This is a genomic window from Bradyrhizobium sp. Arg237L, from assembly GCF_029990105.1.
Taxonomy (GTDB): Bacteria; Pseudomonadota; Alphaproteobacteria; order Rhizobiales; family Xanthobacteraceae; genus Bradyrhizobium.
In genome coordinates this window covers 1-115,343 of record NZ_JAQMIL010000018.1, presented here as the reverse complement: position 1 = coordinate 115,343, position 115,343 = coordinate 1, and the positions used below count along the sequence as shown (strand labels likewise).

Genomic DNA, 115,343 nt, shown 5'->3' with positions numbered 1-115,343 from the left:
TCGGCAGGATTGACGCCATGATGTGCTGCATCGGATCCGGCGTGATCTGATAACGCACCTTTGGGTTCGGCGCCGTCAGCGCATCGAAGATGTTCTCGGCGATCTTCTCCGGGGGCAGGGCGGTCGAGCGGAACTGCAGCAACCATTTCCGCATCCGCTGTAGCGCCGAGAAATAGGGTGAGTTCTGGTAGGCGGAAATATCGACCTCTTCCGCCTTGTCCCAGATCGGCGTCTTCACCGCGCCCGGCGCAACGATGATGACGTCGATGCCGAACAGCATCAGTTCGCGGCGCAGGCTCTCCGAAAACCCTCGATCGCGTGTTTGGAGGCCGCATGCTTGATCCAGCCAGGCGGCAGGCACGATCCGGCGATCTTGAGTTGAATTGGTTACGTCCTGCTAACCTTCCCCGCGAGCTCCGCCCAGGATCAGGTTCCAGCTTAACGCGGGCGTAAGGCCGCGCTTGCCATCTTCCGGACCAACCAGAGAACCTGCAACAAGAACAATTCCAATGATGGCGCAACAGCCGGCCCACTCGATCATCGCCGAACTCGAGGAAGCCGTGAGAGACGGCTCGTCGGCGAAGCGGATCAAGACCCTTCGGCGGGTGACGGACCTCTTCCTGCACGACGGCGAACGCTTGAGCGACGAACAGGTCAAGGTTTTCGACGACGTCCTGTGCCTCCTGATCACGCGCGTCGAAAGCCGGGCCAAAGCCGAGCTCAGCAAGCGCCTCGCGCCGATCGACTACGCGCCGTTCGAGGTAATCCAGCACCTGGCAAAGGACGACAAGATCGAGGTCGCCGGCGAAGTGCTGGCGCATTCGAGCCGCGTCTCCACGGAGACGCTGGTCGAAGTTGCCAGCACCAAGGGACAGGATCACCTGCTTGCGATCTCCGGCCGCGCCAGCCTCCCCGAGGAGGTCACCGACGTGATCGTCGATCGCGGCGAGGTGCGCGTGATCCGCCGGCTCGCCAACAATGCCGGCGCGCGCTTCTCGGAAGCCGGCTATTCCGGCATCGTCGCGCACGCGGAAAGCGACGACGAACTGGTCGAGATCCTGGGACTGCGCATCGATCTTCCGACCAAATTCCTGCGCGAGCTCTTGCTCCGCGCCAAGGACGCCGTGCGCGCCCGCCTGCTCTCGATCGCGCCGCCGGCGCTGCAGGACGAGATCCGCGAGGTGCTCGACGAGGTCGCGCGCGAGGAGCCTGCGGCGCGACGCAGCTTCGGCATTGCCGAGCAGCTCGTCAAGCTGATGAAGGAGCTGAACGAGCTGGACGATGCGGCGGTGTTCAAGTTCGCCGAAGCGGGCAAGTTCGACGAGGTGATCGTCGCGATTGCGCTGCTCAACGACGTTGAGCCCGAGATGATCGCGCGGCTGATGGAGGGGCACCGCTCCGACCTGATCCTGATCCCCTGCCGCGCGGCCAGGCTGAACTGGCCGACAGTGGAGACGATCCTGAGCAACCGCCCGGCGGCGCAGCCGATCTCCGCCCAAACCATGGAGCAGGCACAGCGGGATTTCCGCCGCCTGTCGATCGAGACCGCCCAGCGCACCGTGCGCTTCTGGCAGCTCCACAACCGGATCGAGAAGCCGGCGGAGGGGCGAACGGCGGCGAGCTGATCGCGGCCGTCATGGCGAGCCGTTATTCGCGCATTGGGTGGGGGGGCCGCTACTGAGAGCCGTTCCCGGCGCAAGATCGCGCAAAGCGTCCGGGTGAGCAGCCCAGCCGCTTCCGAAATGCCGTGCTGAACGCACTCGCGGATTCGTATCCGATTTCGTCGGCAATCCGGTCCAGCCCCTTCGCGCCACGGATGAGCGCATCCTTCGCCAGCGCCATCCGCCAGCGCATCAGATATTCGGCCGGCCCGCACCCGAGAACGTCAGCGAAGCGCGCTGCGAACGCTGACCGGGACATGCCGGCGATCCCGGCGAGGTCCGAGACCGTCCAGCCGGTCCGGACATCAGCATGCATCGCGCGCAGGACACGTGCGAGGACCGGATCGCGCATGCCATCGAGCACGCCTGTGGCAACGGCATCGGGATCGATTCTTCGCCACCTGAGCGCCTCCACGAGCAAAACCTCCAGCAAGCGCTGCAGGATCATCTCCTTTCCCGGATCGTCGGACGCGCACTCGTCCACGACGAGTTCGATCACGCGCCCAAGCCTGCCCGTCCGCCCTTCGGACGCAGGGATATGAATGAAGCCGGGAAGCAGAGCGAGCAACAGAGGCGCGTTGACCTGCTCTATCCGGAATGTCCCGCCGAGTGAGACGAAGTCAGGTTCTCCCTCCTGATCTCCATGGCGGACAGCGGCGTTCACCGGCTCCCTGAGCTCACATTTGAGCCCCGGATGGCTGGAGAGCGAGAAGGCCGGGGTCGATGGCAGGAGCAGGAAATCCCCTTTCTGAAACTTCACAGGCTCCTTGCCCTCGAGTGTGATCCAGCACTCGCCCCGCAAAATGATCGTAAAGCCCGGCGCGTCATGCGCCGCATAGCGGACGCCCCAGCGCCCCCGGCCTGTGATGGGCTTGGCGATTGCCGTGCTGGGGCGAAGGAGAGCGATGGTATCGCTCAAAGGGTCCATCGTGGACGATCCATAATCATTTTGGGACGGTTGATTATAGATCGTCCTTTCGAGAGGTCTAGATAGGGCCCCATCGAAACGATGGAGAGGCGCATGCCAAAGACCATTCTCATCACCGGAACATCGTCAGGCTACGGCAAGGCGACCGCACAACTCTTTCTCGAACGGGGCTGGAATGTTGTAGCCACCATGCGGCATCCGGACCCTGCCGTGTTCGGTGGGGCTTCGGAGCGTCTCAAGGTGCTGCCGCTCGACGTCACGAGCGAGAAGAGCATTGCTGATGTGATCGAAGCCGCCGTTGCCGCATTCGGCGCGATCGACGTCTGGGTGAACAATGCCGGCCTCGGCCTCGCGTCGATCGTGGAAGCAACTCCCGACAGAACGACGCGCGAGATTTTCGAGACCAACACTTTCGGCGTGATCGCCGCGTGTCGGGCCATCATTCCCTCGATGCGCAAGCAGGGGCGCGGCGTGATCGTGAACGTCACGTCCAGCGTCACGGTCGGCGTGATGCCGCTGGTCGCGATCTATGCCGCCAGCAAGTTCGCCGTGGAGGGCTTCACGGAATCCCTCTCATACGAGTTGGGCGCGTTCAACATCAAGGCGCGTCTGGTCGAGCCCGGCTATGCGCCAACCACGAACTTCACCGCGAACGGCACCGCGCGAATGGAGGGCCTCATCCCCGCCGAATACACCGATTTCGCCCAGGCTTGCTTCGCAAGGATGGCGAACTATCCGACGGCATTCTGCACCGAAGCAGAAGTGGCTGCAGCCGTCTACGCGGCAGCGACGGACGAAGGCTTGCGGCTCCGATATCCCGCTGGAGCGGACACGAAGTTTCTCGCCAACCTGCGCTGGAGCACCTCAGAGGAGCACTACCAGCGCACAATGCACGAGGCCTTCGGTCCTCGCTGCACTCGCGATGACGGTGTCGTCGCGGTGCGATAGAAGCCGAAGCCGTAGGGTGGGCAAAGCGAAGCGTGCCCACCATCACGAGCGGAGTGCGTAGGGTGGGCACGCTTGCGCTTTGCCCACCCTACGATTGCGGCTTAGTTCTTCGTCTTGTCGACCAGGGCGCCCTTCTTGATCCAGGGCATCATGTCGCGCAGCTTGGCGCCGACTTCCTCGATCGGGTGCTGGGCGAGCTTGGCGCGGGTGGCCTTGAACGAGGTCTGGTTGACCTTGTTCTCCAGCATCCAGTCGCGGGCGAACTTGCCGCCCTGGATGTCGGCGAGAACGCGCTTCATCTCGGCCTTGGTCTCCGCGGTGACGATACGCGGGCCGGTGACATATTCGCCGTATTCGGCGGTGTTGGAGATCGAGTAGTTCATGTTGGCGATGCCGCCTTCATAGATCAGGTCGACGATCAGCTTCACTTCGTGCAGGCACTCGAAATAGGCCATCTCCGGCGCGTAGCCGGCTTCGACCAGCGTCTCGTAGCCGCCCTTGATCAGCTCGACCAGGCCGCCGCAGAGCACCACCTGCTCGCCGAACAGGTCGGTCTCGCATTCCTCTTTGAACGTGGTCTCGATGATGCCGGCACGGCCGCCGCCGATCGCCGAGGCATAGCTCAGGCCGAGATCGTGCGCGTTGCCGGAGACATCCTTGGCGATCGCGATCAGGCAGGGCACGCCGCCGCCGCGCTGATATTCGGAGCGCACGGTGTGGCCGGGGCCCTTCGGGGCGATCATCAGGACGTCGAGATCGGGACGCGGATCGAGCAGGTTGAAGTGCACGTTGAGGCCGTGCGCGAACACCAGCGCGGCGCCCTTCTTCATGTTGTCGTGCAGGTGCTCGCGATAGATATCGCCCTGCAATTCGTCGGGGGTGAGCATCATCACGAGGTCGGCCCACTTGGCGGCATCCGCCACGCTCAGCACCTTGAAGCCGGCGGCCTCCGCCTTCTTGGCCGAAGCCGAGCCCGGGCGCAGCGCGATCGACACTTCCTTGACGCCGGAATCCTTCAGGTTGAGCGCGTGGGCGTGGCCCTGGCTGCCATAGCCGACGATAGCGACCTTCTTGCCCTTGATCAGGTTCAGGTCGGCATCGCGATCGTAGTAAACTCGCATCGTAGTTTCCTCTTGAGGGGGCCGAACATCGGCCGATGGATTTGGGCTTTTCAGGTGGATCAGACCGCCGGACGCCCGCGAATTTTCCGGCGTTGTCTAGAGCATTTTCCGGCTCAGGGGAAACCCCGTTCTCGCATGGCGCGGTGCGGCATCATGCGTCCATGAAGACCGGGTAGAGCGAGGCGAGCAACAGGATCGCCATCACGATATTGAAAGCGCGCACCGCCAGACGCGAGGTCAGGATCGGCCGCAAGGCAGTGCCGAACAGCGCCCAGGCAATGCAGGACAAGGTGCCGAGGATCAGGCTCAGGCAGACCTGGATCGCGATATTCCAGGGGAACGCGGCAATCGCCGCATAGGCCGTGATGGTGCCGATCACCATCACCCAGCCTTTGGCATTGACCCATTGGAACATGGCCGCGCCCCAGAACGTCATCGGGCGACCGCTTCTATCGCCGGATTCCGGCGAGGACGGCTCGGCCATCGCGATCGCGGCGGCGAGATAGATCAAATAGGCGACGCCGATATATTTGAGGATGGTCTGCAGCACGGGATAGGCGATGAAGACGGTGCCGAGACCAAGGCCGACGGCGCCGACCATGAACGCAAATCCGACCGTGATGCCCGCCATATGCGGCACCGTGCGGCGGAAGCCGTAAGTCAGCCCCGAGGACAGCAGCATGATGTTGTTCGGCCCTGGCGTGAAGAACATCACCACGGCGAACATCACGAAAGCGATCAGAACCGACTGCGACATGGCACCACTCACGCGATCTTCGCCTGGGGTTGCGGACGTTTCGAAAGCAGCATGACGGCGATGCCGCCGATCACGGCGGCCGTGCCCGCAAGCCGCAGCGGCCCGAACCTTTCGCCGAACACGATGCTGGAGCCGGCGGAGCCGACGAACGGCACCAGGAGCGCGAACGGCACCACCTGCGCCGGCGGATAGTCGCGCAGCAGCCGGCCCCACAGCCAGTAGGCGATGCTGGTCGAGACGCCGCCGACGAACAGCATGCAGACGATCCCGGTTGCCGACATCTGCGACAGCGCCTGCCAGGTCGGCTTCGGGCCGAGAGTGATCAGCGACAACGCGAACAAGGGAACGGCGGCACAGAGGCACAGCCATGCGAACAGATCGAACATGCGCGCACCCTGCGCGGGCCGCAGCAAGAGATTGCCGACCGCGAAACAGATCGGGGAGATCATCAGGATCGCGAACGCGCCGGCACTGAAATCATGGCCGACGGTGCCAGAGATCATCAAGAGGCCGATCACGGCAATGCCGATGCCGACCATCTGCATCCGGCTCGGCCATTCGCTGAAAATGATGGCGGCGAACGCGATCGTGAACAGCGCCTGGCTCTGCACGATCACGCTGGTGAGCCCGACCGGCATGCCATGCGCAATGGCGATCGACTGCGCCAGGAACTGGCCGAGGAACAGGTTCAGGCTGATCGCGATCAGAAGCGGCCAGGACACTTTCGGCTTGCGCAGGAACAGGCACGGCAGCGCCGCGATCCCAAAGCGCAGCGCAGTCATCAATTCCGGCGGCAATTCGTCAAGCGCGATCCGGCTTGCGACGAAAGCAAGCCCCCAGATCACCGCGACCATGACGGCGATGCAGACGTCGGCCGGTTTCATTGGCTCGTCTTTTCCAGCTCTTTTGTTTCTAGCTCTTCTGTTCCGGCTTCGGCTTGCGCAGGAGATAGGTGCCGTGCAGCGGCGCGTGGTAGTCGGCGGAGACCAAGATGAAGCCGACCTCGGTCAGCATGCCTTCCATGACCCAACCGAAGGTCGAATATTCGTCGCGCATGTGCATCATCACGCCCTCGCGCTCGAAATCATGGTTCTTGATGGAAAAGTCGGCCCAGCCCTCGACGTCGCGCTCGACGCCGTCGGGCATGCTGACGAACACGATGTCGCGGAGATAGAACTCGGAGCCCGGCTTCAGCGCGTTGAAGATCCGAGACAGCGCCACCGCTTTCCAGAAATCCGGCAAATGATGCAGCGTGAATTCGCTGACGATCAGGTCATAGGAATTCGCCTGATAGGCGAAGCTCAGAAGCCCCGCCGGCTGGGTGCGGATGCGCGCCTTGCGGTCGCGTGCATAGATATTGGCGAGCGTCAGCATCGCCGGCGAGATGTCGATCGCATCGACGTCGGCGCCCATCAGCGCCGCTTCACAGGCGAGCACGCCGTTGCCGCAACCGATATCGGCGACGCGCCAGCCCGGCTCGACGCCGAGCATCTTGAGCGTCTGGCGGGCGCGGAGATCGCTGTCGTCATGGCGGCCATAGATCGAGGCGACCGCGGTATCGATGCCGACCCGGCGTCTTTGCGTGTAGTACCAGTCGCGCGCCAACATGGTTCACATCCCTTCCGGCCCGCGTCCGATCGCGGCAACGCCCGTGCGTGACACCTCGACCAGGCCGAGCGGGCGCATCAGGTCGATGAACTGATTGATCTTGGCGGTATTGCCTGTGATCTCGAACACAAAACTCTCGGTAGTGGCATCAATCACCCGCGCCCGGAACGCATCCGCCAGCCGCAGCGCCTCGACGCGGTGGTCGCCGGTGCCGCGCACCTTCACCATCGCCAGCTCCCGCTCGATCGAGCGTCCCGACAGCGTCATGTCGACGACGCGGTAGACCGGGATCATGCGGTCGAGCTGATGCTTGATCTGCTCGATCACCATCGGCGTGCCCGTGGTCACGATGGTGATGCGCGATAGGTGTTTCTGGCTCTCGGTCTCAGAGACGGTAAGACTTTCGATGTTGTAGCCGCGGCCGGAGAACAGCCCGATCACGCGCGCGAGCACGCCCGGTTCGTTCTGCACGAGCACCGAAAGCGTGTGCGACTCGTTCGGGTCGTGGCGCTCTTCGAGGAAGTAGGCGGATGCGGGCTGGTTCATGGTCGTCCCCTCAAGGAATGCTGTCACGCCATCGCCCGTTCGGCGATGGCGGCGTCCGTTCCGAGCCACTGGCGGAACAGGTCGAAATCGATATTGCCGCCGCTCAGGACCAGGCCGACGCGCTTGCCTCGAATCCCGTCCCGCTCCTGCAGCGCGGCCGCGAGCGCGGCGGCGCCGGCGCCTTCGGCGAGGTTGTGCGTATCGGTCCAGTAGCAGCGGATGGCGGCGCCGACCTCGTCGTCAGTAACCTGCACGATGCGGGAAGCGCCCTTGCGGATCATCGCGAGCGCGTCGGCATCGGGAATGCGGGTCGCCATGCCGTCGGCGCGGGTGCTGGCGGTCTCGGTGGTGACGACGGTGCCGGCCGCGAACGACAGCGCATAGGACGGCGCCTCCGTCGACTGCACGCCGACGATCTCGGTCTTCAGGCCGAGGAGATCGCGGACGCGGATGCAGCCGCAGATGCCGGAGCCCTGCCCGATCGGCACATAGAGCAGGTCGAGGTCAGGTGCGGCCTTGAACAGCTCCAACGCATAGGTCGCAACGCCCAGCACCAGGTCGGGATGGAACGCCGGCACCATGTGCAGGCCTGCGCTTTCGGCGCGCCGGACGGCTTCCTCGCGCGCGGCCTGGAAATCCTGGCCGTGCTCGACCAGCTCGGCGCCGAAGGCGCGCATGGCGCGGTTCTTCTCGACCGAATTGCCATGCGGCACGTAGATCGTCGCCGGCACCCCATGACGGCGCGCGGCGAAGGCGAGACTCTGGCCGTGATTGCCGCGCGTCGCCGAGATGATCCCCGGCGTATCAGGCTGCTCGCGCTTCAGACGATCGAGATAGACGAGCCCGCCGCGCACCTTGAAGGCGCCAGTCGGCGTGTGGTTCTCATGCTTGACCAGGACATCCGCACCCAGCCGCTCAGCTAGCAGCGGCCAGGCATGCACCGGCGTCGGCGGCACCGCGGTGCCGACAATCGCCTGCGCGCGCTCGAGCTGTCCAAGGTCGAACATCAGTCCATCTCACAAGTGACTCCCTCTCCCCGCCCTTCGCGGGGAGAGGGTTGGGGTGAGGGGCTGCCTCCGCGAGAACGGTGAGAGTTGGACTCGCGGAGAGTCCCCCTCACCCGGCGCTGCGCGCCGACCTCTCCCCGCGAGCGGGGCGAGGTGAAGAAGATGCCTCGCGGCGAAGACGTCATCATCACACCAGCGCCTTGCCGCCGGCGAAGGCGATCGCGGTTGCATCGTCGGTCGCCTCTTCGGGCAACAGCATCTCGTTGTGCGCCTTGCCGGAGGGGATCATCGGGAAGCAGTTCTCGAGCGCGGCGACGCGGCAGTCGAACAGCACCGGGCGCTTGATCGCGATCATCTCCTTGATCGCGCCATCGAGATCGGCCGGCTTGATCACCTGCAAGCCGACGCCGCCATAGGCCTCGGCGAGCTTGACGAAGTCAGGCAGCGCCTCGGTATAGGAATGCGACAGGCGGTTGCCGTGCAGGAGCTGCTGCCACTGCCGCACCATGCCCATGTACTGGTTGTTCAGGATGAAGATCTTGATCGGCAGTTCATACTGGACCGCCGTCGACATCTCCTGGATCGTCATCTGCACCGAGGCGTCGCCGGCGATGTCGATAACGAGGCTGTCGGGATGCGCAACCTGCACGCCGACCGCGGCCGGCAGGCCATAGCCCATGGTGCCGAGGCCGCCGGAGGTCATCCAGCGGTGCGGCTCCTCGAAGCCGTAGAACTGCGCCGCCCACATCTGGTGCTGGCCGACTTCGGTCGTGATGTAGGTGTCCTTGCCGCGCGTCAGCTCGAACAGACGCTGGATCGCGTATTGCGGCAGGATGATGTCGTTGTTCTTGCGGTAGGACAGCGAGTTGCGCGCGCGCCATTGCGCGATCTGCTGCCACCACGCCTTGATGTCCGGCCGCTTCGCTTCGGCCTTGAACACCTGCAGCAGGTCGCCGAGCACGTTGCCGCAATCGCCGATGATCGGCACGTCGACGCGGATGTTCTTGTTGATCGAGGACGGGTCGATGTCGATGTGGATCTTCTTCGAGCCCGGCGAGAACGCGTCGATGCGGCCGGTGATGCGGTCGTCGAAGCGCGCGCCGACGCACAGCATGACGTCGCAATCATGCATGGTCATGTTGGCTTCGTAGGTGCCGTGCATGCCGAGCATGCCGAGCCAGTTCTTGCCCGAGGCCGGATAGGCGCCGAGGCCCATCAAGGTCGAGGTGATCGGGAAGCCGGTGAACTCGACGAGATCGCGCAGCAGCTTGGAGGCCTCGGGGCCGGAATTGATGACGCCGCCGCCGCTGTAGATCACCGGACGCTTGGCGGACGCGAGCAGCGCCACCGCCTTGCGGATCTGGGCAGCATCGCCTTTGACGCGCGGCGCGTAGGAGATGTGAACGTCGGACTTGCGCGGCGGATGGTAGGTGCCGACCGCGAACTGCACGTCCTTCGGGACGTCGACCACGACCGGACCGGGACGGCCGGAGGTCGCGACGTAGAACGCCTCATGCAGGACCTTCGCGAGGTCGTTGACGTTGCGCACCAGCCAGTTGTGCTTGGTGCAGGGGCGCGTGATGCCGACCGTGTCGCATTCCTGGAACGCGTCGTTGCCGATCAGATGCGTCGGCACCTGGCCGGTGATGCAGACCAGGGGAATCGAATCCATCAGCGCGTCGGTCAGCGCCGTCACCATGTTGGTGGCGCCCGGGCCGGAGGTCACCAGCACGACGCCGGGCTTGCCGGTCGAGCGCGCGTAGCCCTCGGCGGCGTGGCCGGCGCCCTGCTCGTGCCGCACCAGGATGTGCTCGACCTCGCTCTGCTGAAAGATCTCGTCATAGATCGGCAGCACCGCGCCGCCGGGATAGCCGAAAAGGTGCTGCACGCCATGATCGATCAGCGCGCGGACGATCATCGCGGCTCCCGTCATCTGGTTCGGATCGTGGCTCTTGTCTTTCATGGCTGGCTCCGGATGCGCTGTTTCTTGCGCGGCGTTAAGTCTTTGATTTGGGAAATAAAAAAGGGCCCGAGAGGCCCCATGCACACCGCCTGTCTGTCAGATGGCCGCTAGCCATCCCCGGCGGTGTGCCTGGGTACGACGACGATGAGTTTGGTAATAATGTTACGCATAGGCGGCTCAGGCTTCCCAAAGGTTGCGCGACCATACCGACCAATGCCCGAATGTCAAGGCAGGGACGCGTTCAGCGCGACTTTTCGTACTCTAGTGGCGTTCCTGCCGTTCAGCGAGTGCTTTTGCGCGCATGGCAGAAGCGCCGTAGCTCGCGCTCCGCTCCGTCCAGGCTACGAGAGCCGTAGCCCGGATGGAGCGTAAGCGTAATCCGAGGCAGCGCGTCCCGGAGGTGGAGAAGTCCCGGATTGCGCTGCGCTCCATCCGGGCTACGGGACTACGGGAGACGTGCCTCCAGCCATCCTCTCGCCGCTTCGGGCGCCACCCATTCGAATTCCGGCAATTGGTGGCGGAACCAGGTGAACTGCCGTTTCGCGTAATGGCGGGTGTCGGCGCGGCCGATCTCGGACGCCTCCTCGCGGCTGATCTCGCCGTTGAGATGCCGGATCAGGGCCGGCACGCCGTGGGCCTTCATCGCCGGCAGCAAGGGATCGAGATGGCGCGCCGCGAGCTTTGCCACCTCTTCCAGCGCGCCGGCATTCAGCATCGCCTCGAACCGGGCATCGATCCGTGCATAGAGCTCGTCGCGTTGGGGCGCGAGGAACAGGGCAGCGAATTCGCCTGATGGCAAGAGCGGCGGCAGGCCGTCGCGATGCCATTCGGTCAGCGAGCGGCCGGTCGCCTCGACGACTTCGAGCGCGCGAGAGATCCGGGTGCGATCGCGCGGTTTCAGGCGCTCGGCATAGGCGGGGTCGCGCCGGGAAAGTTCCGCATGCAGCGCCTCGACCCCGTCGCGATCGAGCCGCGCGCGCACCCCCTCGCGCACCTCGGCAGCAATCGGCGGCACCGCCGAGAGGCCGCGGGTGAGCGCCTTGAAATACAGGCCCGAGCCGCCGATGAAGATCGGCAGGCGGTTCTCGGCGCGCACCTCGGAAAGCACCTTCGCAGCATCCGCGACCCAGGCGCCGGCGGAGAAATTCACGCCGGCGTCGACATGGCCGTAGAGGCGGTGCGCGACCTGCGCCTCCTCCTCGATCGTCGGCCGCGCCGTGATGACGCGGAGGTCGCGATAGACCTGCATTGAATCGGTGTTGATCACGACACCGCGAGCCCTTTGCGCAAGGTCGAGTGCCAGCGCCGACTTGCCGCTGGCGGTCGGCCCTGCGATAAGCACCGCTCTTGTCCCAGCTTGCGAAGCCGCCGCCATGTCGCTCGTCGCCACCCTCATCTGCAATCCCGCCAATCCGGCGCTCGACTCCACCATCGTCGACGGCGCGCTGGCCGTCCTGCCCTCGCCCGGCGCGGCGCAGTGGCTGTTCGACGAGGTCGCCGTCGACATCCCCTTTGACGGCAGCGAGGATATCAAGGCGATCGAAGCCCGCCTGCAACAGGCGCGCGGCGACCTGCCGATCGATATTGTGGTGCAGCCTCGCGCCTTCAGGCGCAAGAAGCTTTTTCTCGCCGACATGGACTCCACCATGATCGGTCAGGAATGCGTCGACGAGCTCGCCGATTTCGCCGGGCTGAAGGAGCATGTCTCAAAAATCACCGAGCGCGCGATGCGCGGCGAGATCGCCTTCGAGCCGGCGCTGCGCGAGCGCGTCGCACTATTGAAGGACCTACCCGTGAGCGTGGTCGACGAGGTCCTGGAAAAGCGCATCACGCCAACGCCGGGTGGCCGCGAACTGGTGATGACCATGCGCGCCAATGGCGCCTGGACCTGCCTGATCTCGGGCGGCTTCACGCTGTTCACCAACGCGATCGCCGCCAAGATCGGCTTCCAGGAGAACCGCGCCAATGAGCTGATCGCGCGCGACGGCAAGCTCGTGGGCGAGGTGAAGGAGCCAATCGTCGGCCGCGCCACCAAGCTCGCCACGCTGATCGAACTGCGCGAGGCCTTCGACCTCGATGCCATCGACACGCTGGTCGTCGGCGACGGCGCCAACGACCTCGGCATGATCGAGGCCGCCGGCCTCGGCGTCGCCTACCACGCCAAGCCCGCGGTCGCAGCGGCCGCGGCAGCGCGGATCGACCACGGCGACCTCACCGCGCTGCTCTACGCACAGGGCTATCGGCGGGATGAATTCGTCGAGGGATAGGCCCTCACCCGTCGTCACCCGCGAAGGCGGCTGACCCAGTATTCCAGCGCGGCCTGTTATTCACGCCGGCGATTACTGGATACTCCGCCTTCGCGGAGTATGACAGTCGAGCGCGGAACGGCCTGCGGCGCGTTACTGCACGCTCAGCGCCACGAAGCGCAGTTCTCCGTCGCCGTTGGAGACGAGCAGGAGGACCGACTTCTTGCCGTCCTTCTTCAACTGGTCGACGCGCTTCTTGATGTCGGCGGCGCTCGCGACCGCTTCCTGCGCGACCTCGACGATGACGTCGCCGGCGGACAGGCGCTTTTCGGCGGCATCGGAGGTACCATCGACGCCGGTGATGATCACGCCCTTCACGCTGTCCTTGATCTTGTACTTGGTGCGGAGATCCTTGTTCAGCACCGCAAGATCGAGCCCGAGCGCCTTCTGCGTCACCGGCTTCTCCGCCGGCTCGTCCTTGGTCTTGGCGTTGGCCTGCTGCACCTTGTCGGTGTCCTCGAGCCGGCCGAGCGTGACCCGCTTGGTCTCCTCATTGCCCTTGCGGATGACGACGACGTCGACTTCCTTGCCGACGGCGGTGTCCGCAACGACGCGCGAGAGATCCTTGGGATCCTTGACGTCCTTACCGTCGAACTTGACCACGACGTCGCCAGGCTCGATGCCCGCGGGTTTCGCCGGCCCCTTGTCGTCAATGCCCGCGACCAGCGCGCCACGCGCCGGCTTGATGTTGAGGCTGTCGGCGATCTCGTCGGTGACCTGCTGGATTCGGACGCCGAGCCAGCCGCGGCGCAGCTCGCCAAATTTCTGCAGTTGATCCACGACGGCAGCGACCGTCTTCGACGGCACGGCAAAGCCGAGGCCGATCGAGCCGCCGGTCGGCGAGATGATCAGTGTGTTGACGCCGACCACTTCGCCATCGAGGTTGAACAGCGGTCCACCCGAATTGCCGCGGTTGATGGCGGCGTCGGTCTGGATGTAGCTGTCGTAGGGACCCTGGCTGATGTCGCGGTTGCGCGCCGACACGATGCCGGCGGTCACCGAGCCGCCGAGGCTGAAGGGGTTGCCGATCGCGATTACCCATTCGCCGAGCCTGAGCTTGTCGGAATCGCCGAACTTCACCGCAGTCAGCGGCTTCGGCGGCTTGAACTTCAGGACGGCGAGATCGGTCTTCTTATCGACGCCGACCAGCTCCGCCTTAACCTTGGTGCCGTCGTTCATGATGATGTTGATCTCGTCGGCATCGGCAATCACGTGGTTGTTGGTCACCACGATGCCTGCGGTGTCGACGATGAAGCCGGAGCCGAGCGAGTTGGTCTTGCGCGGCTGAAACTCGCCGTTCTTGTCCCCGCCCTTGCCGCCACCGGGGCCACGGCGGTTCTTGAAGAAGTCGTCGAAGAACTCCTCGAAGGGCGAGCCCGGCGGCAGTTGCGGCATGGCGCCGCCGCCCTTGGCCTCCACCGTCTGCGACGTCGAGATGTTCACGACCGCATCGATCACCTTTTCGGCAACGTCAGCGATGCCGTCGGGTCCTCGCGCGAAGGCCGCTGGCACTGAGGCAAGCACGCCGGCGGCGCCGATGGCAATCGCGGCTCCCATCAGGCGCAGGCGACGGCTCAAGGCGGGTCTGGCACCGGTCATGTCAGCTTCTCTCCAGGAAATACGATATTCCGCCCACAGTGCGCCCGAACGGGGTGGCCGCGCAAGCATTTGAGACAACCATTCCGGCGAAAAACCGGCGCCCTACGGCTCACGATTGCGTTGGACCGATAAGTTCCGGCCAGCCAATTTTTTCCGTCATGGCCGGGCTTGTCCGTCTTCGCTGTCGCTTCGCCGGACCAACACTGGCGTGCCCGGCGAAGCCTTGGCATAGCCGGGTCCCGGCCATCCACGCCCTTTGCGACGGCGGCGAAGAACGTGGATGCCCGGGACATCTGCGCGAAGACGCGCTTCGCGCTTTTGCCCGGGCATGACGACGCGAGAGTTCGCAACGATGCTCAGCGCCGCACCAGCCAGATCAGGATCAAGCCACCCACCGCCGATCCGATCCCGACCACGCGCAACACATTGTCCGGGGTTGCCAGCGCGCTTTTCATCGCGCGCCGCATCCAGCTCGGGCTTGCCGCGAACATCAGGCCCTCGAGCACGAACAGAATTCCCACACCGATGAGGAAGTCGGCGAACGCTATGGACCTCATCGGATGGCGACCTCTCGTCCGGGCGTTTCTTCTTGGCTAAGGGGCGAAGCGGATGCTTCGCCCTCGTGATGCGGTTACTGCTGCTTCGGCGCGGCGGCCGTTGCCGACGGACCGACGGCCAGCGGACGGCCGGACGCGCTGCCGAAATATTTGAAGAAATCGGAGTCCGGGCGCAACAGGAAGCGGGTGTCGTTGGCGCGCAGGCCGTTCTCATAGGCCGACATCGAACGGTAGAACGCGAAGAAATCCGCATCCTTGCCATAGGCTTCGGCAAACAGCCGGTTGCGCTCGGCGTCGCCCTCGCCGCGCACCTGCTCCGCGGTCGAATTGGCCTCAGCGACGATGACGGTTGCCTCACGATCCGCCTTGGAGCGGATCTCCTGCGCCTTCTGACCGCCCTGGGCGCGGAATTCGGCCGCCTCGCGCTGACGCTCGGTCTGCATCCGCTGGTAGACCGCCTGGCTGTTCTGCTCCGGGAGGTCGGCGCGGCGGATGCGGACGTCGACGACCTGGATGCCGTAGCCGTCGGCCTCGTGGTCGAGTTGGTCGCGGATCCGCGCCATCAACCTCTCGCGCTCGTCGCGGACGACGTTGATGAAGGTGACCTCGCCGAGCACGCGGCGCAGCGCCGCGTTGAGCAGCGTCGTCAACTGCACGTTGGCCGCCTGGATCGTGCCGACGCTCTGATAGAAGCGCAGCGCGTTCTTGATGCGGTAGCGGGCGAAGGCGTCGACCACCAGCCGCTTCTGGTCGGAGGCGATTACTTCCTGCGACGGGTTTTCCAGGTCGAGGATGCGCTTGTCGATCGAGATCACGGAATCGATGAACGGCGCCTTGAAGTTGAGGCCGGGTTCGGTGACCACGCGGACGGGCTCGCCGAGCCGGACCACCAGGACCTGTTCGGTCTGCTGCACGGTGAAGACCGAGCTGTAGCCGATGATGACCAGCACCAGCAGGATGATCAGCGCGGCAATGCCGGTGACGGGCGACCTCATCGCGTGCCTCCGCCCTGCTGCTGACCGGTGGTGGCGGACGGACGCCGCGGCGTCAGCTCGCTCAGCGGCAAATACGGCACGATGTTCTGGCCGGACCCGTTGCCGCCGTCATAGACCAGTTTCTCGGAGCCACCGAGGATGCGTTCCATCGTCTCCAGGTAAATGCGTTGCCGCGTCACGTCGGGGGCCTTCTTGTATTCGTCATAGACTTTCAGGAAGCGCGCACTCTGGCCCTTGGCCTCCGCCACCGCCTGCTCCTTGTAGCCTTCGGCCGCCTGCACGATCTGGGCGGAGCGGCCGCGCGCCTCCGGTATCACGCGGTTGGCATAGGTCTGCGCCTCGTTCTGCAACCGCTCGAGGTCGGCGCGCGCCGCCTGGACGTCGCGGAACGAGTCGATCACCTGCTGCGGCGGATCGACCTTCTGCATCTGCACCTGGGTGATCAGGACGCCGGCGCCGTAGGTATCGAGCGTCTTCTGCATCAGTTCCTGCACGTTCTGCTCGGTGGTGGTGCGCGCGCCGGTGAGGATCGGCTGGATCTGTGACCGGCCGATCACCTCGCGCATGGCGCTCTCCGCCACCGCCTTCACGGTGCCTTCGGGGTTCTGGATGTTGAACAGGAAGTCGCCGACGCCGTCGGGCTTGATCCGCCACAGCACGGTGAAATCGACGTCGACGATGTTCTCGTCACCGGTCAGCATCAGGCTCTCTTCCGGCACGTCGCGCATGGTGCGGCCGCGCCGCGCCGGGTCGTCGATCAGGGTCATGCCGATCGAAATGGTGGAGACGCGCAGCGCCTTCGGCAGCAGCACTGTCTCGATCGGATAGGGCAAATGATAGTTCAAGCCCGGCTGCACCGTGCGCACGTGCTTGCCAAAGCGCAGGACGACGCCGAGTTCTTCCGACTGGACCCGGAAGAAGCCGGACAGGCCCCAGATCGCGAGCGCGCCGACCACGACAAGCGCGATCCCCATGCTGCTGAAATGGCCGCCGGGCAGGAGCTGCTGCAGCCGGTCCTGGCCGCGGCGCAGGAGGTCCTCAAGATCCGGCGGGCGCGGCCCGACCGATTGTGGACCGGAGCCCCATGGGCCCTTCGGACCCGAGCCCCACGGCCCCCCGCCTTGATTCTTCCACGGCATTAAAGCTTCTCCTCGGCAAGCCCGGGATGGATTGATGGACGCCCGGCCTCGTCAGTCCGCCCGGCTTTATAGGGGACCGAATGGCCCCTTACAACGCAAGCTTCCAAGCTGAACGAGCTATGCCTGCGGACATAATTGTCAATGCAAACATTGGCTAGCGGGGTTAACGCTGGACACGCCGACTATATGTCACATAGGAAAAATCGACGCTGTCAGTCGGCCCGGCCGGATTTCGCACCCGCGCCACTTCTTCCCATTTCGCCGTGTCAATTGTGGCGAAATGCGTATCGCCTTCCGGCCGCGCATGCACTTCGGTGATTTCGAGCCGGTCGGCGCTATCGATCCATTGCGCGTAGATCTCGGCGCCGCCGATGACGGCGATTTCGGTGGCGAAACGCCGCAGCGCATCGCCGAGCGCGATCGCGCGGGCGTTCTCGAACGACTGGGTGACGATCGCGCCGGGAGCGCGATAGTTCGCGTCGCGCGTCACCACGATGTTGGTCCGACCGGGGAGCGGCCTGCGCAGGGACTCGAAGGTCTTGCGCCCCATCACCACCGGCCTGTTCATGGTGATGGCCTTGAAGCGCTGCTGGTCGCTCTTCAAGCGCCACGGGATCGCATTGCCGCGCCCGATCACGCCGTTCTCGGCAACCGCTGCGATCAGCACGATCTCCATCAGCGCGCCCCATCCGCCAGCGCCTGCAGCGCCGGACCGGTGACGCGGCACAGTGTCCATTCGTCCATCATGACGGCGCCGAGCGATTTGTAGAATTCGATCGACGGCGTATTCCAGTCGAGCACCGCCCACTGTAATCGCGCCCAGCCGTTGGCGACACATTCCCTCGCAAGATGGACGAGCAGCGCCTTGCCGATGCCCTTGCCGCGCAGCGCCGGGCGGACGAACAGATCCTCCAGATAGATGCCGTGCTTGCCGGCGAAGCTGGAGAAATTGACGAACCAGAGCGCAAAGCCCGCCGGCTCCCCGTTCCACTCGGCGATATCGCACGTGAGCCGCGGATTGTTGCCGAACAGCGCCTCGGCAATGTCGGCTTCGGTGGCCTTCACCTCGTGGAGCAGCTTCTCGTATTCGGCAAGCTCGCGAACGAGCGCGTAGACGAGCCCGGCTTCATCGGCACGCGCACGGCGGATGGTCAGCGACATCCTGCGCTCACACCGCGACTTCGGCCTTGATGTGCGGGTGCGGGTCGTAGCCCTCGAGTTTGAAATCCTCGTAGCGGAAGGCGAAGATGTCCTTCACGTCGGGATTGATCTTCATCACCGGTAGCGGCCGGGTCGGACGCGTGAGCTGCAGCCGCGCCTGCTCGATATGGTTGGAATAGAGGTGCGTGTCGCCGAGCGAGTGCACGAAATCGCCGAGCTTCAGTCCCGTCACCTGCGCCACCATCATGGTGAGGAGCGCATAGGAGGCGATGTTGAAGGGCACGCCGAGGAAGACATCGCCGGAGCGCTGGTAGAGCTGGCAGGACAGTTTGCCGTTCGCGACATAGAACTGGAACAGGCAGTGGCAGGGCGGCAGCGCCATCTTGTCGACGTCGGCCGGATTCCAGGCGCTGACGATCAGGCGGCGCGAATCCGGATTGCGCTTGATCATCTCGATCACGTTCGCGATCTGGTCGATGCTGCGGCCGTCGGGCGCCGGCCAGGAGCGCCATTGCGATCCATAGACCGGGCCGAGATCGCCATTGGCGTCGGCCCATTCGTCCCAGATGGTGACGCCGTTGTCGCGCAGATATTTGATGTTGGTGTCGCCGGCCAGGAACCAGAGCAGTTCATGCACGATCGCCTTCAGCGGCAGCCGCTTGGTCGTCAGCATCGGGAAGCCGGCCGACAGGTTGAAGCGCATCTGGTGGCCGAAGATCGACAGCGTCCCGGTGCCGGTACGGTCATGCTTCTCCGCGCCATCGGCGAGGATGCGTTCGAGCAGGTCGTGATACTGGTTCATGGCGTGAGCTTCGGGCCTTTCGGGAACGGCGAATGTACCGGCCGCAAACGGCCGTCGACACGGCGATTCGGCCTTCCCTGGCGATTATACCCGGAAAAATGATAGCCCGTTCTTAAACGACAAGGGCGGAACCCGCGTTCCGCCCTTCCCCACGTCCGCAACCCGGGACCGCTCGCTGTCATTCCGGGGCGCGCGGAGCGCGAGCTATGATGTGCAATTGCACATCAGAGAATCCATTTCGCCGCTGGCGCATGCCGCCCGATGGATTCCGGGCTCGTCCTTCGGACGCCCCGGAATGACAGCGAGGTGTCCCCGGGTTGCGCTTCGCTCCACCCGCTACGGGGTCACTCTAGCCAGCCGGCTTGAGCACCGGGGTCCACTTCTTGATCTCGTTGTTGACCAGCGTCCCCAGCGCCTCCGGCGTGCGGTCGGCCGGCTGCGGGATGACGCTGCCGAGCTCGAGCAGGCGCTTGCGGACGGTTTCGTCGTCCAGCGCCTTGACGGCTGCCGCGTTCAATTTGGCGATGATCGGCGCCGGTGTCCCCTTGGGCGCGAAGATCGCGTTCCAGGCCTGGGCCTGGAAGGCCGGCAGACCAGCCTCCGCCGTGGTCGGAACATTCGGCAGCGACGGGTTCCGCTCGGGGGTCGCAATCGCATAGGCCTTGATGGTGCCGGCATTGATCTGCGGCACGGCGTTGACAATCTGGTCGCACATATAGTCGACCTGCCCGGCCACCAGCGCGTTCATCGCTGGGCCCGTGCCGTTGAAGGGCACGCCGACCGGTTCGATGCCGAGGACCGAGTTCAGGAGCTGGCAGGAGACGTGGGAGACCGAACCGACGCCGGCATGCGCCGCGTTGACCTTCTCGGCGTTGGCCTTCACGTAAGTCACGAATTCCTTCAGGTCCTTCGGCGGAAAGTCCTTGCGCGCCAGGATCAGGATCGGCGTGCCGGCCAGCAGCCCGACCGGCTCGAAGCTCTTCTCCGGATGGTAGGCCAGATTGGGATAGAGCGGCACCGAGGCCGCGTGCGTCCCCATGTGCCCCGTGATCAGCGTATAGCCGTCATTGGCGGCGCGCGCCGCGCGTGCGCTCGCGGTGGTGCCGCCAGCTCCGACCACGTTCTCGATGATGATGCTCTGGCCGAGCGTTTGCGCCATATGGCCGGTGACGATGCGCGCGATGACGTCGGTCGGGCCGCCAGCCGCGAACGGCACAATCATGGTGATGCTGCGCGTCGGATAGTCCTGCGCGCGTGCTGGCGCGACGACAGCCGACAGCAAGGCTGCCAGCGCGAGAGAAGCACTCGCAAGCGAGCGACCATACCAATTCATCGAGATCCCCTGATGTCCGTTAAACGAAAATGCCGGCCAAACGGCCGGCATTTCTTTTCATAACGAACTTCGGGGAGTCGATACGACTTCCGCCTGCGACACGCCGACGCAGGCTAACCTCAGCCCTCGGACTCCACGAACACCTCGTCGCGCTTGGCGCGCAAGGTCGGCAGCACCGCCAGCACCAGCAGTCCCGCGGCGATCGCGAGCAGCACCGCCGACAGCGGGCGGCTCACGAACACGCTCCAGTCGCCGCGCGAGATCAGGAGCGCCCGGCGCAGGTTCTCCTCCATCAGCGGCCCGAGCACCATCCCGAGCAGCAGCGGCGCCGGCTCGAAATCGTGCTTGATCAGCCAGTAGCCGACCAGGCCGAACACGCCGGCAAGGACGACGTCGACCGGAGCGTTGTTCACGGAGTAGATGCCGATCGCGCAGAAGATCACGATCGAGGGGAACATCAGCCGGTACGGCACGCGCAACAGCCGGACCCAGATGCCGACCAGCGGCAGGTTGATGATGACCAGCATCAGATTGCCGATCCACATCGAGGCGATCATGCCCCAGACCAGATCCGGCTGCTTCTGCATCACCTGCGGCCCCGGCACGATGCCGTGGATCGTCATCGCGCCGACCATCAGCGCCATCACCGCATTGGGCGGGATGCCGAGCGTGAGCAGCGGGATGAACGAGGTCTGCGCCGCGGCATTGTTGGCGCTCTCCGGCGCAGCTACGCCCTCGATCGCGCCGCGGCCGAACCGCGACGGATTCTTGGCGAGCTTCTTCTCCAGCGTATAGGCGGCGAAGGAGGCAATGACGGCGCCGCCGCCCGGCAGGATGCCGAGGATCGATCCCAGCACCGTGCCGCGTCCGATCGCGGGCGCGGAGTCGATGAGGTCCTTTCTCGTCGGCATCAGGCCGGTGATCTTCTGCTGCACCAGATCGCGGCTCATCTCGGCGCCGTGGTCGAGGTTGCGGATGATCTCCGCGAAGCCGAACACGCCCATCGCCACGGTGGCGAAGCCGAGGCCGTCGGCGAGCTCGGGGATGTTGAAGGCCATGCGGGAAGCGCCGGTCTCGATGTCGGAACCGACCATCGACAGCAGCAGCCCCATAACGATCATCGCGATCGCCTTCAGCACCGAGCCCTTTGCCAGCACCACCGCAAAGATCAGGCCGAGCACCATCAGCGAGAAATATTCGGCCGGCCCGAACGCCAGTGCGAGTTTTGTCAACGGCGCGCCCAGGATGGCAATCAGGACGGTGGCGACGCAGCCGGCGAAGAACGAGCCGATCGCGGCGATCGCCAGCGCCGGGCCGGCGCGGCCCTGTTTTGCCATCTGGTGGCCGTCAAGGGCGGTGACGACCGAGGTCGCCTCGCCCGGGATATTGACCAGGATCGAGGTGGTCGAGCCGCCATATTGGGCGCCGTAATAGATGCCCGCGAGCATGATCAGCGCGCCGACCGGCGGCAACCCGAACGTGATCGGGAGCAGCATCGCCACCGTGGCGATGGTGCCGATGCCCGGCAACACGCCGACCAGCGTGCCGACAAGCGCGCCGATCAGGCACATCAACAGATTGATCGGCGAGAAGGCGACGGCAAAACCGTGGGCGAGATTAGCAAAAAGATCGACCATCACGCCCTCACTGGATCAGGAAACGCGGGAACATCGGCATCGGCAGCCCCAGCACATAGGGGAAGAGGAGCGCGCAACCGAGCGTCAGGCAGGCGCCGACGATGACAGCCTCGATCCATCGTGTTTCATGCGTGCCCAGTGCCGCGATCATGAAGCTTGCGAAGGCCGACACCACCAAACCGAGTGGGCGGATCGCCAATGCAAAGAAAACGATCGCGGCGCAAACGAACAGCGGTCCGCGCCAGGAATAGTGCGCCAGTCCCGGTCCCTCGGTGAACAGCCCCGTCACGGCAATGCCGGCGCCGAGCCCAACCAACAGCACGCCGAACATCCGCGGTGCGGTGCCGGCGCCGAAGGAGAAGCCGCGCATGCCCTGCAGATCGCTCGAGGCCCATAGCGCCAGTAGCGCGAGCGCCATCAGCACGATGCCGCCGATATAATCCTGCGGCGCGCGGATCTTGACGAACAGCGTGACGATCGCAACCGCAAACAGCGGATAGGAATAGATCAGCGCCAGCAGCACATCCGAGGAAAAGCCCTTCTTGGCGTCGGCGGCGACCGATCCGAACACCGCGTTGGGGGCGGCGGACAATAGCGCGCCGCCATGGGCGAGCAGCACCTGCGCCGGACCGCGGCCTGCGCCCAGTCCGAAGATCGTGCCCAACGACCACACCAGCTCGAAGAGCTGCGGCGCCAGTGCCAGCACCAAAATGCCGATGGCGGCGTTCGTGTTACGTGTGCTTGATGCGGTTTGGCCCATCGTTTCGGCCATGCATGTCTCCTCCGTGCCCGCACCGCGGGCCCTATTATTCTATCGGCTGGATTTGCAACCCGCCCCGGCCTTGCCTAGCGATTTTCGTCAGATAACGCCAGCGAAACCGAGGACGCCCCCGGCCAGCAACAGCCAAAAAGGGTTAAGCCGCGTCGCAAAGGCAACAACGGCCGTTATCACCGTCGTAAGAGCGGCAATCCAACTTTGGTCGGAGGTCCGGGCCAAAATGAACCCGCTCGCGGCCATCAGCCCGATCGAAAGCGGAACCAGTGCCGCCTGGATGATCGCCGGCCAGCGCGATTGGCGCGAGCGCGTGAGCAACCCGCTCACATAATAGGCAAGCAGCGCGGTCGGCCCGCACATCGCGAGTGTCGCCGCCAGTGCCCCCGCGATGCCGGCGACGGAGTAGCCGATCAGGGTCACGATCAGCACGTTCGGCCCCGGCGACAATTGCGAGATCGCGAAGACGTCGGCGAACTCCTTGTCGGTCATCCAGTGGTGGACTTCGACCGCGATCCGGTGCATTTCGGGAATGGCCGCATTGGCACCGCCGACGGCAAACAGCGACATCAGGCCGAACGTCCAGATCAGCGTCGCAATCGGGTTCATATCCTCATTCATGCCCGCCCCCGTTGGCGAATCAGCAACGTGACGGCTAGGCTCGCGGGGATGGCGACCAGCAGCACCTCCGCCAACGGCAGCCGCAACACGCCGATCGCTATGAAGACCGCCATGAGGACTACGAGCCCGGCGATATCGCGCCGCTTCACCAGCGGCATCGTCATCTTGAGCATCACGGACAGCAGAAGGCCGACGGCGACGCAGGCTACGCCGGCGAGCGTCCGCCGCAGCGCTTCGAGCTCGCCGTAATGCTTGTAGAGCGCCGCCAGCACGATCGCGATCAGCATCGGCGGGCCGACCAGCCCGGCGAAGGCCGCGATCCCGCCGGCGAGCCCCCGGAAGCGGGAGCCGAATACGAACGACAGATTGACGATATTCGGCCCTGGCAGGAAATGGCACAGGGCGAAGGTCTCGTTGAACTCGTCCGCGGTCATCCAGCGGTGCTGCTCGACGATGCCCCGGCGCGCCCAGACCAGGACCCCGCCGAAGCCGGCCAGGGACATTTTTGCAAAGGCCACGAACAGTTCCCCCAGACTGGGCTGGATGGGCGGGGTCGAGGCGGGAAGGTCCGCCACGGGAGCGGCGGCCGGCGGAGAATCGGAGGACATGGCAAGACCCTAAAATGCCGCATCCCGCCGGCCAAGGCGATAAACCGAAGCCGTTCCATGCATGAAACGCCGGGATGGGGCCGCCAAGGGCCTGTTTTTCCGTTGCTTTACCCCCTATATTGGGAGTGCCGGCTTGCCGGCTATGGAAATAAATGACCGTCGAAATAAACCATTCGGACCCGGGGGCGGTACCCGGCGCCTCCACCAGAGCCCATGCGGAACCGAGAGCCGTGGGTTCCGGCGGGGGCGAAATAGGATCGACGAGGGCGTAAAGGGCGTGTTTTTTCTCGGTATGGTTCCGCCGATATCGGGCCAATGCAATAGTTGCCAACGACAACTATGCTCCGGTTGCTCAGGCTGCGTAACGCAGTTTGAAAGACCACTTTAAAGCCCTAGCGGGTTAAGCTCCGCTAGGCGGGGTTCGGAGGCACCTGGCAACAGAAGCCTCCACTTCACATTTGCATGGTAAAGTGCGTGCATCCCAAGCGGGTGCTTGCGCCGCAAATTCGATCCGGAAGGCCTGCTGACCTTGGCTTGTGGCCGGGATACCATATAGCTAAAGGCGAGTCGGGCGACCGGCATGCGGCCGGCCATTTTTGAACGCGACAGGACCATCATGGCGACCGATCACATCCGATATGACGTGCTGGCGCGCGACGCGCTGCGCGGGGTGGTGCGCCACGTGCTGGCGGACGCCGCGGAGCACGGACTTCCCGGCGAGCATCATTTCTACATCACCTTCATCTCCAACGCCGACGGCGTGAAGATCTCGCCGCGGCTGCTCGCGCAGTATCCGCAGGAGATGACAATCATCCTGCAGCACCAGTTCTGGGACCTGGTGGTGACGGACGATCGTTTCGAAGTCGGACTTTCGTTCGGCGGCATTCCGGAGCGGCTCGTCGTGCCCTTCGCCGCCATCAAGAGCTTCCTCGATCCCTCCGTGAAGTTCGGCCTGCATTTCGAACCGTCCGAGGAGGAGGTCGCGCCCGAGAAGCCCGAGCCCAAGCTGCCTGCGGCTTCGCCTGCACCATCGCCGCCTGCTCCGGCAGCCGAGACTGCTTCGGAAGAGAAGGAAGACTCGGAAAAGCCGAGCGAAGGCGCCGAGGTGGTTCGGCTCGACCGCTTCCGCAAGAAATAATCTAAACACGCATCAATCGTCGACGCTGTAGAATGAACGTTACGCCGCTTCACGGCGCAACGGACATTGGCAATGGCTCGATCAACATCCTCCTCACAAAAAAACAAAACCATCCGCGTCGAGACCGACAGTTTCGGTCCGATCGACGTCGCCTCCGATCGCTATTGGGGCGCGCAGACCGAACGCTCCCGGCAGAACTTCCGCATCGGCCGCGACCGCATGCCGATCGAGATCGTGCATGCGCTCGGCATCGTGAAACTGGCGGCAGCGCTCACCAACCGCGAGCTCGGCCTGATCGACGCGCGCCGCGCCGATGCGATCACGCGCGCCGCGAAAGAAGTGATCGAAGGCAAGCTCGACGATCATTTCCCGCTGGTGGTGTGGCAGACCGGCTCGGGCACGCAGACCAACATGAACCTCAACGAGGTGATCGCCAACCGCGCCAACGAACTGCTCGGCTTTGAACTCGGCGCGAAGAAACCGGTTCATCCCAACGACCACGTCAACATGAGCCAGTCGTCGAACGACTCGTTTCCGACGGCGATGCACATCGCAGCGGCGCAGGGAATTTTCAGCAGGCTGATTCCTGCGCTCAGCGAATTGCATCGCGAGCTGCGCCGCAAGGAGAAAGCGTTCGCGAAGATCGTCAAGATCGGCCGCACCCACACCCAGGATGCGACGCCGCTGACGCTGGGTCAGGAATTCTCCGGCTATGCCGCGCAGGTCGAGAGCGCCATCGCGCGGCTGCGTACAGCGGCGAAGGATCTCCTGCCGCTGGCGCAAGGCGGCACCGCTGTCGGCACCGGCCTCAACTCCAAGCCACGCTTTGCGAGACTGTTCGCAAGGCACGTCGCCAAGATCACGAAGCTGCCGTTCATCAGTGCGCCGAACAAGTTCGAGGCGCTGGCCTCCAACGACGCCTATGTGCTGGTGCACGGTGCGATCAATTCGGTGGCGACCGGGCTGTTCAAGATCGCCAACGACATCCGCTTCCTCGGCTCGGGCCCGCGCTCAGGCCTCGGCGAACTGATCCTGCCGGAGAACGAGCCGGGCTCCTCGATCATGCCGGGCAAGGTGAACCCGACGCAATGCGAGGCGATGACGATGGTATGCACGTACGTCTTCGGGAACGAAACCGCCGTCACCATCGCGGGCAGCCAGGGACACTTCGAGCTGAACGTCTACAAGCCAGTGTTGGCATATTGCATGATGAGTTCCGTTCAGCTCCTGTCGGATGTTATCAGCTCCTTCACCGAGCATTGCGTGGTCGGGATACGTGCCGATGAGAAACGCATCGGCGAGCTGATGCAGCGATCGCTCATGCTCGTCACTGCGCTTGCGCCGAAGATCGGATACGACAACGCCGCGAAAGTCGCGAAAGCAGCACATGCGCGTGGCACTACGCTCAAGGAAGAGGCGTTGCGGCTCGGCTATGTATCGGAACGTGAATTCGACTCCCTGGTGCAGCCGGGCAAAATGACACATCCGGGTTAAGTGAACCGCGAATTGCATAATTTTCCCGGGAAAAAGCGGTGATAGGGTGTGCTGGCGCGCTACGAATTAGCGCAGCCCCTCGACTGATATAATTATGGATCATAACGCCTAAAGAATGAGATTGGTTGCAACGGGCGTTGCGTTGACGCATGGGACAGCGGCGAAATATATGGTTTTCGCGGGGCGAAGCTAACCTTTTGATGCTATCACTAGGCGCTATATAGTGATTTCGGATGGGCATGTGCTGTGCTTGCGCGCAACTTGGCTGCGGCTGTTTCGCCAACAGGCATTTGCGCTTCGGGATCGCTGGATGATGGGGTGGGCATGGGGCACGTGATCAATTTGAACCGAGTAAGAAAACAAGAGCAGCGCAAAGAAGCTGCGAAGCAGGCTGAAACCAACCGCGCACGATTTGGTCGCAACAAGTCTGAACGGAAAGCGGATGAGCTTCGTAACGCGCGCGACAAGAAGCTGTTGGATCAGCATCGCATCGACGGCGGAGACGCATCATGAAATCGCCCGTCGTCAAACGTTCGATCGTGGTCGCCGGCCACAAGACCAGCGTCAGCCTGGAAGAAGCGTTCTGGAATGGCATGAAGGAAATCTCGGGCCTCCGGAACATGACGCTGTCGGAGCTGGTCGGCGAGATCGACAGCAATCGCCAGCAGGGCAATCTGTCGTCCGCGATCCGGCTTTTCGTGCTGGAGTATTTCCGTTCGCGCGCAATCGCCGCGACGACGGCCCAGGTACCGGACAACAGGCCGCAAGCCTGATCCGTTGTAGATAGCCGGTGCTCTGGCACCGGCTTCACCGACAAACCAGAGTGGAGAGCGAAATGGATATCGCCAAGCGAACCGCGCCGCGAAACCTGTCCATTTCGGAAGCTCTCCATGCCTGCCTTTGTCGTCCTGGATTCCATCTCGGTTCACGCGCCTGAGGGCCGCCCACTGTTCGATGAGCTGACGCTCGCGATCGGACGCGAGCGCACCGGCATCGTCGGACGCAACGGCTGCGGCAAATCGACACTGCTGCGCCTGATCGCGGGCGAGGTCGAACCAGCAGCCGGATCGGTTCACCGTGCCGGATCGATCGGCATGCTCGCGCAGATCGCCGACGGGCGGGCGACGCTGGCGCAAGCCCTCGGCGTCGATGGCGAGCTCGCGCGGCTGCACCGGCTCGAGCGCGGTGATGGCACGCTCGAGGATGCCAGCGCGGCTGACTGGACACTGGAAGCACGACTACGGACCACGTTGGTGGAAGTGGGCCTGCCCGCCCTATCGCTCGATCGCGCGGTAGCGTCGCTCAGCGGCGGCGAGCGAACGCGCGTCGCGCTGGCGCGGCTGCTGATCCAGGCACCTGACGTGCTGCTGCTGGACGAGCCCACCAACAATCTCGATGCCGACGGCCGCGAGGCGCTGGCGCAACTGCTCGGGCGATGGCAAGGCGGCATCGTGGTCGCAAGCCACGACCGTATGCTGTTGGAGCATGTCAACCGCATCGTCGAACTGACGCCGGTTGGCGTCACGATTTTCGGCGGCGCGTGGCCTGATTTCGCCGAGCAGCGCGATGCGGCGCGCTCGCGTGCGGAAACCGAACTGGAGCGGGCGGCCGATGCGCTGCGCAGCGCCGAGCGCGCGACGCAGAAGGCGCGCGAAAGAAAGTCGCGCCGCGACAAGGCCGGCCGAGCCTGGCGCGCCAAGGGCATCGAGGACAAGATGTTCATGGACCGCGAGAAGGAACGCGCGGAGGCCAGCGCCGCGCGCGAAGGCCATCTCGCCGAGCGCCTGATCGGCGAGCGTGCGGATGCATTCGAGGAAGCCCGCGCGCGGGTGGAGATCGTGACGCCGCTGTCGATCGACCTGCCGAAGACCGCCCTTCCCGCCAATCGCGAGCTCCTCACTTTCAACGACGTGGCGATGGCCTTTGCCGCCCGCCACCTGTTCGGCCCGCTGTCGTTCGAGCTGCGCGGCCCCGAGCGCGTTGCGATCGGCGGCGCCAATGGCACGGGCAAGAGCACGCTGCTCCGCCTGATCACTGGAGCGGCGCAGCCGACTGCCGGCACGATCCATCGTCGCACCGACCGGATCGCGATGCTCGACCAGCATGTCGGCCTGCTCGATCCCGGCACCAGCATTTTGGACAATCTGCGCCGGCTCAATCCGGAATTGTCAGCCAATGAAGCGCATGCCGCGCTGGCGCGATTTGCCTTCCGCAACAGGGCTGCGTTGCAGATCGTGGATACGTTGAGCGGCGGCGAGCGCCTGCGCGCAGGCTTGGCTTGCGTGTTCGCACGGCCGGAACCGCCGCTATTGTTGCTGTTGGACGAGCCCACCAACCATCTCGACCTCGCCGCGATCGAAGAACTGGAAAGCGCGCTGCGCGACTTCGATGGCGCGCTGGTCGTCGTCAGCCACGACAAGGCGTTCCTGCAGGCGATCGGGATCGAACGGGAGATTGGGCTCTGAATCGTAGCCCGGGTGAAGCGCCAGCGTAACCCGGGACCGCTACTGATGCAGACGTCCCGGGTTACGCATTCGCTCCCCCCGGGCTACGGGCGCTAATTCTGCGCGGCCGGACGCGATGGCGGGTTGGCGACCTGCGGCGTCAGTGCGAGCGGCGGGCGGGGTTTTGGTTTCGCGGCACCCGGCGGCGGCTTGACGTCGATCGGCGGCGGCAATGGGGCGAGCTGCGGCTGGCTCGCGACTGACGCAGGCGGATTGGCGGCTGGTGTGCTGGCCGGCGGCTGCGCCAGCGGCGGACGCGGTGCGCTCGTTTTTGGCTTTTGCGCTCCCTTGCGCGGATCGCGGCCCGGGATCGGTACGTCGGTTGATGCTGGCGGGATCGTCGCGCTCGCATCGGGAGCTTCCGCCGGCTCCTGCGGCGGGATCAGCGGTGGCGTCGGCTGGAACGTTGGAGGCGGCTCGCCGCGCTCAATCGCATCCAATCGCCTGGTCTCGCGGTCGATCGCACGCACCGCGAGCCAGGACGACAGCGCCGCGACATCGACGCTGTGGGTGAGGCCATCAGGCGTGCCCACCGCGAACAACTGGATTTCCGGCCGGCTCGCCGCGGTGATCGCGGTCGGCACCAGCGCGGCGCGGATGTCGGCCTGGTCGGCCGGAATGTCGTAACCGCCGGAGATCGTGGCATTGACGCCATTGGCCGCGAGCGTGCTGGCGCCGACACGAATCCGCCCGTCGCGGATGTTGAACGGAAGCTGGGCTGAGGCGACCGACAGCGCGCCGTTTGCGAGCGCCTGCTCGACGATCTGCTTCAGCCGCGCATCATCCGAGACCTGACCATTCTCACTGGCGCGGATCGCGATGTCGAAGGCGCGCGGATCGAGCCCGGCAATACGCGCCGCTTCCAACGTGATTGTGCCGCTGCCGGACACCGCGCCGGTCAGCGCCGCGGCGCTGCGGCCCTGGCTCATCAATGTCATCTGCAACGAGGCGCGCCCCTTGGGCATGCTGAGATTTCGGTAGCTCAATGCCGTGCCATCGACGCCATTAAGCTGCACGCTCGCATTGACGGTGATGCCGTTCGCACTCGGCCTTGCATCGATGGCGGCGCTGAGATCGCCGCCGCCGATCTTGCCCTTGAGGGCCTCAAAGGTCAGCGCCTGGCCGTCGCTCTTGATCGTGCCGCTCACCGGCTGCAATTCGCTGCCGCCCGGCAGTTCGCCGCGCAACGCCTGGAAGACGATGTTGCCGCGCCAGCCCTTGAGCACGCCGCCGCCGAGCGGCTCGGCCGGATCATGCCCGCCGGCGCCGATCGCAAACGCGAACACCGGTGCGAGCGTGACCTGGTCGAGCCCGATCTCGCCCTCGATGTTCTTCTCATCCCCCATGGCGAGCGCGACACGGCCTCGCAGCCGCGAGCCGCCGACGATGCTGTCGAGGTCGTCAAACGACAGCCTGTTGCCGGCAAGCGAGACGCGCGACGACAGGCGGACGCCGTTCACCGGCGTGTCCGACGACTTCAGATCGAGCAGCGGACTGATGTCGGCGCTCCTGACCCGCAGGTTGATGCCGGCCTTCTTCGCCTCGTCCCATGGCTCGGCCGAGCCTTCGGCGTCCGCATCAAGTCCTGCGCCCCACATCCTCGCCTTCAGCCGCAACGGCGCGCGCCAGGCGCCGTTGACCGAGCCTTCGAATTGCGCGGGGCCGTCGCCGACCGTGATGACGCGATCGAGGCCGAGCAGCGCGAGCATTGTACGCCCCTGCCCCGCTGAAAATCTGGCGTCGACACCGAGATCGCTGCGGCTGAGGGCATCGAGATCGGTGCTGCGGATCGCGGCGACCAGCGGCTTCGCCGTCACCGTGGCGGAGCCCTTGAGCTGGGGCGCGTCGAGATCCAACGCGGCGCGAAGGCTGCCGCGATCGGCCTGTCCCTTGTCGAGATCAAGCGCGAGCTTCAGCCGCGCCGGACCGGGAACCGCAGCCAGCGTGTTGAGGCGCGATGCCGCTGATGGCGCGAACGATGAGACCAGACCGGTCAACTGGCTGAGCGACGCAGCGTTTGCGTTGAGCGCGAGCTTTCCGGTCGCGTTGATGCGATCGAAATTGCCGGTGCCCTCGATCGTCACGCTGTCCGGCTGGCCGATCTTCAGCCGCTCGAGCGAGACCGTCTTCGGTCCAAAGCCGAGCTTGGCCTGCAGCGGACGCAGCTCCTGTCCGGCCGAAATCGCGCGCCCGATGTCAAGCGAGAGCTGCGCTTCCTCCGGCCATTCGGCCTGCGGTCCCGCCAGCGAGCGTATGACGGCGGTGGCCGCGTCGAGGTCCAGCCGGTCGGCCTTCACGTTGGCGTCGACCTTCGCGCCGCTATTGCCGCCGGGATACGACACCGCGACACGTCCGGTGATCGCGCCACCATCGATCTCGGCCTTCATGGCGTCGACGGTAAAGCCGTTTGCGGCGACCGTGACGTCGCCGCGCAGCTTGAGCGGTTTTTGATTGCGAGACGGCAGATCGCTGCGGCCCTGCAGCCAGACCATCAGCGCGTCGGGATCGGAAGACTCGACATTGAGCGCCGCTTTGAAGCTGTCGGACTGGGCACTTTGCGGGCCAGCACCGCTGAGCGAGACGCGCGTGGCGCTCGGTGCGCGGAAATCGAGCCGCCGCACCGTCCAGCCCTTGTCGTCGCCGTGAAGCTCGGCCGCGATATCCTGCAGCGGCCGCCCGCCGAGCATGATTTTCTCGGACGAAAATTCGATCTGCGACGGCAGCGCGACGTGCGGAACGCCCGACAGCAGCGCGCGCAGCGCCGGCAGCGCACGAACCGGCTCAGCATTATTGTCCTTCGTGGCAAAGCGGTCGACATCGAGTTGCCGAGCCGAGAGCGAGGCGCGCAGCAGCGGCGAACCGCCGAAGCGGATGTCGCCGGCGCCTGCAAGCTTCAGCGCGCGGTCTTCATTGCCATAGCTGATCTCGATCTGCTCGAGCCGCGCCGCCGAATAATCGGCCTTGACCCTGGCTCCCATACGCCAGGGCGTCGGCGCGGCGTCATCATTCTTTGATGCGGGCGGAGAGGCCAGCGCCACCACGCCTTCGAAGCGTGGCGCGCGGGACTCGAAGGTGAGCACGCCGTCGAGATCAGCCGACAGCGGGCGCTGGCCGGGGTCGATGTTGACATGCACGCGGGTGCCGCTGCCATCGGCGCTCTGGCCGGAGGAAATCCGGAACGGATAGCGGGAGCCGTCGAACGTGAAATTGCCATCGCCGCGGATCGCGCCGGCAAGCGAGCGGACATCGCCGCTGAAGGCGATGTCGCGCAGTTCCAGCGTGCTGTGGCTCGCCGCGTCATGCAGGGCGATGCGGCCGGTGAGGTTGACGCGATCGATCGCAAGCGAGGCGAAGTCGAACGTGCCCTGCGAGGCCGGCCAATCGATCCGTCCCTTCTGGTCCAGACCGAGGTCCACCGACATGCCATTGACGGTGAGCTGCGTGGCGCGCCATTCGCCGCGCATCAGCGAACCCAGGCTGAACTCGACGTCGAGCTTGTCGGCCCGGACCTTGCCGCGATCGTTGTCGCCGCCGATCGCGGCCGAACGCAACCGAAGCTGCGGCGCCGGCAGCAGCCGCGCGTCAAGCTCGCCGCCGATGCGCACGGGCGCGCCGATGATTCGCGTCGCCTCTGCCTCGAATTGCGGACGGAACTGGTTCCAGTCAATGAAGTACGGTCCGACCAGCGCGGCGATCAGCGCAAGAATGAACGCGATTGCCAGGCCGAGCAGCGTCGTCTGCACGGTGTCTCCCTTTGAGCCCCGCCCCGGCGCGCGTGGCCAATACGGCGCCGGAGCAGCCCAATATATAGAGACAAGTATGGCGAAGTCACAGCGGTATCACACTGCGGCCGCTGGGACGGGCGAGAAGGTTACCAGCTCGCCGGCAGGCGCCGTAGCCCCCGCAGCACGAAGGTCGGCCGCCACTGTGGGTTTTCCGCGTCATCCAGCCGCAGGTCCGGCAGGCGGCGGAGCAGCGTCGAGATCGCGATTTCGGCCTCGATCCGCGCCAATTGGGCACCGAGACAGAAATGGATGCCGCCGCCGAAGGACAGCGGTTTCACGTTGGGACGGGCGATATCAAGCTGTTCCGGACGGTCGGGATAGACAGCCGGATCGTGATTGGCCGAGCCCAGCAGGCACAGCACGGCCTCGCCCTTGGGTATGCGCTTGCCGCAGAGATCGATGTCCTCCAGGGCCGCGCGCCCGGTCATTTGCACGGAGGAATCATAGCGCAGGAATTCCTCGATCGCGTTGGTGATCAGGGCGGGATTTGCCTTGAGCAGCGTGAGCTGATCGGAATTGCGGTGGAGCGCCAAGAGGCCGTTGCCGATCAGGTTGACGGTCGTCTCGTGCCCGGCCCCGAACAGAAGGATGATGTTGGCGGTCAGCTCTTCGTTGCTGAGCTTGTGGCCGTCCTCCTCCGCCTGCACGAGCTGCGTCGTCAGGTCATCGCCGGGCTGCTTCCGCCGCAGCTCGAAGAGCTGCTGGAAATACATCTCCGACATCTTGGTTCTGGCGTTGCCCTGCTTGATCTCCTCAGGCGACAACGGCACCGGTTCGAGGATGCGCCCGCTGTCGCGCGAGCCGGTATAAAACGTTTCGCGATGCTCCTCGGGGATTCCGAGCATGTCGCAGATCACCGTCACCGGCAGGCGGAATGCAAAGTCTTCGATGAGGTCCATCCTGCCCTGCGGGATGACACGATCGAGCGTCTGATCGACGATCTCCTGAATCCGCGGCCGCATGTCCTCGACCCGGCGCGCCGTGAATGCCTTCACCACAAGGCCGCGGAGACGGGTGTGATCGGGCGGATCCTGCTGCAGCATCATCTGGCTCATGCTGCGGAAGACCGGGTCCTCCATGGCCTTTGGCCCGTAGCGGCGTATGGCGCGGCCGGCATAGTCCTTGCCAAAGTGCTTGTCGCGCAACACGAAGCTCACCTCCGCCTGACGGCTCGCGACGAAAGCGCCGAACGGCGTGACATGCATCGGATCCTCGGCGCGCAGCCGCTCGTAATGCGGATAGGGATTGCGAATGAATTCCGGCGCCAGGGGATTGAACAGCGGATCGTTGTTCGCCGGCCGAGCTTGCTCGTTCATGGTGACCTCAATCGGTTGCCGCGTTGCGACGATTTCACATTGAACGCTACCGGCCGCCGCTTCGTGCGGGCCCAAGCGTTTCCACCCCTGAAACTCGATACACTCTTGTATCGAGTTGCATTGTGGCCTAAACAGGGCCGATGTCAAGAGTTAGGACCAGACCGACCAGGGACGACACCTGCGAAAAGCTGTTCGAGGCGGCGGCGCGCGTGTTCGAGGAACAGGGGATCGGCGGCGCCAGCATCGAGGCGATCGCGGCCGCCGCCGGTTTCACGCGCGGGGCGTTCTATTCGAACTTCAAGAGCAAGGAAGAGCTCATCATCGCGATGCTCGAGGACCATGTCGAGCAATCGATCCGGCGCAACCTCGACCTGTTGGCCCAACACACCAATCTCGCCGATTTCATCGACGCGTTGAAGCACATGGACCGCACCAGGCAGGATCCGCTCGGCCGCTCGCCGCTTCTGCACATGGAGATGATCCTGTTCGTCGCACGCGCGGAGAAGCGCCGGCCCGAACTTGCAAAGCGCCTGCGCGCCCGGCGCAAGCTGGTCACCGACATCATCGAGACCGCGCGGAAGGATAGCGGCGGGAACAGCCGGCTGGATGCGGCATGGACCGCCGCGATCGTGCTGGCGCTCGAGGACGGCTTTCGCCTGCACCGCCTGATCGATCCGGAGACCACGCCGGCCGACAGCTTCCTGCGCGCGATCGGCGACCTGCAGCGCACGATCGGCAACGCGGACCGCGCCGTAGCGCCGTAGCCCGGGTGGAGCGCTAGCGTAACCCGGGACGCCTGCATCAGCGCTTGCGCGCGGTCCCGGGTTACGCTGACGCTTCACCCGGGCTACGGCTCTGCAACGTGTGCAAGCGGCCCGCCACAGCACGGACTTTTCCGGGCGCTGCCTGCCAGATCGCGAAGGCGGACAACGCGCTCACGGCAATGCTGATCGCAAAGGCCGCCGTGTAGCTGCCGGTGAAATCATACAACAGCCCCGTCGCCCACGGGCCCGCAGCGCCGCCCGCGAGCGCAGCCAGCATGATGGTGCCGAAGATGCTGCCGTAATGCCTGCCCTGGAAGATCTCGACCACGACCGGCCCCATCACCGAGGTCAGGCCGTAGCCGAGCGCACCTTGCGTGAACACCATCAGATAGACCAGCGGCAACACAGGCGCATATTTCAGCGCCACCAGGCTCGCAAAGCAGACCGCGAAGCCGGCGCAACTGATCGCCCACACCGCTTCGCGCCCGATCCGGTCGGAGAGATGGCCAAGCCAGATCTGGCCGGGAATGCCGAGCAGGCTGACGACGCCGAGCGACCACACCGCGACATTCGGGCTGAAGCCGATGTCGAGCAGGAACTTGGTCTGATGCACCTGCACCGCGTACCAGATGTAGAGACCGCAGAAATAGCCGAGCGCGATCCACCAGAAGCGCGCGGTGCGGAGCGCCAGACGCAACGTCCAGTCGGTGCCGGCCCAGACGGGATCGACGATGTTCGACACTGGTTTTGCCGAAGTGGCGGTCGGCGCGGCATCGCCATCAGGCAGTAGCCCGATGTCCTCGGGACGCTTTCGCACCAGCAGATTGATCGGCGCAAGCACGACCAGCACGAGGATGCCGATCGCGGTGCAGGCGGTGCGCCAGCCGGTCTGCTCGATCATGTGCTGCACCCACGGCAGCAAGGTCACCGAGCCGATGCCGACACCGGCGAAGGCGATCCCGATCGCGAGACCGCGGCGGCGGATGAACCAGTTCGGCAGGAAGAACGATTGGCCGGAATAGCCGAGGCAGACGCTGCCCGCCCCTACGAGAACGCCGATGCTGAGATAGAGGTGCCAGGGCTGCGTCGTCAGCGGCGCCAGCAGGAACCCTGCGCCCATCAGCACGACGCCGAGTTCCATCACCGCGCGCGGGCCGGAGCGGTCCATCAGGCGGCCGATCAGCGGACTGGCGATGCCGGAGGCCACGAAGCCGAATGAGAACGCGCCGGCGGTGACGCCGCGGTCCCAGCCGAACTCACTGAGGATCGGTGGATAGAACAGCGAGAACGCGGTGCGCGCATTGACGCCGATCGCCATGGTGACGAAGGTCACCGCGATGATGATCCAGCCGTAGAAGAAGGGAAGCCGCATCAGTGGCTCACCAGCGCGTGGCTCTCATGGCCGAAATAGGCGCGCTCGAGCCGCTGCGCCAGATTGCTTTCGTCGGTCGGTGCTTCCAGCACGATATTCCCCTGCACCAGGGCGTAGACACGATCCGCCGTCGCCAGCGCCTTCTCCAGCAATTGCTCGACCAGCAATACCGCGGTGCCCTGCGCGCGCAAGCGGCCGATGACGTTGAGGACCCGATCGACCAGCACCGGTGACAGGCCGGCCGACGGCTCGTCGAGCATCAACAGCCGCGGGCGGCGCACCAGGCCTTGCGCGACGGTGAGCATCTGCTGTTGCCCGCCCGACAGCGCGCCGCCGCGCTCGTGACGCTTTTCGGCGATTTCGGGGAAATACGCCAGGGCTTCCTCGACGCGTTGTGCGCGCTCGGCGCGCGGCACGTCGTAGCCGGCAAGCAGCAGATTGTCGGTGACGGAGATTTGCGTGAACACGCGATGGCCCTCGATCACATGGACGAGGCCGGCACGCGCGGCATCTCGCGGCGTCGCGTTGGTCATGTCGTGGCCGTCGAAGCGCACTTGTCCCGCAGTCACCGGCAGCAGTCCCGACAGCGCGCGCAGCATCGTGGTCTTGCCGGCGCCGTTGGGGCCGAGCAGCGCCACCACCTCGCCGGCGGCGACCTGGAAATCGATGCCATGAAGGACGCGGATCTTGCCGTAGCCGGACTCGAGCGCGCGCACGGAGAGCAGAGGTTCAGCCGCCGAGGTACGCACTGACCACCTCCTTGTGAACGCGGATTTCGGCCGGCGTGCCCGCCGCCAGCGTGCGGCCGAGATTGAGCACGGTGACCTGGTGGCAGATGTCGAAGATGAGATCGGCGTGATGCTCCACCAGCAATACACCGGTGCCGCGTGCGCTAATCGCCTTGATCAGGGACGCCAGCCGCTCGATCTCGTCATTGGAAAGACCGGCCGCGGGCTCGTCGAGCAGCAGGAAATCGGGATCGAGCATCAGCGCACGCGCGATCTCGATGAAGCGGAGTTCGCTGTGCTGCAGGCGGTCGGCGCGCACCTCCGCCAGCGTCTCCAGCCCCACCACGCGGAGCAGCGCCCGCGCCTTCGCCGCCAGCATCCGCTCGTCTTCGCGATTGCGCGGCGCCGACAGCATCGCCTCGACGAAGGTCGCCCTGCCCTCCACCGAGCCGCCGATCATCACATTCTCCAGCACCGAGGCCTCGCCGATCACGCGCGGGGTCTGGAATGTCCGCGCGATGCCGCAAGCCGCGCGCAATGCCGGCTGGCCCGGCGGCAACATGTCCTCGCCCAGCGTCATCGCGCCGGCCTTGGCGGCGTAATAGCCGGAGATGACGTTGAGCGTCGTGGTCTTGCCGCTGCCATTCGGGCCGATCAGGCCGTGGATCTGGCCGGGCGTCACGTCGAGGTCGAGCCCGTCGATCGCCTTCACATTGCCGAAGCTCAGCGCGATGCCGCGCAGCTCGAGGTGCTTGCCGCCGGTGCGACGGCGCACGATGTCGGCGAGAGCGGCCGGACGCGGCACGATGGCGCGGTTGCTGGCGAGCGGGCGGCGGTTGCGGAAATCCAGCAGTGCAGCGATGCCGCCGGGCATCACCAGCACGATCACCAGCAGCAGCACGGCGTAGAGGAAGGTCGACCAGGCCGCGAGCGGCGCGGCGATCTCAGGCAGGATGGTCAGGATGATGGTGCCGAGCATCGGCCCCAGGATCGAACCGCGGCCACCGATCAGGATCGCGATGAAGAACAGGACTGACAGATCGAAGGTAAAGGCGTCGGGCGTGATGTAGGTCTGCAGCGTCGCGAACAATCCGCCGGCGATTGCGGCCAGCGCGCCGGCGAACAGGAAGATCGCGATCAGCATCCTTGGCTTCGAGATGCCGGTCGCTTCCGCCGCCACTTCGGCGTCGCGCACCGCGATCAGCGCGCGGCCGAACCGGCTGCGGGCGACGTTGGCGCTCATCCAGGTGGCGACCACCGCAAACGCGACGCAGAGCGCGTAGAAGCCCCAGGGCGTATCGAACGGCGCCGGGAATTCCGGGCCGGCGATGCCGATCCCGCCTCCGGTCACGCTCTGCCAGGCCAGCGCGATCTGCGTGACGATGGTGGCAAAGCCCAGCGTCGACATCGCGAAATAGAAGGTGCGCAGGCGCAGCGCCGGCAAGCCGACGATCACGCCGAACAGCGCGCCGACGCAGCCGGCAATCGGCAGCGCCAGAAACACCGGCACTGCCGGCGTGACATTGCCGGCGACGAGCACGCTCGTCGTGTAGGCGCCGAGCGTCAAGAGCGCGACATAGCCGATCGCAAGGTGGCCGGCGAAGCCGACCACAAGGTTGAGGCCGGCGACCAGCACCCAGTAGATCGCCATGCGCGTGCCGATCAGCGCCCAATAATCGTTGCTGACGAACGGCAGCAGCAATGCAAGCGCGAGGATGCCGAGGAACGGCGCGACGTGCGGCAACGCAGCGCGCCAGGCGACGCTTTCACTTTGGGCAGAGGTTGCAGTGACCGCCGTCATCACACCCTCCGCGCCGTTGTTCCGCCGAACAGGCCTTGGGGCGCTGCCAAGAGGACCACGATGAACAGGGTGAAGACGGCAACGGACGAGAAGATGCCGCCGACGAGGAAGTTCGCTGCCTGCTGGAACAGGCCGAGCGCCAAGCCGCCGAAAATGGCGCCGCGGTTGTTGCCGAGGCCGCCGAGCGCCACCGGCACGAAGCCGTAGAAGTTGAGCAGCGCGCCATTGGCAAAGAACGCCAGCAGGAGCTGGCCGCCGGAAAAGCCGGCGATGCCGCCGATCACGCCGGCGAGCGCATAGCTCGCGACCCGCAGATTTCGCTCGGGCAAACCGAGCGCGCGTGCCGCGAAATTATCCTCCGCGATGGCGACAAAGGCGCGGCCCACCAGCGTGCGGCGGTAGAGATATTCCAGCGCAACGATCGTCACCGCGCAGGCGACCACCGGCAGCCAGAACTTTTCGTCCCAGATGCCGCTGCCGAGCCCGATCACGCGCGGGAATGGCTGCGGCTCGGTGCCCCATTTGATCGCCGCGATCTGCTGGATCATCAGAGCCAGCGCCAGCGTCGAAAGCACATAGAGATGCTGGTCCAGGCTCTTGAGGACCGGCCGCACCGCGACGAACTCGGTAATGATGCCGACAATCGCGCACGCGGCCAGCGTCAGCACGAAGCCGACGATGATCGGCATGCCCATCTTGAGCGTGAACATCGAGCCGAGCACGCCGCCGAGCATGGCAAGCTGGCCCGCGGTGAAACTCATCACCCGCGAGGTCGAGAACATCGTGTTGTAGGTGACGCCGACGAGCGCGTAGATCGCGCCCGCCGCGAGACCGGATGCGAGGATCGAGGCGAGCATCGGATGCACCCTCTGCCGCCGGCCTATGTATAGCCCGGCGCCAGCGCGAACGTGCCGTTCTTGGCGGTGCTGGCCTCCGACATCACGATCTCTTCGGTCGGGTAGCCGTTATGCTGCGTCGGCGTGAAGGTGTAGGTGCCGAAATAGCCGGGATATTTCGACAGCGTGTTCCAGTATTTGACGAGGCCCGCGCTTTCGGTCGAACCGCTTTCGGCGACCGCCTTGGCGATCAGCTCGATCGCGTCGATGCCGCCCGCGACCCACCACAACAGCGTGTCGTTGAGCGCGACATTCGCCTTGGCCAGGCGCGCGACGAGCTCCTCGCTCTTCGGCGGCAGTTTGCCGGATGCATCGTAGCTGCAGCTCTTGTAGCCGATCGCATAGACCTTCTTCCAGTTCTCGGGCTTATCGACGAGACCAGCGAGTTCACCCGATGCGAGCGAGGGATGGCCGACGAACGGCACGTCCCAGCCCATAGCGGCGCGGGTGTTGAACATCCGCGCCTCCATGCCGGTGGTGACACTCCAGACCACGATGGCCTCGGAGCCCGCGTTCTTCGCGCGCAGCATGTCGGGCGTCATGTCCGGTTGGGTTGCATCGATATTGGCCTGGTAGACGACGTCGGCGCCGTCTTTCTTGAACGCCGCCACCGAGGCGCCGACGGCGGTCACGCCATAGCCCGTGGTGTCGCCGATGACGGCGACCTTCTTCACCTTGAGGACGTTGAGGCAGTAGTTGCGGACCGCGTCATCCCACTGGCTGTTCGACGGCGCCATGCGGAAGGCGTTCGGATATTTGGTGGTGTCGATCAGGGTTTCGACCACGCAAGGATGAATGTCCGGAATCCTGGCCCGCGCCATGATCGGCGTGGTGGCGAGCGCTTCGCCGGAATTGACCGGCCCCCAGATGGCATGGACCTTGGCCTGGCTGATCAATTCCTGCGTCGCGTTCACCGCCTTGGTCGGATCACCCTGCGTGTCGCGCATGACGAGCTCGATCTTGCGGCCCTTGACGCCGCCGGCCGCATTGATGCTGTCCACCGCAAAATTGATGCCGCGGTTGAAACCGACGGTCGGCGCGGAACTCGGGCCGGTGATCGCCGCGAGGCAACCGATCTTGATCGGCTCGGACTGGGCAATGGCAGGCTTTGGGAACGAAAATGATGCGGCGCCCAAGGCACCGGCGCTTCCCAACAGCATGTTGCGGCGTGAAATAGCCATGTGTGATGCTCCCGTTCGTTTCCTTTTCGCGGCGCCCATCTTTAGATTGCAGGCGTCCGCATGATTTTATTGTCCCGGCTGGCGCCCGAGGCTTGTCGCGGGATTCAAGTTTGAGCCTGACGGCACCGGCTTGTCCAGCGTTTATCCCGTAGAATTGCGGAGACGATTCGCGATCAATGCCCGGACACGGGCCTGTGACCGATCTCTTAGGCTTAAGCGCATGAAACCTCTGGAAACTTGTCGCGGTCCACGTCAATAGGTTGCGACGCCAGATGCCGCCCTCGAAGGTCAATTGATGCACGATGTCTCGATCCCGGCAGCCTTGATCGCCGGACTAGTCAGTTTCCTGTCGCCCTGCGTGCTGCCGCTGGTGCCGCCCTATCTGGTGTATCTGACCGGCGCGACCATCGAGCATGTCGCCCATGACGAGAGCACGCAGGCCTCCAAGCGCGCAGTCATGACCGCGGCCTTGATGTTCGTGCTCGGCTTCTCCACCGTGTTCGTGGCGCTCGGCGCCAGCGCCTCCCTGATCGGCGGGCTGATCCGCGCCTGGTCGGCACAGCTCTCCATCGTCGCCGGCATCGTCATCATCGTGATGGGACTGCACTTCCTCGGGCTGACGCGGATCGGGATATTGATGCGCGAGGGCCGGATGAGCATGCCGAAGCCGGTCGGGCTGTGGGGCGCCTATGCGATGGGGCTCGCCTTTGCGTTCGGCTGGACGCCCTGCATCGGCCCGATCCTCGCCGCGATCCTTTCGATCGCAGCAGCCGAGGCGACCGTGACCAAGGGCGCCGCGCTGCTTGCGATCTATTCCGCCGGGCTCGGCATCCCCTTCCTGCTTGCAGCGTTCGCGGTCAAACAGTTCTCGTCACTGTTCGCGCGGATGAAGCGGCATCTCCGGACGGTCGAGCACGTCATGGGCGTGCTGATGATCATCACCGGCATCGGCTTTCTCACCGGCGCCGTCACCAATGTCAGCATCTGGCTGCTCGAGACGTTTCCGGCGCTGCAGAATATCGGCTGAGGCTTGGTCAGACTTGTGCCAGCGCCAAAGCAATGCTGGCCTTTCGCATCACGATGTCGAATAGTGGGCGGCCCTTACGCTAATCGCACCGAGGACCGATGGCCGAGGACACGCCCGGGACAGCAGGCCGCTCCTGGCCGATCTTCCGCTCGCTGGCCGCGTTCCGGCCGGGCGATTTGCCCGGCGACCTGATCGCGGGCCTGACACTGGCCGCGATCGCAATACCCGAGCAGATGGCGACTGCGCGCCTCGGCGGCTTCGCCCCCCAGATCGGCTTTTTCGCCTTCATCGCAGGTTCGCTCGGTTTTGCCATGCTGGGCAGCAACCGCTTTCTGTCATGCGGCGCCGACTCCACGATCACGCCGATCTTCGCCGGCGGCCTTGCGCTGATGGCAGCCGCCGGCTCCCCGGAGGCTATCGCGCTTGCCGCGGCCCTGGCGCTGATGGTCGGAGTGATCCTGGTCGCCGGCAGCCTGTTTCGCCTCGGCTGGATCGCCAACCTGCTGTCGACCCCGGTCACCATCGGCTTTCTTGCCGGCATCTCCATCCACATCATGGTTTCGCAACTGCCCGTCGTGCTCGGCGTACCGCCACCGAAAGGACCGATGCTCGAGCGGATCGCGGAGATTGCAGAGCATCTTCCTGCCGCCAATTTCTACTCCGTCAGCATCGGGCTTTTCGTGCTGGCCTTTGTTGCCGGATCCGAGGCCATCAGCGCCAGGATTCCCGGCGCACTGGTCGCGCTGGTGGCGGCGACCGCCGCCGTGATCTGGGGCGGATTGGAAACCAAAGGGGTCAGCGTGGTCGGCACCGTGCCAGGCACGCTGCCGATGCCGTCGTTTCCTGAGATCTCTCCGGAACGATGGGTCAAGCTGCTGTCATTGGCGCTCCTGATCGCCATGGTCGTGATGGTGCAGACCGCGGCGACGACGCGAGCATTTCCTTCCGATCCGGACCAGCCCGCCGATGTCGACCGCGATTTTCTCGGCGCCGGGGCCGGCAACATTCTTGCCGGCCTGTTCGGCGCCTTTCCGGTGGACGCGAGCCCGCCGCGAACCGGCATCGTGGCCGAGACCGGCGGACGCACGCAGCTATCGGGACTGTTCGCCGCATCGATCGTGCTGGCGCTGCTGGCGTTCGGCGCCGCGCTGCTCCGTCACGTTCCGGAGGCTGCGCTGGGCGGCGTCCTGCTTTTCGTAGCGTTTCGCATCATTCGCTTCGGGCAGATTGCTGCGATCTTTCACCAATCGGTCGGCGAGTTTCTGCTTGTGGCGGCAACGGCAGCTTCGATCATCGTCCTGCCGATCGAGCAAGGCGTCGCCGTCGGCATCGCTCTCTCGCTGCTCCATGGCATCTGGAGCACGACGCGGGCGCGGCTCATCGTGTTCGACCGCGTACCTGATACCACGATCTGGTGGCCGGCCAATCCGAACATCAAAGGCGAGCGCGACCCGAAAGTTGCCGTAGTCGGCCTGCAGGCGCCACTGTCATTTCTCAACGCCTCGAGCTTTCGTGCCGACGCGCTGAAGCTCATCAGGACGGCGACACCGAAGCCAAGGCTGCTGGTAATCGAAGCCAGCGGCATCGTGGAGATCGATTTCACCGCCGCACAAACGCTGCTCGACCTTTTCCGTGAATGCGGCGAGGAAGGCGTGACCGTCGCGATCGCTCGCCTCGAATCGACCCGCGCCCAACAGGCATTTGAGCGCTTCGGCCTCTATCACGCGCTACCGACGAACCACGTCTTCCATAGCGTCGCCGAAGCCGTTCGCACGCTGGCCGGCTAGGCGCAAGGCGCCCAGGGCGCGTACTCATAAATCGAACTCGACTTGGTGCAGGCTTGCCAATGTCCGCCATGTCCCCGGTAGCGACCAAAATTCCGCATCGTAACGAAATGACGCAATGGGCCAGAACCGGACCTTCGTTGCCGGCTTTCTCGCGATCATAAGCAACGCTAGGCACGCCGAACGCTCCAACGACCGCTGTCCTGTCTTGCACCACAGGCCCCGGCCTTCTCGCTCGACGGCTTCGCCAGATCGCCGACATGATCGTGGGCGCACCTGGAACAACCTCCGGAGTGGCTCGTAGCGTGGCCGATTGCCTTTTTCGAACGCATGCCCGCGTCTTGGTGTGGTCAATCCCGTGCTGGCCGTCGGTGCGGTATTGTGGGATGAATTGCCCCACTGACCGCAGAGTGCCCCGTACAATGATTTCGAGGCTCAGACTAAGCTGGGCGGCCAGCCCACAACCCTCATAGATGGAACGTTCCTGAAAACCGGAGGGAGCACCATGAAAGCACTATGGTCAATTCCGATAGCCGCAGCTCTTACATGCGGCACGTTATCTGCGGGAGCCGCAGATCCGCTCAAACAGCAGCTTGTAGGCACTTGGAGCGTCATTTCATTTGTAAACGTGAATGAAAGGACCGGGAAAACAACGCAAATATTTGGTTCCGATCCGAAAGGATATTTCATGTTCGATGCAGCAGATCACTTCTCAATCAATCTCATGCGTCCGGGACGGCCAAAATATGCCCGCCGCGACTTTCCGACCGCCGGGGAAAGCGAAGCCGCTCTGGAGGGGCTAATCGCGATGTTTGGCGACTACAAAGTCAATGAATCTGAACATTCAATATCCTTACATGTTATCGGCGGCAGCTTTCCCGCGTGGGACAATTCGAATCAGAAGCGTTTCATCGCGATCAACGGCGACGAGCTCACGTATAAGAACCCTACACCGGCATCCCGTGGGGGTACTGCTGTGGTGACTCTGAAGCGCGCAACAAGCGCAACCAAGTGATCTTTTGGTCAATCTGTCGCCACGGGCACCGGTTTCAGAACTCGGCTCCCCCGACCCGGCAAGCCAAGCCTCGGTACCCCGAAGTGATCGAGTGAGTGGGTCAGCACACGGTGTCCGAATCGGGTCAGAAGCGCCGCTTGGCCTCACGGCAGGGACTTCCGGTTGCCCCCGATCTTCGCAAATATCCTGCGCGGCGCCAACAGCCGCGCCGGGCCAATGGGCGACATCCTGATATGGAAGAGGCCGACAACTGAGGCGGCCTTAGGCCAAGGCAACTCCTTCCCGGTGAGCAATTCGTAAAAGGGTCTATACGGCTTACAATCCGCCGCCCGCATTTCCGCTCATGTTGTAGTTCACGAGGTAGATCATGGACCTAACCAAAATAGTTCATGAAGTCTAACGAGTACGCGACCGCCTAAAGACTGGCTCACTCTAAGGGAAAGGCTCATACAATGAACAGATTAGCGCTCTCTCTGTTGCTCGCACTTGGCACCACAGCTCCATTTACTGGCGCCAACGCAGGGACCGGAAAAGCAACAACTTTGATGGCCAAAGAGCTTCCCGACTTTCCTGGGAAGGAAGGTATGGTCGAAGTCGTCGACTTCGCTCCGGGCGAAGTCTCGGAGCCGCATCGGCATAATGCAGATCTCTTCGTCTATGTTTTGGAGGGGAGCGTCGTCACGCAGGTAGAAGGTGAAGCCCCAAAAACCGTAAATACCGGTGAGGTCTTTTATGAAGCGCCTACGGACGTCCACATTGTGAGCCGCAACGCCAGTGCGACGCAGGCCGCAAAACTACTTGTCTTCTATGTAAAAGTTAAAGGCGCGCCACCAACCATCCTAGTAGGGCGTGGACATAAATAGCGCTTTTTGACGTCGGGCGAGGAAAGGGCGTGGGTTTATGTCCGCATCGGGTCATCAGCGCCGTTCTGACTGCGCACCCATCACTTTCGGTCTCGCCTGGCAAGCGACGCGCCACAACGTCGCGGGCGCCGAGGCATCGCCACGGCCTGAGCGCTGGACCGCGTGCGAAAATCGTCAGGCCGGAAGACGAAAATCAGGAGTCCAACCCAGCTCGGCGCGTGCCTTTTCGGTCGCAACGTGTCTGTTGGACTGCGCGATGTTATAGATGCCCGGGTCGCCGTGGTCGATGGCCAGCAGAGCGGCATAAGCCGCCGCATCCACATGAATGGGCGCAGAGTTTGAGGGCCGGTCCGAAGCGGTTCCGGGGCCATAAAGCTGGCCGTAGCGAAGGACGACGCCCTCGAGCGGCGGCGATTTTAAAGTGAGATCTTCCAGCGCGATTACTCCCTGCATGTTGATACCGTTCTCTCCCTTGGCCCCGGTATCGAGCGGGTCTGTCTCCGCGTGCGGCTCGGGCCCCGGCGTGTAGGCCCACGCGATGCTTTGCGCCACCAATCGGTGCGCCCCCGCCGCAATTGCGGCCCTGACGAGGTTCCGCGTTCCCTCGCTACGGATGCGGGCGGTGCGAACGATCGCTGCTCCCATCTCGCGTGGATTAAGATCCTTCGGGAGGTCGGTGAGCTGATGGATCACGACATCGGGGCGTGCTGATGCGACGGCGCGTGATAGCGCCGGCGCGTCGAAGACGTCGACCACGACCGGGTCAGCCCCGAGCGCGCGCAGCGCGTCGGCATTCGCTTCCGATCTGGTGCTGCCACAGACGTAATGGCCAGCGCCGTGCAGGAGCGGCGTCAGGCGCCTGCCGATGGCTCCGGACGCGCCGGCAAGGAAGATTCTGTAACCCATCACCGTTACTCCGTTGAACCGTGCGCCCAAGTGGGCGCTGCGCGCCAAGTACTTTCCGATTCAAGCGGAGGGCGGGCAATCGTTCCGTTTCAGTGAAAATCAACTTTGGAGACGGCGGACAAATACGGACACAGCCGCGCATTGGAACAGATTGGCAGCCCCGGAACCTTACCTGAACGGCCGTCCGAATGTCCGTTGGGGGTCATTCGCTACAGGGGCAATCCAGCGGCAAGTCCAGCCATGTCCGCTGTGACGCCGAAAGGCCGCGTGCTGGTCTTGCCGGACGGCCATATCGTTTCGCCTCGAAATTTACTCCGCGCATAACCGGCGTTGAAGCGCGTTGCGAAACGTATCCTCTGGCTACGCCGGCACGATCTTGCCCGGATTGAAGATATTCTGCGGGTCGAGCGCCTTCTTCAGTGCGCGCATGGCGTCGAGCGCCTCGGGTCCAAGCTCGGCTTCGAGATATTTCTGCTTGCCCTGCCCGATACCATGCTCGCCGGTGCAGGTGCCGCCCATCGCCTGCGCGCGCTCGACCAGGCGATGCATGAATTCCTCGCCGCGCGCCATCTCGTCGGCATTATCGACATCGCAAACCATCGAACAATGGAAATTGCCGTCACCGACATGGCCGACGATCGGCGAGAGCAAATTGAGCCGCTTCAGATCCTCTTCCGTCTCGGTGACGCAATCGGCGAGCCGCGAAATCGGCACGCAGACGTCGGTCGCGACCACGCCTGAGCCGGGCCGCAGCGCCTTCACCGCCCAATAGGCGTCATGCCGCGCCTGCCAGAGCTTTGTGCGGTCTTCCGGCTTGGTGGTCCAGGTGAAACCGAGCCCGCCGCATTCGGAGGCAATCTCCTTGAAGTTCTTCGACTGTTCGGCGACCTCGGCCTCGCTGCCGTGGAACTCAAGCAGCAACAGCGGCGTCTCCGGCAGCGTCAGTTTCGAATAGGCGTTACACGCCTTCACCTGCGCCGCATTCAAGAGCTCGATGCGGGCGACGGGGATGCCGGTCTGGATCGCCAGGATCGTCGCCTGGCAGGCGCCGCGCACGGTCTCGAACGAACATGCGGCGGCCGCGATCGTGTCGGGGATGCCGCGTAGTTTGATCGTGAGCTCGGAGATGATGCCGAGCGTGCCCTCGGCACCGACGAACAGATGCGTCAGGTCGTAGCCGGCGGAGGATTTCTTCGCCCGCGTGCCCGTGATGATGATCTCGCCGTCGCCGCGCACGACCTTCAGCGCGAGCACGTTCTCCCGTATCGTGCCGTAGCGGACCGCATTGGTGCCGGAGGCGCGCGTCGAGGCCATGCCGCCGAGCGAGGCGTCGGCGCCGGGATCGATCGGGAAGAACAGGCCCTGGTCGCGCAGATACTCGTTGAGCGCCTTGCGCGTGACGCCGGGCTCGATCACGCAGTCGAGGTCCTCGGCATGCACGGCGAGCACCCGGTTCATGTCGCGCAGATCGACGCAGATGCCGCCGGCCGGCGCGTTCACCTGCCCCTCCAGCGAGGTGCCGGTGCCGAAGGCAATCACGGGAACACGATGTTTGGCGCAGATCCGCACCACGTCCTGGATGTCGGCGGTCTCCTGCGCCATCACCACCGCATCCGGCGGCTGCGGCGGCAGCCAGGTCGTGGTGTGGGCGTGCTGGTCGCGCACCGCCTGCGAGGTGATCAGGCGGTTGCCGAAGCGCGCCGCCAGCGCGTCGATCGCGCCCTTGAGGGCCTGCGGCTCCGGACGCGCTGGGTTGTTCGAAATCGTAGTCGCCACGTGAAATTTCCTCCCGGCTTCAGCCGACCGTGGCAAAGGTTATATAAGGGGTCAAGAGCACGACACAAACAAACAGGAATGCATGATGACGACCGTTAATGCCGCCAGGGACACGAAGCTGCCCTCCGCCCCGTTCCTGTCCTCGGTGATGCAGGTCGAGCCGCAATGGATCGACTATAACGGCCACCTCAACATGGCCTATTACAACGTGATGTTCGACCGCGCCATCGACGAGATCTGGCTGCAGCTCGGCATCGGGCTCGCCTACAAGAAAGAGCGCCAAGGGTCGACCTTTACCGCGGAATGCCACGTTCGCTATTTGCGCGAGATCAATCTCGGCGATCCCGTCCAGGTCACGGTCTATCTGCTTGGCGCCGACGACAAGCGGCTGCACACCTTCGAGGAGCTGCGCCACGCGACCGAAGGCTGGATCTCGGCGACCTCCGAAAACATGTCGCTGCATATCGACATGAACTCGCGCAAGGTCGCCCCATTCCCATCCGATATCCGCGCCCGCATCAAGGCGATCGCAGATATCCATGCGTTGGTCCCGCGCCCCGAGGGCATCGGCCGCAGCGTGGCGATGCCCTCACGTTAGGAGCGCATGATCCGGAAAAGTGGGGACCGGTTTTCCCGCGACAAACGCCACGCGTTTGCGCAGAGATCATGCGCCAACCAAATATCCACCTAGACCCTTGAGCGGCCGCGCACCAAGCCGACGACTGCCGAGATCAGGAACAGGATGATGGCGATGAAGAAGATCGTCTTGGCGATCTCGATGGAGACGCCGGCGATGCCGCCGAAGCCCAGAACACCCGCGATCAACGCGATGATCAAAAACGTTACGACCCAGCTTAGCATGGCCAAACCCTCTGCTTTCCGTTTCCACCGACGCGATTGACCATCGCGCCAAACTCAAGGAAACAATCCGCCCAAAAAACGATGGTTCCGTGGGGTGGAAGCGCGAAATTTGCCGCTGCTCACGGAACAAAACCACGCTTTGGAGGCGGCAGGGTCGGGCCTTCGCTGCTGTTACACCTCCTGATAGTCGGCGGGAGCCACCCTGACGTATCCGCCGGCGCGCAGCGACTCAGGCTCAACGATCTCCTTGGCGGGAGCTGTCGGCGCATTGCGCGCAGTCTTCCAATCGCCCTCGAATATCTGCGTGAAGTAATCGCAGATGCCCGGATGAGAGAGCCATACGCCGGCCTCGCGATTCTTGGAGACGGCGGAATCGGACCAGTTCTGCGAACTGACCAGGACATCCTGGCCATCGACCAGGATCATCTTGTTATGGCAATGCACGAAGCGGGTCGTATCGATGTATCGTATGTTCTTGCCGGCCACGAGGCCGAACTGCTGCTTTAGCAGCGCCAGGTTTTTCTTCTCGGCGTCGAGATCCTCCTTGCCGAAGACCTTGCCGAGAATGATGCGGATATCCAGCTTCTTGTTCTGCTTTCGCGCGTCCGCAATTGCCGTCAGCAATTTCTGGATGTCAGGCTGCTTGCCACGAATGTATTGCTGCTCGATCAATACCGACTTCTTTGCCGCCCGAAGCTTCCCCGGGATCACCTGCATGTAGTTGTCCGGACTGAGGACCGGCTGAACGGCAAGCGGCTTGGTGAGCTTGAAAGTCTTGCTCGGAAACAGCTTGGCCGGGATCTTCGTCGGCGCCCGCTCGATCATGAAAGCGTTGGCCGCTGCAATGGCCTGAGCCAGCGCTTCCGGTCCCGTCAGCTCGAGATTCATGTCGCTTTCGAGAATGCCGGTGAAGAATTTCGAAAGTTTCCTGGAGCGGATCGCCAGGCCGGTGTCGCGATTGCCGGGCCGGAAGTGAGCGGGATCGCCGCCGTCCTTCACGTTGAGGGGTATGCTGTTCTCGCTGTAGTTACCGCTCTGCACGATGCACCATTCGCCATCGATGACGATCACCTTCTCGTGCGATGAGATGAAGAAGTGCACCCGATGACTGGCGCACGATGGTGCCGGCACGCCGTCGACCCCGGCATCGTTCAGGTCGTCGAACAGCTCCTGCTCATCCTTGCTGTCGATATCGAGCATGAGCTTGACCTTGACGCCGCGCGCGAGCGCATCCAGCACGAGCTGCTTGATATACTCGGCGGAAAAGTCATAGATGCCGATCAGGATCGACCTCTTCGCATCGTCAAACAGCTTCTTGGTCACCGCGAAAGTCGAATCCGGCGAGCAATAGGCGATGATTTCCTGATCGACGTCGACCGCGGGAACCCTGACTTTCTCGTATTCTTCGAGATGGCAGTTGCGCGGAACCATTTCCGGCATGAAGACGTCGGTCCGGACCGGCACCACGCGATCGCCCTCGGCCCGAACGCTCTGCGGTTCGGCAAGAAACGGCCCGCGATGCTTGAGCATCGATTGGCGCAATACGAAGCTCGGCATTTTATCCCCCATGTTTGCGAGAATCATTCCGGTTTGAAAGGCTCGCTCTTTACGCAGACCAGCGGCACCTGGACGTCCCCCTTTTTCGTCGCGACGGTAAGCGTGGGAGGCAGCGGCACGTCGGCTTCCGGAGCGACATGCGCGACGACGACCCAGCCGCGCTTGCCGTGATCCTTCCCCGCCTCCACGCCGATGGCGTGGGCGCCGCATTTCAGCAGTTCGCGACTGTTGAGTTCGCGTGCCTTGTTGGCCTGTTGCTCGTTCGCCATCACCAATCCGCATGGCCGGTCCGCTTCTCATGCTTTCACGAAGCGGAACTTCAGCGCCTTCATGACCTCGGCAATCGGATTGAAGATACTCGCGGCACCCGACCCGGCAAAGTGCAAACCGACGATCTTCTTGCTTGCCTTGTCGACGATGATTGCGCCGGAATCGCCAGGCTTCGAATAATGCGTGCACTTCACCTGGTCCAGGAACCCGATCTTGCCGAGGCCCGGATAGGGCATGACGATCCTGAAGTGGACGTCCTGGACTTCGCCATCGGCATCTTCCGACGTCCGTCCGCGCGTGACGATCTTCATCCCGCGCACCGGATTGGTGGTCGCAAAGGGAGAAGCCGCTCCGCGTATGGAAAAATCTATCTTGTCGAGAAAGTCCTGATCGATCTCGGCGAGAGCCGCATCCACGCGGTTGAGAAAATCGTCACCGGTCTTGAACTTCAGGATAGCGGATAATGTCGCGACGACCTGATCCCTGCCGCCATTGTCGGACTCGCCGGGAAAGACGATCTTGTCGCCGACCTTCCCCAATCCGCTCTTGGCAAGCACGTGGGAATTGCTGAGCACGAACAGCTTCTTCCCCTTCTTGACGATCGCCCCAAGGGTTCCCGTATCCGTCAGATTTCCGATGCTATAGCCGCTGAGCAGCGGCGACCTCTGCTTGTTGACCTGGGGACGAACCTTTCCGATCGCCTGGACATCGGTGAATACCGCCTTGCGACCCGGCACACTCAGAACGGGAGGGATCATCTTCTGGCTCTTCATCCGGCTCTTGGCGATCTTCTTTTCGACGTAGAAGCACACGCTCAGTTCGCCGGTGTCTTTCTTCTCGGTGATCTTGTCCGCAATTCCGATGCCGACGATGTTGGGATCTTCGAAGACGGTCCGCACTCGCTCAACATGCCTTGCCTCGAGCAGCCCCAAGGATTCCGGCCGGGCTCCCTTCTCGCCGCTGACCAGGTTGAGCGCATCAAGCAGTTCCTTCGGAGTATCGTTCCTTGCCATGACGCCTCCCCCAGAGATGCAAGCCGGCGAATTCAACAATCTTGAGTTGAGATTAGCATTTTGGCAAGCCTACGCGCCCGCCAGTCAATCGAATCTTGATGAAACTATTGCGATCCCGGCTGGCCTTTTGGCGACGCCCGTGGCACGCCGAAAGCCGGCCTTTTGTTGGCCATACTGCCCTCGCAAACCGGCGGCGCGAGTGCCATGTTATCGACTTGAGAATCAAGGACTTCGTTATTGACTGATCTGCGCAAGCCCCACGCCCCTGCTCCGGCGGCCTCGCCAGTGCCCGGCGGCATCGCCGCGCGCGCCCGTGCGGCGGCAAGCCCGCAATACCTTGCAGGGCTCAATCCGGAGCAGCGCGAGGCGGTGGAGACGCTGGACGGTCCGGTGCTGGTTCTGGCCGGTGCCGGCACCGGCAAGACGCGGGTCTTGACTACCCGTATCGCCCATATCCTGAGCCAGGGCCGCGCACGGCCGCACGAGATCCTGTCGGTGACCTTCACCAACAAGGCGGCCCGCGAGATGAAGCTGCGGCTCGGCCAGATGCTCGGCCAGGCGGTCGAAGGCATGCCGTGGCTCGGCACCTTCCACTCGATCGCCGGCCGCATCCTGCGCATCCATGCCGAGCTGGTGCAGCTCAAATCCAACTTCACCGTGCTCGACGTCGACGACCAGGTGCGCCTGTTGAAGCAACTGCTGCAGGCCGAGAACATCGACGACAAGCGCTGGCCGGCGCGGATGCTGGCCGGACTGATCGACACCTGGAAGAACCGCGGCCTGACGCCGTCGCAGGTGCCGGCCGGCGAAGCGGCGAGCTTCGCCAACGGCAAGGGCGGCAAGCTCTATGCGAGCTATCAGGAACGGCTGAAGATCCTCAACGCGGCCGATTTCGGCGATCTCCTGCTCGAGAACATCCGCCTGTTCCGCGAGAACCCGGATGTGCTCAGGCAATACCAGAACCGCTTCAAGTTCATCCTGGTCGACGAATATCAGGACACCAACGTCGCGCAGTATCTCTGGCTGCGGCTGCTGTCGCAGGCGCCGTCGCCCAAGTCGGCTCCTCTCTCTACCGTCATTCCGGGGCGCATCGAAGATGCGAACCCGGAATCCGGAGATGAAGTGAACTCATCTCGAGATTCCGGGTCTGCGCTTTCAGCGCATCCCGGAATGACGGAGGTCACCTCTTCTGCATCCACTCCACCCAAGAACATCTGCTGCGTCGGCGACGACGACCAGTCGATCTACGGTTGGCGCGGTGCCGAGGTCGACAACATCCTGCGCTTCGAGCACGATTTTCCCGGCGCAAAAGTCATTCGCCTCGAACGCAACTATCGCTCGACCGGCCACATCCTCGCCGCCGCCTCGCATCTGATCGCGCACAATGAAGGCCGGCTCGGCAAGACCCTGCGCACCGAGGATCAGGATGGCGAGAAGGTCACCGTCACCGGCTCCTGGGATTCGGAGGAGGAAGCGCGCGGGATCGGCGAGGAGATCGAGGATCTGCAGCGCGCCGGCGAGAATTTGAACGAGATCGCGATCCTGGTGCGCGCCTCGTTCCAGATGCGCGAGTTCGAAGACCGCTTCGTCACGCTTGGCCTGCCCTATCGCGTGATCGGCGGCCCGCGCTTCTATGAGCGCGCCGAAATCCGCGATGCGCTGGCTTACCTGCGCACGATCAATTCACCCGCCGACGATCTCGCCTTCGAGCGCATCATCAATGTGCCGAAGCGCGGGCTCGGCGATGCCACCGTGCAGCTCTTGCACGACCACGCCCGCAAGCGCCGCATTCCGCTGTTCGAGGCCGCGCGCGCCGTAGCGGAGACCGACGAGTTGAAGCCGAAGGCGCGTGGGAGCCTACGCGGTGTCGTGCAGCAATTCGACCGCTGGCGGGCGCAGAGCGAGGTGACCTCGCACACGGAACTGGCCGAGATCGTGCTCGACGAGAGCGGCTACACCGAGATGTGGCAGAAGGACCGCTCGGCGGACGCTGCCGGCAGGCTCGACAACCTCAAAGAGCTCATTCGCTCGATGGAAGAGTTCGAGAACCTGCAAGGCTTCCTCGAGCACATCTCGCTGGTGATGGACCGCGACGGCGAAGCCGGCGACGAGGCTGTGTCGCTGATGACGCTGCATTCCGCCAAGGGCCTGGAGTTCGACAACGTCTTCCTGCCCGGCTGGGAGGAAGGCCTGTTTCCAAGCCAGCGCACGCTGGATGAGCAGGGCCGCGCGGGCCTCGAGGAAGAGCGCCGCCTCGCCCATGTCGGGCTGACTCGCGCGCGGCGCCGGGCAAAAATCTATTTCGCCACCAACCGCCGCATCCACGGCACCTGGTCGACCACGATCCCCTCGCGCTTCCTCGACGAATTGCCGGCGCATAATGTCGAGATCACGGAATCCAAGGGTGGCTCCGGCTGGGGCGGCGCCGGCGGCTACGGCCCCTCGCGCTTCGACAATGTCGAAGCCTTCGGCTCGAGCTACACGACACCCGGTTGGCAGCGCGCCCAGGCCAACCGCGCCCGCAACCAGAACCGCGGCGGCTCACGCGGCGGATTCGACGAGGAGCAATCGCCGTTCGGCGGTTTCGGCCGCAACAAGCGCGGCCCGATGGTGATCGAAGGCGAACTGGTGGCGAAATCCACCGGCACGGTTTCGGAATTTTCGCTCGATGACCGCGTGTTCCACCAGAAATTCGGCTACGGCCATGTGGTGAAGATCGACGGCAACAAACTCACCATCGCCTTCGAGAAGGCCGGCGAGAAAAAGGTGGTCGATAGTTTCGTGGAGCGGGTGTAAGAGGGTGTCCTGCGGGTCGCTCACTTAATGCCGGCAGAACAGGCTTTAAGGTCTACATGATCCAGGGAGGGGTTTCATGTTGACCAACAGCCGCGAGATCATACGCCGCCTGGAGCGGGAAGGATGGATACTTGTTCGCGTTACCGGTTCGCACCACGTGTTCAAGAATCCCATATCCGGCGAAACGCTGGTCATTCCGCACCCAAAGAAGGACTTGGGGAAAGGACTGGTGCGCGCCATCTATAAAGGTGCAGGCTGGAAGCCCGATTGAGGTTGGCCATGGCTCACTACGTCGCGATTGTTGAGGACGCCGGACCTGAGCACAGCGTGGGTGTCTGGTTTCCGGATCTGCCCGGCTGCACTTCCGGCGGCGATGATATCGATGAAGCCTTGCGCAATGCGCCGGAGGCCTTGCAGCTCTATGCGGAAAGCCTTGAAAATGACGGCAAGTCGCTGCCGCGTCCGCGAACACTGACCGAGCTGAAGGCCGAGCCGGAGATCGCGAACGACATAAAGACCTATATGGTCGCCCTGATTGAATTACCCGCGCGCGCTTACGCGGCGGAGTGAACTGATCGTCGTTTCGACGGATTGCAGAACCAGCCAAGCGTACCTATGTACTGGCCGCCCCTCCTCTCGCGCGGCGCAACGTCGCGTTCCCTGTACTTTTCCCGCCAGCCCATCACCGTTAGCCATGTCGCCGATCATTTCCGTTTCCAATCTCTCAAAAGTCTACGGCTCCGGTTTCAGGGCGCTGAACAAGATCAATCTCGATATCCGGCGCGGCGAGATTTTTGCCCTGCTCGGGCCGAACGGCGCCGGCAAGACCACGCTGATCAGCATCGTCTGCGGCATCGCCAATCCGAGTGAAGGCAGCGTCTCGGTCAACGGCCACGACATCATCAAGTCCTACCGCGCCGCCCGCGCGATGATCGGCCTCGTGCCGCAGGAACTGCACACCGATTCGTTCGAGACGGTATGGGCGACCGTGAGCTTCAGCCGCGGCCTGTTCGGCAAGCCGAAGAACCCCGCTCATATCGAGAAGGTGCTGAAGGACCTCTCGCTCTGGGAGAAGAAGGATTCCAAGATCATCACGCTGTCGGGCGGCATGAAGCGGCGCGTGATGATCGCGAAAGCGCTGTCGCACGAGCCGCAGATACTGTTCCTGGACGAGCCGACCGCCGGCGTCGACGTCGAGCTGCGCAAGGGCATGTGGGAAGTGGTGCGGACGCTGCGAGATGCCGGCGTCACCATCATCCTGACCACGCATTACATCGAGGAAGCCGAGGAGATGGCCGACCGCATCGGCGTCATCAACAAGGGCGAGATCGTCCTGGTCGAGGACAAGGCCAAGCTGATGGAGAAGCTCGGCAGGAAGCAGCTCAAGCTGCATCTGGCGCACAAGATCGACGCCATTCCGCCTGCGCTTGCGGCCTATCATCTCGTGCTCTCGGAAGGCGGCACCGAGCTGATCTATGATTACGACACCGCGGGCGAACGCACCGGCATCACAAGCCTGCTCGGCGATCTCCGCAACGCCGGAATCCGTTTCTCCGACCTCGAGACCAGCCAGTCTTCGCTCGAAGACATCTTCGTCAGCCTGGTGCGGCAAGTTTGAAGTTCCTATCAGGGTTTGCCGCACCCTCGTCATAGGAACTTCAAACTTTAATGCCGCACCAGAATCATAGATTTGCTAGCGCTCCTCTGATTTCGAAGTTCGCATTGGAGGCTCCGCGAACGCGTGCGAACTTCGAAATCAGAGCGCTGGTGAGGACACCATGAATTATCGGGCGATCCGCGCAATCTATTTGTTCGAAATGGCGCGCACCTGGCGCACGCTGTTGCAGAGCATCGTCTCGCCAGTGGTGTCGACCTCGCTTTACTTCGTGGTATTCGGCGCCGCGATCGGCTCGCGCATCACGGAGGTCGAGGGCGTCAGCTACGGCACCTTCATCGTGCCCGGGCTCGTGATGCTGTCGGTGCTGACGCAGAGCATCGCCAACGCATCCTTCGGCATCTATTTCCCGAAATTCGTCGGCACGATCTATGAAATCCTCTCGGCGCCGATCTCCTATTTCGAGATCATCATCGGCTATGTCGGGGCGGCCGCGACGAAGTCGATCATCCTCGGGCTCATCATCATGGCGACGGCCGGATTGTTCGTGCCGCTGCACATCAATCACCCGATCTGGATGCTGACCTTCCTGGTGCTGACTGCCGTCACCTTCAGCCTGTTCGGCTTCATCATCGGCATCTGGGCCGATGGATTCGAGAAGCTGCAGATGATCCCGATGCTGGTGGTGACGCCGCTGACGTTCCTGGGCGGCAGCTTCTATTCCGTGAACATGCTGCCCTCGGGCTGGCGCACCATCACCCTGCTCAACCCCGTGGTCTACCTGATCTCGGGCTTCCGCTGGAGCTTCTATGGGATCGCCGATGTCGGCGTCGGCCTGAGTCTCGGCATGACCCTGGGCTTCCTCGCCACCTGCCTGGCGATCGTCTGGTGGATATTCCGGACGGGCTACCGGCTCAAGCATTGATCGGCGTCGTAGCCCGAATGAAGCGCAGCGCAATCCGGGAACGCTGTCACAGCTCGCGGCACCGTCTCCGGATTGCGCTTCGCTCCATCCGGGCTACCGTGATCAGCGATAGCAGCGGAAATGGCCCGAGCGGGTGTAGTAGCCGCGGCAGCGATGGCCACGGTGCCAGCCGCGATTGGGAATGCCGAGCACGCCGTTGACCGCACCCACGGCACCGCCGACGCCGGCGCCAACGGCACCCCCAACCACGCCGCCGACCGGACCGGCGATCCGATTGCCCTCGTAGGCTCCCTCGTGCGCGCCGCGAACGATGCCCTGGGCATGTCCTAGATGAGGCATCGCAAGCAATGCAAGGATGATGGCGGCGGCCGCAAGCACGAGCCGCACCGGCGTGACATCAGGCAGCGCCGGCGTCTTGACCTTGGTCTTCTTCATCACAATTCCCAAAAATGCACGGCAAATTGTACCGTCAGGCGGGAGTGTGAAACGCCCTTGCGGCCAAATGGTTGCGCGTCTGTGACGAATTCGAGTCGTCCGCTCACAACTCGCGAAAAAGTCAGCAGGCCGGCGCCGGATTTCTCCGATGACGCCTTGCTTGCGCCGCTCGTTATATTAACGATGCATAGCCGGGCTACTGGAACCCGAGCCGGATTCCGGGCATATTGGATGCCGGGGACGGAGAACCGCGGCGCTGCAATGGTAGGCCTGGAGGGCCAAGGTAAGATGCGTACGTTCCTCGTTGCTTTCACCGCCCTGACGCTGGCTTTTGCCGGCGCCGCACAGGCCAAAGTCGCCATCACCGTCGACAAGGATAACCAGCAGATGACCGTCGCGGTCGACGGCGTCGAGCGGTATCACTGGCCGGTCTCGACCGGCATCCCCTCCTACGAGACGCCGAACGGCAGCTTCCGCACTTTCCGCATGGAGGAAGACCATTACTCCAAGGAATTCGACGACGCGCCGATGCCGCACTCGATCTTCTTCACCAAGATCGGGCACGCGATCCACGGCACCGACTCCATCAACCGCCTCGGCAGCCCCGCCTCCCATGGCTGCGTGCGATTGTCGCGCGAACATGCGGCGACGCTCTACGCGCTGGTGCAGGAGCAAGGCGTGCTCAACGCCACGGTGACGCTGACCGGCTCCTCGCAGGTGGCGCTGGCGCGCAATCCGAAGCGCGGCAACACCGCGGTTGCCCGCCGCGCGCCGCAGTACGAGCAGCAATTTGGCGATGCCGCTGGCGATCCTGTGATGATCACACCGCAACAGCAGCAGCAATTGCCGCAGGCCCGCGCCGACGACGGCTACATCTATCCCGCCGACGGCAGCTCCAACGCGCAGGTGTATCCGGCGCCGCGCAGCCGCCGCGTCTACGATACGCAGACCTACTATCGCCAGCCGCAGCAACCGCAACAGTATTCCGACCGCTACGTGCCGGCGCCGCAAGGCTACTACTACCCGCCACGCCCGCGCGGGTTCTTCACATACCAGGATTGACCAGCGCCGAGTTGGTCGAGACGTCAGAGCGGGATGGCTTCATCATCCCGCTCTTTATCTTTCTGCGCCCAATTTCTTTTTTGTGCCTCATTCTTGCCTGCGCACGATCTTCGCGCAAACGCCTCGCATTCCCCTGAAAGTCCGCTTTACGCCGACGCCATCCTGCACGTCCGGATTCGTGCACGATCGCCATCAACACGCCTGCGTGAGCCCAAATTGACAACGCCCGCCGTGTCCGTATTGTGTCTAGTTGTTTCGCTGGATTTCCCATGACACAAGAAGAAATATCCGGTTTTTGCGTTGCTTCGCTCGCTAAAGTGCTGCGGATCGCGAAGGACCGGGTCAAGACCGATACCAAATTCAACCGACTCGGGCTCGATTCGGCGATGGTCGTCTATGTCATGATGGAACTCGAGGAGAAGCTCGACCTCGAGCTTTCGACCGACGACTTCTACGACTATCCGACCGTCGACGCGCTGTCGCGTTACCTCGCTGAAAAGCTCGCGGCCCGCTCCGCTGCCTGATCCTCACTACCGCCGGATATCATTGGCCAAGATGGAGACGTTTTCCTCGCTGGTGGCGCTGCTGGCAAAGCGGGCGGAAACGCAGCCCGATGCGCGCGCCTACATCTTCCTCTCCGACCGCGGGGCGGAGGAAGCCGTCCTCACCTTTCGCGAGTTGCATGACGCCGCCAGCGCGCTGGCGGCGCGGCTTGGCGAAGTCACCCGGCCCGGCGATCGCGCGATGCTGGTGTTTCCGCCGGGGCTCGAATTCGTCGTCGCCTTCTTCGGCTGCCTGATAGCGCGCGTGATCGCGGTGCCGATGATGATGCCGCGGCGGCAGAGTGCGCGCGACTCCAGCGCCGCGATCATGGCCAATTGCGAACCTGCGATCGCGCTCACCAGTTCGGCCTTCGCCATCCGCGGCGATCTGCAGGAGCGATTTTCGCGCGAAGGCCTGCACTGGCTGGCCGTCGATCTCGATACGACGCCAGCGCAGCCCGCAGCCGATCTGCCGCTTCCAGCGCGAGAGGATATCGCCTTCCTGCAATACACCTCGGGCTCGACGTCCGAGCCCAAGGGCGTCGCCGTCAGCCACGGCAACCTGCTCGCCAATCTGGAGATGATCCGCATCTCGCTCGGCAACACCGAGCGGTCGACCTATGTCAATTGGGTGCCGCTCTACCACGACATGGGGCTAATCCTGAACACGCTGGAGGCGCTCTATGTCGGTGCGCTCTGCGTGCTGATGGCGCCGAACGCCTTCACCCAGCGCCCGCTCAACTGGCTGCGCGCGATCAGCGATTATCGCGCCGAGGTCGCCTGCTGCCCGAATTTCGGCTACGACCTCTGCGTCAGCCGCTATCGCGCCGACCAGATGCAGGGCGTCGATCTCTCCTCCTGGAAGATTGCGCTCAACGGCGCCGAGCCGGTGCATGCCGAGACGATCAAGCAATTCATCGAGACCTTCGCCGCTCACGGCTTCGATCCTCGCGCCACCTTTCCGGCCTATGGCATGGCGGAAGCGACACTGCTGATCTCCGGCGGCAGCCGCGGCGCCGGCCACGTGACGCGGGATGTCAGCCGTGCAGCGCTGCAGGCGCATCGGGCCGAAGCGCCGGCTGACGCGGCGGACAGCCAGATGCTGGTCGGCTGCGGCCGCGCGCTCGAAGGCGAGCGGATCGCGATCGTCGATCCCGACACCTGCGCGCGGCTGCCCGTCGACCAGGTCGGCGAGGTCTGGGTGAACGGTGCTAATGTCGCGGGCGCCTATTGGAACAATCCGGAAGCGACCAAGGCCGGCCTGCATGCGCGCATCGCGGACGATGACGACAGCGCGAGCTGGCTGCGCACCGGCGACCTCGGCTTCCTTGATCGGACGGGTGAGCTCTTCATCACCGGACGGATCAAGGACCTGATCATCGTCAGGGGCATCAATCACTATCCGCAGGATATCGAGCGCACGGTGCAGGCGGCGCACACCGCGCTGCGCGCCAATTGCGGCGCGGCGTTCTCCGTCAGGGACGAGCACAGCGATGAAACGCTTGTTGTCGTGCAGGAGGTCGAGCGCACCGAGCGCAACAGGATCGACGGCGCCGAAATGAAGGGCCTGATCCGCGAGCACGTCACCGACCAGCACGAATTGTTCGCACGCCATATCGTGCTGATCCGGCCGGGCACGCTGCCCAAGACCACCAGCGGGAAGATCCAGCGCAGCCTGGCGCGCCGGCTGTGGTCCGAAGGCCGGTTCGAGGATCTCGCCGCGGACGCGGATTGACTCGCTCTTGCGGTCATCGTCCGGCTTGACCGGACGATCCAGTATTCCAGAGGCAGTAGTGCTTGAGTCGAGAGGCCGCCGGTTACTGGATGCCCCCGCCTTCGCGGGGCATGACAGGGAGAACGATCATCTGAAGTCGATCTTCGCCGCCTCGCCATCGCGGATGCTGGCGGCGATGCCTTCCATGATCTTGGTCGCGATGCTCGGGCGGTAGTGGATGAAATCCGCAAAATTCGCACGGTCGCGGGTCAGCGCGTTGTCGATGCGATAGTTGATGAAATTGCTGTTCGGCCGGCCGGCCACGACACGCTTCAGAGCCGCGTTACACGCCTCACGGTCCGCGGCGGCGGGCGTGCCGGGCTGCGGCATCTTGCTTTGCAGGGTCGGCGGCACGACGATGACGACACTGGTCTCGGCTGGAAGCCTCTTGACCAGCGCATCGAGCCGCGCGACGTCGGGAAGCGTCTCGCGCTCCGCGATGGTGGCCGCAGGCAGCGGATCGCGTGGCGGGCTGATTTCGCGGAAGGTGCCGGGCAGCCAGATGTCCTCGTAGCTGAAGAAGCCGGTGGGATCCCTGCGATGGTGCCAGCCGAGGCCGATCGAGAAACGTTGGAACGTGTGCTCGATCGTGGTCCAGGACAGCAGGTGCGTCGCGTAGACGAGCGGGCTTTCGCTGTAGAGCCAATCGGGGAAGGTGCCCGGCGGCGATTGGATGGGGACGTGATGGCACCACCAGGGATCGACGACGAATACAAATGCGCCCACCCGCTTGTGATGCTTCAGGAAAAAATCGACCAGCATGAGCTGCTCGTGCGGATTGGCGCCGGTCATGTAGAGCTGCACGAAGCGCAGGCCGGTCGCCTTTGACAGCTCCGTCGGTTCAAGCATCTGCGCAGTCGAATTGCCGATGATGGCGGAATCGAAATTGGGATCGCGCGCGCGGCTGGCCGCCGAGGTGAGCGTGTTGCGATCGTTGACGCCATCGATGCCGAGCACGCCGAACCTTCCGCTGTCATAGGGGTCGACCAGGATCATCAGCGCGTAGAGCAGCACCAAGCCGCCAACGAGCGTGCCGACGCAGTTGGCCAGGCAGCGGCCCCATTCGGGCGACGTGTCAGAACTGGTAGTAAGCGAAGCCACGAACGTTCCCTTCTCCGAGCACGATCAGGATGGCGAGCAGGCCGAGGCCGGCCACCGCGCCAAGCCAGGGGCGCGGCCGCTGCATCACGCGTTCGACGATGTCCTGGGTTGCCGGCAGCAGGAACGCCATCAGCGGAACGACCACGAGCGGCCACAGATGCTTGCCCTCCGACAGATTGGGCGGCCCGGCGAGGCCGTGGAAGATGTTCAACGCTGCATCCAGCGTGCCGGCGCGGAAGAACACGCCGGTCAGCAGCACGAAAATCACCGTCAGCGCCCATCCGACGAGCGCAGGCAGCCGCGGCCCGTAGCGGCGCCACAGCGAGCAGACGACCAGCGCCAGGCCATGCAGCGTGCCCCACAGCACGAAGGTCCAGCTCGCGCCGTGCCAGAGGCCGCACAGCGCCATGGTCAGCACCATCACGGCGAAATATTGCAGTTGGTAGAAGCGCCGCGGCACCATGCGCTTGTTGGCGAGCGGAAAGAACAGGTATTCGCGCAGGAACGTCATCAAGGTGATGTGCCAGCGCTGCCAGAAATCCTGGATGCTGGTGGAACGGAACGGCGCATCGAAATTGTACGGCAGCTTGACGCCGAACAAGAGGCCGAGCCCGACCGCGATGTCGGAATAGCCGGCGAAGTCGTAGAGGATCTGGATGGCGAAGGCGAGCGCCAGCCAGGCGTCGCCATTGCTCACCGGCCCTTCAAGCGCCCGCGCATAGATCGGATCGATCAGCCGCGCGATGCGGTCGCCGAGCAGGATCTTTTCGACCAGCCCGATCAGGATGAAGGCGATGCCGATGCAGAACTCGCGCTGCCAGCCCGGCGCATAGACCTTCTTGCCGAACTGCTCCATCACCTGCGACCAGCGCACCAGCGGGCCGGCGAGCGCCTGCGGGAAGAAGGAAATGTAGAGCGCGTAGCGGTTCAGCGAATAGGTCGGCGCCTTTCCCTTGCGCAGGTCGACCAGATACATGATGTGGTGGAAGGTGAAGAAGGAGATGCCGAGCGGCAGCACGATGTCGAGCACCGGCATCGGCCGGCCCAGCGCAAGGCCGATATTGTAGGCGAGGAAGTTGGCGTATTTGAACCAGCCGAGGACGGCGAGATTGGCGACGATTGCGGCGGTGATGATCCACGACATCTTGGTCCTGGCATACGTCATCGCCGCGAACCAGTTGATCAGGATCGACAGGATCAGGAGCAGGACGAAGGGCGGATTGCCGTAGGCGTAGAAGACCAGCGACATCGCGACCAGCGTCCAGATCCGCCACTGCGGATGCGGATCGACCAATCGATAGATCAGGATTGCCGCTGGCAGGAAGCCCAGCAGGAAGGGGTAGTCGTTGAACAGCATCAGCCGGCGATCTCAGGCATGACCCGGGTTACTCACCTTATCCGCCGGAAGCCGACGACTATCCGTGCTCGAGCTCGGCCAGTTCGGGCGCCGGCTCGTGCAGCCGGCGCAGCGCGATCTTCTCCGCACTCGGCACCTTGACATTCCAGGCCAGTCCCAGCGCGGCGAGCAATCGGATGAAGAGATAGCCCGGATCGAATTCGAACCATCGCAACCCGAACGCCGCCGAATAAGGGAAGGCATGGTGATTGTTGTGCCACCCCTCGCCCCACGCCAACCATGCCATTACGCCGAGATTGCGGCTGTTGTCACCCCTGGTGCGGTAGGGACGTGCGCCGAATGTGTGCATGACGGAGTTGATCGCCGACATCGCCTGTTCGACCGCGAACATGCGCACCACGCCGCCCCAGAGGAACCCGGCCACCGCGCCCCACAGGCTGCCAGCGACCAGCCCGCCAATGGCGGTCGGGATCAACAGCCCCAGCAGCACCCAGACGTAATAATAGCTGTTGACCCGGACCAGCGTCGGCTGCGCCATCAGGTCCGGAACGTAGTGGGCGACGTTCGGATAATCATGCTCGATCATCCAGGTCAAATGCGCATGCAGGAAGCCGCGCAGGCGGCCGAGGAAGCTCTCGCCATGCAGATTGGGCGAATGCAGGTCGCCATCGTGATCGCTGACCTCATGGTGGCGACGATGCATGGCGGCCCAGGATACCATTGGCCCCCGCCCGGCCATCGAGCCCATGATGATCAGCATCGCGCTCACCGCCGTGCCGGTCGCGAAGGCGCGGTGCGTGAACAGCCGGTGATAGCCGACGGTGAGGCCGAGGCCCGTGACCAGCCACATCCCAAAAAACAGGCTGATTTCGAGCGCCCCGATGGGGCGGTAGAACAAGGCCGCAACCGCGATCAATGTCCCGATGAATGGCAAAACATCAAACAGGATGAAATGCCGCCGCTGCAATCGATGAAAATGCCGGCTCCGGATAATCCGATGGTCGCGCATGACTAATGGAACAATTGGGAAACAAGTTCCATCAGTATAGAGTCCGCCCCCGTGCCGCAACCGTTGCGGCGGGTTATGGCGCCAAACCGCGAACGCGGGCGGCGGGTGTTGCAAAAATATCGAGCTCACTACTCGCCGTCGCGCAATCGCCGGTAAACCGCGCCCAGGATGTTGGAATAATCGTCGGTCCAGACCTGCTGCTTTTCATCGGCCTCGGTCTCGCTCCACTGGTCGGACGAGGCGAGCTTGCCGACATCGTCCTCCTCGCGTGCGGAGATTACCACCGAGGTCGAGAAAATGTATTCGCTGTCGCGGCCGGAATCCTCGCTGTAGACCCAGCTCTTGAGGTCGTTGGCTTCGGCAATGCCGACCACGACGCTGGAAAGCTCGAGGTGGCGGTTGGAGACATGCATCACCACCGCGCCCTGTGGCGCCAGCTTCGCCTTGTAAATCGCCATCGCCTCCTCCGTCGCCAGATGGATCGGGATCGCGTCGGATGAATAGGCATCGACGATGATGAGGTCGTAGATGCCATCCGGCTCGCGGGCGAAGGTGAGCCTGGCATCGCCGATCACCGGCTTCAGATCGGGGGCGCAATTCTGGATGTAGGTGAAATACTTCGGATCGCGCGCGGTATCGACCATGGTCTGGTCGATCTCGAAGAACTTCCATTGCTCGCCCGGCTCCGCGGCGCAAGTGAGCGTGCCCGAGCCGAGCCCGATCACGGCGACCCTGAGCGGAGCGCCCTTGCGCTCGCGCATCGCCGTGATCGCCTGCCCGATACCGCCGTCCTTGTGATAATAGGTGATGGGTTCGGGCCGCCCGGTTGCCGGCGTGCCGTCGTCATTCTTGAATCGCTCGGCGCCGTGAATGGTGGTGCCATGCATCAGCACGTGATACTGGCCGTTCGGCGTCACCACGATTTTGTGCACGCCGAAGAAGCTGCGCACGGTCTCGACCCGCCCTTCATCGGAGGGGTAAGCGCGTAACAGCAGCAGCGCGACCACGACGGTGGCGAAGATCTTCCAGCGGTTGGCGTTGACCGCGAGCGCCAGCAGCGCCGAAAGCACGCCGACCGCGCCGATCACCCACGCCCGCCGCTCGTCGAACCAGTTGAACAGCGTCCCGGTTGAATAGGACGGCGCGATCAGCGCCACCGCGAGCACGGCAAGGAACGGCCAGTACCAGGCGCTCCAGCGCGGCAGCCGCTCATCCCCGGAAGGCCGGCACAGCGCGGCGAGCGCAAGCAGGATCGGGTATTCGGCCACCCAGGAGAAGGTGAAGGGCGCGATCAGGCCTGCGAACAGGCCACCGACCATGCCGCCGAACGACAGCGCGACGTAGAAGCCGGTAAGGTATTTTGCCGCCGGCCGGGTCCGCGCCAATTCGCCATGGCTGGCCATCGCGATGATGAAGAAGCAGAGCTGATGGCCGCCGAGCGTCAGCAGCAGATTCTGTTCGCCACCGACCGCAAGCAGGATGACGACGCCCGCGATCGCGAGCGGCTGCAGCATCAGCATCCATTTGTGCGGAAACAGCGGGCGCGACTGGAACACCAGCACCCAGGTCAAGAGGTAAAGCGACAGCGGCAAGACCCAGAGCAGCGGCGCTGCGGCGACGTCGGTCGAGATATGCGCGGTCACCGCGATCAGAAGGCCCGAGGGCACCGCGGCCAGGAAGATCCAGCGCAAGCGCAGCAGCCAGGAGGGCGCGGGCGCATCGGCATCATCGGCCGGCAAATTCAGCGCTGCCGCGCTCGCAGGCGAACGCAACAGCAGCACGCCGCAGCTCGCGATCAGCAGGATCAACAGGCCATAGCCACCGGTCCAGATCAGGTTCTGCGTGCGCAGCGTGAACATCGGCTCCAGCAGCACCGGATAGGACAACAGCGCGAGGAAGCTGCCGATGTTCGAGGATGCGTAGAGGAAGTACGGATCGGGACCGTTGGGATGGCCGGTGCGCACGAACCAGGCCTGCAGCAGTGGGTTGTTGGCAGCGAGCGCGAAGAACGGCAGGCCGATCGAGACCGCGAACAGGCCGAGCAACCAGAACGCGTAACCTGATGTCGGCGGATCACCCCAGCCGCTCCGGATCGCAAGCGGCAGCGTCAGCACGGCCGCGACCAAAAGCAGCAGATGCACCGCGACCGGAGCGGCGCGGTTGTTCATCTTCATCAGGTAATGCGCGTAGGCGTAGCCTGCGAGCAGCAGCGACTGGAAGAACACCATCGCCACCGACCACACCGCCGGCGAGCCGCCGAGCCGCGGCAGCACCATCTTGGTGAACAGCGGCTGCACCGAGAACAACAGGAGCGCACTGACGAAGATCGCTGTGGTGTAGGCGATCAATACCAGCCGGTTTCGCGCGGCGGACGGCTTAGAAATCATGAAAGCTCCGGCTTGGGTCCGGCGGACGCCGGCGAGATTTCCGGCGAATGCACGCCAGAGGTTTCAATTGAGCATATGGCAGCATGGCCGGCAATGTAACCAGGTAACGTGGACTTGACGATGTGCCGGCGCGGAACAGCAGCACGCCGACATGACGGTTTCATAACTGGGTACCTCGCCATGCCACCGCTCTCTCCCCCGTCATTGCGAGCGCAGCGAAGCAATCCATAGCGCCGCAAGTGGAGACGTGGATTGCTTCGCTGCGCTCGCAATGACACGGGTGAGGTCTGGTTCAAATATCAAACAGCAAATCCATAGGATGGTAGAGCGCAGCGAAACCCATCGCGATGGAGCAAGCCGCGCGAATGATGGGTTTCGCTGCGCTCTACCCATCCTACGATTCCAAAACAGCGGAGAAGATGTGTGTCCGCATTCTCGCGGCGTTTTGCGCCCGAGGTTTGCATCTCGTTCCACCCTCTCATTGATCAGAGGGCGCAGGGAAAGCCGGGTGCGGGTTGCACCCGTGGGTCCCGTGCAACAAAAAGCACGGGGGTAGGACCACAGGTTCAACCGAAGCATTCCGGCTTTCCCTGCGCGATGGTGTTACGGCTTATTTCGTGCTCTCCCCGGTGACCGGGCTTTCTTGCCACCATCACTTCGTAAGAAGCTTAGCGCCAGCGTCGGGGCGCCAGGACCACACGACTTCGCCGTCCGCTGATGTTGCGTTCGTCTGTCGCAACAGCCGCGTCCACCGCATCTCACCGCAACGTTCGTGACGATCGCGACCCGCCCCTCATTCGCGCTGAGACGCGCGGAGTTAAATCACTGATTTGCCCGACGGTGAAAGCAGAATGTTTTTTACGCGAGGGCTGGACAGACTTTTGCTGATTTGCCCGACGGGTTGTTATGTCGCACCCTCTGCATCCACATCGTCATTGCGAGCCAACGGGTCGCAATGACGGGGCTGTCATTCCGGCGCAGAACAATCGTCGCGTTCAGATCGAACGAGCCTGTCTCCGAACCTCATTTGCAATCGGCCTCAAGGACTCCGGAGCGGCGGGGCCGATCAGACTGTAGCCCACGCCGTCGTCTGCCCAGGCGAAGCCTCCAACGCCGTCCTGCGATTGGGGCGTCATTGGTGCGTTCTGGTCCGCACTGCTCATCGGTCGGGTCAGCACGACAATCCGACTCCCGTGGTCATCGTCATACATGAACATTGCAGCGGGGCCATGCGAACTGGCGACAAGGCGCCCTCCCATCAGACGGTAGCCCGACGTGGTCAAATCCGGCACCTTCACCGGCCGATGCAGCCGGTCTGAGAGCCATTGCACGAGTTGAGCGCTCTCGGACGCGCGAACCTCGACAGGTCGGACGCGATCCGGTGCATAGACGCTATACGAGATGGCCGCCTCCTGTGCGAGCGCAACCAGTCCGCTCGGCGACGTCTGCAGCGCGCCGCGTACGAACCAGCCGCCGAGACCACCGATGCTCAACAGCAGCATCGCCGCCATCGCCCACCGAACCGGCGACGGTCGTCGCGAACGCTGCTCGATGATGCGCGACAGATTGAGCTCTGCCGGCAAGGGTTCCTCGGCGATCGGCGCGAACGCCGCGCGCAACCGATCGCGCTGATCGCTGAAGGAGGCGACGCGTCTGGCGACATCCGGATGATCACCCAGATAAGCGGCGACTTCTGCCTGCCGCTCCGGTTCGAGGACACGGTCCACATAGGCGTGGAGATCATCCTCCGTGATCGGTCGATGGCTCATTCTTCACGCTCCGTATTGACACAATGTTGGTTGGCGCATCGATCGCAGTGCCTTCGATCTCCTGCCGCAGCCTTTCGCGCGCCCGAGAGAGCCGCGACATCACCGTGCCCACGGGAATATCGAGCACCTTCGCGGCATCCGCATAGGAGAGGTCTTCGACGCCAACAAGCAGCAGTACGGCACGCTGGTCTTCGGGAAGTTTCGCGAGCTTGTTCAGAACGTCCTGATACATCAATTTTTGTTCCTGCGCTGCGGCCTCGCCCAAATCATCCTCATTGGTGTTGTCGATCGGGACATGCCTGCCGCGCGTCGCTGACTGGCGAAACTGATTGATCGCCAGGTTATGCAGGATCGTGAAGAGCCAGGCGCGGACATCGCCGTCGCGCCGCTGGTACCAGCGGCTGACGGCACGCTCCAGGCAATCCTGCACCAGGTCGTCGGCATTCGCGCGGTTGCGAACCAGTGCGCGTGCATAGCGGCGGAGCGCGGGTATCAACGGTTCGACCTGCCTCAGCATGTCTTCCATGGCGCACTCCGCCTCGATCATGATCCGATTGGACGCAATCGGATCATGATCTCATCTCTTTGTTTGAGCATGATCTTCCCACGCAAACGCTTCGCGTTTGTCGCGAGGGAAAACCGGTTTCCACTTTTCCCGGATCATGCTCTAGCTTGCCCTCACTCTACCATCACCGCGTTTGCACCTGTACCGCCTCTCCTGATGTCGTCGCATCTCCGGGGGCAATGACCAGATATCGCCGTTCCGGACTTGCCGGATCCTGGACGATCTGCCGGATCGGCCCAACAGCGTTGACGATGGCCGATCCGGCCGGATTGGTCATGAAGGCCGCCAGCGGTTGCAGAGAACCGCTTCCGTCAGCGTGGTCTGCCAGCGCAAGCACGTATTTTTGCTTCGGCGTCAGACCGGTCACCGACGCCTGCAGCACCTGGATCAGGCCCTGATCGAACAGTGAAACGCTCGTCGGAGGTTTCTCGTCCTTTGACCCATCCTTCGGTCCGAGCGAGAGGTGCGCGGCCTGGCCCGCGACACCGAGCGCCTGCAGGTTCTGGCGGTCGTCTGCATTCGGGGCAGCGTTCGGAACATAGGCGATGGCCTGAGGCGCTTGTCCGATCGGGATGTTGGCGATCACCGTATTGGTCGCGGTGTCGATCGCTGCGAGCGCGTCGGCATTCTCAAGCCCGACATAGATCCGGCTGCCATCGCCCGACGGCCACACACCGTGCGGAAGATTTCCGACAGGGATGGTCGCGACCTCCGAAAAATCATCGGTGCGGAACACCTTGACCTGGTTCAAGCCGCCGATCGTAACGTAGGCGAAAGTCCCCTTCGCCGTGTGGGCGAAGTTAACGTGGTTGGTGATCGGGCCGCTGTCGATCATCTTGATCAGATTGAACGGCGGCCTGGCATTGAACACCTGCGTCGTGCCGGTGTCCTTGAGCGTGAACCACACCTGGTTTCCGTCCGGCGTCGCGGCGATGTTCGGGCAGAACGGACTCTCCTGCTTGACCTTCGCGATGATCTTGTGGTCGGCAACGGAGACGACGTCTGTCTCCGGGTTGAAGGACGAGCAGATGTAGCCATATTTTCCGTCGGGCGAGAAGATCTGCATGCCCGGACCGCTGGGCGTGGTGATACGGGTCTTCTCTGCGAACGTCTTGCTATCGATCACAGAGATATAGTTCTCGCCCCGCACGGTGACCCAGACCTCCCGGCCATCGGGCGTGAAGAATGCTTCATGCGGCGATCGGCCGACATAGGTCACATGCTTGACGGCATTGGTCGCGGTGTCGATGAAGGTCACCGAGTTCGATCCGATCGAGACCACCGCCAGGGTCCGATGATCGGGCGAATAGCCCATCCCGTGGACGAGAACCTGCCCCTTGTAGAGCGGGCTGAAGTTAACGGGTTGTGGATCGCCCAACCTGATGACGCCGAGGAGCTTGTTATCGACAGGGTCCGTCACCGAGACCGTATTCGAGAATTGCTCCGCTGCGTAAACGCGGTCGTGATGGCTGATCGGCACGTCAGGCGCGGACAGCGCGCCGGGCGCTTGTCCTGCCCAGGCGCCGGAACTGGTTGCAAGCATCGTGCCTGCAAGGAGAAGGCTCTTCCAGATCGTCATGGTTAGCTCCTACTTCTTCATTCCCGATGACATGTCCATCGACATGCCTGAGTGGTGATGTTCGACCGCAGTCGAAGCCGGTTGCTGTTGCGTGGGGGCAGGCGCGGCATCCGTCACCGGCTGGCCGATCGCAAGCTTCATGGCTGCGATTTCCTGCATCTGATCGACGATGATCTCCTGCGCGATACGCCGTAACTGTTCGTTCTTGCCGTAGCGCAGTTCGCTGATCGCCATGTCGATCGCGCCTTGATGATGAGGAGACATCATCGCCACAAAGTCGCGGTCGACGTCGCCGGTCGGCTTGATCTCCATGTCGTTCATCATCTTGATCATCGCGGCCTCGTTCTCTTTCCAGAACGGAGCCTCGTCGGCGGCAACGGCCGGCGGGACAGGCGGGTGGGCTTCCTGCGCAAGCACATGCGACGGAAGAGCAAACGCGATGAGAAGGCGCGCGCCAAGAACCACAGTGCCTAGACCTGGTCTCGGAAGCATGCCTGACAGCGCCGTCACGGCGCCGTGAAACGATGGCCTACGCATTCTGGCCTCCATATTTGATGCGTTGTGCGGGTGTGACGCGTGCGGGCGCGTCTTATTCCATCGAGCCTTCGAGATTCTGGAGCGGCGACGCGCAGATCTCGGAAAGCACAGTGATTGCAAAGGCAAGGGACTGCCAAACGGCCCGATCACATAAACGTTAGGATCCTGATGCCGCGCGGCTTGCCCGAACCTCCACGACCCATCCGTTGATCTACGTCAACACCAAGGTGTCCGGCCCCTACTTCCATGCGGTTGGTGTGCACTTTTGGCCCATGGCAGAGACCCAGTAGGGAGGATCGGTCATGAAAATGTCCGCGCTGTTGTCCTGCGCTGCTACGTTGACCATGCTCACGATTGTGCCCGCGATGGCACAGCAGACGACTGGCGCTGCGGGTTCGCCCAGCGCCACGACCACGATCGACGGCAAGCAACTCCCGCCGCCCGATCCGACGTTTGGCGGCGTAATCCGGGACGACGCCCTGCAATCCAAGCCGTGGTGGGCGCCGCGCGTGGTCCCGCCGCAGGGCGCGCCGAACGTGCTGCTGATCATCACTGATGACGCCGGCTTCGGCGTGCCGAGCACTTTCGGGGGTGTCATCCCGACCCCGACGATGGACCGCATCGCCAATGAGGGCCTGCGCTACAACCGCGTCTTCTCCACCGCACTGTGTTCGCCGACCCGCGCGGCGCTGATCACCGGGCGCAACCACCACTCGGCCGGCTTCGGCGTGATCTCGGAACAGTCGACCGGCTTCCCCGGCTATGACAGCATCATCGGCAAGGACAAGGCGACGATCGGGCGGATCCTGCTCGGCAACGGCTACGCGACGTCATGGTTCGGCAAGGATCACAATACGCCAGCCTTTGAGGCCAGCCAGATCGGCCCGTTCAATCAGTGGCCAACCGGCATGGGCTTCGAATACTTCTACGGCTTTGTGGGCGGTGACGCCAACCAGTGGCAGCCGAACCTCTTCCGCAACACGACGCAAATCTACCCATTCCTGGGCAAGGCCCCGGGCACCTGGAATCTCGTCACCGCAATGGCCGACGACGCCATCGATTGGATGACGCGCGTCCACCAGACCGATCCGTCCAAACCGCTCTTCATCAAGTATGCGCCCGGCGCGACGCACGCGCCGCACCACCCGACCAAGGAATGGGTGGACAAGATCGGCGCGATGCACCTGTTCGACGACGGTTACGAAAAGCTTCGCGAGCGCATATTCGAGAACCAGAAGCGGCTCGGCGTGATCCCGAGTGACACCAAGCTCGCGCCATGGCCCAGCGATATCCTAAAGCCGTGGGACCAGCTTACGGCGGAGGAGAAGAAACTCTTCATCCGTCAGGTCGAAGTGTTTGCGGCCTACGCTGCCTACAACGACTACGAGATCGGTCGCGTGATCAAGCATTTCGAGGACCTCGGAAAGCTTGATAACACGCTTATCATCTACATCAACGGCGACAACGGCACCAGCGCTGAGGGCGGTCCGCTCGGCACGCCTAACGAGGTCGCGTTCTTCAATGGTCTGAGTGAACTGCCTGTCGATGTGCAGATGAAGTTCTACGACGTCTGGGGCACCGAGCAGACGTACAACCACATGTCGGCTGGCTGGTCGTGGGCGTTTGACACGCCGTTCGACTGGTTCAAGCAGAACGCATCCAGGCTCGGCGGCATCAACCAGAATATGGTCGTGTCGTGGCCGGCGCGCATCAAGGACAAGGGTTCCTTGCGCGAGCAGTTCGTCCACGTCATCGACGTCGTGCCGACGATCCTCGAGGCCGCCGGCATTCAGGCCCCGGATTATGTCGACGGCATCAAGCAGGCGCCGATCGAGGGCACGAGCTTTGCCTACACGTTCGATGGACCGAACGCCAAGGTGCCGTCGCGGCACCAGACGCAGTACTTCGAGATGATGGGCCAGTGGGCGCTCTACCACGACGGCTGGATGCTGAGCACCAAGGTCAATCGCGCGCCCTGGCAGGCGTTTGGCCCGGCCAACCCCGATCCGCTGAACAATCAGGTGCTGCAGCTCTATGACCTGAGCAAGGACTTCAGCCAGTCCGACGACATCGCGGCCACGAACCCGCAGAAGGCCAAGGAGATGAAGGAGATGTTCATCGCCGAGGCCAGGAAGCACCAGGTCTTCCCGCTCGACGCATCGGTCGCGGCGCGCATCATCGCGCCGCGACCAAACATCACCGCTGGACGCACGGAGTTCGTGTACACGCGACCAATGACGGGATTGCCGCAGGGAGATTCGCCGCTGCTGCTCAATGCGTCCTACACGATCGCCGCCGACATCGACGTGCCGCAGGGCGGCGCGGAGGGCATGATCCTGACCTCGGGAGGGCGGTTCGCCGGCTATGGCTTCTACTTGCTGCGGGGCAAGCCGGTGTTCTTGTGGAACCTGGTCGACCTCGAACGCATCAAGTGGGAAGGCCCCGATGCGCTATCGGCGGGCCGGCATGCGGTCGAGTTCGACTTCAAGTATGACGGCATTGGCGTCGCCACGCTCGAGTACAACAGCTTCAGCGGTCTCGGACAGCCCGGCACCGGCACGCTGAAGGTCGACGGCAAGGAGGTCGCCACAAAACGGATGGCGAAGACGCTGCCGATGATTCTGCAGTGGGACGAGAGCTTTGACATCGGCTCCGACACGCTCACCGGCGTGAACGATGCCGACTACAAGCCGCCGTTCCCGCTGACGGCCAAGCTCAACAGGCTGACGATCAGGGTCGATCGCCCGCAACTTTCGCCCGCAGACATCAAGACCCTGCAGGCGGCGATGCGAGAGAAGGCCAAGGCCGATTAATTCCATGGCGCCAAACATGCGGGCCGCGCTCTCTCAGGGCGCAGCCGAGGCCCCGATCTCGCCTGTGGCCCATCCCTCGAGACGCCGCTGGCGCGACTACTCGGGATGAGGTCGCGTCATTCCGGGGCGATGCGCCAGCATCGAGCCCGGAATCCATTGCTCCACCTGCGCCTGCGGCCCGATGGATTCTCTGATGTGCAATTGCACATCATAGTTCGCGACTTCGTCGCGCCCCGGAATGACGAGAGCAGCATCTACACGAAATCGATGTGCTTGTTCAGCGGCAACTCGCGGATGCGTTTGCCGGTGGCGGCGAAGATGGCGTTGGCGAGTGCTGGAGCGGCGGGAGGAACCGGGGGCTCGCCGATGCCGCGGATCGGGCTGCCGCTGTCGATGGCGCGTACTTCGATCGCCGGCGCCTGATTGAGGCGCAAGCCTTGGTAGGCGTCGAAGTTCGTCTGCTCGGCGACGCCGTCCTTGAACGTCAGTTCGCAATTGACGGCGTGGCCCAATCCCCAGATCACTGCGCCCTGAACCTGGTTCTCGAAGTTCAGGGGATCGAGCACCTTGCCGACATCGGCGGCGACGAACACATTGTCGATCCGGATGCCGCGCGGCGTGTTCGAGACTTCCACGACCTCGGCCACCGGCACGCCGAATGACAGCGTGAACGCGATGCCGCGGCCGCGATCCTTGCCGGGATCGCTGCCCCATTTCGACATCTCGCCCACCGCTTCAAGCACCCTGCGCGACGGCTCGTGCCAGCACAGCCGGATCAGTTCCTGCAGCGGATCGGCGCCCGCCGCGTGGATCAACTCATCGAGGAAGCCATTGTGCAGGAAACCGTTTGCCGACGCGCCAACCGAGCGCCAGGAGCTCACCGGCACCAGCTCCGGCACGCGATAGCCGGTGACGCGATAATGCGGAATCCGGAACGGCTGGTCCCAGGCGCCCGCCACGATCGCGATATCCGGCCCGAAGGTCGGCATGTGCAGCCGGCCGATCTGAGAGGCTGTCACCGACGGACAGGCGACCTTGAGGTCGTAGGCTTCGACCTTGCCATCCCTGACCGCGCCACGCATGCGCGCCATGCCGAGCGGGCGCGGGAAGTCGTGGGTCATGTCCTCTTCGCGCCTCCAGGTCATCTTGATCGGAGACCCGGGATACGCCTTTGCGAGCTCGACCGCCTGGCGGACATAGTCATCCTCGAGGCGCCGGCCAAAGCTGCCGCCTGACATCAATGAATGAAGGTGGATCTTGTCAGGCGCAAGCCCGCTGACTTCAGCCGCCGCCGCCACCAAGAACAGCGGCATCTGCGTGGCCGTCCAGATATCGAGCCGTCCGTCCTTGAGCTGGACCACGGCGTTCATCGGCTCGAGCGGCGCATGCGCGAGATATGGCACCTTGTATTCGGCCTCGATCACGCCATCGCCCTGCAGCGCGGCCTCGATATCGCCCTCATCCTTGAGCCGGCTGTCCTGGCGCTCGCCGGTGAAGGAGGCCGCGACGGTCTCGAACATCGCCGCACTGGATGGAGGATAGGGCGCCGGTCCCCAATCGCATTTGATCAGTTCCGCCGCCTTGAAGGCGCGCCAGGTGTTGTCGGCGATCACGCCGACCCCGCCGGTGATCGGCACGACCGCAATAACTCCCCTCGCCTTCTCCGCCGCACTCGCGTCATATCCCCTGATGCCGCCGCCGATGCCGGGATTGGCGCGGACCGTCGCATAGACCATGCCGGGCATCCTGATATCGATGCCGAAGGTCGCAGTGCCGGTCGACTTCGCGACGATGTCGATGCGCTGCATCGGCTTGCCGAGATAGCGCCACTCCGACTCCGGCTTGAGCCGGACCTTGCGCGGCGCCTCGATCTTGGCGGCTTCCGCTGCCAGCGACGCGTAACTCAGCATCTCGCCGCGCGGCGTGATCACGCTGCCGTCCCTGGTCTTCAACTGGTGCTTTGGAATTCCGGTCCGCATCGCCGCCGCATGCAACAGGACTTCGCGGGCGGCCGCCCCGGCAATGCGCATCTTCTCATAGGCATCGGCGACCGACGACGACCCGCCGGTGATCTGCAGTCCCAGGAACTTGCTCACCGCATCGCCCACGACGCGCGCAGAGCGCGCCTTGATGCTGGTGTCGGTTGCCGGAACGGGAAGGCCCTCGGCGGCGGCGATGCCATTATAATAAGCATTGCTCGGCGGCCCGAAATCGATCCTGATGTCGTTCCAGGCAATATCGAGCTCCTCGGCGACCAAGGCCGCAAGCACTGACGCGACACCCTGTCCGAGATCGGCGCGCGGCGTGATGATGGTGACGCCGGTCTGGTCGATGCGCACATAAGGCGTCAGCGCCGCCTGCCCATCGCCAAGCTCCTTCAGCAGCGGATTGATCGGCTCGCGCTTATAGGCATAGACGCCGAACGCGACGCCACCCGTGATCACGGCAGTGCCGATCAGGAAGGTGCGCCGCGCGATGGTGCCGGCCCTGCTCATGTCGGGCGGCCCTTGAGTTCACGCGCCGCGGTCTTGATCGCGGCGCGGATGCGCGGATAGGTGCCGCAGCGGCAGAGATTGCCGGACATCGCCTCATCAATGTCGTCGTCGCTCGGATTGCCGTTGGCGCGGAGCAGCGCGGCGGCCGACATGATCTGGCCGGACTGGCAGTAGCCGCATTGCGCGACCTGGTGCTCGACCCACGCCTTTTGGACCGCATGCAGCGCCGCCGGTGTGCCCAATCCTTCGATCGTGATGACGTCGGCTTTGACATCGCCGACCGGCAGTGAGCAGGAACGCACCGGCTCGCCGCCGACATGCACTGTGCAGGCCCCGCACATCGCAATTCCGCAGCCATATTTGGGACCGGTGATGCCGAGCACGTCGCGCAAGACCCACAGCAGGGGCATCTCGTCTTCGACCTCAACCTCATGCGTCCTGCCGTCGACGATGAGCCGCATGCGACCTCCGGAGCCTATGCGATGACGATCCTCGATCGCATGCGCATCTTCTCTGCCGTTCAGGTCAGAGTGGAGGCAGCCTATGCCAAAGCGCTGGCTCTGTCATAGCGGTTCGGAGGCAGTTCACACACGCGTGTGCGCTTTCGCGGCATCACGCCGCACGCAATCGTAGCCCGGGTGAAGCGAACGCGTAACCCGGGACCGCTCGCAAACGTAGATACAGACGTCCCGGGTTGCGCGTTGCGCTTCACCCGGGCTACGAAAGTATCAGGCGCGGCGGCGCTGCGGGGTACCGCCGACGTTGGCGTCCCAGTTGCTCCAGCTTACGCTGGCGAGGCTTCGCCCGTCGGTGGCCAGCGGCCGCTTGGTTCGCCGCTCGTAATCGGCGATGCAGCGCTCCGCTTCCAGGATCTTTCGCTTCAGCTCGCTGATCGCCTGCTCGGTCTTCCGGTTGAAGGTCGGGATAGGGGCGCCCCCGAACCGGGCGATCTCCAATTCCTTGAGCGCAGCGCGCTGCTTCCTGACCTGCGCCCGTTGCCAGGCAATATGGCTATCGCTGTCCGCCGTCATGTCGCAGCCACCAGCTTGGATCGTTGCGTAGCATTGGGCACTTCGATATCGACCTCGAGCATCGAGACAAACTTGCCCCGATCCATCTTGACCACGACTTTCTCCGGATCGAGATCGACATGCTTGGAAACCACGGCGAGGATTTCGGATCGCAGCATTTCCAACAGTTCGGGCGCGCCGCTGCCGCCAACCCCGCGTTCATGCGCGAGCAGGATCTGCAGCCGTTCCCGCGCAACAGGCGCGGAGCCAGAGCGGCCGCCGATAAGCCGCAGGAGATTCATCATGCCGCCCTCCGTCGTAATAGCCTGTTCATCAGTCCCTTGCGTTCGACCGGCACCGTCATCGGCACCGTCTCGCCCATCAGGCGGCGCACCGCATCCATATAGGCGCGGGCCGGCGCGCTGGTGGTGCTGTTCAGCGTGACCGGGCAACCGACATTGGATGCGCGGAGCACGTCCTGACTCTCGGGGATGATGCCGAGCAGCGGCGTCGCAAGGATTTCCAGGATGTCGTCGATCGAGAGCATCTCGCCGCGCGAGGCGCGCGAGGCGTCGTACCGGGTGACGAGCAAGTGCTTTTCGACCCGCTCGCCCCGCTCCGCCTTCGCGGTCTTCGAATCCAGCATGCCGATGATGCGATCGGAGTCGCGCACCGAGGAGACTTCGGGATTGGTGACGATGACCGCCTCGTCCGCATAGCGCATCGCCAGCGTCGCGCCGCGTTCGATGCCCGCCGGGCTGTCGCACAGGATCCAGTCGAACTTGGTCCTGAGCTCGTTGATGACCCGCCGCACGCCCTCATCCGTCAGCGCGTCCTTGTCGCGGGTCTGCGATGCCGGAATCAGCCACAGATTCTCCAGGCGCTTGTCGCGGATCAGCGCCTGCGAGAGCTTGGCGACGCCCTGCACCACGTTGATGAGGTCGAACACGACCCGCCGTTCCGCACCCATGACGAGGTCGAGGTTGCGCAAGCCGACATCGAAGTCGATCACGACAACGCTTTGTCCGGCTTGCGCGAGAGCCGCACCGAGCGCAGCCGTGGACGTCGTCTTGCCGACGCCTCCCTTCCCAGACGTCACGACCAAAACCTTGGCCATTTTCTCTCCTCCTTTGGTCGATCAATTCAGCGCTGTGATTTTGAGGGCATCGTCTTCGAGCCACGCCTGGGCCGGCCGGCTGCGCAGGCTTTCGCCGATGTCCTCTGCGGTCTGGTAGTAGCCATCGATGGCCAGTAGTTCGGCTTCGATCCTCTGGCAGAAGATCCGTGCCGATGAATTGCCGTTGATGCCGGCCATCGCGCGGCCGCGCAGCGTTCCATAGACGTGGATGGAACCGCCGGCGACGATTTCGGCGCCCGAGCCAACCGAGCCCAGCACGGTGACATCGCCGTCGGCGAACACGATCGACTGGCCGGAACGCACCGGCTGGTCGAGCAGCAGCGAAGTCTGTTTCGGCTTCGCTGCCTTGGCCTGCGGCTTTGGCGGCTCAGACTGCGGGAGCCCGCAGGGCCGGCCGCCCGTGAGCAGCGGCGGCAGGCTGTTGGTGAGATGGTCGGGGCTGACGCCCTCGATGCCGAGCACGCGGATATTGCGCTGCTCGAGGTTTGCGACGAGATGCTGGATGGCGCTCTGGCTGAGGTCCAGCGCCGAGAGGTCAAGCACCACCGGCTTGCCGACGAAAAATCCGGGCGAACGGGCGAGCGTCGCGTCGATTTCCCCGAGCCAGCCCACGATCGGGACGACGGGGGTAAACACGAACGCAACGTAGGATCGGCCCCGCATGCGGACCAGTTGACGGTTTGACTGCACAGGTGCGTCCATCGCGGCCGACTCAGCTCCTTTTCGAATGGTTAATGATCGGTAGCCATGGTTAATCATCCGTTAACGAGACTGAAATTCCACGGAAAAAGGTAAAAAAGGCCCATCATGCGGCGCCGGAGGGCAACAGCATGACGGGGGCACGCCGAATCAGTGGCGCAGCGCCGTAGCCCGGGTGGAGCGTCAGCGTAACCCGGGGACCACTGGCCAACGCTGATGCCGCTGTCCCGGGTTGCGCTTCCGCTTCACCCGGGCTACGGGGCAGAGGTCATCGCGAGCCGGCGATGGTGCCGTAGCGGAGGCCCTTTTCCTTGAGCCAGCGGCGATAGGCGACGGAGGAGCTGTCGGCGCGGGTCGGGATCTCCGCGCGTGGTTCGAGCGGCAGCCGCAAGGGACGCTGGTTCTCGACGATGATGCGGTCCTGGGAAAAGATCACCTGCTCGAACTTCAGCATGTCGTTGTAGGCCGACTGCGCGTCGACCAGGAACATCACCGGCTGGGCGCGGCACAGTTCCTCCTCGATCGGCTGGATGAACAGCGCGATCGCATCAAGCCGCGAAGGGGCCGACGGGCACACCCGGTAGAGCATCACCGTGAATGGCGACGGCACGCGGTAGGTGAGCTGCACGAAATCGCCGGCAGATTCCGTCACCGCGATGCGCGGCTGGAAGAACCGGCAATTGGTCGCCCAGACCTCGTCGACGTCGCGGCGGATCTCGCTCTCATAGGTCGGCACCTCCGTGTGCGGCACGGCGCCGAGGATGTCGTGATGGACGAAAGGGAAATGCGCCATGTCGAGGAAATTCTCGATCACGCGCGGCGCGGAGGTGCGCAGCTTGACCCAGCCGCAAATCACGAAGCGGCGGTCCTCCTCCGCGGCCTCAGCGATGTCGAAGATCTCGCGCTGCGGCTGGCCGAGCGTGGTCCAGAGGCAGCCATAGCGCTCCCGGGTCGGCAACGGCGCGGTCGGTGTACCCGCGACGAGCTCCCGTACGCGCGGCGCGCCATCGGCGGCGCGGTCGACGATCAGATCCTGGCCGAGCAGGCGCGTGAGGCGCGGCGTTGACGCCACCTCGGACAGCGTCTCGATCGCGTACCATTCGTTCAGCGCGACGGGATCACTGGTTTTCGCCATTGCCTGCCCCGTCAAACCGCAACGGTCCACTGCACCGAGCCGTGGACGTGCTCGGCGAGCCAGGCGGCGCGGCGCGCGAACAATCCCGGCGCCACTTCGTGAACATGATCGATCAACGCGCGCAGATCGGCCGTCTTCAACTGGCCGTCCTCGACGACGATCCGGCCATCGACCATGGTCAGCGCGACGTCGCCGCCGCGCACCGCATGCACCAGATTGTGCTGCAGGTTGAAATAGGGGCCTTCGCCGAACAGCGGCGTCATCCGCGGCGTGTCGGTTCGCACCGCGATCAGGTCGGCCTTCTTGCCGATTTCGAGCGAGCCGATCTCATGGTCGAGACCGATGGCGCGCGCGCCCATGATCGTACCCATCCGCAGCGCGGTCCAGGAATCCAGTGCAGCCGCATTGAGCGATTTCAGCTTGCCGAGCAGCGAGGCCGCCTTCATCTCCTCGAACATGTCGAGATTGTTGTTCTCCTTCTCGCCGTCGGTGCCGAGGCCGACCGCAAGCCCGGCCCGCAGCATGGCCTCCACGGGGGCGATGCCGCTGGCGAGCTTCATGTTGCTGACGGGGTTGTGCGCCACCGAGACGCCGCGGCGGGCCAGCAGCGCGATCTCGGCATCGTCGAGCCAGACCGCATGCGCGATCATCGCCCGCGGCGTCTCGAACAAGCCGAGATCGTCGAGCACGAACATCGGCCGCTTGCCGTAACGCTTCTCGAACTCGGCGACCTCGATCGAGGCCTCGCTGCAATGGGTGTGGAAACCGGTGCGGTGGCGTTTGGCCATCTCAACGGCGCGGCGTTGCGCAGCCTCGTCGGAATAGAAGAGATGTTCGAGCCCGACCCAGACGGAGATGCGGCCGTCCTCCTTGCCGTTCCAGGCCTCGATTAACAGTTCGTTGTCGTCGAGCGTATCGAAATAATTGTAGTCGGGATGCTCGCCGACATAGGGAACGGCAACGAGACGATTGCCGATGGCACGAGCCGCCCGCGCGCTGCCGTCCATGAAGCGCCACATGTCGACAGTCGTCGTGGTGCCGGAGAGCACGCTTTCTGCATAGCAGAGATAGGATGCGGCCTCCGCTTCGTGCGGCCGCAGCACGCGGTGCATCGGGTTGATGTGCAGCCGCAGCCAGTCCCACACCGGCAGGTGCTCTGCCGTTCCGCGCAGGAAACCGGAATGCATGTGGCAGTTCACCAGCCCCGGCATGACCAGGCAATTCCTGAGGTAGGTGACCTCGGCCGCAGGCTCGGCGGCGCAGAGCGCGTTGCTCTTGCCGACCGCGGCAATGCGGCCGCCGCGCACAAGCACCGCGCCGTCAGGGATGACGCGGTTGGCTGCGTCCATGGTCAGGACGAAGTCGGCGGCGATGATCTGGTCCTTCAGTGCATTCATGGCGCCGGCTCTGCAGGTTTCATGCCGGTGATGAAATCGGCGGCGCGCTCGCCGATCATGACGACAGGCGCATGGGTGTTGCAGGACGGGATGATCGGGATGACAGAGGCATCCGCGATGCGCAGGCCCTCGACGCCACGCACCCGCAACTGTGGATCGACCACGGCGCGCTCGCCTGTGCCCATCGCGCAGGTGCCGCAGGTGTGGAAGAAGGTCGAGCAGCTCATGCGGATGAATTCGATCTTCTCGCTACGCGATAGCAGACGATCCGGCGCCGCCGGCGCCGCGATGAGATCGGCGAAGGCCCTGGTGGCGGAGAGTTCCGTGATGGTATCGATGCCTGCGATCAGGGCTTCGAGGTCGGCGGGCTCGGCGAGGAAGTTCGGCTGCAGATCGATCGCCGCGCCCGGCTCGGCACTCTCAAGCCGCATGCGGCCGACGCTGGTCGAGCGCATCAATCCAGGCGACATCGCGAAGATGTCGCCGGAGAGATCGTAAGCCGAGGCGACCTCATCGTTGGCATGGCGGCCCTGCACGACAAAAGCGTGAAGGTCAGGCGCGGCGAGCGCGGCAGCGCTCTTCCAGTTCATCATGCTGCCGCCGCCATTGTCGCGCACCGGCCCGAACGGCGCCTTCGCGCGAAAGTTCATGCCCATCAGCAGCGGATGGTCCTGCAGGTTCTCGCCGACGCCTTCGAGATCGACCGCGACTGATACGCCGAGCCGCGCCAATTCTTCCGCCGGCCCGATGCCGCTCATCAAGAGCAGCCGCGGGGTATCGATCGCCCCGAGCGCCAGGATGATCTCGGAGTCCGCGCGCGTCTCAACGACCGCGCCGTCGATCATCGAGCGCACCGCGCGGGCGCGGCGGCCCTCGAAGGAAAGGCCGATACCGAGCGCATTGGTGTGGATGGTGAGATTATTCCGATCCGTCACGGGGCGGAGATAGCCGCGCGCCGCGCTCCAACGCTTGCCGCCGCTCACGTTGAGATTGGCGAGGCTGGCGCCCTCATTGGTCGCGCCGTTCGGATCGTCGATCACGGGGATGCCGAGCTCGGCGGCGCCCGCGAGCATCGAGAGTGCAACCGGATGCGGATCGCGCGGGCGTTCGATGCGCAAAGGACCGCCGGCGCCGCGATGGTCGGAGGCGCCGCCCTCCCAGTCCTCGCTGCGCTTGAAGTACGGCAGCACGGAACGGAAATTCCATCCCACAGCGCCAGCTCCCTCCCAGGCGTCGTAGTCGGAGGGATGGCCGCGGTACCACAGCATCGCGTTGAGGCTCGACGAGCCCCCGAGCACGCGTCCGCGCGGAATCGCGATGCTGCGGCCGTTCAATTCGCGCTGCGGCGCGTAGCGATAGCCCCAGTCGTAGGGGCCTCCGAGCAGCGCGGTCCAGTGCGCCGCATCCTCGATCGCGGCAATGCCGGCATCCGACGGCCCGGCTTCGAGCAGCAGCACGCTGGCATCGCTGCGCTCGGCCAGCCGCCGCGCCACCACCGCGCCGCCGGATCCGCCGCCGACCACGATGTAATCATAGGCGGGTAGGAGCGCGGTCATGACGATAGCGCCATGCTATTTGGTTGGCTCAGTCCGCGCGCTCTTGTTTCACCTCTCCCGCTTGCGGGAGAGGTCGGCGCGCACGCGCCGGGTGAGGGCTCTCTCCACTGGCGAGAGGCTGAATCGTGGAGAGACCCCCACCCCGGCCCTCCCCCGCAAGCGGGAGAGGGGGCGCAGCTTCGCGTTGGCACCATTCGATCCAATCTCACCATGCGCTAATTGTGCTCGCTCGGGCCCATGATGACGATGTTCTCGGTGTGCTCGACATGGCGGACGAAAATGTATTTGTCCTCGCGCCCGTCGCTGTGCTTGCGCTTGATGTCGGGCTGCACCGTGCCGGATACTTTTGCCACGACCAGATACGGCTCCCGCGCCGCCAGTCCTTCCGCGCAATGCTTATCGAATTCCTCCACCGTGTGCGCGGTGTGGGCGCGCGTCACGCCTGCGCCACGCGCGATCGCGGCGATGTCGACGCGGCCGCTCGCGGTGTGCGTCGGCGGGCCGCCGATCGACTGGTAGCATTCATTGTCCCAGACCACGATGAAGAGGTTGTTCGGCTGCTCGTTGGCGATGGTGGCGAGGATGCCGAGGTTGAACATCATGCCGCCGTCGGTATCGAGCGAGACGATGCGCCGGTGCGGCAGGCCGGCGGCGAGCCCAAGGGCCTGCGCGCTGACGCAGCCGAGCTGCTGCTGGAACAGGCTGGCCTCGCGCATATGTGGCGCGGCATTGTACCATTCGTCGACGCTGGCGCCAAGCGAGAGGATCACGAGCTCATCGGAGAGCCTGCGCGCCAGCGCCTTCATGCAGTCGAACCGCTTCATCGCACCACACTCCCGCCCAGCGCGACCGCCGAGTGATAATAGGCTGAGTAGGACCAACTGAACGCATCGGTGATGGCGCGCTCGATCCGCTCCTCTTCCGTCACGATGCTATAGGGAATCCGCAGCGCATTCAGCACCGGCTCCATGGTGATACCGTGCGGGATCGCCCACCAATTGTTCTCGCCGAGCTCGCCGCGATAGCTCATCAGCATCACCACGGGGATGCCGGCGCCGAGCCCCATCCGCGCCAACGGCTCGACCGAGGCGCGCAAGCCGGAATTCTCCATCACCAGCGCCGCGCGCTTGCCGGACAGGAACACGCCGCCGCAGATCGCCGCCCCCTCGCCTTCATTGGTGACGCGAATGGTGCGGATGTCGGGGTCGGCATCGAGCGCCGGATAGAGTTCCTTGAACAAAGAGTCCGGCAGATAGCAGACGATGCTGACGCCCGCTTTCTTCAAGCCCCGGATCACGGCCTCGACGGCAGATGGCTTCATGCGATCTCCTTTCGGCCAAGTTCTCAGGCGCGAGATGTTCTGAATAGGCCCTGATTTCTCACCAGCCTGATGCGCCCTGCGCAACATGTCTCAGCCGCCGGACAGGCCCTCGATCGCCCGCGTCAGCATGGTGGCGAGGCTCGAGGCTGCCTCCGACATGCCGGACTTGGCGCGCGACAGCAGCACAAGCTTGCGCGGCCGCAATTTGGGATCGCGCAGCGGCACGAACACCAGGGCTCCGCTCCTGATCTCGCGCTGCACGCCGATCCGCGTCTGCAGCGCGACGCTGTTGCCGCGCATCGCAAGGTCGGCCATGACGGTGATCGAGTTGGTGAGCGCCCGCCGCCCGAAATCGATCGAGGAGCCGTTCAGCGCCTCCTCGATCGAGGCGCCGAGCGAGAGGCTGGCATCCGACAGCACCACGCGCTCGCCGGCGAGATCGAACAGTTTGAGTTCACTGCGGCCGGCGAGCCGATGTCCGGGATGCATCAGCGCACCCAGATTCAGCACCGTGCCGGCGAGCCGCTGCGCGTTGCGCGGCGTCTTGATGTCGAAGGCGATGCCGATGTCGCATTCGCCGTCAGCCACCGCATCGAACGCATGTTCCGATCCCATCACCTTGATATCGACTGTGATCGCCGGATAGCTCTCCCAGAACGTCGACATCACGTCGAGCAGAAGCCCGCGCGCGATGCTCTCCACCACCGCCACCGTGACAGTGCCGCGACGAAGGCCCTGGAGATCGTTGATCTCGGTGTAGGCGCGCGTCATCTCGCCCTGGCTGGCTCGCGTGCGATACAGCAGAATTTCGCCGGCGCTGGTGAGCTTCAGCCGCTGACGGATGCGCTCGAACAACGGCGTCTGCAGCTCGTCCTCGAGCTGGCCGATCACGCGGCTGATCGAGGACGGCGCGACGTTGAGCACGCGCGCGGCCTGCCGGATCGAGCCGAGCTGGGCGACGAGCTGGAAATAATGCAGGCGCGTCGAGATCAGGCCGAGCCGGTGTGGGTCCATCGTGCTATTCGAACAGCGGCGCGAGCCGCATTTCCGGCACCAGCACCAATCCCTTGTCGGTGAGGCGGATTTCGGGGATCACCGACAGCGGGATCAGGTTGAAGCCCATATAGGGAATGGTGCAACCGGCCTCCTGCCATGCCACCTTTAATTTCTGCACCTCTTCGGCAACCTCCGTGACGCGCCTATCGGAGAGCAGGCCTGCAATCGGCAGCGGCACCATCGCCTTCACCTTGCCGTCGGCAACGACGCAAACGCCGCCCTGATGGTCCTTGATGGCCGCAAGCGCGACCTGCATGTCGTCTTCGTTGGTGCCGGCAATGATGATGTTGTGGCTGTCATGCCCCACGCTCGATGCCACCGCGCCGCGCTTGAGGCCGAAATCCTTCAACAGGCCATGGGCAACGTTGCCAGCCGACTTGCCGTGGCGCTCCACCACAGCGACGAAGCAGAGGCCGTGGCGCTCGAACAGCGGCCGCCAGTCATTGGCCGGCTCGATCGCGACGCGGTCGTGGATCAGGGTAATGCCGGGCAGCGCGGTCCGGATGGCGTTGACGGTGCAAGCCTCGGTCGGCAGCGCCGGCGTCAGCTTCACCTTGTCAGGCAGTTTCACGGTCGAATATGCGGCTTGCGGATAGCGATAGCGCTTCGACAGCGCGGCATCCAGCGACGCGGTGATCTTGCCGTTCTCGACCACGCATTCGCCGCCATACCAGGTGGCGTGCGGCTTCAGCGAATCGTCGAGCAGCACCAGATCGGCGCGGCGGCCGCCGCCGAGGCCGCCGATCTCGCCCTCGGTGCCGAAGCGCGTGGCGCCGTGCAGCGAACCCATCGACCATGCCTGTTCCGGCGACATGCCGGCCTTCACTGCCTCGCGCACGACCCAGTCGAGACCGAATTGCAGGAGATCATCGGCGTCGCGATCGTCGGTGCAGACGGCGACGCGCTTATGCGACGCGCCGAGCTCGGTGATGGTGCGGATCGCCTGCGGCAGCGAATGCCACGGCGTGGTCGGCGGACCGCCACGCAGGAAGATCCACACGCCTGCCTCCAGCAGATCGTCGGCGATATCGCGGTCGATCGCCTCATGGGTGTCGGTGACGCCGCTCGCCGCATAGGCCGCGACGAATTCGCGGCCATAGACATGGCCCGACACCGGCCGTCCGCGCTTAAGCGCCGCAGCAAGGATCGCGTGGCTGCGCTCGTCGCCGAGCGTCACGGGAACGAAATCCATCTTCTCGCCGAGCGCCACCGCCTCCGGCCAGCGGTCGAACAGGCCGGCGATCTTCTCCGCCGTGAGATCGCCGCCGGCGGTCTCGAGTTCCGGCGAGGTGGCCGGCACCGTGCTCGGCACGGTGAGGAAGATCGAGAGCGGCGCCTCGCGCGCATCCTCCAGCATGGCCTCGACGCCGGCAACGTCCATCACATTTCCGATCTCGTGGCTGTCGCAGAAGATCGTCGTGGTGCCGTTGAGCAGCGCCGCTTCCGCATAGGCGCAAGCCGTCACCATCGAGGATTCGATATGGATGTGCGGATCGACCAGCCCCGGCGCGATGATGCCGCCGGCGACGTCCTTGATCGCGGCGTCGCCAGAGGCCACCTTGTGCGTGCCGACCGGCTTCACCGCGGCGATCCGCCCGCCCGCAATCCAGATCTCCCTGTTGTCGATGATCCGCTCCGAATAGGTCGAGAGCACGCGCGCGCCGGTGATGACGAGATCGGGCGCCGCCCGCCCCGAAGCGACGTCGGCGAGACGACGGGTCATGGTGTGGAGCGGCTGGACGGAAAAGCGGGTGAGCCTGGTCATGGGGGCCTCTTACGTTGCGCGTGCGTGATCGGCCTCAATAATAGTCGGGAATGCCCGGCATGGTCACGAAACCTGGGATCGCCCGCACGCGGCGCATCCAGCGCCGCAGTGCCGGATAGGCCTCATGTTCGATGCCGAAATCGCGGCTCAGCGCGATTGCCGGGAACAGCGCGAGATCGGCAAGTGACGGATTGTCGCCGACGAACCAGGCGGCACGATCAAATTCGCGTGCCGTCATGTGATCCTCCATCAGACGGAAGGCGCGCCGCGCGGCAAAGCCCAAGGCTACGTCGTCGCCGGGCTCGTCAAACATCGCCAGCCTCCGCGCGAGGAAGGCGGCATGGAGATCGCGGCCGGCAAATTGCAGCCACATCGCGACCAGGCCGTGCGCTTTCGGGTCAGTGGGCAGCCACGCGTTACCGTTGTCATGGGCGCGGGCGAGATAGGTCATGATCGCTTCCGCTTCGCTCAGTGCGAATTCGCCATCGTTGAGGATCGGCAGGCTGCCGCGCGGATTGAGCGCCATCAAGGCGGGTCCGAGATGTTCACGGCCCGGCACCATGTTGACCGCGACCTTGCGGTAGGACTGTCCGAGCACGGACAGGAGCAGCCGCACCTTGTAGCAATTCTCGTCGAGCTCGAAGTCGTAGAGGGTCATCTCGCTCACAGCGCCACCTCGTGACGCAGTTCGCCGGCGTACCGCGCCGCTCCTTCGATCTCACGCCGCAAGGCTTCGCCCCAGGCGGAGACACGTTTCTGGCTGTCGCCGCCATAGACGTCCGGCGATCCCGCGATGACGATATGCAGCGCGGCTTCCACGTCAGACAGCTGCTGCACCGCGACCAGGATTTCGTCGCCGCCGCTCCTCAGCGAGACCAGCGCATCGGTTCGCGACCGCTGCGTCGTGCCGGCCGCGTTCTTGAGCGCTGGGCATTCGGCCAGGACGAGCGCGTCGAATACCTTGGCTGCCGAAGCATCGACATAGAGGCTGCGCACCGGCGTCACCGGGGCGCCCTCGGCAAACCCGATGATGTCCTGCGGCGCGTCGCTGTCGAGCTCGTTATAGGCCCAGACGATGCCGAGCCGTTCGATCGACGGATAGGTCGCAACCCGGATCGTACCCGGCACTGCAACATCGGGATGTGCCGGAATATAGCGGCATTGCGCCGAGGTGTCGTACTGCCAGCCGTGATAGAGACAGGCGATGTGATTGTCGCGCACGAAGCCGAAACTCAAGCGCATGCCGCGATGCGGGCAGCGGTCTTCCCAGACATGCGAGGTATCAGCGCTGTCGCGCCAGACCACAAGCTCGCGGCCGAACAACCGCGTGCCAGTGGACATGCCGCGCTCCAGCCCCTCCGCCAGCGCGACCGGATACCAACCTGTTTCCATTAGCCCATCTCCATCACCAAGCCCAAAGCACGACTTACACCGAGGCATTTTTCCGACAGACATCCCGCACCAGGCAGTCGATCGGCCCGAGGCTGCACGCCATCTCGAACGCGTCGACCAGCGCCGGCTGTCCTGAAACTGCTACCTCGATGCAATCAGGCGTCGCCGTCTCCACCACTGCATCGAGCTGCAAACGCCGCGCGCGGTGGTTGACGAACTCGACAAAACTCTCGACGCGAAACTGTCCGCTGAAGACGATGACGGTTGCTCCCTGCATGCGCTCACATCCCTGTGGTTCGATTTATTCGAGCGTGCCGCGATCAGGGCAAGCGGAAAGATTGCCCATGCATATCCTTTGAGCAGAGAAGCAGCGATCTGCTTGTTTTTTAAGGCATCGTTGCCGAACGATGTTGCGCTGGATCGATCACCGCAATCGAAAAAAAGCGCCTATGCGAAACAGGGAACGACAGACAGGCTGAATGTGCGCAAGCGTGCGGGATGGGCCGGTGATGCCGCCGATGCGCGGGCTGCGGCATGGACCTTGCTACTGAAATCCTTCGGTAACCGAGCGCCGACACGCTGTGTCGGCGATCGGCTTTGCCCGGAGTTTCCGGCAGGTCTTGGTCACGGCAACCATCCGCAAGAGAACACAGGCTCCAACACGAGGCTTAGCTCAATCATGTCAGACCTCCGCCATCTGTCCCGCCGGCGCTTCCTGAACCTCGGTGCCGCCGCCGGTTCCTCGCTCCTGCTGCCGCCAGGCCTGATCCGCTCCGCGCGCGCCGCGGCGCCGCTGCCGGCGGTCGCCGAGAAAGATGCCGTGATCGCCTTCGGCCACACCGGTCCCGTCACCGACGAAGGCTGGACGTGGAGTCACGACCAGGGGATGAAGGCGGTGAAAGCGGCGTTCCCGCAGGTGAAGACCGTGTTCGTGGAGAGCATCCCCTACTCCGCCGATGCGACGCGCACTTACCGGCAGTTCGTCTCCGAGAATGCCTGCATGGTGTTCGCGACCTCGAACTATGGCGACTTCCTCTACGACGTGGCGAAGCGCTCGCCGAAGGTCGCGTTCTACGAATGCGACGGCCGCAACCCGCTCGACAATCTCAGCACCTACTATGTCGCGCACTGGTACCCAACCTATGTGACGGGCGTCGCCGCCGGCCTGATGAGCAAGAGCGGCAAGCTCGGCTATGTCGCATCCTTCCCGGTGCCGTCGGTGTTCTCAGGCACCAACGCGTTCCTGATGGGCGCGCGCTCGGTCAATCCGAACGCCACCATGCAGGTCATCACGATCAATTCCTGGTTCGATCCGCAGGCCGCCACCCAAGCCGGCACCGCCCTGCTCGACAATGGCTGCGACCTCCTGTTCGGCATCATGGACGAGGCCGGCTATCTGCAGGTCGCCGAGAAGCGCGGCGCCAAAGCGGTGATGTGGAACACGGATATCCGCCGCTACGGGCCGAAGGCCTACATCAGCTCGATCGTCATCGACTTCAAGCAATACTATGTCGGCGAGGTGAAGAAGCGGCTCGAAGGCACCTGGACGCCCTCCACCACCATCCTGCCGATGGGCGCCGGCGTCGACCGCGACGCCTGGGGCGAGAGCGTGCCGGAGGACGTGCGCAAGCAGGCTGACGCCGTGCGCGAAAAGATCCTTGGCGGATGGTCGCCTTTCGTCGGCGAGATCAAGGACGCCAAGGGCAATGTGAAGGTCGCCAGCGGCCAACGCATGAGCGAGGCCCAGCTCTACAACTGGGATTGGCCGATCGCCGGCATCTCCGGGCTCTGACGCGCAATCGTGATGGCGATGCCCGTTGTCACCGAGCGTCCTCCCGGCACGCCGCCACTCGTGCAGCTCCGGGGCATCGCCAAGTATTTTCCCGGCGTCGTTGCCAACCAGGATGTGGACCTCGAAGTATGGCCCGGCGAGATCCACGCACTCCTGGGTGAGAACGGCGCCGGGAAATCCACGTTGATGAATATCCTCACCGGCATCTACCAGGCGGATGCCGGGGAGATCATCATCGACGGTTACCTGAAGAGCTTCGCCTCGCCGGTGGAAGCGATCGCGGCCGGCATTGGCATGGTGCATCAGCACTTCAAATTGGTGCGCGCCTTCACCGTCGCCGAGAACATCCATCTCGGCTGGTCGGAAACGCCGCGCGCGATCAGCGCACAGGAACTGGAAGCGCGCACCGCGCAGCTTTCGGCCTCGCTCAATCTCGCGGTTCGTCCTGGCGCGCGGATCGACGAACTCTCGACCGGCGAGCAGCAGCGGGTCGAGATCCTGCGCGTGCTCGCCCGCAAGGCGCGTGTATTGATCCTGGACGAGCCGACCGCGGTGCTGACGCCCTCGGAAGCGCGCGAATTGTTCAAGGCGCTGAAGGAATTCGTCGCGCGCGGCAACGCCGTGATCTTCATCAGCCACAAGCTCGACGAGGTGCTTGAGATTTCCGACCGCATCACCGTGCTGCGCGGCGGCCGCAAAGTGGCGACCGAGCCGACCAGCGCCTGCAGCGAGACGATGCTGGCGAAACTGATGGTCGGCCACGAGATCGTGCTCGACGATTTGCGCGCACGCGGACCGAACGCGGTCGCCAAATCCAACGGGCCCGTCGTCCGCCTGCGCGAGGTGACGGCGCGGGACAGCACCGGGCATACCGTCCTGAACAGGGTTTCGCTCGATATCGCGGGCGGAGAGATTCTCGGCATCGCAGGGGTGGCCGGCAATGGGCAGAAAGAGCTGAGCGAACTTCTGACCGGAATGCGCGCGGCCAGCTCCGGACAGATCATGCTCGGCGGGCGCGATGTCTCGGCCGCAGGCGCCGGTGATTTCGCGGATTTCGGCGTCGGCCATATCCCTGAGGACCGGCTGCGCAGTGGACTGGCGCCCGCGCTCAGCGTCACCGACAACGCGGTGATCCGCGAATATGACCGCGCGCCGGTCTCGCTCGGACCGTGGTACCGGCCGCGCGCGGCAGCGGCGCTGGCGCGCAAAATCGCGGAAGCTGCCGCCGTGATGGTGCCGAACTATTCGATGCCGATCCGCAACCTCTCCGGCGGCAACCAGCAGCGCTTCGTGGCGCGGCGCGAGATGCGGATCGCCACGAAACTGCTCGTCGCCGCCTATCCGAGCCGCGGCCTCGACGTCGGCGCCATCAACACGATGATGCGCTATTTCGTCGAGCTGCGCGACGCCGGCGTCGGCATCGTCGTGATCTCGGAAGAGCTCGAGGAACTGCTCAACCTCTCCGACCGCATCGCGGTGATGTTCCACGGCGAGATCATGGGCATCGTCGACAGCGCGGGCGCCGATATCGAACAGATCGGCCTGATGATGGGCGGTCAGCGCGCGGCCAGACCAGTGCGCGCGGCCGCGATGGTGCATTGACGATGGCGATCCGCCTGCAACGCCTGCCATCGGCCTCGCCTGCCATCGCGCTTGCGGCACGCGCGATCGCGATCCTGCTGGCGCTGGTCACCGCCGGACTGCTGCTCGCGGCCATCGGCGCGCAGCCGCTCAAGCTGGCGCAGCAGGTTCTGAGGTCGACGTTCGGCTCCGGTTTCGGGCTCGAGGACGTCGGCCTGCTGGTCACACCGCTGATCCTCACCGGGCTTTCGGTCGCCGTCGCGCTCAGGATCGGCGCCTGGAATATCGGCGCGGAAGGACAATTCTATGCCGGCGCCTTTGCCGCGACCGGCGTAGCGCTGTTCGTCCCCGGCCCGACCATTGTGATGCTGCCGCTGATGTTCCTCGCCGGCGCAATTGGCGGTCTGATCTGGATCCTGGTGCCGACGCTTGCGCGCGCCTATGCCGATGTCAGCGAGCTCATCACGACGCTCTTGCTCAACTTCGTCGCCACGCTGCTGGTCTATTATGTCGCGACCGGCCCTTGGCTCGATCCCGGCGGGCATGCGCTGGGGACCACCGCGCGGCTGAAGCACGACGTGCCCGAATTCATCGGCATGGTGCATTGGGGCTTTCCGATCGCGATCCTGGTGGCCGTGATCACCGCCGCCGCCTTCAGCTTCACGCGCTGGGGCTATGAGGTGCGGATCGCGGGCTCCAACCCGCAGGCCGCCAAATATGCCGGCATGCCGTTCCGCCGCCATTTGATCGTGGTGATGCTGCTGTCGGGCGCGACCGCTGGCATCGCCGGCATGCTCGAGGTCGCCGGCACAGTGCATCGGCTGCAGGGCGGCATCTCCAACAATTTCGGCTATCTCGGCATCATGGTCGCGGTGCTGGCGCGCGGCTCCTGCATCGGCGTGATCGCCGGAGCGGCGCTGATGGCCGTGATCCTCAACTCCGGCATCATCCTGCAGACCCAGGGCGTCAATACGTCCACCGTGCTCGCCATCACCGGGCTGATCCTGTTCTTCACCGCTGTCGGCGACGAGCTCGCGCATTTCCGCATCGTCAGCAGCAAACCGACCGAGGCCTGAAGATGGACCTGATCGCAGGCATCCTGCACACTTCGCTGCTTGCCGGCGGCGTGCTGGCGCTGGCCGCGCTTGGCGAGGTGCTGGCCGAGCGCGTCGGCGTGGTCAATCTCGGCGTCGAAGGATTGATGGCGCTCGGCGCGATCACCGGCGTTGCCGCCGTCGTCACGACCAAGAGTCCGACCGCCGGTTTCGCGCTGGCGCTCGTGGTTGGGTTCGTGGTCGGCATGGTGTTTGCCGCGATCACGGTCTACCTGCGCGCCAACCAGGTGCTGTGCGGCCTCGCATTGACCTTGATGGGCACCGGCTTTGCCGCGACCGTCGGCAAGGCCTATTCCGGAATCCCGGCACCGGCGACGTTTACCGGCGTCGAGATCCCCTATCTCAGCTCGATCCCGCTGATCGGCCAGGTGCTGTTCACGCAGAATGTGCTGGTCTACCTGATCTACATCATCCTGCCGGTGATGCTGCATGTCCTGATGTTCCGCACCCGCCACGGCCTCAACCTGCGCGCGGTCGGCGAAAACCCGGCAGCGGCCGATGCCGCAGGGATCGCCGTGCAGCGGATCCGCTTCTGGTATGTGACCGCGGGCGCGGCGCTCGCCGCCGGCGCCGGTGCCTATCTCACGCTCGCTTTCGTTCCCTCCTGGTCGGAAGGCGTCGTCGCCGGCCGCGGCTGGATCGCGGTGGCGCTGGTGATCTTCGCCGGCTACCGCCCGCTGAATGCGGTGCTGGCGGCACTGCTATTCGGCGTCATCACGTCGCTCGGCTTCGTCGGGCAGGCGCGCAACTGGCCGATCGCCGCGCCAGTGCTCTCGATGCTGCCCTATCTCGGCACCATCGCCTTCATCGTCGTTCCCGTCGTCGCATGGCACCGCATGCGCCAGGTGATGGCCGCGCCTGCCGCGCTCGGCGTTCCCTATTATCGTGACCTGCGGTGACCTTATGTCGACGCTGCTTGTAAAGAACATCGATCATCTCGCGACCTTCGACGATGCCAATCGCGAGATCAAAGGCGGCGCGCTGTTCGTCCGCGACAATGTCGTTGAGGCGGTCGGCAGCAATGCGGAGCTTGCGCATCTTGTCGCCGACGACGTGCTCGATCTTTCCGGACATCTGGTGATGCCCGGCATGGTCAACACCCACCATCACATGTACCAGAACCTGACGCGGGTGATGGTGCAGGACGATGAATTGTTCGTCTGGCTGACCACGCTCTATCCGATCTGGGCGGAGCTCGATGACGAGGCGATCTATGTCTCGGCCCGCGTCGCGATGGCGGAATTGATCGCCTCCGGCTGCACCACCAGCTCCGATCATCTCTATATCCAGCCCAATAATGTCCGGCTCGACAGCACGATCCAGGCGGCACAGGAGCTCGGCCTGCGCTTCCATGCCGCGCGCGGCGCGATGTCCCGCGGCAAGAGCCAGGGCGGACTGCCGCCGGACAATTGCGTCGAGAAGGAAGCGGACATCCTGAAAGATGCCGAACGGCTGATCCAGACCTATCATGACCCGAGCCGGCACGCGATGAGCCGCATCGTGCTCGCGCCCTGCTCGCCCTTCTCGGTAACACCAGGCCTGATGAAGGAAGCCGCCCAGCTTGCGCGCAGTCATAAGGCGGTGCACCTGCATGCGCATCTCGCGGAAGATCTCGATGAAGAGGTCTATTGCCGCGATATCTACGGCATGCGGCCGGTGGAATTCGCCGGCTCGGTCGATTGGCTCGGGCCGGATGTCTGGTTCGCCCACGCCATCTTCCTCGACAGCGGCGAGATCAAGACCTTCGCCGAGACCGGCACCGGCATGGTGCATTGCCCCTCCGCCAACATGCGGTGCGGCCAGGGCATTGCAAAAATCCGCGAGATGCGTGACGCCGGCGTCACCTGCGGGCTCGGTGTCGACGGCTCCGCTTCCAACGACACTTCCAACCTGTTCCTCGAGGCGCGGCTGGCGCAGATGCTGCAGCGGGTCGCGCCGCACCGCTATCTCTCGGAGGCGCCCGGCGGCCGCGGCGGATTTGGCGGCACCCCGAAGGCGCTGTCGGCGCGCGAGGCGCTGGACATGGCGACGCGCGGCGGCGCCAAACTGCTCGGCCGTGACGATATCGGCTATCTCGCACCCGGCATGAGCGCGGACTTCATCGCGGTCAGGCTCAACCAGCTTGGGCTCTCCGGGACCCAGCGCGATCCGCTCGCGGCGATGATCATGTGCGGCCCGTTCAAGGTGGACTATTCCTTCATCAACGGGCGCAACATCATCCGCCGCGGCGAATTCGTACATCACGACATCGAGGCGTCGCTTGCAGACCACGCGAAGATCATGCAACGAATCTACCAGCAATAGGCCAACCGCAACGAAGCGGAGCTTGCACCATGAATGGCAACATCGACCCCGGCACGCTGAACCAGTGGTACGTGCTGGATGCACTCAGCGACATCCCGACATCGCCCCGGCGCAATCGCCTGCTCGGCATTGAGCTGACCACCTTCCGCGATGCCGATGGCGCGATCATCGTCTCGGCGGAAGACCGCGACGATCCGCTGCCGGTGCGAGAGCGTTACGGCTACCTCTGGACCACGCTGGGAAAGCCTGATCGCGACGTGTTGCCGCTTCCCGAAGCCGAGGAAGCGGATCGGCGGCATGTGGTCTGCGGCGCGGTCTCGGTGCGCTCGTCGGGTCTGCGTATCGTCGAAAATTTCCTCGATATGGCGCATTTCCCCTTCGTCCACACCGATATCCTCGGCGCCGAGCCGCATACTGAGGTGCGCCACTACACCACCGAGATCCGCCGCGACGTCGACGAGGTCTGGGCCACCGACTGCGAATTCTTCCAGCCGCACGCGGCGCTATCGGCAAAAGACGGCATTGTCACGCAATATGTCTACCGGGTCGCCGCCCCCTTCGCGACGCTGCTCTACAAGACCTGCCCGAATGTCGCCGATCGCTGGGACGTGATCTGCCTGTTCGTGCAGCCGCTCGATCCCGACCATTGCCGCGCCCACCCGGTGGGGTTCCTGATCGACGACACCTCCGAACTCGCCAATCTCGTCCAATTCCAGCAGATGATCTTCCTGCAGGACCGCATCATCCTGGAGAATCAGCGCCCGCGGCTACTGCCGCTGGAACCGCGCGCGGAAATCCCGACCCGGGCGGACGCTTCCTCCGTGGTATACCGGCGCTGGCTGAAGGAAAAAGGGGTGGTTTATGGAACCACGCTTGGGGCGGCGGCGGCATTTTCGTAGGGGTCTTGGAACAACTTGTGACTAGAGCATTTTCGGTTCTGATTGGATCAGAATCGAAGCTCTAGATTCTTGTTTTGACGCGTTTTCTTCACGCGAACCAGTGTCCACTTCGCTCGAAAACGCTCTAATGCGTTGGCAGGCAGGGTGATGGCTGTCACAGGCATGCCAAACTATGGCCGTACCGGCGTTAAATACACGCGATTCCCGCCACCCCTCATGATCGCTGCGTTTTCATGCCGAGCAAATATCTCCGATTCATCACGATTGCGCTCACCTGTCTGCTGCTGCTGATTTCGCCGGCGCGATCGCAGATGCTTCTTCCGAACACGTCGCCGCCGCCTCCCCCGCCGCCGACAGCAGCGGCGCAGGCGCAAGCGACCCTGGATATCCTGCAGGACGACCAGAAGCGGGCGCAGCTCATCCAGACGCTGCAGACCATCGCGAAAGCGTCCTCCTCCGGCGCACCCGCGCAGCCGCAAGGTTCGGCGTCGCCGCCGGCCTTCACCGATAATCTCGGCGTCCAGCTTCTCGCCGAAGTCTCGGACTGGTTCGGCGACGTCTCGGACCAGCTCGCCACCGCGGCCCGCACCGTGTCCGACTTTCCGATGATCTGGGGCTGGCTGGTCAATCTCACCACCAATCCGTACATGCAGCAGATGCTGCTCGACACGGCGTGGCGGCTCGTGCTCGTCATCGCCTGCGCTTTCATGGCGGAATGGATCATCCGCCGCGTGATCCGGCGTCCGCTCGCCGCCATCGACCGCTATATTCCATTGCGCGCGCGGCATGCAGATACCGCGCGGGATGCAGGTGCGGCCACCGAAACGCAGCCGGTCCGGCGCTGGCATGCAACGCTCACCTATGCCTGGCAGCTCGCCATCCGGCTTCCCTTTGCATTAGCTCGACTGTTCCTTGACCTGCTGCCGGTGATCTGCTTCGCGGCGATCGGCAATCTCCTGCTCGCGACCGACATCGGCCGGGCACCGACGCCCCGCGTCGTCATCCTGGCGATGGTCAATGCCTATGTGATCTACGGCAGCATCCTCGCTGTCACCGCCGCGGTGATCTCGCCGGCCTCCAGCCAGCCCAGCCTACTCATCATCCGCGACGAGGCTGCCGCCTATCTCGACATCTGGTGGCGGCGCATCGTGGCCGTCACCGTGTTCGGCGTCGCCCTCTCCAACATCGCGCTGCTGCTCGGCCTGTACCGGCCGGCCTATCACGCCCTGATCCGGCTGTTGATGCTGGTGGTGCACTTGTTCGTGGTCATCATCATCCTGCAATGCCGCCGCGGCGTCGCCGACTGGATCCGGGCGCCGGAGGGCGCGCGCGGCCCGCTCGTAGTGATGCGCAACCGCTTCGCCGACGTCTGGCACATTCTCGCGATCGTCCTCGACCTCGCGCTATGGACCGTCTGGGCGCTGCGGGTGCAGAACGGCTATACGCTATTGTTCCGCTATTTCGTTGCCAGCGTCGCCGTGCTCCTGATCGCGCGGCTGGCGCAGATCGCGATGATGGCGGCGCTGGACCGCGTGTTCCGCATCAGCCCGGAATTCACGCGCCAGTTTCCGGGCCTCGAAGCACGCGCCAACCGGTATTTCCCTGCGTTGCGGAGCATCGTCTCGGGCGTGATCGCTGTCATCACCGTGATCGCGCTGCTCGAGGTCTGGGGCCTGGATGCGGCGGAATGGTTCACGAGCGATCATATCGGCGGCCGCCTGCTATCGGCGCTGATCACGGTCGCCATCGCCGGCGTGGTCGCGCTTGCGATCTGGGAAGCGGTCAATGCCGCCGTCGAGCAGCATCTGCTGCAGCTCTCGCGCGAGGGACGCTACGCCCGCGCCGCGCGGATGCGCACCTTCCTGCCGATGCTGCGCACGACGCTGCTGTCGATCATCCTCACCGTCGTCGCGCTGACGGCGCTGAGCCAGCTCGGCGTCAACATCGCGCCACTCCTGGCCGGCGCCGGCATCGTCGGCATCGCCATCGGCTTCGGCTCGCAGAAACTGGTGCAGGACGTCATCACCGGGCTGTTCCTCCTGCTCGAGAACGCGATGCAGGTCGGCGACTTCGTTACCGTGTCGGGCCTGTCTGGTGTCGTCGAGAACCTCTCGATCCGCACCATCCGGCTGCGCGCCGGCGATGGTTCCGTGCACATCATCCCGTTCAGCTCGGTGACATCAGTCACCAATACCAACCGCGGCATCGGCAATGCCGCGGTCAGCGTCAACGTGGACTACAACGAAGATCCCGATCGCGTCGGCGCCGTGCTGAAGGAGATCGGCGCCGAGCTGCGCAAGGATCCCGCATTCCAGCACATGATCCGCGGTGATCTCGATCTCTGGGGCGTCGACAAGGTCGATGCCACCATGACGACCATCGTCGGGCAGATCCAATGCACCGACTCCGGACGCTGGCCGGTGCAGCGCGAGTTCTACCGGCGGATGAAGAAGCGCTTCCACGAACTCAACATCCAGATCGCCCGGCCACCGCAGACGATGCTCGTGCTGCAGTCGCCGCTCGAGCGGAAAGACGAGCCACGCGGCGCGGAAGCCGCGGAATAACCGCGGCGATATTCCGCGCAGCAGCATGATCCGAACTGATCGGATCGGTTGGACATCGCAAGCCTCCCACCTCTCCCGCTTGCGGGAGAGGTCGCTGCGCTCTTGGCGCAGCGGGTGAGGGCTCTCTCCCCACGGAAAGTCCCATCGTGGAGACACCCTCACCCCAGCCCTCTCCCGCTTGCGGGAGAGGGAGCGCAGCGTTCATCGCGGATACGATTCGATCTCATCTCATCATGCTCCAGGAACTTTCTTCCGGCGCCCTGATCGTGACCCCACTGCGGCCACGAGCCGCACCTGCATTTTCAAAAACCGAGTATGGTGGCTGCCAGCGCGCTCGGAGGCAGTCGTCGCATCCACGAAGCTGTTGCAAGCGCGCTAAGCGGTGATACGATCCTAACAACAGTGAGGAAACGCTAGAAATTGCCGCGTTGCAACGCAAGTTGAGCGGCGAATTTCTCCTCACGAAAAATCGGCAACAGACCGATTGCAAGAGGGAGGACTGCAAGGTGAAGCCAGCGAAGACTCTTTTCGAACTTCCGGAATGCTCGATGGCTGCTACCATCAGCGGGTAGGCCCTTGTACGGATACATTGTGCGCCGGCTGCTGGCGCTGATCCCCACGCTGCTGTTTGCCAGTCTGATCGTGTTCGCCACGGTACGGATGATTCCGGGCGACGTGATCGACATGATGCTGAGCCAGAACGATCTGGCGGCCGACAAGCTGAGCCGCGAACAGCTCGTTCATGCGCTCGGCCTCGACAAGCCTATGGCCGAACAATACCTGATCTGGATCGCCGGCATCTTGAAAGGCGATTTCGGCCGGTCGCTCTGGCAGTCGACTCCCGTCCTCGAGCTCGTCCTGCAGCGCCTGCCTGTCACCTTTGAGCTCGGCGTCATCGCGCTCGCGGTGGGTCTCGTGATCGCGCTCCCGATTGGCGTCTACTCCGCCGTTCGGCAGGACACGGTGGGAGATTTCGTCGCGCGCTCGTTTTCGATCCTCCTGCTGGCCGTGCCGAGCTTCTGGATGGGCACCATGGTGATGGTGTTCCCATCGATCTGGTGGGGCTGGTCGCCCGAAGTGAACTACGTGAAGTTCGGCGACGACCCGATCCAGAACCTCAAGCAGATGATCGTGCCGGCCATGGTTCTCGGCGCGAGCCTGTCGGCTGTCACGATGCGCATGACGCGCACCATGATGCTGGAGGTGCTGCGCCAGGACTACATCCGCACCGCCCGCGCCAAGGGTCTCAACCAACGCCTCGTCATCATGCGCCACGCCTTGCGCAACGCCCTCATTCCCGTGATTACGCTCGTGGGCCTCCAGGCCCCCTTGCTGATCGGCGGCGCCATCATCATCGAGCAGATCTTCGTCATCCCCGGCATGGGGCTTCTCCTGCTCGAGGCGGTGAATCAGCGAGACTACCCGATTATCACCGGCGTGTTCCTGACGGTGGGACTCGCAGTGATGCTCATCAACCTCATGGTCGATCTCAGCTACGGGCTGCTCGATCCCCGGGTGAGGACCAGATGACGGCGATCGAACAGGCCAATCCCTCCGTCGGCCAGGAGACGAGACGCAACCCAGCACTGCAGTTTCTGGGCCGCCTGTTCCGCGAGAAGCCGTTTGGTGCCGCGGCCGGAATCATCTTTCTGCTGTTCGTCTTTGCCGGCCTGTTCGCGGATGTGCTGGCGCCCTATGGCTTCAACGAGATCAATCCCATACAGCGGCTGAAGCCGCCGTCGTGGGCGCATCTCTTCGGCACCGACAATCTCGGCCGGGACCTGTTCTCGCGCTGCCTGTATGGCGCCCGCCTTTCGGTGATCATCGGTTTCTCGGCCGCGTTTCTCGCAACCGTGATCTCGGTGCTGATCGGCGCGCTGACAGGCTATCTCGGCGGCCGCTTCGATATGATCACGCAGCGGTTCGTCGATGCCTACATGTCCTTTCCCGAACTCGTGATCCTGATCGCCGTCGTCTCCGTGGTCGGTCCGGGCATGCCGCAGATCATCGGCGTGTTGAGCCTTGCCTTCGGCATCGCCGGCTCCCGCATCATAGGCGGCGCCGTCGTCTCCGTGCGCGAGCACATGTATGTGCACGCCAGCCAGTCGATCGGTGCCTCCACCAGCCGTATCCTTTGGCGGCATATCCTGCCCAACATCATGCCGCCGATCATCGTGCTGTTCACGACCCGCGTCGGCGCCGTGATCCTCGTCGAATCCGGACTGTCGTTTCTCGGTCTTGGCGTTCCCCCGCCGGCGCCGACCTGGGGCGGACTGCTGTCGGGCAGCGGGCGAACGTACATGTTCCAGGGTCCATGGCTGGCCCTGGCGCCGGGGCTCTGCCTGACCATCGTCGTCTATGCCACCAACGTCTTTGGCGATGCCCTGCGCGACCTGCTCGACCCGCGCATGCGCGGATCGCGATAGCCGGCGGCCATACAAAACAAACAAAGAGGAGGGAGAGGAACATGGATCGGAAGACGACGTTCGGCGGTTTCGCGCGAGGTTTGGCCATCGCGGCCACGCTTGGCCTGGCGCAGTCGCCAGCCCTGGCGGATGAAAAGCCGCAAGCGGGCGGCACGCTCAACATCGGCATGGTCTATGTGACCCTGTCGCCCCTGTCGTGGGATCCCGCCGACTGGACCTGGAAATTCCAGCAGGACACCGGGCTGATGTACGAACAGCTCTTTGTCGGCGATCTTTCCAAGGCCAAGCGCAACGGCGGCAAATACAGCTTCGTGCCCGACGCCTGGCTGCCGAGCGACGCCATCAAGGGTGAACTCGCGGAAAGCTGGGAATGGAAGGAAAATCCGCTCCGCGTCGAGGTCAAGCTCCGCAAGGGCGTCATGTTTCCCGAAAAGCCGGGCGTGATGGCCTCACGCGAGCTCGTCGCCGACGACGTCGTGCAAAGCTACTACCGCCTCGACAAGAGCCCGAAGAAGGTCCCGACCTATTTCGATCATGTGCAGAAAGTCGAGGCGACCGACCCGCATACGGTCGTCTTTACCTTCAACAACTATCACGCCGAGTGGGATTACCGTTTCGGCTGGGGCTATTATTCCGGCATCGTGCCGAAGGAAGTGGTCGACGCCGGCGCCGGCAACTGGAAGAACGCCAACGGCACCGGCCCATTCATGCTGACCGACTATGTCCAGGGCAACGCCGTCACATTCTCGAAGAACCCTATCTACTGGGACAAGGAAAAGATCGGCGGCCAGGAGTACAAGCTGCCGTTCGTCGACAAGATCGTCTATCGCACCATAAAGGACGAGGCCACATACCTCACCGCGCTCCGCACTGCCAAGCTCGACCTTCTCGAATCGATCAGATGGACCGCCGTGGACGAATTGAAGAAGAGTGCGCCCCAATTGCAGTGGTCGCGTTCGCTCGGGACCGGCGGCACCTTCCTCGCCATGCGCGTCGACACCAAGCCGTTCGACGACATTCGTGTGCGACGCGCCCTGAACATGGCGGTCAACAAGAAGGAGATCGTGGCCTCCTACTATAATGGCAATGCCGAACTGTTCGCCTATCCCATGCATCCGGACTACATCGGCTATTACGAGCCGCTGGAGAGCATGCCCGACAGCGTGAAGGAGCTCTTCACCTACAATCCTGACAAGGCGAAGGCCTTGCTGAAGGAGGCCGGATACCCAAACGGCTTCTCCTTCAAGGTCCAGGTCTGCTCCTGCTCGCCGGATCACATGGATCTGCTGCCGCTGGTTGCGGCTTATCTAGAGAAAGTGGGCGTCAAGCTGGAGATCCAGCCGATGGAATATGGCGCCTTCCTCTCCGCCATGACGACGAAGACCAACGCCGCGGGCTATTTCATGCGCAACGGCCACACCAATCCCACGACGTCGATCCGCAAGAGCTTCGTCACCAAGCAGACCTGGAATCCGTCGCAATACTCCGATCCAGAGTTCGATAAAAAGATGAACGACGTCTACCTGGAGCGGGACGAGTCAAAGCGCCAGGAAATGATCAAGGCGTTGACGCGCGAGATCGTGGACAAGGTCCCCTATATCTGGCTGCCCGTCGACTACTTCTATACGGCATGGTGGCCGTGGGTGAAGAACTATGGCGGCGAACTGCGTGTCGGCTCCGAGCGACCCGGTCCTATCCATGCTCGACTCTGGATCGATCAGGGCTTGAAGAAGAAGCTTGGTTATTAGGAACGGTGAGCCTTGCAATGACGACGGCAGCCAAACCTCTCCTTAGCGTACGCAACCTCGTGACCCGGTTCGGTCGCGGGCGGGGGGCGGTGACCGCCGTCGATGACGTCTCCTTCGATGTCGGCGTGGGCGAGACGGTGGCTGTTGTCGGCGAGTCGGGCTCAGGCAAGAGCGTGACCGCGCTGTCGATCCTGCGCCTGATCCCCTCGCCGCCCGGCCGGATCGAAAGCGGCGAGATCCTGTTCGAAGGCACTGACCTCACCAAGCTCTCCGAGCGCGAGATCATGGAGATACGCGGCAACCGCATCGCCATGATCTTCCAGGAGCCGATGAGCTCGCTCAATCCGGTGCTCACGGTGGGATTGCAGGTTGCCGAACCGATCAATGTCCATCGGCGCAAGCCCTGGGATGCGGCGCTCGGCACGGCCAAGCAACTGCTCGGACGGGTGCGGATGTCGGATGCGGAATCGCGGCTCCGCGCCTATCCGCATCAGTTCTCGGGCGGCATGCGCCAGCGTGCCATGATCGCGATGGCGCTGGCCTGCGAGCCACGGCTGATCATCGCTGACGAGCCGACCACGGCGCTCGACGTGACGGTTCAGGCGCAGATCCTCGATCTCCTGAAGGATCTCGCCCAAAGTTCCCATTGCTCGCTGATCCTGATCACGCACGACCTCGGAGTGGTCGCACGATATGCGGACCGCGTCGTCGTGATGTATGCGGGGCGCGTGGTGGAACAGGCGCCGGCGCGCGAGCTTTATGCCAATCCCCGCCACCCCTATACGCGCGGCCTGATGGCGTCGGTGCCGCGGCTCGACGGCGACACCAGCAAGCGCCTGGTGCCGATCGACGGACAGCCGCCCAACCTCGCCAGGCTGCCGACAGGATGCGCGTTCGCGCCGCGCTGCAGGCAGGCCACCGAGCTTTGCCAGCGCGAGCGGCCGGCGCTGGCCGAGATAGGCCCGCAACACCAAACCGCCTGCTGGCTGGAGACACCAGCACATGTCTGAGGCCGATGTCCTCCTCCGCGTCGATGATCTGCAGGTGCACTTCCCCGTGCACAAGGGCGCGGTGTTCCGCAAGCAGGTGGCGACGGTAAAGGCCGTCGACGGCGTCTCCTTCCAGTTGAAACGCGGCGAAACGCTTGGCCTTGTCGGCGAGAGCGGTTGCGGAAAATCGACGACGGGCCTTGCAATCCTGCGGATGTTGGAGCCGTCCGGCGGGCGCATCGAGTTCGAAGGCCAGGACATTACCCATTTCGACAAGTCCAGCCTGCGTCCGCTGCGCCGGCGCATGCAGATGGTCTATCAGGATCCGTTCGGATCGCTCAATCCGCGCATGAAGGTCCGCGATATCATCGGCGAACCGCTCGAGGTTCATGGCCTCGCGAACGACAGGAAGGCCTTTGATCAACGAATCGCCCAGTTGATGCGGACTGTCGGGCTGTTGCCCGACATGGCCGACCGCTTCCCGCACGAATTCTCCGGCGGCCAACGACAGCGGATCGGCATTGCGCGCGCGCTGGCACTTGAGCCCGCGCTCATCATCTGCGATGAACCGGTCTCTGCGCTTGACGTGTCGATCCAGGCGCAGGTGGTGAACGTCTTCGTCGAGCTGCAGCAGCGGCTCGGCATGGCCTATCTCTTCATCGCCCATGACCTTGCCGTGGTCCGCCACGTCAGCGACCGCATCGCCGTGATGTACCTTGGGCGGATCGTCGAAATCGCGGCACGGGACGAGATTTATCGTAAGCCGCTCCATCCTTATACCCAGGCACTGCTGGCGGCCGTGCCGGTCGCAGATCCCGTCGTCGAGGCCACCCGCAAACGCGTTCCGGTCTCGGGCGAGGTGCCGAGCGCCATGAATCCGCCGTCCGGCTGTCGCTTTCACACGCGCTGTCCGCTTGCGATGGATCGCTGTCGACACGAGGATCCTGCGCTGCGCGACCTCGGTGCCGGTCGGGCCGTCGCCTGCCACCTCCACGACATGGCCGCACAATAATGCCGTCCGAGAGGTCGACGCGGCGCAGTGATCCGGCTCGGTACACGCAAAAATACCTGAAGCGGCGCGAGGCGATCATCGGAACATCGGCGCGCCTGTTCAACCGCGATGGCCTGAAGGGCGCGACTTTGGCCGAGATCGCAGCGGATGTCGGGCTCCTGACCCACAGCATCACCTACTACTATCGCCGCAAGGAAGACCTCGCGGCGGCATGTCTGCTCGCGGCGATAGAGACAACCAAAACCGTGGTCCTCGACGCGGCACGGGAGAGCCGGCCGGAAGACAGAATCCGCAGCTATGTATGCGGCTACGCCAATCTCTTGGCGGAGATCGCCACCGGCACGCGGGACGAGCTGGTGTTCTTCAACGATATCCGCGCACTGACCGGATCCCATGCACGTCGCGTGTTCGACGCCTACAACGATCTGTTCCGCAGCGTGCGCTCGCTGCTTCCCCGCAGCGAGTCGGCGGAAGATCGCCTGTCGCGAAATGCGAGAGCCCACCTCCTGCTGTCGCTCGTCAACATGATGCGGGCGTGGATATCACGCTATGAGCCGTCCGACTATCGGCCGGCGGCTGAAAGGATGTCTGCGATCCTGATCGATGGCCTTGCCCGGTCCCCCAAATCCTGGCGGGAAGGCGGAGCGCCCGAGCTCGGTTGGCCGCGAGCTGCGACCGCACGGGACGTCGTTCCAGAGGCCTTTCTGCGCGCGGCCACCATGATGGTGAATGAACAGGGCTATCGCGGCGCATCGCTGGAAAGGATCGCGAGCAGCCTCAACCTGACCAAGGGATCGTTCTATCATCACTACACGAGCAAGGACGAATTGATCCTCGCCTGCTTCGAACGAACCTTTGACGTGGTCCGGAGAATGCAGTCGCTCGCCATCGAGCGCAGCCCATCCGGTTGGGCTCGCCTCTGCACGAGCGCGCGGGAGCTTGTCCGCTTTCAACTGTCCGATCAGGGACCCCTGCTGCGGATCACTGCCTGGGGTGCGCTCCCGCTCGGCCGGCGAAAGGATGCCCAGGCCGGGCTCAACCGCCTCACCGAGCGTTTCGGCAGGTTTATCGTGGAAGGAATGGAACAGGGCCAGGTGCGCACGCTCGACGCCTCCATTGCCGCGCAGCTCGTGTCGACGATGGTCAATGCAGCGTCCGAGTTGCAGCGATGGGCGCCTGGTATCACCCCGGAGACCGCGGTTCGGCTCTACGCCCGTCCGCTCTTCACTGGCCTGTTGTCGACAGACAATTCCGCTAACTCGCCGGCGCCGAGAACCAGAGCTTGAACTGAAGACCCGGTGAATGATCGAGCATCTCGATCCGGGCGCCATGAAGGTTGGCCACCGCGGCGACTAGGCTCAGTCCAAGGCCGTTTCCAGGCGTGTAGCGGCTCTGCTCGAGCCGGTAAAATCGCTTGAAGACATGGTCGCGTTCGCACTGGGGAATTCCGGGCCCGTCATCCGTGATCGCAATGACGGCCCCGTCATCGACATTTTCGCAGGCGACCACGATCTTGCCACCGGCGCGGCCGTGCTTGATGGCATTGTCCACGAGGTTGGCGATGGCATCGAACAGGAGATCGCGGTCGCCGGTCACCCGCACCTCGCGGTCGCCAGTTATGGAAAGATCGGTGCCATCGCGCTCCGCCGCGGCATCATAGAGCTCGACAACCTCGCTTGCGATCTCGACCAGGTTCACGTTGCGAAACGCGCCCTTGCGCACCTGGGTCTCGATATGCGCGATCCGCGTGATCGACGAAAACATCCCCAGGACAGCATCGAGGTCCGCGATCGTGTCGCCGATCAGCGCTTGATCGTTCTCGCCGATACGCCCGCCGTGAAAGGCCTTCTCCAGCCGTCCGCGCATCCGGGTGAGCGGCGTCCGCAGATCATGCGCGACATTGTCGCTCACCTGCTTGACGTCGCCCATCAAGGCCTCGATGCGATCGAGCATCAGGTTCAGGTTCTCCGCCACGCGATCCCATTCGTCATGACTGCCGCGCAGCGGAATTCGCTTGTCGAGGCCGCTTTGCATGATGGCCCGGCTGGTCGCGTTGATCTCTTCTATTCGTCCCACCGTTCGCTGCGTGACCAGGATGCTCGCCACCACCGCAATCACAAACATCAAGAAAATGATCGCAATTACCGCCGCCCAGATCTTGGCGGCAAAGCCGTCGAGGTCGCTGATATCAGTTCCCACCAGCAGACGATCGCCGCCCGGCAGCGTTGCAGACATGGCGCGAAACCGCGATTGACTTGCTGCATCCGACGCACGAGGGGCATGAAACTCCGTCCATCCCTGCGCTGCCGTGGCCGCCGAAGGCCATTTGTCGAGATTGCCGGCGAGAACGGCCGATGCATGATCGACCAGGAGATACACGTGTTCTGCAGGACTGCTGCCAGCTATCCGATTTTGGATCAGCTCGATCAGTTCCCTGCGTCCTGATCGCTCGTAAGCGCCGAGCAAACTGGAATATTCGGCCATGATGGCCTGATCTGATCGGCTGCGCACGAAAGAGGCAGTAGACAGATAGACATAGATGAAGATGGCGGAGGCGATTACGCCAAAGGTCACGATCGCGGCCAGCGCCAGCTTGAAGGTCGTTGACCTCAGTGTATCAGCCAGGAGCACGGAGACAGTACCCCATGCCGCGGACGGTATGGATCAACGGATAGGCCTGCTGGTCGTCGACCTTGCGACGCACGCGTCCGACATAGACGTCGATGATATTGGTCGAGGGATCGAAGTGGAGATCCCACACGTGCTGCAGCAGCATCGCGCGGGAGACGACGCGGCCTTCGTTGCGGACCAGATACTCCAGAAGCTGAAATTCCCGCGGGAGCAGCGGAATGTCCTTGCCGCGGCGGTTGGCGGTGCGCGAGATCAGGTCGATGGCGAGATCGCCGACCCGCAGGATGGTGTCCTTGGCGATGGTTTCGCTGCGCCGGCCAAGCGCTTCCAGCCGCGCCAGCAATTCGACAAAGGAGAAAGGCTTGACGAGATAATCATCGCCGCCGGCGCGCAGGCCACGGACCCGATCATCGACCTCGCCGAGCGCGCTGATGATCAGGAAGGGAGCGGCGACGCCACCGTCGCGCAATTGACGCATGACCGTGAGGCCATCGATGTCGGGAAGCATGCGGTCGATCGTGATCACGGCATGGTCGCGAGACGTGCCGCGGCGCAGGGCTTCGTTGCCGCTCGCGGCCAGATCCACCTCATAGCCGCTGCTCGTGAGTTGCTCGGCGAGTTGGCCGGCGGTTTCCGGGTCGTCCTCGACGACCAGAATGCGGCGATGACCTGCCGTCATGGTCTTCTTCCGAATGACTGGCCACGAAGGCGCGGCGTTCCTGCAGACCAGGACGTCGCGCAACTGGCTTTGTCGGAGACGCTCATCGTACTCCGATGGTTGCGCGGGACGGCTCACATGAATGTGACGATTACCCAAGGCCCACCCGGCGAGGCTTCGCCGGAAGGTACCCTGGCGCGATCATCACACCGTCGTTCGGCAGTCAGTAGTAACCGTCGTACCCGCAGACGTTGACCCACTGCAGTCCATATCCCGTCCACACTCTGGTCCAGCAGTCGTCGTAGTAGCCGGCGTAGGCGGCGTAGCCGAAGGGCACGCCGATGAACGCAAAGCGATTGAAGCGGTTGCGGAAGAAGCGGTTATGGAAGCCATGCCGGAAGGCTGCGCTTCGAAAGGCTGCGCCTCGAAAGGCAGGGCTCGCGAAGCGAGGCGCGAATGCAGCATTCGCGAACCGCGCACTGGCAAACCGCCCACCCACAAAACGCGGTCCTCCGCCTATGGCGGCAAAACGCGGTCCTCCGCCCATGCCGCCGAAACGCGGACCTCCGCCTATGGCATGCATCCCGCCTCCGAAGCCACCGCCGCGGAGGCCTCCGCCAAAGCCGCCGCCGTGAAAGCCGCCGCCCATGCCACCGCCGTGAAAGCCACCGCCCATGCCGCCGCCATGGAAGCCGCCACCGCCGCCGCCCCCGAAGCCTCCGCGAGCGAAGGCCGGCGATGCCAGCGCAAGCGCGGTCGTGAGCGCACCCGCGATAAGGGAATTGACGAGCTTGCTCTTCATCCCGATTCCTCCTGGTTGAATTGCAGCGACGCATCACGTCGCGACAAGAGAAGGATCAGGAGAGCCAAATCTTCCTTCGACTTCAACTGACAAAGGTGACAGATTCTGACACGAAAGTTATCTTCCGTGCCTGATCTTGATAAAGGCGAGCGATGGCACGTCTCCCGTCCTTGACGGGAAGAGGTTTGGAGTGAGTGGCTGCGTCCGCGAGCACGATGAGAGATCAGCCCGCGGAGGCTGCCTCCGCTCAGCGCAACGGTTTGCCGTTCTTCTCGTTGGCGCGACGGAAGGCGTCGGCGAAGGCGTTGCCGGGCTGTTCTTGCTTGCGCGGGGCAGAGGACGTCATCGGCCCGCGAGCACCGTCGCGCGATGAGCCCTTCGAATCCTTCTTGCCGGTCTCGTCGTCGAGCCGCAGCGTCAGCGCGATGCGCTTGCGGGCGACTTCGACGTCCAGCACCTTCACCTTGACGATGTCGCCGGGTTTGACGACCTCGCGCGGATCCTTGATGAAGGTCCTGGACATCGCCGAGATGTGCACCAGCCCGTCCTGATGCACCCCGATGTCGACGAAGGCGCCGAAGGCAGCGACATTGGTGACGGTGCCCTCGAGGATCATGCCGACCCGGAGGTCCTTGATCTCCTCGACGCCTTCCTTGAACACCGCAGCCTTGAACGCCGGACGGGGATCGCGGCCGGGCTTTTCCAGTTCGCGCAGGATGTCGGTGACCGTCGGAAGGCCAAAGGTCTCGTCGACGAACGATTGCGGCTTCAACTGGCGCACGATCTCGCTGTTGCCGATCAGCGCCTTGATGTCGCTCTTGGTCGCTGCGAGAATTCGGCGCACCACCGGATAGGCTTCGGGATGCACGCCGGACGTATCGAGCGGGTCCTCGCCATCATTGATGCGCAGGAAGCCGGCGCATTGCTCGAACGCCTTCGGCCCCAGCCGCGGCACCTCCTTCAGCGCCTTGCGCGACTTGAACGGGCCGTTCGAGTCGCGGTGCTGCACGATGCTTTGCGCTAAGCCGGGCCCGATGCCCGACACCCGCGACAGCAGCGGGACGGAGGCGGTGTTGACGTCGACGCCGACGGCGTTGACGCAGTCTTCCACCACGGCATCGAGCGAGCGCGCCAGCTTGCTTTCGCCGAGATCGTGCTGATACTGGCCGACGCCGATCGCCTTGGGATCGATCTTCACCAGCTCGGCGAGCGGATCCTGCAGGCGGCGGGCGATCGACACCGCGCCGCGCAGGGTGACGTCCAGCCCGGGCAGTTCCTCCGACGCATAGGCAGAGGCCGAATAAACGGAAGCGCCGGCCTCCGAGACGACGATCTTCGTCATCTTCAAGTCCGGCAGCCGCTTCACCAGTTCGGTGGCGAGCTTATCGGTCTCGCGCGAGGCCGTGCCGTTGCCGATCGCGATCAGGTTGACGCGATGCTGAATGGCGAGCTTACCGAGGATCGCGAGCGCCTCGTCCCATTGCCGCTGCGGCTCGTGCGGATAGACCGCTGTCGTCGCCAGCACCTTGCCGGTCGCATCGACGACGGCGACCTTGACGCCGGTGCGATAGCCGGGATCGAGCCCCATGGTGACACGCGCACCGGCGGGCGCCGCCAGCAAGAGGTCGCGCAGGTTGGAGGCGAACACCCGCACCCCTTCGGTTTCCGCCGCCGTCCACAGCCGCATGCGCAGGTCGATGTTGAGATGCACCTGGATCTTGGTGCGCCACGCCCAGCGCACGGTTTCGATCAGCCATTTGTCGCCGGGACGGCCGAGATCGGAAATGCCGAAACGTTTCATGATCTTCAATTCATAGGCACTCGGCACGCCGGCAACCGGCGGCTCTGCCTCCGGCTGCATCTGCAGGTCGAGAATCTCCTCCTTTTCGCCGCGGAACAGCGCCAGGATGCGGTGCGACGGCAGCTTGTGCAGCGGCTCGCTGAAGTCGAAATAGTCCTTGAACTTTTCGCCCTCGGTCTTCTTGCCCTTGCGCACGGCTGAGACCATGCGCGCATTCGTCCACACCTCCTCGCGCAGCGCGCCGATCAGATCGGCGTCCTCGTCGAAGCGCTCGACCAGGATCGCGCGCGCGCCTTCCAGCGCCGCGGCGGCATCGGCCACGCCCTTCTCCGCATCGACGAAACCTGCCGCCTGCGCTTTCGGATCATGCTGCGGCTGCGTCATCAACAGCTCGGACAAAGGTTCGAGCCCGGCCTCCTTGGCGATCTCGGCCTTGGTGCGACGTTTCGGCTTGTAGGGAAGATAGATGTCCTCCAGACGCGCCTTGTTGTCGGCGGCCATGATCTGCGCTTCGAGCGCGGCATCGAGCTTGCCCTGCTCGCGAATCGAATTGAGGATCGCGGTGCGGCGCTCCTCGAGCTCGCGCAGATAGGTGAGCCGTTCTTCCAGCGTGCGCAATTGCGCGTCATCGAGCGCGCCGGTCAATTCCTTGCGATAGCGGGCAATGAACGGCACCGTGGCGCCCCCGTCGAGCAACGTGACGGCCGCCTCGACCTGCTGTTCGCGCACGCCAAGCTCTTGCGCAATCTGCTGATGAATCTTTGCCACGCAATTCCCTCTGCACCACTTCGAAGCAACCGAACCACCGGTCGCGAGGACGCCGCTTATGGACCATGCCCGCCGATTTGATCAAGTCGCAGCGACAGGCAGTTCACAAGCGCGGCCCGCGCGAACGGCGAATCGGTATCGCGGTCTGTGCGCCGTCAATCTGCCGAAGATGTGTCGAATCGTCCTCCGGCAAAGCTCTCCGACATTTTCTAGTTTGGCCTGCTTGACGAAGGGCAGGTTTCGTGATGTTCTTTTTTTGTTCTTTCGATCTTAAGTTGCGTACAAGAGGTATTTCATGGACGACGGGTATACCGGCGCCGAATCGTTTCAGTTTGTCTTCCACAATGATGATGAGACGCCACGGGAGTTCGTCAGGGAGCTCTTGCGCGCCGTGTTCGGCAAGTCGGAACGGGAGGCGATCCTGTTCGCGGCCGAGATCGACCAGCAAGGCAATGCCACCTGCGGCCCTTATCCGTCCCGGGTCGCGGCGGCGCTTTGGAAAACCGCGCAACAGCGCATCAGCGCGGCCGGGCATCGTCTTCAGATTACCAGCGAGGCAGTAAGGACCAGCGGCCCATGCGATTTGTGCGGCGCGCCGCCGCCGGTGCAGGAGGTGCAGCTCGGCGACAAGATCGCCTGCCTCTGCAGCGATTGCCTGCTCGCGGCAAGGGATGCATCCGAAAAATTGCAGGGCGAAGAATTCAGATACACATACGTCGCGATTGATTGGCATTTTGCCGGCATTCCGCGCAACCAGCTCGTGACGCGGGCGCGCGGCTTTCCGGGTCATATGCGTGCGGACGTTCAAGTCGCGCTGGACCGATTGCTCGCCTCACCGATCCACTTCTTCGGCGTCCACGAAGAATATCGCTACGAGACGCTGACTTTTGCGGGATTGATGAATGACGGGCGCAATGCGCCGGTGATCGCTCCGCCGCAGTATTATGAAGTCGACGTCGGCGAGCCGGCGGCGGTGAAATGTCTTAACAACGGATTGTGGCTGTGCCGCGCTGGCGAGCTTCGCTACGCGGTGCTGCTATCAATTTATCGCGAATCCCGCAACGAGGACGCGATCCGGATCGAGATCGCGGTGCCGACCGGCGCAACCGGCGACACCTTCGTGCAGCGCTGTTTTTCGGAACTCGAGCAAGCGGTGCAGGCAGCACGCTCCTATCGCGGCAAGATTCTTTCGCTCGACGGCGGAGCCGAATATCGCGGACGCTCAAGGGGAGTAACGGTGCACCGGTTGCCGCCGATCGATCGCGAGGCCGTTATCCTGCCCGAACCGACCCTAAGACTGCTTGAGCGCAATGTTCTGAACTTTGTCGGTAGCCGCGACGCGCTGCGCCGACTGGGTCAGTCGACGCGCAAGGGCATCCTGCTCTATGGCCCGCCGGGCACCGGCAAAACTCACACCATCCGCTATCTCGCGACCAACCTGCCGGGACATACGACGCTGATCATCACCGCCGAACAGATCGGGCTGCTCGAAGCCTACATGAATCTGGCGCGGCTGCTGCAGCCGACGATGGTCGTCATCGAAGACGTAGACCTGATTGCCAGCGACCGCGAACTGATGGGCCCGTGCGAGGAATCGCTGCTCAACAAATTGCTCAACGAGATGGACGGGTTGAAGGAGGATGCCGACATCCTGTTCGTGCTCACCACCAATCGCCCCGAAGAGCTCGAAAGCGCGCTGGCCGGCCGGCCCGGCCGCATCGACCAAGCGATCGAGGTGCCGCTGCCGGATGCGATCGGCCGCGGCAAGCTCGTGCGGCTCTATGGCAAGAACCTGCCGCTTGAGGAGAGCACCGTCGATGAAGCGGTGCGGCGCACGGATGGCGTCAGCGCCGCCTTCATCAAGGAGCTGATGCGGCGCCTCGCACAGGCCAGCATCGCGCGCGACGGCGGCAAGTCGGTGATATCAGCCGACATCGACGAGGCGCTCGACGACATGCTGTTCGCCGGCGGCCGCCTCAATGTGAAATTGCTCGGCGGCGCGCAGGAGATGGCCGCGGAGTGACGCACGCGCGCGTGAAGGGCCGCCGCACCTGGTCCGGCGATGCGATCGACGGCCCCCTTCATGCCGCGCTGTTCCGCCCTATATTAAGGGCCGATCCTGCCATGCCGAGATAAGGACCGCCGGCCTGACCGAGCAGCTCGCCCTTTTTGCCGACAATTCCTCCGCGTTTTCAGCGCCGGAGGGACTGCGCTATGCCGCCGATTTCCTTTCGCCCGACATCGAGCGGGAACTGATCGCGCGCATCGCGGCGCTTCCGCTGCAGCCGTTCCAGTTCGGCCAATATCAGGGCAAGCGGCGGGTGGCCTCGTTTGGCTTCCGCTACGACTATACGGAGCGCCGGCTACGCGAGGCCGATTTCATCCCCGACTGGCTTGGCCCCGTGATCGGGCAGGTCGAGGCCTTTGGCGGATCAGGGACCGAGATCGCCCAGGCGCTCTGCACCGAATACGAGACCGGCGTCGGCATCGGCTGGCACCGCGACAAGCCGCAATTCGACCGGATCTTCGGCCTGTCGCTGGGATCGCCGTGCAAGTTCCGCTTCCGCCGCCCGGCCGGCGACAAGTGGGAGCGCTTCACCCTGGAGGCGCAACCCCGGTCGATCTACCTGCTCTCGGGTGAGGCCAGGCAAATCTGGGAGCATAGCATCCCCGCCGTCGAAGCACCCCGCTACTCCATCACCTTGCGCACGATGCGGGACTGAGCGGCGCACCAGTGCCGTAGCCCGGGTGAGCGTCAGCGTAACCCGGAGCCGCTCTCAACGCAGTCTTAAGAAGTCCCGGGTTGCGCTGCGCTCCACCCGGGCTACGAAATGAGCAACCGGCGACATGGGTAACACTTCAAACCGACGACATGGGTAACACAATTCTCGTTTCGTTCAGGT

At 64.0% G+C, this 115,343-nt stretch carries 101 protein-coding genes, 1 other RNA gene and 1 pseudogene (1 of these 103 running past the window's edge); 39 read left to right on the top strand and 64 right to left on the bottom strand.

The window, feature by feature from the left end:
- Window positions 1-327: pseudogene (locus OZ411_RS13765) on the bottom strand (oxidoreductase); its annotated part reaches 56 nt to the left of the window's first position; the annotation flags it as partial.
- 182 nt (window positions 328-509) lie between these two features.
- Here OZ411_RS13765 and OZ411_RS13760 point away from each other — a divergent pair.
- Window positions 510-1,625: a DUF2336 domain-containing protein gene (locus OZ411_RS13760; protein WP_282528370.1), complete on the top strand. Its 1,116-nt coding sequence runs from the start codon at window positions 510-512 to the stop codon at window positions 1,623-1,625.
- Window positions 1,626-1,674: 49 nt separating this feature from the next.
- On the opposite strand, the gene OZ411_RS13755 is transcribed toward OZ411_RS13760, so the two are convergent.
- Window positions 1,675-2,589 carry an AraC family transcriptional regulator gene (locus tag OZ411_RS13755; protein ID WP_282528369.1) on the bottom strand — a complete coding sequence of 305 codons (915 nt, stop codon included), beginning with the start codon at window positions 2,587-2,589 and terminating at the stop codon, window positions 1,675-1,677.
- Window positions 2,590-2,682: 93 nt separating this feature from the next.
- Here OZ411_RS13755 and OZ411_RS13750 point away from each other — a divergent pair, with 93 nt between their 5' ends.
- Window positions 2,683-3,537 carry an SDR family oxidoreductase gene (locus OZ411_RS13750; protein WP_282528368.1) on the top strand — a complete coding sequence of 285 codons (855 nt, stop codon included), beginning with the start codon at window positions 2,683-2,685 and terminating at the stop codon, window positions 3,535-3,537.
- Window positions 3,538-3,638: 101 nt separating this feature from the next.
- Here OZ411_RS13750 and ilvC read toward each other — a convergent pair whose 3' ends face one another.
- The 8 genes from ilvC to miaA all read right to left on the bottom strand — a co-directional run bounded on the left by ilvC (window position 3,639) and on the right by miaA (window position 11,914).
- The gene (gene ilvC / locus OZ411_RS13745; protein WP_027578129.1) at window positions 3,639-4,658 is read right to left on the bottom strand and encodes a ketol-acid reductoisomerase; all 1,020 of its coding nucleotides are present in this window, start codon (window positions 4,656-4,658) and stop codon (window positions 3,639-3,641) included.
- Window positions 4,659-4,809: 151 nt separating this feature from the next.
- A complete protein-coding gene (locus tag OZ411_RS13740) occupies window positions 4,810-5,415 on the bottom strand; it encodes a LysE family translocator (RefSeq protein ID WP_282528367.1) in 606 nt (201 codons plus the stop codon).
- Between the two features lie 8 nt (window positions 5,416-5,423).
- Window positions 5,424-6,299, bottom strand: a complete 876-nt coding sequence (locus OZ411_RS13735) for an EamA family transporter (protein WP_282528366.1) — start codon at window positions 6,297-6,299, stop codon at window positions 5,424-5,426.
- 28 nt (window positions 6,300-6,327) lie between these two features.
- Window positions 6,328-7,023 (bottom strand): class I SAM-dependent methyltransferase, encoded by a 696-nt coding sequence (locus tag OZ411_RS13730; protein WP_282528365.1) that lies wholly within the window; start codon window positions 7,021-7,023, stop codon window positions 6,328-6,330.
- A gap of 3 nt (window positions 7,024-7,026) precedes the next feature.
- The gene (ilvN, locus tag OZ411_RS13725) at window positions 7,027-7,569 is read right to left on the bottom strand and encodes an acetolactate synthase small subunit (protein ID WP_028161804.1); all 543 of its coding nucleotides are present in this window, start codon (window positions 7,567-7,569) and stop codon (window positions 7,027-7,029) included.
- 23 nt (window positions 7,570-7,592) lie between these two features.
- A complete protein-coding gene (locus tag OZ411_RS13720; protein ID WP_282528364.1) occupies window positions 7,593-8,576 on the bottom strand; it encodes a threonine dehydratase in 984 nt (327 codons plus the stop codon).
- 187 nt (window positions 8,577-8,763) lie between these two features.
- Window positions 8,764-10,539 carry an acetolactate synthase 3 large subunit gene (locus tag OZ411_RS13715; protein WP_282528363.1) on the bottom strand — a complete coding sequence of 592 codons (1,776 nt, stop codon included), beginning with the start codon at window positions 10,537-10,539 and terminating at the stop codon, window positions 8,764-8,766.
- A 445-nt stretch (window positions 10,540-10,984) separates the two neighbouring features.
- Window positions 10,985-11,914 carry a tRNA (adenosine(37)-N6)-dimethylallyltransferase MiaA gene (miaA, locus tag OZ411_RS13710; RefSeq protein ID WP_282528386.1) on the bottom strand — a complete coding sequence of 310 codons (930 nt, stop codon included), beginning with the start codon at window positions 11,912-11,914 and terminating at the stop codon, window positions 10,985-10,987.
- On the opposite strand from miaA, the gene serB reads away from it, so the two are divergent.
- The gene (serB, locus tag OZ411_RS13705; protein ID WP_130581588.1) at window positions 11,913-12,806 is read left to right on the top strand and encodes a phosphoserine phosphatase SerB; all 894 of its coding nucleotides are present in this window, start codon (window positions 11,913-11,915) and stop codon (window positions 12,804-12,806) included. The two genes, miaA and serB, sit on opposite strands and share 2 nt — an antisense overlap.
- Before the next feature lie 132 nt (window positions 12,807-12,938).
- Here serB and OZ411_RS13700 read toward each other — a convergent pair whose 3' ends face one another.
- From OZ411_RS13700 to OZ411_RS13645, 12 genes are all read right to left on the bottom strand, one after another.
- Window positions 12,939-14,444, bottom strand: a complete 1,506-nt coding sequence (locus tag OZ411_RS13700) for a Do family serine endopeptidase (RefSeq protein WP_130581589.1) — start codon at window positions 14,442-14,444, stop codon at window positions 12,939-12,941.
- A 356-nt stretch (window positions 14,445-14,800) separates the two neighbouring features.
- Entirely contained in the window at window positions 14,801-15,001 is a 201-nt protein-coding gene (locus OZ411_RS13695) for a DUF2065 domain-containing protein (protein ID WP_282528362.1), read from the bottom strand.
- A gap of 74 nt (window positions 15,002-15,075) precedes the next feature.
- Window positions 15,076-15,996 carry a protease modulator HflC gene (hflC, locus tag OZ411_RS13690; protein ID WP_130581591.1) on the bottom strand — a complete coding sequence of 307 codons (921 nt, stop codon included), beginning with the start codon at window positions 15,994-15,996 and terminating at the stop codon, window positions 15,076-15,078.
- Complete coding sequence (gene hflK, locus OZ411_RS13685) at window positions 15,993-17,135, bottom strand: FtsH protease activity modulator HflK (RefSeq protein ID WP_130581592.1); 1,143 nt, start codon at window positions 17,133-17,135, stop codon at window positions 15,993-15,995. Before hflK ends, hflC begins: the two co-directional genes overlap by 4 nt.
- Window positions 17,136-17,298: 163 nt before the next feature.
- Window positions 17,299-17,811, bottom strand: a complete 513-nt coding sequence (locus tag OZ411_RS13680; protein ID WP_282528385.1) for a dihydrofolate reductase — start codon at window positions 17,809-17,811, stop codon at window positions 17,299-17,301.
- Window positions 17,811-18,296 carry a GNAT family N-acetyltransferase gene (locus OZ411_RS13675; protein ID WP_282528361.1) on the bottom strand — a complete coding sequence of 162 codons (486 nt, stop codon included), beginning with the start codon at window positions 18,294-18,296 and terminating at the stop codon, window positions 17,811-17,813. Before OZ411_RS13675 ends, OZ411_RS13680 begins: the two co-directional genes overlap by 1 nt.
- A gap of 7 nt (window positions 18,297-18,303) precedes the next feature.
- Complete coding sequence (locus tag OZ411_RS13670; RefSeq protein WP_282528360.1) at window positions 18,304-19,098, bottom strand: thymidylate synthase; 795 nt, start codon at window positions 19,096-19,098, stop codon at window positions 18,304-18,306.
- Between the two features lie 349 nt (window positions 19,099-19,447).
- On the bottom strand, window positions 19,448-20,431 hold the full coding sequence (locus OZ411_RS13665) for a tripartite tricarboxylate transporter substrate binding protein BugD (RefSeq protein WP_282528359.1): 984 nt from the start codon (window positions 20,429-20,431) through the stop codon (window positions 19,448-19,450).
- 119 nt (window positions 20,432-20,550) lie between these two features.
- Window positions 20,551-22,068 (bottom strand): tripartite tricarboxylate transporter permease, encoded by a 1,518-nt coding sequence (locus OZ411_RS13660; protein WP_282528358.1) that lies wholly within the window; start codon window positions 22,066-22,068, stop codon window positions 20,551-20,553.
- A 7-nt stretch (window positions 22,069-22,075) separates the two neighbouring features.
- Window positions 22,076-22,840, bottom strand: a complete 765-nt coding sequence (locus OZ411_RS13655) for a tripartite tricarboxylate transporter TctB family protein (RefSeq protein WP_282528357.1) — start codon at window positions 22,838-22,840, stop codon at window positions 22,076-22,078.
- An 87-nt stretch (window positions 22,841-22,927) separates the two neighbouring features.
- Entirely contained in the window at window positions 22,928-23,461 is a 534-nt protein-coding gene (locus tag OZ411_RS13650; protein WP_282528356.1) for a chromate transporter, read from the bottom strand.
- Window positions 23,458-24,069: a chromate transporter gene (locus OZ411_RS13645; RefSeq protein ID WP_130583011.1), complete on the bottom strand. Its 612-nt coding sequence runs from the start codon at window positions 24,067-24,069 to the stop codon at window positions 23,458-23,460. Before OZ411_RS13645 ends, OZ411_RS13650 begins: the two co-directional genes overlap by 4 nt.
- A gap of 88 nt (window positions 24,070-24,157) precedes the next feature.
- Here OZ411_RS13645 and ssrA point away from each other — a divergent pair.
- From ssrA to OZ411_RS13615, 6 genes are all read left to right on the top strand, one after another.
- Window positions 24,158-24,521: a transfer-messenger RNA gene (ssrA, locus tag OZ411_RS13640) on the top strand.
- Window positions 24,522-24,685: 164 nt separating this feature from the next.
- On the top strand, window positions 24,686-25,207 hold the full coding sequence (locus OZ411_RS13635) for a ClpXP protease specificity-enhancing factor SspB (protein WP_282528384.1): 522 nt from the start codon (window positions 24,686-24,688) through the stop codon (window positions 25,205-25,207).
- Between the two features lie 72 nt (window positions 25,208-25,279).
- Entirely contained in the window at window positions 25,280-26,701 is a 1,422-nt protein-coding gene (fumC, locus tag OZ411_RS13630) for a class II fumarate hydratase (RefSeq protein ID WP_282528355.1), read from the top strand.
- A gap of 324 nt (window positions 26,702-27,025) precedes the next feature.
- Window positions 27,026-27,214 (top strand): DUF4169 family protein, encoded by a 189-nt coding sequence (locus OZ411_RS13625; protein ID WP_130583017.1) that lies wholly within the window; start codon window positions 27,026-27,028, stop codon window positions 27,212-27,214.
- A complete protein-coding gene (locus tag OZ411_RS13620) occupies window positions 27,211-27,474 on the top strand; it encodes a ribbon-helix-helix domain-containing protein (RefSeq protein ID WP_130583014.1) in 264 nt (87 codons plus the stop codon). The genes OZ411_RS13625 and OZ411_RS13620 overlap by 4 nt, the downstream gene beginning before the upstream one ends.
- Window positions 27,475-27,591: 117 nt before the next feature.
- Window positions 27,592-29,166, top strand: a complete 1,575-nt coding sequence (locus OZ411_RS13615) for an ABC-F family ATP-binding cassette domain-containing protein (RefSeq protein WP_282528354.1) — start codon at window positions 27,592-27,594, stop codon at window positions 29,164-29,166.
- A gap of 92 nt (window positions 29,167-29,258) precedes the next feature.
- On the opposite strand, the gene OZ411_RS13610 is transcribed toward OZ411_RS13615, so the two are convergent.
- Complete coding sequence (locus OZ411_RS13610; protein WP_282528353.1) at window positions 29,259-32,948, bottom strand: AsmA-like C-terminal region-containing protein; 3,690 nt, start codon at window positions 32,946-32,948, stop codon at window positions 29,259-29,261.
- A 128-nt stretch (window positions 32,949-33,076) separates the two neighbouring features.
- On the bottom strand, window positions 33,077-34,306 hold the full coding sequence (locus tag OZ411_RS13605) for a cytochrome P450 (protein WP_282528352.1): 1,230 nt from the start codon (window positions 34,304-34,306) through the stop codon (window positions 33,077-33,079).
- Window positions 34,307-34,446: 140 nt separating this feature from the next.
- On the opposite strand from OZ411_RS13605, the gene OZ411_RS13600 reads away from it, so the two are divergent.
- Complete coding sequence (locus OZ411_RS13600) at window positions 34,447-35,070, top strand: TetR/AcrR family transcriptional regulator (protein WP_282528351.1); 624 nt, start codon at window positions 34,447-34,449, stop codon at window positions 35,068-35,070.
- A gap of 61 nt (window positions 35,071-35,131) precedes the next feature.
- Here the strand turns inward: OZ411_RS13600 and OZ411_RS13595 are convergent, their stop codons facing one another.
- The 5 genes from OZ411_RS13595 to OZ411_RS13575 are packed head-to-tail and all read right to left on the bottom strand — an operon-like array spanning window position 35,132 to window position 41,048.
- A complete protein-coding gene (locus tag OZ411_RS13595; protein WP_282528350.1) occupies window positions 35,132-36,442 on the bottom strand; it encodes an MFS transporter in 1,311 nt (436 codons plus the stop codon).
- Window positions 36,442-37,191, bottom strand: a complete 750-nt coding sequence (locus tag OZ411_RS13590; RefSeq protein WP_282528349.1) for an ABC transporter ATP-binding protein — start codon at window positions 37,189-37,191, stop codon at window positions 36,442-36,444. Before OZ411_RS13590 ends, OZ411_RS13595 begins: the two co-directional genes overlap by 1 nt.
- Window positions 37,172-38,971 (bottom strand): branched-chain amino acid ABC transporter ATP-binding protein/permease, encoded by a 1,800-nt coding sequence (locus tag OZ411_RS13585; protein WP_282528348.1) that lies wholly within the window; start codon window positions 38,969-38,971, stop codon window positions 37,172-37,174. Before OZ411_RS13585 ends, OZ411_RS13590 begins: the two co-directional genes overlap by 20 nt.
- Window positions 38,971-39,828, bottom strand: a complete 858-nt coding sequence (locus OZ411_RS13580; RefSeq protein ID WP_282528347.1) for a branched-chain amino acid ABC transporter permease — start codon at window positions 39,826-39,828, stop codon at window positions 38,971-38,973. Before OZ411_RS13580 ends, OZ411_RS13585 begins: the two co-directional genes overlap by 1 nt.
- Before the next feature lie 23 nt (window positions 39,829-39,851).
- Window positions 39,852-41,048, bottom strand: a complete 1,197-nt coding sequence (locus OZ411_RS13575) for an ABC transporter substrate-binding protein (RefSeq protein ID WP_282528346.1) — start codon at window positions 41,046-41,048, stop codon at window positions 39,852-39,854.
- Window positions 41,049-41,343: 295 nt separating this feature from the next.
- On the opposite strand from OZ411_RS13575, the gene OZ411_RS13570 reads away from it, so the two are divergent.
- The 4 genes from OZ411_RS13570 to OZ411_RS13555 all read left to right on the top strand — a co-directional run bounded on the left by OZ411_RS13570 (window position 41,344) and on the right by OZ411_RS13555 (window position 45,737).
- Window positions 41,344-42,075 (top strand): cytochrome c biogenesis CcdA family protein, encoded by a 732-nt coding sequence (locus OZ411_RS13570; RefSeq protein ID WP_130578587.1) that lies wholly within the window; start codon window positions 41,344-41,346, stop codon window positions 42,073-42,075.
- 98 nt (window positions 42,076-42,173) lie between these two features.
- Window positions 42,174-43,862 carry a SulP family inorganic anion transporter gene (locus tag OZ411_RS13565; protein ID WP_282528345.1) on the top strand — a complete coding sequence of 563 codons (1,689 nt, stop codon included), beginning with the start codon at window positions 42,174-42,176 and terminating at the stop codon, window positions 43,860-43,862.
- A gap of 502 nt (window positions 43,863-44,364) precedes the next feature.
- The gene (locus tag OZ411_RS13560; RefSeq protein ID WP_130583119.1) at window positions 44,365-44,874 is read left to right on the top strand and encodes a lipocalin-like domain-containing protein; all 510 of its coding nucleotides are present in this window, start codon (window positions 44,365-44,367) and stop codon (window positions 44,872-44,874) included.
- 452 nt (window positions 44,875-45,326) lie between these two features.
- Window positions 45,327-45,737, top strand: coding sequence for a cupin domain-containing protein (locus tag OZ411_RS13555; RefSeq protein ID WP_080664018.1), 411 nt, complete (start codon window positions 45,327-45,329; stop codon window positions 45,735-45,737).
- A 174-nt stretch (window positions 45,738-45,911) separates the two neighbouring features.
- On the opposite strand, the gene OZ411_RS13550 is transcribed toward OZ411_RS13555, so the two are convergent.
- Window positions 45,912-46,643: an NAD(P)-dependent oxidoreductase gene (locus tag OZ411_RS13550; protein ID WP_282528344.1), complete on the bottom strand. Its 732-nt coding sequence runs from the start codon at window positions 46,641-46,643 to the stop codon at window positions 45,912-45,914.
- Window positions 46,644-47,003: 360 nt separating this feature from the next.
- Window positions 47,004-48,419, bottom strand: a complete 1,416-nt coding sequence (locus OZ411_RS13545) for an FAD-linked oxidase C-terminal domain-containing protein (protein ID WP_282528343.1) — start codon at window positions 48,417-48,419, stop codon at window positions 47,004-47,006.
- Window positions 48,420-48,501: 82 nt separating this feature from the next.
- On the opposite strand from OZ411_RS13545, the gene OZ411_RS13540 reads away from it, so the two are divergent.
- Window positions 48,502-49,017, top strand: coding sequence for a thioesterase family protein (locus OZ411_RS13540; protein ID WP_282528342.1), 516 nt, complete (start codon window positions 48,502-48,504; stop codon window positions 49,015-49,017).
- 89 nt (window positions 49,018-49,106) lie between these two features.
- On the opposite strand, the gene OZ411_RS13535 is transcribed toward OZ411_RS13540, so the two are convergent.
- The 4 genes from OZ411_RS13535 to OZ411_RS13520 all read right to left on the bottom strand — a co-directional run bounded on the left by OZ411_RS13535 (window position 49,107) and on the right by OZ411_RS13520 (window position 52,120).
- On the bottom strand, window positions 49,107-49,280 hold the full coding sequence (locus OZ411_RS13535; protein WP_282528341.1) for a DUF1328 domain-containing protein: 174 nt from the start codon (window positions 49,278-49,280) through the stop codon (window positions 49,107-49,109).
- Window positions 49,281-49,451: 171 nt separating this feature from the next.
- Window positions 49,452-50,837 (bottom strand): phospholipase D-like domain-containing protein, encoded by a 1,386-nt coding sequence (locus OZ411_RS13530; RefSeq protein ID WP_282528340.1) that lies wholly within the window; start codon window positions 50,835-50,837, stop codon window positions 49,452-49,454.
- 23 nt (window positions 50,838-50,860) lie between these two features.
- Entirely contained in the window at window positions 50,861-51,106 is a 246-nt protein-coding gene (locus OZ411_RS13525) for a hypothetical protein (RefSeq protein WP_282528339.1), read from the bottom strand.
- A gap of 27 nt (window positions 51,107-51,133) precedes the next feature.
- A complete protein-coding gene (locus tag OZ411_RS13520) occupies window positions 51,134-52,120 on the bottom strand; it encodes a hypothetical protein (RefSeq protein ID WP_282528338.1) in 987 nt (328 codons plus the stop codon).
- 237 nt (window positions 52,121-52,357) lie between these two features.
- Between OZ411_RS13520 and OZ411_RS13515 the strand changes: the two genes are divergently transcribed.
- From OZ411_RS13515 to OZ411_RS13495, 5 genes are all read left to right on the top strand, one after another.
- Window positions 52,358-54,916: a UvrD-helicase domain-containing protein gene (locus OZ411_RS13515; RefSeq protein ID WP_282528337.1), complete on the top strand. Its 2,559-nt coding sequence runs from the start codon at window positions 52,358-52,360 to the stop codon at window positions 54,914-54,916.
- A gap of 76 nt (window positions 54,917-54,992) precedes the next feature.
- Entirely contained in the window at window positions 54,993-55,187 is a 195-nt protein-coding gene (locus OZ411_RS13510; RefSeq protein ID WP_282528336.1) for a type II toxin-antitoxin system HicA family toxin, read from the top strand.
- An 8-nt stretch (window positions 55,188-55,195) separates the two neighbouring features.
- Window positions 55,196-55,486, top strand: coding sequence for a type II toxin-antitoxin system HicB family antitoxin (locus tag OZ411_RS13505; RefSeq protein ID WP_282528383.1), 291 nt, complete (start codon window positions 55,196-55,198; stop codon window positions 55,484-55,486).
- A gap of 124 nt (window positions 55,487-55,610) precedes the next feature.
- Complete coding sequence (locus OZ411_RS13500) at window positions 55,611-56,534, top strand: ABC transporter ATP-binding protein (protein ID WP_282528335.1); 924 nt, start codon at window positions 55,611-55,613, stop codon at window positions 56,532-56,534.
- 160 nt (window positions 56,535-56,694) lie between these two features.
- Window positions 56,695-57,456 carry an ABC transporter permease gene (locus OZ411_RS13495; protein WP_130578600.1) on the top strand — a complete coding sequence of 254 codons (762 nt, stop codon included), beginning with the start codon at window positions 56,695-56,697 and terminating at the stop codon, window positions 57,454-57,456.
- A gap of 102 nt (window positions 57,457-57,558) precedes the next feature.
- Here the strand turns inward: OZ411_RS13495 and OZ411_RS13490 are convergent, their stop codons facing one another.
- Window positions 57,559-57,891, bottom strand: a complete 333-nt coding sequence (locus OZ411_RS13490; protein WP_282528334.1) for a hypothetical protein — start codon at window positions 57,889-57,891, stop codon at window positions 57,559-57,561.
- Between the two features lie 288 nt (window positions 57,892-58,179).
- Between OZ411_RS13490 and OZ411_RS13485 the strand changes: the two genes are divergently transcribed.
- From OZ411_RS13485 to OZ411_RS13475, 3 genes are all read left to right on the top strand, one after another.
- Window positions 58,180-58,953: a L,D-transpeptidase gene (locus tag OZ411_RS13485; RefSeq protein ID WP_282528333.1), complete on the top strand. Its 774-nt coding sequence runs from the start codon at window positions 58,180-58,182 to the stop codon at window positions 58,951-58,953.
- 269 nt (window positions 58,954-59,222) lie between these two features.
- Entirely contained in the window at window positions 59,223-59,477 is a 255-nt protein-coding gene (locus tag OZ411_RS13480; RefSeq protein WP_282528332.1) for an acyl carrier protein, read from the top strand.
- Between the two features lie 31 nt (window positions 59,478-59,508).
- Window positions 59,509-61,230 (top strand): fatty acyl-AMP ligase, encoded by a 1,722-nt coding sequence (locus OZ411_RS13475; protein ID WP_282528331.1) that lies wholly within the window; start codon window positions 59,509-59,511, stop codon window positions 61,228-61,230.
- Window positions 61,231-61,356: 126 nt separating this feature from the next.
- On the opposite strand, the gene OZ411_RS13470 is transcribed toward OZ411_RS13475, so the two are convergent.
- From OZ411_RS13470 to OZ411_RS13435, 8 genes are all read right to left on the bottom strand, one after another.
- The gene (locus tag OZ411_RS13470; protein WP_282528330.1) at window positions 61,357-62,370 is read right to left on the bottom strand and encodes a hypothetical protein; all 1,014 of its coding nucleotides are present in this window, start codon (window positions 62,368-62,370) and stop codon (window positions 61,357-61,359) included.
- The gene (locus OZ411_RS13465) at window positions 62,345-63,727 is read right to left on the bottom strand and encodes an MBOAT family O-acyltransferase (protein WP_282528329.1); all 1,383 of its coding nucleotides are present in this window, start codon (window positions 63,725-63,727) and stop codon (window positions 62,345-62,347) included. Before OZ411_RS13465 ends, OZ411_RS13470 begins: the two co-directional genes overlap by 26 nt.
- 58 nt (window positions 63,728-63,785) lie before the next feature.
- The gene (locus OZ411_RS13460; protein WP_282528328.1) at window positions 63,786-64,625 is read right to left on the bottom strand and encodes a fatty acid desaturase; all 840 of its coding nucleotides are present in this window, start codon (window positions 64,623-64,625) and stop codon (window positions 63,786-63,788) included.
- A gap of 239 nt (window positions 64,626-64,864) precedes the next feature.
- Window positions 64,865-67,123 carry a fused MFS/spermidine synthase gene (locus OZ411_RS13455; protein WP_282528327.1) on the bottom strand — a complete coding sequence of 753 codons (2,259 nt, stop codon included), beginning with the start codon at window positions 67,121-67,123 and terminating at the stop codon, window positions 64,865-64,867.
- 995 nt (window positions 67,124-68,118) lie between these two features.
- Window positions 68,119-68,892: an anti-sigma factor gene (locus tag OZ411_RS13450; protein ID WP_282528326.1), complete on the bottom strand. Its 774-nt coding sequence runs from the start codon at window positions 68,890-68,892 to the stop codon at window positions 68,119-68,121.
- On the bottom strand, window positions 68,864-69,418 hold the full coding sequence (locus OZ411_RS13445) for a sigma-70 family RNA polymerase sigma factor (RefSeq protein WP_282528325.1): 555 nt from the start codon (window positions 69,416-69,418) through the stop codon (window positions 68,864-68,866). Before OZ411_RS13445 ends, OZ411_RS13450 begins: the two co-directional genes overlap by 29 nt.
- Window positions 69,419-69,581: 163 nt before the next feature.
- Complete coding sequence (locus tag OZ411_RS13440; protein WP_282528324.1) at window positions 69,582-71,036, bottom strand: YncE family protein; 1,455 nt, start codon at window positions 71,034-71,036, stop codon at window positions 69,582-69,584.
- Between the two features lie 9 nt (window positions 71,037-71,045).
- Window positions 71,046-71,573, bottom strand: a complete 528-nt coding sequence (locus tag OZ411_RS13435; protein WP_282528323.1) for a DUF305 domain-containing protein — start codon at window positions 71,571-71,573, stop codon at window positions 71,046-71,048.
- A 302-nt stretch (window positions 71,574-71,875) separates the two neighbouring features.
- Between OZ411_RS13435 and OZ411_RS13430 the strand changes: the two genes are divergently transcribed.
- The gene (locus tag OZ411_RS13430) at window positions 71,876-74,386 is read left to right on the top strand and encodes an arylsulfatase (RefSeq protein WP_282528322.1); all 2,511 of its coding nucleotides are present in this window, start codon (window positions 71,876-71,878) and stop codon (window positions 74,384-74,386) included.
- Between the two features lie 254 nt (window positions 74,387-74,640).
- On the opposite strand, the gene OZ411_RS13425 is transcribed toward OZ411_RS13430, so the two are convergent.
- From OZ411_RS13425 to OZ411_RS13350, 16 genes are all read right to left on the bottom strand, one after another.
- Window positions 74,641-76,881, bottom strand: a complete 2,241-nt coding sequence (locus OZ411_RS13425) for a molybdopterin cofactor-binding domain-containing protein (protein ID WP_282528321.1) — start codon at window positions 76,879-76,881, stop codon at window positions 74,641-74,643.
- Window positions 76,878-77,342 carry a (2Fe-2S)-binding protein gene (locus OZ411_RS13420; protein WP_130578239.1) on the bottom strand — a complete coding sequence of 155 codons (465 nt, stop codon included), beginning with the start codon at window positions 77,340-77,342 and terminating at the stop codon, window positions 76,878-76,880. Before OZ411_RS13420 ends, OZ411_RS13425 begins: the two co-directional genes overlap by 4 nt.
- A 267-nt stretch (window positions 77,343-77,609) precedes the next feature.
- Window positions 77,610-77,912 carry a hypothetical protein gene (locus OZ411_RS13415; RefSeq protein WP_130578240.1) on the bottom strand — a complete coding sequence of 101 codons (303 nt, stop codon included), beginning with the start codon at window positions 77,910-77,912 and terminating at the stop codon, window positions 77,610-77,612.
- Complete coding sequence (gene minE, locus OZ411_RS13410; protein ID WP_130578266.1) at window positions 77,909-78,193, bottom strand: cell division topological specificity factor MinE; 285 nt, start codon at window positions 78,191-78,193, stop codon at window positions 77,909-77,911. The genes OZ411_RS13415 and minE overlap by 4 nt, the downstream gene beginning before the upstream one ends.
- Entirely contained in the window at window positions 78,193-79,008 is an 816-nt protein-coding gene (gene minD, locus OZ411_RS13405) for a septum site-determining protein MinD (protein WP_130578241.1), read from the bottom strand. Before minD ends, minE begins: the two co-directional genes overlap by 1 nt.
- Window positions 79,009-79,029: 21 nt before the next feature.
- Window positions 79,030-79,731, bottom strand: a complete 702-nt coding sequence (gene minC, locus OZ411_RS13400) for a septum site-determining protein MinC (protein WP_130578242.1) — start codon at window positions 79,729-79,731, stop codon at window positions 79,030-79,032.
- 265 nt (window positions 79,732-79,996) lie between these two features.
- Window positions 79,997-80,863 carry an aromatic ring-hydroxylating dioxygenase subunit alpha gene (locus OZ411_RS13395; protein WP_282528320.1) on the bottom strand — a complete coding sequence of 289 codons (867 nt, stop codon included), beginning with the start codon at window positions 80,861-80,863 and terminating at the stop codon, window positions 79,997-79,999.
- 11 nt (window positions 80,864-80,874) lie between these two features.
- Window positions 80,875-82,260 carry an amidohydrolase gene (locus tag OZ411_RS13390; protein ID WP_282528319.1) on the bottom strand — a complete coding sequence of 462 codons (1,386 nt, stop codon included), beginning with the start codon at window positions 82,258-82,260 and terminating at the stop codon, window positions 80,875-80,877.
- Window positions 82,257-83,816: a GMC family oxidoreductase N-terminal domain-containing protein gene (locus OZ411_RS13385; protein WP_282528318.1), complete on the bottom strand. Its 1,560-nt coding sequence runs from the start codon at window positions 83,814-83,816 to the stop codon at window positions 82,257-82,259. The genes OZ411_RS13390 and OZ411_RS13385 overlap by 4 nt, the downstream gene beginning before the upstream one ends.
- Before the next feature lie 215 nt (window positions 83,817-84,031).
- Complete coding sequence (locus OZ411_RS13380; protein WP_282528317.1) at window positions 84,032-84,640, bottom strand: thiamine pyrophosphate-dependent enzyme; 609 nt, start codon at window positions 84,638-84,640, stop codon at window positions 84,032-84,034.
- A complete protein-coding gene (locus OZ411_RS13375; protein ID WP_282528316.1) occupies window positions 84,637-85,137 on the bottom strand; it encodes a thiamine pyrophosphate-binding protein in 501 nt (166 codons plus the stop codon). Before OZ411_RS13375 ends, OZ411_RS13380 begins: the two co-directional genes overlap by 4 nt.
- A 90-nt stretch (window positions 85,138-85,227) precedes the next feature.
- Entirely contained in the window at window positions 85,228-86,151 is a 924-nt protein-coding gene (locus tag OZ411_RS13370) for a LysR family transcriptional regulator (protein ID WP_130578246.1), read from the bottom strand.
- A gap of 4 nt (window positions 86,152-86,155) precedes the next feature.
- On the bottom strand, window positions 86,156-87,958 hold the full coding sequence (locus tag OZ411_RS13365; protein ID WP_282528315.1) for an adenine deaminase C-terminal domain-containing protein: 1,803 nt from the start codon (window positions 87,956-87,958) through the stop codon (window positions 86,156-86,158).
- Window positions 87,959-87,992: 34 nt separating this feature from the next.
- Window positions 87,993-88,616 carry a glutathione S-transferase family protein gene (locus tag OZ411_RS13360; protein WP_282528382.1) on the bottom strand — a complete coding sequence of 208 codons (624 nt, stop codon included), beginning with the start codon at window positions 88,614-88,616 and terminating at the stop codon, window positions 87,993-87,995.
- A gap of 5 nt (window positions 88,617-88,621) precedes the next feature.
- Window positions 88,622-89,350 carry a Rieske (2Fe-2S) protein gene (locus OZ411_RS13355; RefSeq protein WP_282528314.1) on the bottom strand — a complete coding sequence of 243 codons (729 nt, stop codon included), beginning with the start codon at window positions 89,348-89,350 and terminating at the stop codon, window positions 88,622-88,624.
- Between the two features lie 34 nt (window positions 89,351-89,384).
- On the bottom strand, window positions 89,385-89,627 hold the full coding sequence (locus tag OZ411_RS13350; RefSeq protein ID WP_282528313.1) for a hypothetical protein: 243 nt from the start codon (window positions 89,625-89,627) through the stop codon (window positions 89,385-89,387).
- A gap of 402 nt (window positions 89,628-90,029) precedes the next feature.
- Between OZ411_RS13350 and OZ411_RS13345 the strand changes: the two genes are divergently transcribed.
- From OZ411_RS13345 to OZ411_RS13285, 13 genes are all read left to right on the top strand, one after another.
- The gene (locus OZ411_RS13345) at window positions 90,030-91,142 is read left to right on the top strand and encodes a BMP family ABC transporter substrate-binding protein (RefSeq protein ID WP_282528312.1); all 1,113 of its coding nucleotides are present in this window, start codon (window positions 90,030-90,032) and stop codon (window positions 91,140-91,142) included.
- Between the two features lie 12 nt (window positions 91,143-91,154).
- Window positions 91,155-92,744: an ABC transporter ATP-binding protein gene (locus tag OZ411_RS13340; protein WP_282528311.1), complete on the top strand. Its 1,590-nt coding sequence runs from the start codon at window positions 91,155-91,157 to the stop codon at window positions 92,742-92,744.
- Window positions 92,745-92,746: 2 nt separating this feature from the next.
- Entirely contained in the window at window positions 92,747-93,799 is a 1,053-nt protein-coding gene (locus OZ411_RS13335; protein WP_282528310.1) for an ABC transporter permease, read from the top strand.
- Between the two features lie 2 nt (window positions 93,800-93,801).
- Window positions 93,802-94,737 (top strand): ABC transporter permease, encoded by a 936-nt coding sequence (locus OZ411_RS13330; RefSeq protein ID WP_282528309.1) that lies wholly within the window; start codon window positions 93,802-93,804, stop codon window positions 94,735-94,737.
- Between the two features lie 4 nt (window positions 94,738-94,741).
- Entirely contained in the window at window positions 94,742-96,142 is a 1,401-nt protein-coding gene (locus tag OZ411_RS13325) for an 8-oxoguanine deaminase (protein WP_282528308.1), read from the top strand.
- A gap of 29 nt (window positions 96,143-96,171) precedes the next feature.
- Window positions 96,172-97,041 (top strand): aromatic ring-hydroxylating dioxygenase subunit alpha, encoded by an 870-nt coding sequence (locus OZ411_RS13320; protein ID WP_282528307.1) that lies wholly within the window; start codon window positions 96,172-96,174, stop codon window positions 97,039-97,041.
- 233 nt (window positions 97,042-97,274) lie between these two features.
- Window positions 97,275-99,605, top strand: a complete 2,331-nt coding sequence (locus OZ411_RS13315; RefSeq protein WP_282528306.1) for a mechanosensitive ion channel domain-containing protein — start codon at window positions 97,275-97,277, stop codon at window positions 99,603-99,605.
- A 576-nt stretch (window positions 99,606-100,181) separates the two neighbouring features.
- Window positions 100,182-101,135: an ABC transporter permease gene (locus OZ411_RS13310; protein WP_282528305.1), complete on the top strand. Its 954-nt coding sequence runs from the start codon at window positions 100,182-100,184 to the stop codon at window positions 101,133-101,135.
- Window positions 101,132-102,031, top strand: a complete 900-nt coding sequence (locus OZ411_RS13305) for an ABC transporter permease (RefSeq protein ID WP_282528304.1) — start codon at window positions 101,132-101,134, stop codon at window positions 102,029-102,031. The genes OZ411_RS13310 and OZ411_RS13305 overlap by 4 nt, the downstream gene beginning before the upstream one ends.
- A gap of 41 nt (window positions 102,032-102,072) precedes the next feature.
- A complete protein-coding gene (locus OZ411_RS13300) occupies window positions 102,073-103,779 on the top strand; it encodes an ABC transporter substrate-binding protein (RefSeq protein ID WP_282528303.1) in 1,707 nt (568 codons plus the stop codon).
- An 89-nt stretch (window positions 103,780-103,868) separates the two neighbouring features.
- Window positions 103,869-104,789: an ABC transporter ATP-binding protein gene (locus OZ411_RS13295; RefSeq protein ID WP_282528302.1), complete on the top strand. Its 921-nt coding sequence runs from the start codon at window positions 103,869-103,871 to the stop codon at window positions 104,787-104,789.
- The gene (locus tag OZ411_RS13290; RefSeq protein WP_130578261.1) at window positions 104,782-105,780 is read left to right on the top strand and encodes a dipeptide ABC transporter ATP-binding protein; all 999 of its coding nucleotides are present in this window, start codon (window positions 104,782-104,784) and stop codon (window positions 105,778-105,780) included. Before OZ411_RS13295 ends, OZ411_RS13290 begins: the two co-directional genes overlap by 8 nt.
- Window positions 105,780-107,066, top strand: a complete 1,287-nt coding sequence (locus OZ411_RS13285; RefSeq protein ID WP_130578262.1) for a TetR/AcrR family transcriptional regulator — start codon at window positions 105,780-105,782, stop codon at window positions 107,064-107,066. The genes OZ411_RS13290 and OZ411_RS13285 overlap by 1 nt, the downstream gene beginning before the upstream one ends.
- Here OZ411_RS13285 and OZ411_RS13280 read toward each other — a convergent pair.
- From OZ411_RS13280 to OZ411_RS13265, 4 genes are all read right to left on the bottom strand, one after another.
- The gene (locus OZ411_RS13280) at window positions 107,035-108,411 is read right to left on the bottom strand and encodes an ATP-binding protein (RefSeq protein WP_282528301.1); all 1,377 of its coding nucleotides are present in this window, start codon (window positions 108,409-108,411) and stop codon (window positions 107,035-107,037) included. The two genes, OZ411_RS13285 and OZ411_RS13280, sit on opposite strands and share 32 nt — an antisense overlap.
- The gene (locus OZ411_RS13275) at window positions 108,398-109,090 is read right to left on the bottom strand and encodes a response regulator transcription factor (protein WP_282528300.1); all 693 of its coding nucleotides are present in this window, start codon (window positions 109,088-109,090) and stop codon (window positions 108,398-108,400) included. Before OZ411_RS13275 ends, OZ411_RS13280 begins: the two co-directional genes overlap by 14 nt.
- A 202-nt stretch (window positions 109,091-109,292) precedes the next feature.
- A complete protein-coding gene (locus tag OZ411_RS13270) occupies window positions 109,293-109,871 on the bottom strand; it encodes a hypothetical protein (RefSeq protein WP_282528299.1) in 579 nt (192 codons plus the stop codon).
- 247 nt (window positions 109,872-110,118) lie between these two features.
- Window positions 110,119-112,440, bottom strand: a complete 2,322-nt coding sequence (locus tag OZ411_RS13265) for a Tex family protein (protein WP_282528298.1) — start codon at window positions 112,438-112,440, stop codon at window positions 110,119-110,121.
- Between the two features lie 295 nt (window positions 112,441-112,735).
- On the opposite strand from OZ411_RS13265, the gene OZ411_RS13260 reads away from it, so the two are divergent.
- A complete protein-coding gene (locus tag OZ411_RS13260; protein ID WP_282528297.1) occupies window positions 112,736-114,463 on the top strand; it encodes an ATP-dependent Clp protease adaptor ClpS in 1,728 nt (575 codons plus the stop codon).
- Window positions 114,464-114,491: 28 nt separating this feature from the next.
- The gene (locus OZ411_RS13255; RefSeq protein WP_349017008.1) at window positions 114,492-115,163 is read left to right on the top strand and encodes an alpha-ketoglutarate-dependent dioxygenase AlkB; all 672 of its coding nucleotides are present in this window, start codon (window positions 114,492-114,494) and stop codon (window positions 115,161-115,163) included.
- Window positions 115,164-115,343 lie beyond the last annotated feature (180 nt).

Bases quoted from the DNA above. Each gene is read 5' to 3' on its own strand.
- OZ411_RS13760 (WP_282528370.1), top strand. From the start codon at position 510: ATGATGGCGCAACAGCCGGCCCACTCGATCATCGCCGAACTCGAGGAA.
- OZ411_RS13755 (WP_282528369.1), bottom strand. From the start codon at position 2,589: ATGGACCCTTTGAGCGATACCATCGCTCTCCTTCGCCCCAGCACGGCA.
- OZ411_RS13750 (WP_282528368.1), top strand. From the start codon at position 2,683: ATGCCAAAGACCATTCTCATCACCGGAACATCGTCAGGCTACGGCAAG.
- ilvC (WP_027578129.1), bottom strand. From the start codon at position 4,658: ATGCGAGTTTACTACGATCGCGATGCCGACCTGAACCTGATCAAGGGC.
- OZ411_RS13740 (WP_282528367.1), bottom strand. From the start codon at position 5,415: ATGTCGCAGTCGGTTCTGATCGCTTTCGTGATGTTCGCCGTGGTGATG.
- OZ411_RS13735 (WP_282528366.1), bottom strand. From the start codon at position 6,299: ATGAAACCGGCCGACGTCTGCATCGCCGTCATGGTCGCGGTGATCTGG.
- OZ411_RS13730 (WP_282528365.1), bottom strand. From the start codon at position 7,023: ATGTTGGCGCGCGACTGGTACTACACGCAAAGACGCCGGGTCGGCATC.
- ilvN (WP_028161804.1), bottom strand. From the start codon at position 7,569: ATGAACCAGCCCGCATCCGCCTACTTCCTCGAAGAGCGCCACGACCCG.
- OZ411_RS13720 (WP_282528364.1), bottom strand. From the start codon at position 8,576: ATGTTCGACCTTGGACAGCTCGAGCGCGCGCAGGCGATTGTCGGCACC.
- OZ411_RS13715 (WP_282528363.1), bottom strand. From the start codon at position 10,539: ATGAAAGACAAGAGCCACGATCCGAACCAGATGACGGGAGCCGCGATG.
- serB (WP_130581588.1), top strand. From the start codon at position 11,913: ATGTCGCTCGTCGCCACCCTCATCTGCAATCCCGCCAATCCGGCGCTC.
- miaA (WP_282528386.1), bottom strand. From the start codon at position 11,914: ATGGCGGCGGCTTCGCAAGCTGGGACAAGAGCGGTGCTTATCGCAGGG.
- OZ411_RS13700 (WP_130581589.1), bottom strand. From the start codon at position 14,444: ATGACCGGTGCCAGACCCGCCTTGAGCCGTCGCCTGCGCCTGATGGGA.
- OZ411_RS13695 (WP_282528362.1), bottom strand. From the start codon at position 15,001: ATGAGGTCCATAGCGTTCGCCGACTTCCTCATCGGTGTGGGAATTCTG.
- hflC (WP_130581591.1), bottom strand. From the start codon at position 15,996: ATGAGGTCGCCCGTCACCGGCATTGCCGCGCTGATCATCCTGCTGGTG.
- hflK (WP_130581592.1), bottom strand. From the start codon at position 17,135: ATGCCGTGGAAGAATCAAGGCGGGGGGCCGTGGGGCTCGGGTCCGAAG.
- OZ411_RS13680 (WP_282528385.1), bottom strand. From the start codon at position 17,811: ATGGAGATCGTGCTGATCGCAGCGGTTGCCGAGAACGGCGTGATCGGG.
- OZ411_RS13675 (WP_282528361.1), bottom strand. From the start codon at position 18,296: ATGTCGCTGACCATCCGCCGTGCGCGTGCCGATGAAGCCGGGCTCGTC.
- OZ411_RS13670 (WP_282528360.1), bottom strand. From the start codon at position 19,098: ATGAACCAGTATCACGACCTGCTCGAACGCATCCTCGCCGATGGCGCG.
- OZ411_RS13665 (WP_282528359.1), bottom strand. From the start codon at position 20,431: ATGAATTGGTATGGTCGCTCGCTTGCGAGTGCTTCTCTCGCGCTGGCA.
- OZ411_RS13660 (WP_282528358.1), bottom strand. From the start codon at position 22,068: ATGGTCGATCTTTTTGCTAATCTCGCCCACGGTTTTGCCGTCGCCTTC.
- OZ411_RS13655 (WP_282528357.1), bottom strand. From the start codon at position 22,840: ATGGCCGAAACGATGGGCCAAACCGCATCAAGCACACGTAACACGAAC.
- OZ411_RS13650 (WP_282528356.1), bottom strand. From the start codon at position 23,461: ATGAATGAGGATATGAACCCGATTGCGACGCTGATCTGGACGTTCGGC.
- OZ411_RS13645 (WP_130583011.1), bottom strand. From the start codon at position 24,069: ATGTCCTCCGATTCTCCGCCGGCCGCCGCTCCCGTGGCGGACCTTCCC.
- OZ411_RS13635 (WP_282528384.1), top strand. From the start codon at position 24,686: ATGGCGACCGATCACATCCGATATGACGTGCTGGCGCGCGACGCGCTG.
- fumC (WP_282528355.1), top strand. From the start codon at position 25,280: ATGGCTCGATCAACATCCTCCTCACAAAAAAACAAAACCATCCGCGTC.
- OZ411_RS13625 (WP_130583017.1), top strand. From the start codon at position 27,026: ATGGGGCACGTGATCAATTTGAACCGAGTAAGAAAACAAGAGCAGCGC.
- OZ411_RS13620 (WP_130583014.1), top strand. From the start codon at position 27,211: ATGAAATCGCCCGTCGTCAAACGTTCGATCGTGGTCGCCGGCCACAAG.
- OZ411_RS13615 (WP_282528354.1), top strand. From the start codon at position 27,592: ATGCCTGCCTTTGTCGTCCTGGATTCCATCTCGGTTCACGCGCCTGAG.
- OZ411_RS13605 (WP_282528352.1), bottom strand. From the start codon at position 34,306: ATGAACGAGCAAGCTCGGCCGGCGAACAACGATCCGCTGTTCAATCCC.
- OZ411_RS13600 (WP_282528351.1), top strand. From the start codon at position 34,447: ATGTCAAGAGTTAGGACCAGACCGACCAGGGACGACACCTGCGAAAAG.
- OZ411_RS13595 (WP_282528350.1), bottom strand. From the start codon at position 36,442: ATGCGGCTTCCCTTCTTCTACGGCTGGATCATCATCGCGGTGACCTTC.
- OZ411_RS13585 (WP_282528348.1), bottom strand. From the start codon at position 38,971: ATGACGGCGGTCACTGCAACCTCTGCCCAAAGTGAAAGCGTCGCCTGG.
- OZ411_RS13580 (WP_282528347.1), bottom strand. From the start codon at position 39,828: ATGCTCGCCTCGATCCTCGCATCCGGTCTCGCGGCGGGCGCGATCTAC.
- OZ411_RS13575 (WP_282528346.1), bottom strand. From the start codon at position 41,048: ATGGCTATTTCACGCCGCAACATGCTGTTGGGAAGCGCCGGTGCCTTG.
- OZ411_RS13570 (WP_130578587.1), top strand. From the start codon at position 41,344: ATGCACGATGTCTCGATCCCGGCAGCCTTGATCGCCGGACTAGTCAGT.
- OZ411_RS13565 (WP_282528345.1), top strand. From the start codon at position 42,174: ATGGCCGAGGACACGCCCGGGACAGCAGGCCGCTCCTGGCCGATCTTC.
- OZ411_RS13560 (WP_130583119.1), top strand. From the start codon at position 44,365: ATGAAAGCACTATGGTCAATTCCGATAGCCGCAGCTCTTACATGCGGC.
- OZ411_RS13555 (WP_080664018.1), top strand. From the start codon at position 45,327: ATGAACAGATTAGCGCTCTCTCTGTTGCTCGCACTTGGCACCACAGCT.
- OZ411_RS13550 (WP_282528344.1), bottom strand. From the start codon at position 46,643: ATGGGTTACAGAATCTTCCTTGCCGGCGCGTCCGGAGCCATCGGCAGG.
- OZ411_RS13540 (WP_282528342.1), top strand. From the start codon at position 48,502: ATGATGACGACCGTTAATGCCGCCAGGGACACGAAGCTGCCCTCCGCC.
- OZ411_RS13535 (WP_282528341.1), bottom strand. From the start codon at position 49,280: ATGCTAAGCTGGGTCGTAACGTTTTTGATCATCGCGTTGATCGCGGGT.
- OZ411_RS13530 (WP_282528340.1), bottom strand. From the start codon at position 50,837: ATGCCGAGCTTCGTATTGCGCCAATCGATGCTCAAGCATCGCGGGCCG.
- OZ411_RS13525 (WP_282528339.1), bottom strand. From the start codon at position 51,106: ATGGCGAACGAGCAACAGGCCAACAAGGCACGCGAACTCAACAGTCGC.
- OZ411_RS13520 (WP_282528338.1), bottom strand. From the start codon at position 52,120: ATGGCAAGGAACGATACTCCGAAGGAACTGCTTGATGCGCTCAACCTG.
- OZ411_RS13510 (WP_282528336.1), top strand. From the start codon at position 54,993: ATGTTGACCAACAGCCGCGAGATCATACGCCGCCTGGAGCGGGAAGGA.
- OZ411_RS13505 (WP_282528383.1), top strand. From the start codon at position 55,196: ATGGCTCACTACGTCGCGATTGTTGAGGACGCCGGACCTGAGCACAGC.
- OZ411_RS13500 (WP_282528335.1), top strand. From the start codon at position 55,611: ATGTCGCCGATCATTTCCGTTTCCAATCTCTCAAAAGTCTACGGCTCC.
- OZ411_RS13495 (WP_130578600.1), top strand. From the start codon at position 56,695: ATGAATTATCGGGCGATCCGCGCAATCTATTTGTTCGAAATGGCGCGC.
- OZ411_RS13490 (WP_282528334.1), bottom strand. From the start codon at position 57,891: ATGAAGAAGACCAAGGTCAAGACGCCGGCGCTGCCTGATGTCACGCCG.
- OZ411_RS13485 (WP_282528333.1), top strand. From the start codon at position 58,180: ATGCGTACGTTCCTCGTTGCTTTCACCGCCCTGACGCTGGCTTTTGCC.
- OZ411_RS13480 (WP_282528332.1), top strand. From the start codon at position 59,223: ATGACACAAGAAGAAATATCCGGTTTTTGCGTTGCTTCGCTCGCTAAA.
- OZ411_RS13475 (WP_282528331.1), top strand. From the start codon at position 59,509: ATGGAGACGTTTTCCTCGCTGGTGGCGCTGCTGGCAAAGCGGGCGGAA.
- OZ411_RS13465 (WP_282528329.1), bottom strand. From the start codon at position 63,727: ATGCTGTTCAACGACTACCCCTTCCTGCTGGGCTTCCTGCCAGCGGCA.
- OZ411_RS13455 (WP_282528327.1), bottom strand. From the start codon at position 67,123: ATGATTTCTAAGCCGTCCGCCGCGCGAAACCGGCTGGTATTGATCGCC.
- OZ411_RS13450 (WP_282528326.1), bottom strand. From the start codon at position 68,892: ATGAGCCATCGACCGATCACGGAGGATGATCTCCACGCCTATGTGGAC.
- OZ411_RS13445 (WP_282528325.1), bottom strand. From the start codon at position 69,418: ATGGAAGACATGCTGAGGCAGGTCGAACCGTTGATACCCGCGCTCCGC.
- OZ411_RS13440 (WP_282528324.1), bottom strand. From the start codon at position 71,036: ATGACGATCTGGAAGAGCCTTCTCCTTGCAGGCACGATGCTTGCAACC.
- OZ411_RS13435 (WP_282528323.1), bottom strand. From the start codon at position 71,573: ATGCGTAGGCCATCGTTTCACGGCGCCGTGACGGCGCTGTCAGGCATG.
- OZ411_RS13430 (WP_282528322.1), top strand. From the start codon at position 71,876: ATGAAAATGTCCGCGCTGTTGTCCTGCGCTGCTACGTTGACCATGCTC.
- OZ411_RS13425 (WP_282528321.1), bottom strand. From the start codon at position 76,881: ATGAGCAGGGCCGGCACCATCGCGCGGCGCACCTTCCTGATCGGCACT.
- OZ411_RS13420 (WP_130578239.1), bottom strand. From the start codon at position 77,342: ATGCGGCTCATCGTCGACGGCAGGACGCATGAGGTTGAGGTCGAAGAC.
- OZ411_RS13415 (WP_130578240.1), bottom strand. From the start codon at position 77,912: ATGACGGCGGACAGCGATAGCCATATTGCCTGGCAACGGGCGCAGGTC.
- minE (WP_130578266.1), bottom strand. From the start codon at position 78,193: ATGAATCTCCTGCGGCTTATCGGCGGCCGCTCTGGCTCCGCGCCTGTT.
- minD (WP_130578241.1), bottom strand. From the start codon at position 79,008: ATGGCCAAGGTTTTGGTCGTGACGTCTGGGAAGGGAGGCGTCGGCAAG.
- minC (WP_130578242.1), bottom strand. From the start codon at position 79,731: ATGGACGCACCTGTGCAGTCAAACCGTCAACTGGTCCGCATGCGGGGC.
- OZ411_RS13395 (WP_282528320.1), bottom strand. From the start codon at position 80,863: ATGGCGAAAACCAGTGATCCCGTCGCGCTGAACGAATGGTACGCGATC.
- OZ411_RS13390 (WP_282528319.1), bottom strand. From the start codon at position 82,260: ATGAATGCACTGAAGGACCAGATCATCGCCGCCGACTTCGTCCTGACC.
- OZ411_RS13385 (WP_282528318.1), bottom strand. From the start codon at position 83,816: ATGACCGCGCTCCTACCCGCCTATGATTACATCGTGGTCGGCGGCGGA.
- OZ411_RS13380 (WP_282528317.1), bottom strand. From the start codon at position 84,640: ATGAAGCGGTTCGACTGCATGAAGGCGCTGGCGCGCAGGCTCTCCGAT.
- OZ411_RS13375 (WP_282528316.1), bottom strand. From the start codon at position 85,137: ATGAAGCCATCTGCCGTCGAGGCCGTGATCCGGGGCTTGAAGAAAGCG.
- OZ411_RS13370 (WP_130578246.1), bottom strand. From the start codon at position 86,151: ATGGACCCACACCGGCTCGGCCTGATCTCGACGCGCCTGCATTATTTC.
- OZ411_RS13365 (WP_282528315.1), bottom strand. From the start codon at position 87,958: ATGACCAGGCTCACCCGCTTTTCCGTCCAGCCGCTCCACACCATGACC.
- OZ411_RS13360 (WP_282528382.1), bottom strand. From the start codon at position 88,616: ATGACCCTCTACGACTTCGAGCTCGACGAGAATTGCTACAAGGTGCGG.
- OZ411_RS13355 (WP_282528314.1), bottom strand. From the start codon at position 89,350: ATGGAAACAGGTTGGTATCCGGTCGCGCTGGCGGAGGGGCTGGAGCGC.
- OZ411_RS13350 (WP_282528313.1), bottom strand. From the start codon at position 89,627: ATGCAGGGAGCAACCGTCATCGTCTTCAGCGGACAGTTTCGCGTCGAG.
- OZ411_RS13345 (WP_282528312.1), top strand. From the start codon at position 90,030: ATGTCAGACCTCCGCCATCTGTCCCGCCGGCGCTTCCTGAACCTCGGT.
- OZ411_RS13340 (WP_282528311.1), top strand. From the start codon at position 91,155: ATGGCGATGCCCGTTGTCACCGAGCGTCCTCCCGGCACGCCGCCACTC.
- OZ411_RS13335 (WP_282528310.1), top strand. From the start codon at position 92,747: ATGGCGATCCGCCTGCAACGCCTGCCATCGGCCTCGCCTGCCATCGCG.
- OZ411_RS13330 (WP_282528309.1), top strand. From the start codon at position 93,802: ATGGACCTGATCGCAGGCATCCTGCACACTTCGCTGCTTGCCGGCGGC.
- OZ411_RS13325 (WP_282528308.1), top strand. From the start codon at position 94,742: ATGTCGACGCTGCTTGTAAAGAACATCGATCATCTCGCGACCTTCGAC.
- OZ411_RS13320 (WP_282528307.1), top strand. From the start codon at position 96,172: ATGAATGGCAACATCGACCCCGGCACGCTGAACCAGTGGTACGTGCTG.
- OZ411_RS13315 (WP_282528306.1), top strand. From the start codon at position 97,275: ATGCCGAGCAAATATCTCCGATTCATCACGATTGCGCTCACCTGTCTG.
- OZ411_RS13305 (WP_282528304.1), top strand. From the start codon at position 101,132: ATGACGGCGATCGAACAGGCCAATCCCTCCGTCGGCCAGGAGACGAGA.
- OZ411_RS13300 (WP_282528303.1), top strand. From the start codon at position 102,073: ATGGATCGGAAGACGACGTTCGGCGGTTTCGCGCGAGGTTTGGCCATC.
- OZ411_RS13290 (WP_130578261.1), top strand. From the start codon at position 104,782: ATGTCTGAGGCCGATGTCCTCCTCCGCGTCGATGATCTGCAGGTGCAC.
- OZ411_RS13285 (WP_130578262.1), top strand. From the start codon at position 105,780: ATGCCGTCCGAGAGGTCGACGCGGCGCAGTGATCCGGCTCGGTACACG.
- OZ411_RS13275 (WP_282528300.1), bottom strand. From the start codon at position 109,090: ATGACGGCAGGTCATCGCCGCATTCTGGTCGTCGAGGACGACCCGGAA.
- OZ411_RS13270 (WP_282528299.1), bottom strand. From the start codon at position 109,871: ATGAAGAGCAAGCTCGTCAATTCCCTTATCGCGGGTGCGCTCACGACC.
- OZ411_RS13260 (WP_282528297.1), top strand. From the start codon at position 112,736: ATGGACGACGGGTATACCGGCGCCGAATCGTTTCAGTTTGTCTTCCAC.